At 73.4% G+C, this 114373-nt stretch carries 92 protein-coding genes, 3 pseudogenes and 1 riboswitch (1 of these 96 cut by a window edge); of the genes and pseudogenes, 39 read left to right on the top strand and 56 right to left on the bottom strand.

The window, feature by feature from the left end:
- Both ACWCXC_RS24890 and ACWCXC_RS24885 read left to right on the top strand, forming a co-directional pair.
- Nucleotides 1-1700, top strand: the 3' portion of a protein-coding gene (locus tag ACWCXC_RS24890) for a YfhO family protein (protein ID WP_450890574.1). It extends 853 nt beyond the left edge of the window; only the last 1700 of its 2553 coding nucleotides appear in the window; the start codon falls outside the window, past its left edge; its stop codon occupies nt 1698-1700.
- A 69-nt stretch (nt 1701-1769) separates the two neighbouring features.
- Nucleotides 1770-2696 carry a class I SAM-dependent methyltransferase gene (locus ACWCXC_RS24885; protein WP_450682812.1) on the top strand — a complete coding sequence of 309 codons (927 nt, stop codon included), beginning with the start codon at nt 1770-1772 and terminating at the stop codon, nt 2694-2696.
- Between the two features lie 58 nt (nt 2697-2754).
- On the opposite strand, the gene ACWCXC_RS24880 is transcribed toward ACWCXC_RS24885, so the two are convergent.
- Nucleotides 2755-3402 carry a TetR/AcrR family transcriptional regulator C-terminal domain-containing protein gene (locus tag ACWCXC_RS24880; protein ID WP_450682813.1) on the bottom strand — a complete coding sequence of 216 codons (648 nt, stop codon included), beginning with the start codon at nt 3400-3402 and terminating at the stop codon, nt 2755-2757.
- A 72-nt stretch (nt 3403-3474) separates the two neighbouring features.
- On the opposite strand from ACWCXC_RS24880, the gene ACWCXC_RS24875 reads away from it, so the two are divergent.
- Entirely contained in the window at nt 3475-4899 is a 1425-nt protein-coding gene (locus ACWCXC_RS24875; RefSeq protein WP_450890573.1) for an FAD-dependent monooxygenase, read from the top strand.
- Between the two features lie 18 nt (nt 4900-4917).
- The gene (locus ACWCXC_RS24870) at nt 4918-5376 is read left to right on the top strand and encodes a MarR family winged helix-turn-helix transcriptional regulator (RefSeq protein WP_450890572.1); all 459 of its coding nucleotides are present in this window, start codon (nt 4918-4920) and stop codon (nt 5374-5376) included.
- 15 nt (nt 5377-5391) lie between these two features.
- Here the strand turns inward: ACWCXC_RS24870 and leuE are convergent, their stop codons facing one another.
- Nucleotides 5392-6057, bottom strand: coding sequence for a leucine efflux protein LeuE (gene leuE / locus ACWCXC_RS24865; RefSeq protein ID WP_450682816.1), 666 nt, complete (start codon nt 6055-6057; stop codon nt 5392-5394).
- Nucleotides 6058-6230: 173 nt separating this feature from the next.
- Here leuE and ACWCXC_RS24860 point away from each other — a divergent pair, with 173 nt between their 5' ends.
- Nucleotides 6231-7157, top strand: a complete 927-nt coding sequence (locus tag ACWCXC_RS24860) for a L,D-transpeptidase family protein (protein WP_450890571.1) — start codon at nt 6231-6233, stop codon at nt 7155-7157.
- 233 nt (nt 7158-7390) lie between these two features.
- Here ACWCXC_RS24860 and ACWCXC_RS24855 read toward each other — a convergent pair whose 3' ends face one another.
- The 6 genes and pseudogenes from ACWCXC_RS24855 to ACWCXC_RS24830 all read right to left on the bottom strand — a co-directional run bounded on the left by ACWCXC_RS24855 (nt 7391) and on the right by ACWCXC_RS24830 (nt 14537).
- Nucleotides 7391-8560, bottom strand: a complete 1170-nt coding sequence (locus ACWCXC_RS24855) for a hypothetical protein (RefSeq protein ID WP_450682818.1) — start codon at nt 8558-8560, stop codon at nt 7391-7393.
- Between the two features lie 671 nt (nt 8561-9231).
- Nucleotides 9232-9795: pseudogene (locus ACWCXC_RS24850) on the bottom strand (RNA polymerase sigma factor); the annotation flags it as partial.
- 297 nt (nt 9796-10092) lie between these two features.
- Nucleotides 10093-10707 (bottom strand): DUF4333 domain-containing protein, encoded by a 615-nt coding sequence (locus ACWCXC_RS24845; RefSeq protein WP_450890570.1) that lies wholly within the window; start codon nt 10705-10707, stop codon nt 10093-10095.
- Nucleotides 10708-10989: 282 nt separating this feature from the next.
- Nucleotides 10990-11562, bottom strand: coding sequence for a hypothetical protein (locus ACWCXC_RS24840; protein WP_450682819.1), 573 nt, complete (start codon nt 11560-11562; stop codon nt 10990-10992).
- Between the two features lie 316 nt (nt 11563-11878).
- Entirely contained in the window at nt 11879-12583 is a 705-nt protein-coding gene (locus ACWCXC_RS24835; RefSeq protein ID WP_450890569.1) for a DUF4328 domain-containing protein, read from the bottom strand.
- Between the two features lie 334 nt (nt 12584-12917).
- Nucleotides 12918-14537: a beta-N-acetylhexosaminidase gene (locus ACWCXC_RS24830; RefSeq protein ID WP_450890568.1), complete on the bottom strand. Its 1620-nt coding sequence runs from the start codon at nt 14535-14537 to the stop codon at nt 12918-12920.
- Between the two features lie 268 nt (nt 14538-14805).
- On the opposite strand from ACWCXC_RS24830, the gene ACWCXC_RS24825 reads away from it, so the two are divergent.
- From ACWCXC_RS24825 to ACWCXC_RS24800, 6 genes are all read left to right on the top strand, one after another.
- Nucleotides 14806-15390 (top strand): 2-oxo-4-hydroxy-4-carboxy-5-ureidoimidazoline decarboxylase, encoded by a 585-nt coding sequence (locus ACWCXC_RS24825; protein ID WP_450890567.1) that lies wholly within the window; start codon nt 14806-14808, stop codon nt 15388-15390.
- Between the two features lie 243 nt (nt 15391-15633).
- Nucleotides 15634-16014, top strand: coding sequence for a succinate dehydrogenase, cytochrome b556 subunit (sdhC, locus tag ACWCXC_RS24820; RefSeq protein WP_383639682.1), 381 nt, complete (start codon nt 15634-15636; stop codon nt 16012-16014).
- 5 nt (nt 16015-16019) lie between these two features.
- Nucleotides 16020-16493 carry a succinate dehydrogenase hydrophobic membrane anchor subunit gene (locus ACWCXC_RS24815; RefSeq protein WP_450682823.1) on the top strand — a complete coding sequence of 158 codons (474 nt, stop codon included), beginning with the start codon at nt 16020-16022 and terminating at the stop codon, nt 16491-16493.
- Nucleotides 16494-16522: 29 nt separating this feature from the next.
- The gene (sdhA, locus tag ACWCXC_RS24810) at nt 16523-18277 is read left to right on the top strand and encodes a succinate dehydrogenase flavoprotein subunit (RefSeq protein ID WP_450682824.1); all 1755 of its coding nucleotides are present in this window, start codon (nt 16523-16525) and stop codon (nt 18275-18277) included.
- Complete coding sequence (locus ACWCXC_RS24805; RefSeq protein ID WP_450682825.1) at nt 18277-19053, top strand: succinate dehydrogenase iron-sulfur subunit; 777 nt, start codon at nt 18277-18279, stop codon at nt 19051-19053. Before sdhA ends, ACWCXC_RS24805 begins: the two co-directional genes overlap by 1 nt.
- A gap of 126 nt (nt 19054-19179) precedes the next feature.
- Nucleotides 19180-19977: a hypothetical protein gene (locus ACWCXC_RS24800; RefSeq protein WP_450890566.1), complete on the top strand. Its 798-nt coding sequence runs from the start codon at nt 19180-19182 to the stop codon at nt 19975-19977.
- Nucleotides 19978-20038: 61 nt separating this feature from the next.
- Here ACWCXC_RS24800 and ACWCXC_RS24795 read toward each other — a convergent pair whose 3' ends face one another.
- Complete coding sequence (locus ACWCXC_RS24795) at nt 20039-20545, bottom strand: MarR family winged helix-turn-helix transcriptional regulator (RefSeq protein ID WP_450682827.1); 507 nt, start codon at nt 20543-20545, stop codon at nt 20039-20041.
- A gap of 151 nt (nt 20546-20696) precedes the next feature.
- Between ACWCXC_RS24795 and ACWCXC_RS24790 the strand changes: the two genes are divergently transcribed.
- Nucleotides 20697-21941, top strand: coding sequence for an MFS transporter (locus ACWCXC_RS24790; RefSeq protein WP_450890580.1), 1245 nt, complete (start codon nt 20697-20699; stop codon nt 21939-21941).
- A gap of 39 nt (nt 21942-21980) precedes the next feature.
- On the top strand, nt 21981-22703 hold the full coding sequence (locus tag ACWCXC_RS24785; RefSeq protein WP_450682829.1) for a TetR family transcriptional regulator: 723 nt from the start codon (nt 21981-21983) through the stop codon (nt 22701-22703).
- A gap of 73 nt (nt 22704-22776) precedes the next feature.
- Here ACWCXC_RS24785 and ACWCXC_RS24780 read toward each other — a convergent pair whose 3' ends face one another.
- From ACWCXC_RS24780 to ACWCXC_RS24770, 3 genes are all read right to left on the bottom strand, one after another.
- A complete protein-coding gene (locus ACWCXC_RS24780) occupies nt 22777-24333 on the bottom strand; it encodes an ABC transporter substrate-binding protein (protein WP_450682830.1) in 1557 nt (518 codons plus the stop codon).
- A 223-nt stretch (nt 24334-24556) separates the two neighbouring features.
- The gene (locus ACWCXC_RS24775) at nt 24557-25861 is read right to left on the bottom strand and encodes a metallophosphoesterase (RefSeq protein ID WP_450890565.1); all 1305 of its coding nucleotides are present in this window, start codon (nt 25859-25861) and stop codon (nt 24557-24559) included.
- Between the two features lie 63 nt (nt 25862-25924).
- Nucleotides 25925-26170 carry an SCO4848 family membrane protein gene (locus ACWCXC_RS24770; protein ID WP_450682832.1) on the bottom strand — a complete coding sequence of 82 codons (246 nt, stop codon included), beginning with the start codon at nt 26168-26170 and terminating at the stop codon, nt 25925-25927.
- A 121-nt stretch (nt 26171-26291) separates the two neighbouring features.
- Between ACWCXC_RS24770 and ACWCXC_RS24765 the strand changes: the two genes are divergently transcribed.
- A complete protein-coding gene (locus ACWCXC_RS24765; protein WP_450890564.1) occupies nt 26292-27554 on the top strand; it encodes a D-alanyl-D-alanine carboxypeptidase family protein in 1263 nt (420 codons plus the stop codon).
- Here ACWCXC_RS24765 and ACWCXC_RS24760 read toward each other — a convergent pair.
- Nucleotides 27502-28461 (bottom strand): YihY/virulence factor BrkB family protein, encoded by a 960-nt coding sequence (locus tag ACWCXC_RS24760; RefSeq protein WP_450682834.1) that lies wholly within the window; start codon nt 28459-28461, stop codon nt 27502-27504. The two genes, ACWCXC_RS24765 and ACWCXC_RS24760, sit on opposite strands and share 53 nt — an antisense overlap.
- A gap of 141 nt (nt 28462-28602) precedes the next feature.
- Here ACWCXC_RS24760 and ACWCXC_RS24755 point away from each other — a divergent pair, with 141 nt between their 5' ends.
- Nucleotides 28603-29958, top strand: coding sequence for an FAD-binding protein (locus ACWCXC_RS24755; protein WP_450890563.1), 1356 nt, complete (start codon nt 28603-28605; stop codon nt 29956-29958).
- Between the two features lie 63 nt (nt 29959-30021).
- Nucleotides 30022-30810, top strand: coding sequence for a decaprenylphospho-beta-D-erythro-pentofuranosid-2-ulose 2-reductase (locus tag ACWCXC_RS24750; protein WP_450890562.1), 789 nt, complete (start codon nt 30022-30024; stop codon nt 30808-30810).
- A gap of 71 nt (nt 30811-30881) precedes the next feature.
- On the opposite strand, the gene ACWCXC_RS24745 is transcribed toward ACWCXC_RS24750, so the two are convergent.
- Nucleotides 30882-31472, bottom strand: a complete 591-nt coding sequence (locus ACWCXC_RS24745) for a 2'-5' RNA ligase family protein (RefSeq protein ID WP_450682837.1) — start codon at nt 31470-31472, stop codon at nt 30882-30884.
- A gap of 106 nt (nt 31473-31578) precedes the next feature.
- Entirely contained in the window at nt 31579-32592 is a 1014-nt protein-coding gene (trpS, locus tag ACWCXC_RS24740) for a tryptophan--tRNA ligase (RefSeq protein ID WP_450682838.1), read from the bottom strand.
- A gap of 182 nt (nt 32593-32774) precedes the next feature.
- Here trpS and rocD point away from each other — a divergent pair, with 182 nt between their 5' ends.
- Nucleotides 32775-33980 (top strand): ornithine--oxo-acid transaminase, encoded by a 1206-nt coding sequence (rocD, locus tag ACWCXC_RS24735; protein WP_450682839.1) that lies wholly within the window; start codon nt 32775-32777, stop codon nt 33978-33980.
- A 118-nt stretch (nt 33981-34098) separates the two neighbouring features.
- Here rocD and pdxR read toward each other — a convergent pair whose 3' ends face one another.
- Nucleotides 34099-35505: a MocR-like pyridoxine biosynthesis transcription factor PdxR gene (gene pdxR, locus ACWCXC_RS24730; protein WP_450890561.1), complete on the bottom strand. Its 1407-nt coding sequence runs from the start codon at nt 35503-35505 to the stop codon at nt 34099-34101.
- A gap of 47 nt (nt 35506-35552) precedes the next feature.
- Here pdxR and ACWCXC_RS24725 point away from each other — a divergent pair, with 47 nt between their 5' ends.
- A complete protein-coding gene (locus ACWCXC_RS24725) occupies nt 35553-36062 on the top strand; it encodes a carboxymuconolactone decarboxylase family protein (protein WP_450682841.1) in 510 nt (169 codons plus the stop codon).
- A gap of 25 nt (nt 36063-36087) precedes the next feature.
- A complete protein-coding gene (locus ACWCXC_RS24720) occupies nt 36088-36825 on the top strand; it encodes an isocitrate lyase/PEP mutase family protein (protein ID WP_450890560.1) in 738 nt (245 codons plus the stop codon).
- Between the two features lie 94 nt (nt 36826-36919).
- Here ACWCXC_RS24720 and ACWCXC_RS24715 read toward each other — a convergent pair whose 3' ends face one another.
- The 4 genes and pseudogenes from ACWCXC_RS24715 to ACWCXC_RS24700 all read right to left on the bottom strand — a co-directional run bounded on the left by ACWCXC_RS24715 (nt 36920) and on the right by ACWCXC_RS24700 (nt 40962).
- The gene (locus ACWCXC_RS24715) at nt 36920-37909 is read right to left on the bottom strand and encodes a malate dehydrogenase (RefSeq protein ID WP_450682843.1); all 990 of its coding nucleotides are present in this window, start codon (nt 37907-37909) and stop codon (nt 36920-36922) included.
- 197 nt (nt 37910-38106) lie between these two features.
- Nucleotides 38107-39171 (bottom strand): DUF2690 domain-containing protein, encoded by a 1065-nt coding sequence (locus ACWCXC_RS24710; protein WP_450890559.1) that lies wholly within the window; start codon nt 39169-39171, stop codon nt 38107-38109.
- 474 nt (nt 39172-39645) lie between these two features.
- Nucleotides 39646-40201 (bottom strand): annotated as a pseudogene (locus ACWCXC_RS24705) (DUF3017 domain-containing protein).
- Complete coding sequence (locus tag ACWCXC_RS24700) at nt 40102-40962, bottom strand: bifunctional methylenetetrahydrofolate dehydrogenase/methenyltetrahydrofolate cyclohydrolase (protein ID WP_450682845.1); 861 nt, start codon at nt 40960-40962, stop codon at nt 40102-40104. Before ACWCXC_RS24700 ends, ACWCXC_RS24705 begins: the two are co-directional and overlap by 100 nt.
- Before the next feature lie 230 nt (nt 40963-41192).
- On the opposite strand from ACWCXC_RS24700, the gene ACWCXC_RS24695 reads away from it, so the two are divergent.
- Nucleotides 41193-41897, top strand: coding sequence for an RDD family protein (locus ACWCXC_RS24695; RefSeq protein WP_450890558.1), 705 nt, complete (start codon nt 41193-41195; stop codon nt 41895-41897).
- 88 nt (nt 41898-41985) lie between these two features.
- Here ACWCXC_RS24695 and purH read toward each other — a convergent pair whose 3' ends face one another.
- Together purH and purN are read right to left on the bottom strand one after the other, a co-directional pair.
- Complete coding sequence (gene purH / locus ACWCXC_RS24690; protein WP_450890557.1) at nt 41986-43539, bottom strand: bifunctional phosphoribosylaminoimidazolecarboxamide formyltransferase/IMP cyclohydrolase; 1554 nt, start codon at nt 43537-43539, stop codon at nt 41986-41988.
- Nucleotides 43526-44182, bottom strand: a complete 657-nt coding sequence (gene purN / locus ACWCXC_RS24685) for a phosphoribosylglycinamide formyltransferase (protein WP_450682848.1) — start codon at nt 44180-44182, stop codon at nt 43526-43528. Before purN ends, purH begins: the two co-directional genes overlap by 14 nt.
- A 341-nt stretch (nt 44183-44523) precedes the next feature.
- On the opposite strand from purN, the gene ACWCXC_RS24680 reads away from it, so the two are divergent.
- Nucleotides 44524-45423: a hypothetical protein gene (locus ACWCXC_RS24680; RefSeq protein WP_450890556.1), complete on the top strand. Its 900-nt coding sequence runs from the start codon at nt 44524-44526 to the stop codon at nt 45421-45423.
- On the opposite strand, the gene ACWCXC_RS24675 is transcribed toward ACWCXC_RS24680, so the two are convergent.
- Entirely contained in the window at nt 45413-47062 is a 1650-nt protein-coding gene (locus ACWCXC_RS24675; RefSeq protein WP_450890579.1) for a cell division protein PerM, read from the bottom strand. The genes ACWCXC_RS24680 and ACWCXC_RS24675 overlap by 11 nt on opposite strands.
- 125 nt (nt 47063-47187) lie before the next feature.
- On the opposite strand from ACWCXC_RS24675, the gene ACWCXC_RS24670 reads away from it, so the two are divergent.
- On the top strand, nt 47188-48495 hold the full coding sequence (locus ACWCXC_RS24670) for a helix-turn-helix domain-containing protein (RefSeq protein ID WP_450890555.1): 1308 nt from the start codon (nt 47188-47190) through the stop codon (nt 48493-48495).
- 111 nt (nt 48496-48606) lie between these two features.
- Here the strand turns inward: ACWCXC_RS24670 and sucD are convergent, their stop codons facing one another.
- The 5 genes from sucD to ACWCXC_RS24645 form a co-directional block, all read right to left on the bottom strand.
- Nucleotides 48607-49491, bottom strand: coding sequence for a succinate--CoA ligase subunit alpha (gene sucD, locus ACWCXC_RS24665; RefSeq protein WP_450682851.1), 885 nt, complete (start codon nt 49489-49491; stop codon nt 48607-48609).
- A 21-nt stretch (nt 49492-49512) separates the two neighbouring features.
- Nucleotides 49513-50694, bottom strand: coding sequence for an ADP-forming succinate--CoA ligase subunit beta (sucC, locus tag ACWCXC_RS24660; RefSeq protein WP_450682852.1), 1182 nt, complete (start codon nt 50692-50694; stop codon nt 49513-49515).
- A 356-nt stretch (nt 50695-51050) separates the two neighbouring features.
- Complete coding sequence (locus ACWCXC_RS24655) at nt 51051-52397, bottom strand: vWA domain-containing protein (RefSeq protein ID WP_450890554.1); 1347 nt, start codon at nt 52395-52397, stop codon at nt 51051-51053.
- On the bottom strand, nt 52394-55036 hold the full coding sequence (locus ACWCXC_RS24650) for a DUF5682 family protein (protein ID WP_450890553.1): 2643 nt from the start codon (nt 55034-55036) through the stop codon (nt 52394-52396). Before ACWCXC_RS24650 ends, ACWCXC_RS24655 begins: the two co-directional genes overlap by 4 nt.
- Nucleotides 55033-56145: an ATP-binding protein gene (locus tag ACWCXC_RS24645; protein ID WP_450890552.1), complete on the bottom strand. Its 1113-nt coding sequence runs from the start codon at nt 56143-56145 to the stop codon at nt 55033-55035. The genes ACWCXC_RS24650 and ACWCXC_RS24645 overlap by 4 nt, the downstream gene beginning before the upstream one ends.
- Nucleotides 56146-56262: 117 nt before the next feature.
- On the opposite strand from ACWCXC_RS24645, the gene ACWCXC_RS24640 reads away from it, so the two are divergent.
- The gene (locus tag ACWCXC_RS24640) at nt 56263-57672 is read left to right on the top strand and encodes an SWIM zinc finger family protein (RefSeq protein ID WP_450890551.1); all 1410 of its coding nucleotides are present in this window, start codon (nt 56263-56265) and stop codon (nt 57670-57672) included.
- 105 nt (nt 57673-57777) lie between these two features.
- Complete coding sequence (locus tag ACWCXC_RS24635) at nt 57778-59418, top strand: DUF5691 domain-containing protein (protein ID WP_450890550.1); 1641 nt, start codon at nt 57778-57780, stop codon at nt 59416-59418.
- Nucleotides 59419-59641: 223 nt separating this feature from the next.
- Here ACWCXC_RS24635 and ACWCXC_RS24630 read toward each other — a convergent pair whose 3' ends face one another.
- On the bottom strand, nt 59642-60055 hold the full coding sequence (locus tag ACWCXC_RS24630) for a cobalamin B12-binding domain-containing protein (protein ID WP_450682857.1): 414 nt from the start codon (nt 60053-60055) through the stop codon (nt 59642-59644).
- Between the two features lie 326 nt (nt 60056-60381).
- Between ACWCXC_RS24630 and ACWCXC_RS24625 the strand changes: the two genes are divergently transcribed.
- Together ACWCXC_RS24625 and ACWCXC_RS24620 are read left to right on the top strand one after the other, a co-directional pair.
- Nucleotides 60382-61377 (top strand): esterase/lipase family protein, encoded by a 996-nt coding sequence (locus ACWCXC_RS24625; protein WP_450890549.1) that lies wholly within the window; start codon nt 60382-60384, stop codon nt 61375-61377.
- 284 nt (nt 61378-61661) lie between these two features.
- Entirely contained in the window at nt 61662-63302 is a 1641-nt protein-coding gene (locus ACWCXC_RS24620) for a peptidoglycan DD-metalloendopeptidase family protein (protein ID WP_450682858.1), read from the top strand.
- A gap of 81 nt (nt 63303-63383) precedes the next feature.
- On the opposite strand, the gene pcrA is transcribed toward ACWCXC_RS24620, so the two are convergent.
- Nucleotides 63384-65822, bottom strand: coding sequence for a DNA helicase PcrA (pcrA, locus tag ACWCXC_RS24615; RefSeq protein WP_450890548.1), 2439 nt, complete (start codon nt 65820-65822; stop codon nt 63384-63386).
- 425 nt (nt 65823-66247) lie between these two features.
- Nucleotides 66248-66415, top strand: a riboswitch (cyclic di-AMP (ydaO/yuaA leader).
- Here pcrA and ACWCXC_RS24610 point away from each other — a divergent pair.
- Nucleotides 66414-67586 (top strand): NlpC/P60 family protein, encoded by a 1173-nt coding sequence (locus tag ACWCXC_RS24610; protein ID WP_450890547.1) that lies wholly within the window; start codon nt 66414-66416, stop codon nt 67584-67586. It overlaps the preceding riboswitch by 2 nt.
- 71 nt (nt 67587-67657) lie before the next feature.
- Here the strand turns inward: ACWCXC_RS24610 and ACWCXC_RS24605 are convergent, their stop codons facing one another.
- Nucleotides 67658-68011: a hypothetical protein gene (locus ACWCXC_RS24605; protein ID WP_450682861.1), complete on the bottom strand. Its 354-nt coding sequence runs from the start codon at nt 68009-68011 to the stop codon at nt 67658-67660.
- 357 nt (nt 68012-68368) lie between these two features.
- Between ACWCXC_RS24605 and ACWCXC_RS24600 the strand changes: the two genes are divergently transcribed.
- Both ACWCXC_RS24600 and ACWCXC_RS24595 read left to right on the top strand, forming a co-directional pair.
- Nucleotides 68369-69415, top strand: a complete 1047-nt coding sequence (locus ACWCXC_RS24600) for an NlpC/P60 family protein (protein ID WP_450890546.1) — start codon at nt 68369-68371, stop codon at nt 69413-69415.
- A gap of 59 nt (nt 69416-69474) precedes the next feature.
- On the top strand, nt 69475-70251 hold the full coding sequence (locus ACWCXC_RS24595; protein WP_450682863.1) for a GNAT family N-acetyltransferase: 777 nt from the start codon (nt 69475-69477) through the stop codon (nt 70249-70251).
- A gap of 9 nt (nt 70252-70260) precedes the next feature.
- On the opposite strand, the gene ACWCXC_RS24590 is transcribed toward ACWCXC_RS24595, so the two are convergent.
- Together ACWCXC_RS24590 and ACWCXC_RS24585 are read right to left on the bottom strand one after the other, a co-directional pair.
- Nucleotides 70261-70965 carry a LuxR C-terminal-related transcriptional regulator gene (locus ACWCXC_RS24590; RefSeq protein WP_450682864.1) on the bottom strand — a complete coding sequence of 235 codons (705 nt, stop codon included), beginning with the start codon at nt 70963-70965 and terminating at the stop codon, nt 70261-70263.
- Nucleotides 70949-72247, bottom strand: coding sequence for a PspC domain-containing protein (locus ACWCXC_RS24585; RefSeq protein WP_450890545.1), 1299 nt, complete (start codon nt 72245-72247; stop codon nt 70949-70951). Before ACWCXC_RS24585 ends, ACWCXC_RS24590 begins: the two co-directional genes overlap by 17 nt.
- 187 nt (nt 72248-72434) lie before the next feature.
- On the opposite strand from ACWCXC_RS24585, the gene ACWCXC_RS24580 reads away from it, so the two are divergent.
- Nucleotides 72435-73742 carry a PspC domain-containing protein gene (locus tag ACWCXC_RS24580; protein ID WP_450682866.1) on the top strand — a complete coding sequence of 436 codons (1308 nt, stop codon included), beginning with the start codon at nt 72435-72437 and terminating at the stop codon, nt 73740-73742.
- 156 nt (nt 73743-73898) lie between these two features.
- Here the strand turns inward: ACWCXC_RS24580 and ACWCXC_RS24575 are convergent, their stop codons facing one another.
- From ACWCXC_RS24575 to guaA, 4 genes are all read right to left on the bottom strand, one after another.
- Nucleotides 73899-74408 (bottom strand): DoxX family protein, encoded by a 510-nt coding sequence (locus ACWCXC_RS24575; protein WP_450682868.1) that lies wholly within the window; start codon nt 74406-74408, stop codon nt 73899-73901.
- 150 nt (nt 74409-74558) lie between these two features.
- Nucleotides 74559-75824 carry a hypothetical protein gene (locus ACWCXC_RS24570; RefSeq protein ID WP_450682869.1) on the bottom strand — a complete coding sequence of 422 codons (1266 nt, stop codon included), beginning with the start codon at nt 75822-75824 and terminating at the stop codon, nt 74559-74561.
- 126 nt (nt 75825-75950) lie between these two features.
- Nucleotides 75951-76721, bottom strand: a complete 771-nt coding sequence (locus tag ACWCXC_RS24565; protein ID WP_450890544.1) for a class II aldolase/adducin family protein — start codon at nt 76719-76721, stop codon at nt 75951-75953.
- 178 nt (nt 76722-76899) lie between these two features.
- Nucleotides 76900-78486: a glutamine-hydrolyzing GMP synthase gene (gene guaA, locus ACWCXC_RS24560; protein WP_450682871.1), complete on the bottom strand. Its 1587-nt coding sequence runs from the start codon at nt 78484-78486 to the stop codon at nt 76900-76902.
- Nucleotides 78487-78977: 491 nt separating this feature from the next.
- Here guaA and ACWCXC_RS24555 point away from each other — a divergent pair, with 491 nt between their 5' ends.
- On the top strand, nt 78978-79286 hold the full coding sequence (locus ACWCXC_RS24555) for a chorismate mutase (protein WP_450683884.1): 309 nt from the start codon (nt 78978-78980) through the stop codon (nt 79284-79286).
- Between the two features lie 217 nt (nt 79287-79503).
- On the opposite strand, the gene ACWCXC_RS24550 is transcribed toward ACWCXC_RS24555, so the two are convergent.
- From ACWCXC_RS24550 to ACWCXC_RS24520, 7 genes are all read right to left on the bottom strand, one after another.
- Nucleotides 79504-81378 carry a peptidase gene (locus tag ACWCXC_RS24550; protein WP_450890543.1) on the bottom strand — a complete coding sequence of 625 codons (1875 nt, stop codon included), beginning with the start codon at nt 81376-81378 and terminating at the stop codon, nt 79504-79506.
- Between the two features lie 320 nt (nt 81379-81698).
- A complete protein-coding gene (locus ACWCXC_RS24545) occupies nt 81699-83519 on the bottom strand; it encodes a GMC oxidoreductase (RefSeq protein ID WP_450890542.1) in 1821 nt (606 codons plus the stop codon).
- A 136-nt stretch (nt 83520-83655) separates the two neighbouring features.
- A complete protein-coding gene (locus ACWCXC_RS24540) occupies nt 83656-85278 on the bottom strand; it encodes a succinic semialdehyde dehydrogenase (protein WP_450890541.1) in 1623 nt (540 codons plus the stop codon).
- 145 nt (nt 85279-85423) lie between these two features.
- Nucleotides 85424-87160: a serine/threonine-protein kinase gene (locus ACWCXC_RS24535; RefSeq protein WP_450683880.1), complete on the bottom strand. Its 1737-nt coding sequence runs from the start codon at nt 87158-87160 to the stop codon at nt 85424-85426.
- Nucleotides 87161-87304: 144 nt separating this feature from the next.
- Nucleotides 87305-90280, bottom strand: a complete 2976-nt coding sequence (locus tag ACWCXC_RS24530; RefSeq protein ID WP_450890540.1) for a protein kinase — start codon at nt 90278-90280, stop codon at nt 87305-87307.
- Between the two features lie 217 nt (nt 90281-90497).
- Nucleotides 90498-92402, bottom strand: a complete 1905-nt coding sequence (locus tag ACWCXC_RS24525) for a serine/threonine-protein kinase (protein WP_450890539.1) — start codon at nt 92400-92402, stop codon at nt 90498-90500.
- Between the two features lie 276 nt (nt 92403-92678).
- A complete protein-coding gene (locus ACWCXC_RS24520) occupies nt 92679-94385 on the bottom strand; it encodes a glycerol-3-phosphate dehydrogenase/oxidase (protein WP_450683877.1) in 1707 nt (568 codons plus the stop codon).
- A 245-nt stretch (nt 94386-94630) separates the two neighbouring features.
- Here ACWCXC_RS24520 and ACWCXC_RS24515 point away from each other — a divergent pair, with 245 nt between their 5' ends.
- Together ACWCXC_RS24515 and ACWCXC_RS24510 are read left to right on the top strand one after the other, a co-directional pair.
- On the top strand, nt 94631-95893 hold the full coding sequence (locus ACWCXC_RS24515) for a nucleotide sugar dehydrogenase (protein WP_450683876.1): 1263 nt from the start codon (nt 94631-94633) through the stop codon (nt 95891-95893).
- 108 nt (nt 95894-96001) lie between these two features.
- Complete coding sequence (locus ACWCXC_RS24510; protein WP_450683875.1) at nt 96002-96595, top strand: hypothetical protein; 594 nt, start codon at nt 96002-96004, stop codon at nt 96593-96595.
- A 79-nt stretch (nt 96596-96674) separates the two neighbouring features.
- Here the strand turns inward: ACWCXC_RS24510 and ACWCXC_RS24505 are convergent, their stop codons facing one another.
- From ACWCXC_RS24505 to ACWCXC_RS24490, 4 genes are all read right to left on the bottom strand, one after another.
- Nucleotides 96675-97799, bottom strand: coding sequence for a GuaB3 family IMP dehydrogenase-related protein (locus ACWCXC_RS24505; RefSeq protein WP_383639862.1), 1125 nt, complete (start codon nt 97797-97799; stop codon nt 96675-96677).
- A gap of 105 nt (nt 97800-97904) precedes the next feature.
- Nucleotides 97905-99407 (bottom strand): IMP dehydrogenase, encoded by a 1503-nt coding sequence (guaB, locus tag ACWCXC_RS24500; protein ID WP_383639865.1) that lies wholly within the window; start codon nt 99405-99407, stop codon nt 97905-97907.
- A gap of 137 nt (nt 99408-99544) precedes the next feature.
- On the bottom strand, nt 99545-100120 hold the full coding sequence (locus tag ACWCXC_RS24495; protein WP_018101160.1) for a sigma-70 family RNA polymerase sigma factor: 576 nt from the start codon (nt 100118-100120) through the stop codon (nt 99545-99547).
- A 299-nt stretch (nt 100121-100419) separates the two neighbouring features.
- The gene (locus ACWCXC_RS24490; RefSeq protein ID WP_003948568.1) at nt 100420-101031 is read right to left on the bottom strand and encodes a response regulator transcription factor; all 612 of its coding nucleotides are present in this window, start codon (nt 101029-101031) and stop codon (nt 100420-100422) included.
- A gap of 412 nt (nt 101032-101443) precedes the next feature.
- On the opposite strand from ACWCXC_RS24490, the gene ACWCXC_RS24485 reads away from it, so the two are divergent.
- Nucleotides 101444-101770 carry a WhiB family transcriptional regulator gene (locus tag ACWCXC_RS24485; RefSeq protein ID WP_018101161.1) on the top strand — a complete coding sequence of 109 codons (327 nt, stop codon included), beginning with the start codon at nt 101444-101446 and terminating at the stop codon, nt 101768-101770.
- Nucleotides 101771-101834: 64 nt separating this feature from the next.
- Here ACWCXC_RS24485 and ACWCXC_RS24480 read toward each other — a convergent pair whose 3' ends face one another.
- The gene (locus ACWCXC_RS24480) at nt 101835-102725 is read right to left on the bottom strand and encodes a LysR family transcriptional regulator (RefSeq protein ID WP_450683874.1); all 891 of its coding nucleotides are present in this window, start codon (nt 102723-102725) and stop codon (nt 101835-101837) included.
- 89 nt (nt 102726-102814) lie between these two features.
- On the opposite strand from ACWCXC_RS24480, the gene ACWCXC_RS24475 reads away from it, so the two are divergent.
- The 3 genes from ACWCXC_RS24475 (at nt 102815) to ACWCXC_RS24465 (ending at nt 105905) form a co-directional block, all read left to right on the top strand.
- Nucleotides 102815-103489: an MOSC domain-containing protein gene (locus ACWCXC_RS24475; protein WP_450890578.1), complete on the top strand. Its 675-nt coding sequence runs from the start codon at nt 102815-102817 to the stop codon at nt 103487-103489.
- 93 nt (nt 103490-103582) lie between these two features.
- Complete coding sequence (locus tag ACWCXC_RS24470; protein ID WP_450890538.1) at nt 103583-105121, top strand: multicopper oxidase family protein; 1539 nt, start codon at nt 103583-103585, stop codon at nt 105119-105121.
- A gap of 10 nt (nt 105122-105131) precedes the next feature.
- The gene (locus tag ACWCXC_RS24465; RefSeq protein ID WP_450683872.1) at nt 105132-105905 is read left to right on the top strand and encodes an SDR family NAD(P)-dependent oxidoreductase; all 774 of its coding nucleotides are present in this window, start codon (nt 105132-105134) and stop codon (nt 105903-105905) included.
- Nucleotides 105906-105984: 79 nt separating this feature from the next.
- Here ACWCXC_RS24465 and groL read toward each other — a convergent pair whose 3' ends face one another.
- Complete coding sequence (gene groL / locus ACWCXC_RS24460) at nt 105985-107607, bottom strand: chaperonin GroEL (protein ID WP_450683871.1); 1623 nt, start codon at nt 107605-107607, stop codon at nt 105985-105987.
- 101 nt (nt 107608-107708) lie between these two features.
- Complete coding sequence (groES, locus tag ACWCXC_RS24455) at nt 107709-108017, bottom strand: co-chaperone GroES (RefSeq protein WP_018101172.1); 309 nt, start codon at nt 108015-108017, stop codon at nt 107709-107711.
- 309 nt (nt 108018-108326) lie between these two features.
- On the opposite strand from groES, the gene ACWCXC_RS24450 reads away from it, so the two are divergent.
- Entirely contained in the window at nt 108327-108887 is a 561-nt protein-coding gene (locus ACWCXC_RS24450) for a hypothetical protein (RefSeq protein WP_450683870.1), read from the top strand.
- 112 nt (nt 108888-108999) lie between these two features.
- Here ACWCXC_RS24450 and ACWCXC_RS24445 read toward each other — a convergent pair whose 3' ends face one another.
- Nucleotides 109000-110028, bottom strand: a complete 1029-nt coding sequence (locus ACWCXC_RS24445; RefSeq protein WP_450890537.1) for a polysaccharide deacetylase family protein — start codon at nt 110026-110028, stop codon at nt 109000-109002.
- A 96-nt stretch (nt 110029-110124) separates the two neighbouring features.
- Here ACWCXC_RS24445 and ACWCXC_RS24440 point away from each other — a divergent pair, with 96 nt between their 5' ends.
- The gene (locus ACWCXC_RS24440; protein WP_450890536.1) at nt 110125-111372 is read left to right on the top strand and encodes a class I SAM-dependent methyltransferase; all 1248 of its coding nucleotides are present in this window, start codon (nt 110125-110127) and stop codon (nt 111370-111372) included.
- 12 nt (nt 111373-111384) lie between these two features.
- On the opposite strand, the gene ACWCXC_RS24435 is transcribed toward ACWCXC_RS24440, so the two are convergent.
- From ACWCXC_RS24435 to ACWCXC_RS24420, 4 genes and pseudogenes are all read right to left on the bottom strand, one after another.
- Nucleotides 111385-111750 (bottom strand): hypothetical protein, encoded by a 366-nt coding sequence (locus ACWCXC_RS24435; protein WP_450890535.1) that lies wholly within the window; start codon nt 111748-111750, stop codon nt 111385-111387.
- A gap of 48 nt (nt 111751-111798) precedes the next feature.
- Complete coding sequence (locus tag ACWCXC_RS24430) at nt 111799-112464, bottom strand: hypothetical protein (RefSeq protein ID WP_450890534.1); 666 nt, start codon at nt 112462-112464, stop codon at nt 111799-111801.
- Nucleotides 112465-112577: 113 nt separating this feature from the next.
- Nucleotides 112578-113048, bottom strand: coding sequence for a VOC family protein (locus ACWCXC_RS24425; protein ID WP_450683865.1), 471 nt, complete (start codon nt 113046-113048; stop codon nt 112578-112580).
- A 63-nt stretch (nt 113049-113111) separates the two neighbouring features.
- A pseudogene (locus tag ACWCXC_RS24420) lies at nt 113112-114248 on the bottom strand (RNA polymerase sigma factor); the annotation flags it as partial.
- Between the last annotated feature and the right edge of the window lie 125 nt (nt 114249-114373).

Raw genomic sequence — 114373 nt, 5'->3', positions numbered from 1 at the left:
CGGCCACGTACAGCTTCTTCAGTCCGGCGCTGTTCCTGGGGACCGGGGCGCTGCTGCTGGCCTGTGCGCTGGCCTTCCACCGGGGTGCCCCGCGCGCCGAGCGGTTCGTCTGGACGGGGCTGGTGGCCGTGGTCGCGCTGTCGCTCCAGTGGGGGCCCACGCATCTGCTGTGGCACGCCTTCGCGACGCCGAACGGCAGCCCGTACCGGCAGACGTTCGTGCTGTCCGGGCTGGTGGTGATCGCCGCGTGGACGGCGGTGGCGTCCGGCTGGCCGGACCTGCGCGCGCTGCTGGGCGGTGCGGTGGTGCTGGGGGCGGTCGCGGCGGGCGGTACCGGCAGCGCGCTGGTGACCGGGTGGACGTATCCGCTGTTCGCGGCGGGACTGCTGGCCACGCTGGGGGCGCTGCTGCTGGCCCGCCGGGGCGGGTTCGCGGTGCTGGCGGCGCTGCTGCTGATCGGTTCGCAGGCCGGGCAGGCCGCCGCGACGACCGCGTACGCCGACCGGCAGCGGCTGAACCGGCTCGACGACTACGCGCCCTGGGGCGCACGCCAGAACCGCCAGGCGGCGGCGGTGGCAGGGGCGGACGGCTGGCCGCGCTACCGGACCGACCCCGGTCTCGAGCAGTCCACGGCCAACGATCCGATGCTGGTGGGCGGTGAGGGCGGGGCGTACTACAGCAGCCACACCCCCGACGTGCTGACCCGCACCTTCCTCGCCCTGGGCGGCGGCTGGACGTCCAACGGGCGCTCGCTCCAGAGCCTGGACAATCCGGTGACGGACGCGGTGTTCTCGGTCGGCGCCCGGGTCCGCATGCCCCGGGATCCGCACCAGGGCTGGAACCGTCCGGACGGCCGCCCGGTCACGGTGGTCCGGCAGGACTCCCCGCCGCTGGTGACCGTCCGACCGTCCGCCGACGCCGGGCGGCCGGGCCGTTCACCGTTCCGCAACCAGGAACGGCTGCTCGGCACCGACGTGTACACCGTGCCCGCGACCACGCTGACCGCCGGGGACGGGGCGGGGGCCGAGGACTCCGGAGCGTACGACTACCGCGTGCGGCCCGGTACGTACACGCTGACGGCCCGCTGCCCCGCGCGGAGCGAGGTGTATCTCTGGGCGCCCGACCTCTTCGGCCGGGCACGGCTCGGAGCCGACGGCGAACCGAACGACTTCCGGGGGGAGCTGCCGGGTCGGCGGGCCGGGATGCGGTGGATCGGGGCCGGCGGCGGAGCCCTGTCCATGGCGCTGCGGGTGGACCGGGACGGAACCGTGCCGCACGAGGCGGTCGGCTGTCTGGACCGGGACCGGCTGGCCGCGGCTGTCGCGGGGCTGAAGCGGACGGGGGCGCGGACGGTCTCCGTCTCCGGCAGCGGGGTCCGGGCCGAACTGCCACCGGGCAGCACGGGCGTTGCGGTCCTGGCCGCTCCGCGCATCGCGGGCTGGAGCTGTGACGGGCGGCCGGCCGGTTCGTATCTGGGGCTGGTGGCCGCGCCGCTGGACGGCGGGCGGACGACGGTCGACTGCGCGTTCCGGCCGCCGGGGCTGCGGGCCGGACTGCTCGCCGGGGGCGCCGCGGTGCTGGCCCTGGTGGTGACGGCCGGGGTGCCGGTGGTACGGAGGCTGCGGGGGCGCGCCGCCGGGCTCCCCGCGCGGCCGGTGGCGCCCCTGACGGACGAGGAGCGGGAAAGGTTGCCCGTGTAGCCGTGCGGACACCGAGACTTCATCTGCGCGTGGTGGGACCGGTGCGCGGCCCCGCGTACGTTCCCACCCATGCCCTCCCTTCTGCGCAACCGTCTGACGAAGCGCGCCCTGCGCCCCGCCCTCGATCTGCTCGACCGCCGCATCCGCCTCCGGGCGGAGCGGGTGGCCGAACCGATTCGCTCCGAACTCGTCGCGCTGCGCGAGGACATGGAGGAGGCGCGGCGCAACCGATACGCCCTGGGACTGCTCCTCGACGGGACCGGCCGGGGCGCGCACCGGATGCCGCCGGCCCGGGAGATCGACACGCTGGTCGACCAGATCGCCGTGCTGTGCGGGGACACCGCGAAGGCGCGCCGCAGTGTCGTCACGGCGTACCGCACGGTGGTGGCGCTGGAGGCGCTGGGGGTCGGCCGGCTGGCGGGGTCGACGTCCAATGTGTGCGGAAAGCTGGCCGCGGTGCCGCTGCTGGCCCCGCCGAACGGGAGCATCCTGGAGATCGGCACGCTGTACGGGCTGTTCGCCTCGGCGCTGACCCGGATGGTGCACCGGGCGGGCATCGAGCCGGAGCTGACGATCGTCGATCCGCTGGCAGGGGCACAGCTCCAGCCCGGCACCTCGCTGTCGATTGACCCGACGGGGACTCCGGTGCGCGAGGACGTGGTGCGGGCCAATCTGGCGCTGACCGGGGCGGGTTCCACGCACCATCCGCGCATCCGCCAGGGGTTCTCCTCCGACCCGGAGGTGCGGGCCGAGGTCGGCGACCGGGCGTACGGGGTGATCGTCGTGGACGGCGACCACTCGATGGAGGGCGTGGCCGCGGATCTGGAGTGGGTCGAGGAGATCGTCGCGCCGGGCGGCATCGTCGTCCTCGACGACTACGGCGACGCGTCCTGGCCGGGTGTCCAGGAGGCCCTGGACAAGCATCTGGCGGACGGATCGTCCCGGCTGACGATGCTGGGCCGCGTCGCGACGTCGGCCTTCCTCCGGGCCGCGTGAGCGCCGCCCGGCCGCCCCGCCTCCCTGGCTCCTGACGTGCCCTCGGGCCGCCGCCCCCTCACCCCCGCTTCCCGTACCGCGCCTCGATCCCCGCGATGATCAGGCGCAGGCCGTCCTCGAAGCGCTCGTCGTAGTGGGCGAAGATCTCCTCGCCGGCCGCTGCGGCGAGCGGATAGCGGGCCAGGCGCTGCGCGCGTTCGTCGATGTCGAAGCCGTCGCGCTGCTGCTCCGGCAGCGGGTGGACGCCCTGTTCCTCGCTGACGAAGCCCATCGTGTAGGAGTACGCGGTGGTGCCGGCGCGCACCGCCTGCCAGAGTTCGAAGCCGGCGTCGACCATGGTCCGCAGATGGCCTTCGAGGCCCTCGGCGTGCTCGGTGCCGGTGAAGCGCGCACCGCCGTAGACCTTGGCGCCGTCGCGGTAGCGCAGCAGCCCGCGGCGCAGTCCGCTGTTGTACGCGACGAGCTGGTCCTGCCAGGTCTCGGGGGTGGGACCGGGCAGGCCCTCGTCGAGCATCCGCCGGTACATGACCGTGGCCATCTCGTCGAGCAGGGCCTGCTTGTCCGTGAAGTGCCAGTAGAGGGCGGGCGCCTTGACGTCCAGCTCCTTGGCGATGGCGCGCAGGGAGAGCCCGTCGAGGCCCACCTCGTTCAGCAGCCGCAGCGCGGTGTCGGCCACCCGTGCGCGGTCGATCTTCGTCGTGCCCACCTCGCCACGTTAACAGCCCGCGCGGCCTGAGCCCCTTGACAACTTAACGGTGTTAAATCCACACTCGCGGACATGGAACTTAACAACGTTAAGGAAACCGGGGTCCTCATCGTCGGCGCGGGCCCGTGCGGGCTCGCCCTGGCCTGCGACCTGGCCCGCCGGGGTGTTCCCGCCCGCCTGGTCGAGCGGGGGGCGGGGCTCTTCCCCGGCTCGCGCGGCAAGGGCATCCAGCCGCGCACCCGGGAGGTCCTGGACGACCTGGGGGTGGGGGACGCGGTGCGGGCGTACGGCGGACCGGCCCCGGTCGGGATGGCGTGGCGGGACGGTGCGCGGACGGGCGAGCACCGGATGTTCCGGGTGGCGCCGCCGACGGAGGCGGAGCCGTACGGGGAGCCGTGGATGATGCCGCAGTGGCGCACCCAGGAGATCCTGCTGGGGCGGCTGCGCGAGCTGGGCGGGGACGTGGAGTTCTCGACCGCGCTGACCGGTCTCGACCAGGACGCCGAGGGGGTGACCGCGCGGCTGTCCACCGGTACGGCCCGCGCCGCGTACCTGGTGGCGGCGGACGGCGGGCGCTCGGCCGTGCGCCGCGCGCTGGGCATCGGGATGACCGGCGAGACGGTGGACCCGGCCCCGATGCTGGTGGCGGACGTACGGATCGCGGAGCGGGCCCTGGACCGGCTCAACTGGCACATGATGACCACCGACGCCGGGTTCCTCACGCTGTGCCCGCTGCCCGGCACGGCCGATTTCCAGCTGGTGGCCCAGTTCAAGGAGGGCGCGCCGGACCTCTCCGCCGACGGCGTCAGGGCCCTGGTCGCCGCGCGCACCCATCTGCGCGCCGAGGACGTCACCGAGGTGCGCTGGGCCTCCGACTTCCGCCCGCGCGCCGCCCTCGCCGACCGCTTCCGCGCGGGGCGGGTGCTGCTGGCCGGGGACGCCGCGCACGTCCACTCCCCGGCCGGCGGGCAGGGACTCAACACGAGCGTGCAGGACGCCTACAACCTGGGCTGGAAGCTCGACCTGGTGCTCGGCCAGGGGGCGTCCGCGTCCCTGGTCGACAGTTACGAGCAGGAGCGGCGTCCGGTCGCCGCCGGGGTGCTCGGGCTCTCCACCCGGATCCACCGGGGCGAGCAGGAACGGGGCGCGGCGGCACAGCAGTTGGGCATCGGCTACCGGGGCGGACCGCTGTCCACGGGGAGCGCGGGCGTACTGGAGGCGGGCGACCGCGCCCCCGACGGCCCGTCCGGCGACGGCCGCCGGCTCTTCGATGTCTTCCGGGGTCCGCACTTCACCCTGCTCGCCGTCGGCACCGACGCGGAACTCCCTTCCGGCGAGGGCCCCTTGCTGCGGGTGCACCGCACCGTTGCCTACGAGGCGTACGGGAAGGGGCTGTTCCTGGTGCGTCCGGACGGGTACGTCGGCTGGGCGGGCGAGGACACGACCGGGCTCGCGGAGTATCTCGCCCCGCTCGGCCTTGACCTCAAGTGCGGTTGAGTTCCTACCGTTCTCGGCATGAACTACTCACATGACGACGCAGGACTCGCCGCCCAGCCCATCGGTTACTGGAGCTGGGCCGCCCACAAGGCGACCGTGACCCACATCCGTGCCGCGCTCGCCGCACACGGACTGACCCAGCCGCCCTGGTGGGTGCTCAACCAGCTCACCGACGCCGACGAGAAGGGGCGGCCCCGCGCCGACGTGGTCACCCTCCTGAGCGGCTACCTCGACACCGGGGCCGCCCTGGAGCCGGAGATCGACACGCTGGTCGCCCGGGGCCTGATCACCCAGGACGCCGACGCCCGGCTGCGGATGACCCCGGAGGGCCACGCCCTGCGCACCCGTGCCATGGAGAGCGTCATGGCCGCCCGCGCGGAGATCCACGAGGGCATCCCCGACGAGGAGTTCGTCGCCGCCCTCAAGGTGCTCCAGCGCATGATCCACAACGTGGGGGGCTCGGCCTGGCACGAGTGACGGGGGCCGCCCCGCTCACACGCTGCTGAGCGACAGCTTCGCCGCGAACCCGAGGAACAGCACGCCCGCCGCCGACGTGGCTCCCGCCGAGAGCCGCTTGCGGCGGCGGAAGGCGGCGGAGAGGCGGGTACCGCCGAAGATCAGGACCGAGAGGTACAGGAAGCTGGCGATCTGGAGCAGGGTGCCCAGCACCAGGAACGAGAGCGCCGGGTAGGCGTACCCGGGGTCGACGAACTGCACGAAGAAGGAGATCAGGAAGAGGATCGCCTTCGGGTTGAACAGGCTGACCACCAGCGCCCGCCGGTACGGCCGCTCCATGGCAGCCGGGGGCGCGGCCCCCTCCGCCCCGCCGGTGATCTCGGCCACCCTGCGGTGCCGCTCGCGCCACATGCCGGCCGCCGCCCGCAGCATCCCGATCGCCATCCAGGTCAGATAGCCCGCGCCGGCGTACTTCACCACGGCGAAGAGGACCGGCGTGGTCTGGAGCAGCGAGGAGGCACCGAGCGCGGACAGGGTCATCAGCACGGTGTCCCCGGTCCACACGCCGGCCGCGGCGGCGTACCCGGTCCGCACCCCGCGCCGGGCCGCGACGGAGAGCACGTACAGGGAGTTCGGGCCCGGCAGCAGGACGATGAGCGCGAGGCCGGCGAGATAGGTCGGAAGGTCGGTGACACCCAGCATGAAACGGAGTGTCGCACGCGCGTGCGAGGCTGTGGACGCGGGGGTTTCGCGGCTCGCCCCGCGCTCCATGATCGACCACCGCTACCCCTTCGTTACGTGCGATCCGGCAACCGGAGGAAGCGGGAATCCGTCCCAGGGGATATCGCGGAAACAACGGGCCGAAGGGGGCCGGGATGATATCCAGCGGAAGAACCGGGCGCGGTCACGCGCGCCTCGGCGGCCGGGGGGCGGGTGCCGCCGCCGCGGCCGTCCTGGCCCTGGTCGCCATGACCGCGGGATGCAAGGCGGAGCCGGTCGGCAGCGCGTCGGCGGCGCCCTCGGCGCCCGCGAGTAGCGGCCCGGCCGACACGGCCGGGAGCGCCTCGCCCACCCCGTCGGCGAGCGCGGCGCCGGACACGCTCGCGAGCCCGTCGCCGAAGCCCACACCCACGAAGCCGCCGGCCTCCACGCCCCCCGCCACTCCGCAGGCCGAGGTGCTGATGGCGAGCGGCGCGCAGGGGCGGCAGGTGCGGGAGCTCCAGGCCCGGCTGCGGCAGATCGGCCACTTCGCGCGCACCCCCACGGGCTACTACGGCTCCGTCACGGTCACCGCCGTCCAGTCCTTCCAGGGCAAGCGCGGACTGCCGGGGACCGGGAAGACCGACACCGTCACCTGGCAGAAGCTGCTCGGCATGACGCGCACCCCGACGGCGGCGGAGCTGACCCCGCCGACGACCCGCCCGGCCGCGAAGCCCGACAAGCGCTGCATGACGGGCCGGGTGATCTGCATCAGCAAGACCAGCAGGTCGCTGGCGTGGATGATCGACGGCAAGGTCGTCTCGTCGATGGACGTGCGGTTCGGCTCGCAGTACACCCCGACCCGCGAGGGCACCTTCTCGGTCTACTGGAAGTCCCGGCACCACGTGTCCTCGATCTACCACACGGCCATGCCGTACGCGATGTTCTTCAGCGGCGGCCAGGCGGTGCACTACTCCTCGGACTTCGCGGCCCGCGGCTACAGCGGCGCCTCGCACGGCTGCGTCAACGTCCGGGACGAGGGGAAGATCGCCGCGCTCTTCGACCAGGTCCGCAACGGCGACAAGGTCGTCATCTACTGGTGAGCCGCGCCGCGCGCGGAAAGCGGCGCCCGGAGGCGCGGAGGAGAGCCGCGCGGAGAGGGCGCGGAGGGAGAGGGGCGCGGGCGGGACCGGGGGAACGTGTCCCGCCCGCGCCATGCGCGCCGAGCCGCAGGTACGGGGGGAACCCCGGCTCCGGGCGCTGCCGATGACCAGTCGGCTCACTCACTACTGCGCCCGGCGGCCGGAAAACGTCACACCGGGTGCCACGGGCCCCTTCAGCGCGCGGCGAGGGACGCGGTCGGCTCCGGGACGTCCGCGAGGCCGGGGTCCGCGAGGCCGGGATCCGGGGTGCCGGCGACGGTCGGCTCCGGCGAGGCGGTGGAGAAGCCGATCGACGGGAGGGTGCCCGAGCCGCCGTCCTCGTCGTCCCCGGGCTCGCCCTGATTGTTGCCGTTCCCGTTGCCGTTGCCGCTCTGGTTGTCGCTGCCCTTGCCGCCCGCCTGGTCGAGCACGCGGGCGCAGAAGCGGTCCAGGTTGCGGGCCCCGTTGGCCAGGGCCTCCAGCCGTTTGCGGCGGGCCGCGTCGAGGGTGCCGGCGCGGTAGTCGCGGCATGCCTTGAGGGTCTTGGCGTACCAGGCGGCGGAGGAGTCCTCGGCGCTGCCGGAGGGCGTGGCGTCGCCCTCGCCGTCCGCGCCGCCGTCGTTCTGCCCCTGGCCGGTGGCGCCGGGGGTGGTGGCGTCGGACGCGCCGCCGGCGTGGTCGTCGGTGCCGTCCGGGCCCTCGCCGGCGGTCCCGTCCCCCGAGGGGGTGCCGGGGCCGGGGGTGGGGGTACTTCCGGTCGGGTCCGGGGACGTCGGGTCCTGCCCCGGCGAGCGCGGCGGTGTGGCGGCGGTGCCGTCCTCGCCGGCGGTGGTGCCGGAACCCAGCTCCTCGGGGGAGGCGGCGGCCGACACCGACGTGGCCGGCGCGGGCCCGTGCCGGCCGAACGGGCCGGGCAGCACACCGGTTCCGGCGGCCACGGCCACCCCGCCTATCGCGCAGCACGCGAGGGAGGCGACCAGACCGAAGCGGATCGGCCGGCTCCAGCGCATCGGGCGGGCGCCGCGGGAGGCCGCGGACCCGGCTGCCGCGCCGGGGCCGGCCCCGCGTATGTGTACGGGCGGGAGCATGCCGGAATCCCCGGTTCCGCCCGGTGCGCGCTCCGCCCGGTCGGCGGCGACGTTCCCGGCGGCGGCGCGGGGGGCGGCACGGAAGGCGGCCAGCGCGGCGGCCTCGCCGGGCAGTTCGGCGGTGGCGGGGCGGGCGGTGCGGGCCACGTCGTCCAGGGCGGCCGCGAGGCGTTCGGCGTCCTGGCGGTCCCGGCCGTCGGAGGGGACGACCGGTTCGCGGCGGAACAGTCGCTCCGCCGCTTCCTTGTCGAGCCATCCGTACTGCTCGTCGGCCATCACATGTCCTTCTGCGTCCACAGACGCGAATGCGTCACACCCGCGGGGGCCACCAGACCGGTGCGGGAGGGGCGTTGCGGGGGCACGGCACCGAGCCCCGGAGCCCGGCCCGCCGCGCTGTCCTGCGCGGACGGCGTCCGGGCCGAGCCGTCGCCGGGCTCGCCCACGGACCCGGCCGGCGCAACCGGACCATTGCCGGACGGACGGTCTCGTTCCGCTGCCGGACGGTTCGGCTCCGGGAGTGTACGGCCCCCTTCGGAACCGTTCCGGCCCGCCCCGGCGGGGGGCCGGGCGTCCGGGGAGGCGGGTGCGGGGGGCGCGACGGGCGAGGAGGGCGCGGGCACGGGGGGCGCGGGCAGGGGTGCCCGGCCGTTGCCGGTGACCGCGGCGCCCTCGGCGCTTTCGGCTGCGGCCCGTTCAGCGGGGGCATTTCCGGCTGCGGCCCCTTCGGGGGTGGCGCTTCCGGAGACGACCCTTCCGGATGTGGCCCCTTCGGATTCGGCCCTTCCGGGGGTGGCCCGTTCGGGGCCGGGCCTTCCGGGGGTGGCCTGTTCGGGGCCGGGCCTTCCGGGGGTGGCGGACCTTTCAGCCGTCGTACCTTCAGCGAGGGCCTTCTCAGCCGTCGCTCCTTCGGCAGGTGCGCCGTCAGCGGTGGCCCTGTCGGCCGTCGCCCCGTCAGCGCCCGCGTCGGCGCGGAGCAGTTCGGCGAGGCGTTTGAGGCCGCGGTGCGCGGCGGTGCGGACGGCGCCGGGGCGCTTGCCGAGGGTCTGGGCCGCGCTCTTGGCGTCCAGCCCGACCACCACCCGCAGGACGACGGCCTCGGCCTGGTCCTGCGGCAGCTGGGCGATGAGCGACATGGTGCGACCGGTGGCGAGGGCCTCGATGGCCTCGTCCGCCGTATCGGAGCCGGCCGGTTTCTCGGACAGTTCGGTCTCGTCCCCGCCGATGGCGGGCCGCCGGCCGCGCATCCGCAGATGGTCCAGCGCGCGGTTGCGGGCTATCCGGGCCGCCCAGCCCCGGAACCGGTCCGCGTCACCGCTGAACCGATCGAGGTCCCGGGCTATCTGCAGCCACGCCTCGGACGCCACGTCCTCGGCGTCCGGCTCCCCCACCAGCGTCCTTATGTAGCCCAGCAGCCGCGGCTGCACAGCGCGGTACACAGTACGGAAGGCGTCCTCGTCCCCGTCCTGAGCCGCGAGCACCGCGGCAGTAAGCCCCGCGTCGTCCCCCAGCACTCCCTCAACCTGCCCTGCTGTCCCGAATCGCAGCTGGTCACCACTGCCGCGCCACCCTGCGCGACTCCGCACGCTACGTCCTGCGCGGGCGCCGCGTCCATGACTTGTACAACCTGCAACATCCGGAGTGTCACCGGACGGTGTGACAGAAATCGCGGCCGTGGCGCAGAGATGAGTACGGGGTCGTCCTGCGGCCCCGCGGAAGACGACCGGGGCCTCTCCTGTGGGGGGTGGCGGCCCCGGTCGTCCTCCACTCCCTTCCGCGCCCCGCGCCCCGGCCGCGCGCCCGCCGCCGCCTCAGCCGCCCGGCGTCTCGTCGACCTTGAAGTCCATGGTGACCTTGCCTCCGTTGACGGAGGCCGCGGTGACCGTCACCCCGTACTGCTTGCCGTCGGCGGCGAGCTGGCAGCGGATGGTCGCGCCGACACGGGCGGGAAGGTCCTCGGGGCAGGAGAAGGCGTCGGGCTGACGCCCCGCCTGCGCGGCGAGGGCGGCCTTGCCCTGGCGGGCGACCTCGGCCTTGTCGACGCCGCCGGAGCTGCCGGCGGAGGACGCCGGGTCGGGCCGCGTGGAGGACTGACCGCCGGCCGGGGCGTCGTCGACCTTGACGTCCATCCGCACCTTGCCGTCGTCCACGGACTTCGCGGTCACCGTCACGCCGTACTTCGTGCCGCCGCTCGCCAGTTCGCAGCGCACGGTGGCGCCGACCTCGGCCTTGAGGTCGTCCTGGCAGCTGACGTCGTCGGGCTTCTTTCCGGTCTGCTTGGCGAGGGCCTCCGACGCCTGGGCGGCGACGTCGTCCTCCTTCACGGCCTTCGATCCCACGCTCACGGAGCAGCCCGCGGCGAACAGCACCGCCATCGTGCCCGCGACCACTCCCACGGCCGTTCTGCTCACTGCCGTCCGGCGCATCGGTCCCCCTCAATCGAGTCCATGTCAAGGCTTCGCGCGCAGAGCTATCACCCGGGTCTCCCCAAGGAATTAGCCCTGGCTAATGGCGATGTGCCGGATTTCCCATGACATCTGGGCACGATTCTTCGCAACCGCACACTTCACGATCGCGCACCCCACAACCGCTCGCGCCGCCGCCGCGCACGCCTCGCTGCCGCACGCTCGCAGTCGTGCACTCCAGGCCCCCACGCACCCCACAACCCCGTGCACCCCGCAGCCGTTCACCCCGCCGCGCCGCACGCCTCAGCGGACGCGTGCCCTCCGGGCGGCGGCGGCGCGCAGCACCCGCTGGCCCTCGGTCGACACGTCCATGACCTGACGCAGTCCGGCGCCGACCGGGGCGCCCTCACCGATCTCCGCGAGCATCTCCAGGATCCGGACCTGGCGGGCGGCCTCGCCGGCCAGCAGCGGGCCCGCCCCCGCGGTCGCGCCGGTGCGGCAGTGTGCCACCGGGTCCTCCGTGTCGGTCCCGGCCGCGTCGTAGCCCCGGTGGACGTCGAGCGCCAGCAGCGAGCAGGCGTCCGCCCAGGCGCGCAGTTCCTCGCCGGTCCGCTCCCCCGGGGCCCTTCCCAGGAGGCCGCGGATCCGCGCGAGGGTGGCGTCGCCGTCCGTCTCCGCGAGGGCGTCCACCGCCGTACGCGCCTGGGCCAGCCGGTCCGGCCAGAGCCCCGGGTCGGCGCAGCCCGACCAGAGCGGGCGCAGGGGGTCGGCCCCTGCCCCGCCCTCCGGTCTCGGCAGGCAGCGGTCGAGGCAGCCCGCGGCACTCGCGGCGAGTCCCCGCGCGTCGGCGGCTGCGATCAGTTCGAGCAGGCTCATCGGCGTCTCCCGTCGGCCGTCCCCGCGCCCGGGCGCACATGGACGCAGCGCTTCGTCTTATCGGGTTCAGCGCCGAATGGCTGAAAATCGTCACTCGCTCCGTCTGATTAACGCCGGTCGGTCCGGCGGGGAGCGGCCGGACGGCGTTCGGTCCGGCGGGGGGCGGCGGCCTGACACCGTTCCGTCCGGCGAAGGGCGGCCCGACACCTGGTCGGTACGCCGTCGGAAGGCCTGACACCGTTCCGTCCGGCGTCCGGGCACCGGCCGGTACGGCCTCGGACTGCCCGACACGGTTCCGTCCGGCGTCGGGCGGCCGTCAGTGCGCCCGGCGCCATGCCGCGCGTTCCGCCGCGAAGGACGGTGCGGCGTGCCGGTCCGGACCGGCCGCCGCCCGCTCGCCCTGCAGGGCGGTCAGCCGGCGCACGAACAGGATCGCGAGCACCGCGGCGGCGATGTCGAGGCCGTCGGCGACCATGCCCAGGTCGAGCGCGTGCAGCAGTTCATTGGTGTCCCCGGCCTGCTCCTGGCACAGCGCGGCGTACCGGGCGCACACGGTCGCGCCCAGCAGCGTCCCCCACCACGCGTGCAGCACTCCGCGCGGCGCGGGCGCCCCGGTGCCGCCGCCTCCGGGGGAACTCGCGGTCCAGACGTCGCTCGCGACGCGGTGCGGCAGCACGACATTGCCGAGGGGCACGAACCAGCCGCCGATCGCCCAGCCCGGCCGCATGGAGTGCGCGTGGGCGTCGAAGACCTCCGCGTTCAGCCGCACCCGGCGGAACCAGACGAGGAAGACGACCGCCGTCGCCAGGAACACCATCACGTACAGCGATCCGGCAGCCCGGTAGAGCATGTCCGCGCGGTCCGCCGCCGCGTCCTCGTACCGCAGGAAGTCGTCGGCCGTCGCCTCGCCGAACACCTGGCGTGCGTGGAACCCGGCGCCGATGGACGCCACGTCCGCCGCGGCCACCACGCCCAGCAGGACGCACACCGCCCGGCCGAGTCCGACCGGCGAGCGCAGCACGTTCGGCGTCCGGGGGCCCGGGGACGCCGGCAACGGCCCGCCCGCCCGTGAGCGCCCGGTGGCGGCGCACGGCGCGCACCACCCGTCGGAGGTGGAGGCGGGTCTTGAACCGCAGAGCGAGCAGGGCATGGAAGTGGAACCCCCCAGGGACCGGACGACGACGCATGGAGCGCGTGTCCCTCCCCGGACAGCGCGGCAAGCGGAAGTTAGCGCCCGCCCGCCTCCGTGTCCATGGCCCCCCCGCCCTCTCCATGGACCTCCCCCGCGCCGGCCCCCTCGGCCCTCCCCGCGCCGGCCCCCCTCGGCCCTCGTCCGTCTCGGCCGCCGCGGCCCCTCAGCCCCGGTCGATCTCCCCCGCCAGCGCCTTGAACGCCTCCCAGCTCAGCACCGGCTTCCCCGGGTCCCAGAGCTTCTGGGCCGTCGCGCGCAGCGGCATCCGGATGCCGGCCGCCACCTGTGCGGCGGTCTGGGCATTGGGGAAGTCGCCCCAGACCGCGAACCGGCCGCCGAGGATCTGGCCGGAGTAGCGCGAGGGGACGGGGGACGTGCCGCGCAGCACGAGCGGGGTCCACTGCTCGTAGATGCGCTTGCCGGTCGGGTACACGAACGCGTTGGGCTCGCCGAGCACGTAATAGAGGTACTCGTCGTTCAGGTTCACCACCCGGCGCCCCTCGGCCAGGTACTGCTCGGGCGGCCGGGCGCCGTACTCCTTGCCCGTCCAGTACTCGACCTCGATGTCCTTGGAAGCCCGGACCCGGCTGTCGCGGAACATGCCGTCGTTCCACGCCTTCGGCGTCATCCCGTGCGGCCGGACCACCGCCGCCCGGTCGTTCAGCCAGCCGGTGGCCAGATCGGAGATGCCCGCGCCCGCCCCGTACTTCGCCACGGCCGCGCGCTGGAGCTGGGGGTAGGAGGCCGCCGGATCGCGGGCCATCAGCGCGCGGTACTCGTCGGCGCCCAGATGCCAGAAGGAGCCGCCGAAGAGCTTGGTGTACTCACCCAGCAGCTCGTCGATCAGCTTCGCCGCGCCCGGCTTGGAGATGTCCAGCGAGCCGGTCGACGCCACGCCCGAGACATTGCGCAGCTGGAGGTCCGGGTGCGCCCGGAGCACCGCCCCGAGGTGCCCCGGGGAGTCGATCTCCGGAACGACGTCGATGTGCAGCCGGCGGGCCAGGGCCACGATGCGCCGGACCTCGGCCGTGGTCAGGTGCTCCGGCGACACGATCTCGGGATGGGTCGTGGACTGGATCCGGAACGCCTGGTCGTCGGAGAAGTGCAGACCGAGCTGGTTGAGCTTGAGGTCGGCCATCTCCCGCAGCCGGGACTCGATCCACGCGGCGCTGTAGTACTTGCGCGCGATGTCCAGGTTGAGCCCGCGCTGCGGCCGGTCGGGCCGGTCGCGCACCTCGCCCTCCGGCATCAGCCCGTCGGCGCGCACGGACTGCTTGAGCGTGCGGGTGCCGTAGAAGACGCCCGCCTCGGCGGGTCCACTGATCGTGACCCGTCCGTCGCGGGTGCGCAGGGTGTACGACTCGGGCCCGCCGGAGTCCTTCGGGGCGAGGGCCAGCTCGACATCGCCGGCGCGGGCCGGGACCTCGCCCCGGTAGCTCAGCCTCAGCTCCCCGGCGAGCAGCTTCGCCTCGTCCGCGAGCCCGCCGTCCCCGCGGGCGATCACGACCCCGCCGCCCGGCTCCGGCCGCCAGCCGGGCCCCCGGGCCGGGGTGTGCTCGCGGACCGCGGGGATGGCCCGGGGGGCCTTGGAGAGCGGATAGCTCCGGGTCGGGGACGGGGACGGAGTGGGCGCGGCGGCGGACGAGGAGCGCGGCGGCGAGGACGCGGCCCCGGCCGGGCGCCCGCCGTCCGGTCCCTCCGGCCAGAGGACGACGACGAGGGCCGCCGCGGCCGCCGCCGTCAGGGCCGCTCCGGCCACCAGCGGGCCGCGAGAGGGCGACATCGGTCAGAAACCTCCTGGTACGGAGAAAAACGGCTGAGAGATATATGGTCCACCCGATCTCGGTGCTTCTCTGCCAATAGCCGGGCATTCCCCGCGCCGCATCGCCTCCCGGGGGGCGTGAAACTCTCCCGTCCGGGTGAAATTCGCGCATCCGTCGGACGGCTGTTGCCCCGGGTCGTTAGCTTTGAGGCACATTCACCTCTCCTTGTTCTTCCCTCACCCTGCATCCGCCTGGTCCCACCGGTCCCTCCCCACTCCAGGCGCACCGATGCGTTCATTCCAGGAGCTCACGCTGTCCAGGTCCAGCGAGTCCCACGCCGGCCTCCCCGCGCAGCCGCCCCCGTCCGCACCGCACGCCGCCGTCCCCGTGCAGAACTCCGGCCCCGCGCCGTCCGCCGGGCTGCGGCGGTTCAACGCCGCGCCCGCCGCCGAGGCCGAGGCGGCGCTGCTGGAGTGCTACGGCAGCCGCCACTGGGCGCGCCGGCTGGCCGACCACCGCCCTTACCCGGACCTGGACGCGCTGCTCGCCGCCGCCGACGAGGCGGGGTACGACCTCTCCCCCGGCGACCGGGCGGAGGCGCTCGCGGCGGAGGTGTCGCCGGGGCTGCGTCCCGACGCGCCGCCCTCCGCCCATCTGGCGCTGTCCGCCGCGCACGCGGCGTACGAGAGCCGGTTCGGGCATGTCTTCGTGATCTGCCTGGACGCGTTCCTGCCCGCCGAGCACCCCGACCAGGTGCTGGCCGGCATCCGGGCGCGGCTCGCGCACGATCCGGAGCACGAGCGGGTGGTGACGGCCGACGAGATGCGGCGGCTCGCCCGGGGCCGCATCATCGAGCTGGTATCGAGTCAGTAACGGACCGGTCGCGGTGGCGGACGCGGGCTCCCGCCCGTCGGATAGGGGCGGAAAGGGCTTTCGCGGCCTGTCCATAGCCCGTCCGTGCCTGTTTCGTTGCCACTTTGATCACACCAGAGGCCCCCGCGCGAGCGAACCGACAAACCGTCGCTACGATGGCCGGGGCCGGTGGACCGTACCCGGCCGGGTCAGACCGACAGTCAAGCCGGCCGACCCCAATCCCCGCTCCCGGAGGGTTCTTCCGTGCCGGCTGGAACGCTGTACCGCGGCCGGGAAGGCATGTGGTCCTGGGTGGCTCATCGAGTCACCGGTGTCCTCATTTTCTTCTTCCTGTTCGTTCATGTCCTGGACACCGCCCTCGTCCGCGTCTCCCCCGAGGCGTACGACGACGTCGTGTCCACGTACAAGACGCCGATCGTCGCGCTGCTCGAATACGGCCTGGTGGCCGCGATCCTCTTCCACGCGCTGAACGGTCTGCGCATCGTCGCCGTGGACTTCTGGGCCAAGGGCCCGCGCGTGCAGAAGCAGATGCTCTGGACCGTGCTGGGCATCTGGATCGTGCTGATGCTCGGGGCGCTGTACCCGGTGCTCGGCCACGCCGTCCGTGAAATCTTCGGGAGCTGAGGCCCATGTCCACCGAGACTTCCGCGATCGGCGCCGTCGAAGGCGTCTCCCTGTACGACGTCGACAACCCGGCGCCCGTCATCGAGCCGCCGCGCAAGCGGACCGGCAAGACGCCCAAGGCCTCGCGCACCAACTTCGAGATGTACGCCTGGCTCTTCATGCGCCTGTCGGGCATCGTGCTGGTGGTCCTGGTCCTCGGTCACCTGCTGATCCAGCTGGTGCTCGACGGCGGCGTCTCCAAGATCGGCTTCGCCTTCGTCGCCGGCCGCTGGGCCTCGCCGTTCTGGCAGGTCTGGGACCTCGCGATGCTGTGGCTCGCCATGCTGCACGGCGCCAACGGTCTCCGTACGGTCATCAACGACTACGCCGAGCGGGACAACACCCGCTTCTGGCTGAAGATGCTCCTGTACACCGCCACGGTGTTCACCGTCCTGCTGGGCACGCTGGTGATCTTCACCTTCGACCCGAACATCCGCTAGGCGCCGGGCCCGAAGACCAGAGGTAAACCATGCAGATCCACACGTACGACACCGTCATCGTCGGCGCCGGCGGCGCCGGCATGCGCGCGGCCATCGAGTCGACCAAGCGCAGCCGCACCGCCGTGCTGACCAAGCTCTACCCCACCCGCTCCCACACGGGCGCCGCGCAGGGCGGCATGGCCGCCGCGCTGGCCAACGTGGAGGAGGACAACTGGGAGTGGCACACCTTCGACACGATCAAGGGCGGTGACTACCTGGTCGACCAGGACGCCGCCGAGATCCTGGCGAAGGAGGCCATCGACGCCGTTCTCGACCTGGAGAAGATGGGCCTGCCGTTCGGCCGCACCCCCCAGGGCAAGATCGACCAGCGCCGGTTCGGCGGTCACTCCCGCAACCATGGCGAGGCCCCGGTCCGCCGCGCCTGCTACTCGGGCGACCGCACCGGCCACATGATCCTCCAGACGCTGTACCAGAACTGCGTCAAGGAGGGCGTGGAGTTCTTCAACGAGTTCTACGTCCTGGACCAGCTGATCGTCGAGGAGGACGGCGTCAAGAAGTCCGCCGGCGTCGTCGCGTACGAGCTGGCCACCGGCGAGATCCACGTCTTCCAGGCGAAGTCGGTCATCTACGCCTCGGGCGGCACCGGCAAGTTCTTCAAGGTGACGTCGAACGCGCACACCCTGACCGGTGACGGCCAGGCCGCCTGCTACCGCCGGGGCCTGCCGCTGGAGGACATGGAGTTCTTCCAGTTCCACCCGACGGGCATCTGGCGCATGGGCATCCTGCTGACGGAGGGCGCCCGCGGTGAGGGCGGCATCCTCCGCAACAAGGACGGCGAGCGCTTCATGGAGAAGTACGCGCCGGTCATGAAGGACCTCGCCTCCCGCGACGTCGTCTCGCGCTCCATCTACACGGAGATCCGCGAGGGCCGCGGCTGCGGTCCCGAGGGCGACCACGTCTACCTGGACCTGACGCACCTGCCGCCGGAGCAGCTGGACGCCAAGCTCCCGGACATCACCGAGTTCGCGCGGACGTACCTCGGCATCGAGCCCTACACGGACCCGATCCCGATCCAGCCGACCGCGCACTACGCCATGGGCGGCATCCCGACCAACGTCGAGGGCGAGGTGCTGGCCGACAACACCACCGTCGTCCCGGGCCTGTACGCCGCCGGCGAGGTCGCCTGCGTCTCCGTGCACGGCGCCAACCGCCTCGGCACGAACTCGCTGCTCGACATCAACGTCTTCGGACGCCGGTCGGGCATCGCCGCCGCCGAGTACGCCTCGACGCACGACTTCGTCGAGCTGCCCGAGAACCCGGCGCAGACGGTCGTCGACCAGGTCGAGCGGCTGCGCAACTCCACGGGCACCGAGCGGGTCGCGACGATCCGCCAGGAGCTCCAGGAGTGCATGGACGCCAACGTGATGGTGTTCCGCACCGAGCAGACGATCAAGACGGCGGTCGACACGATCGCGGCGCTGCGCAAGCGCTACCTCAACGTGTCGATCCAGGACAAGGGCAAGCGGTTCAACACGGACCTGCTGGAGGCCATCGAGCTGGGCAACCTGCTCGACCTCGCCGAGGTCATGGCGACGTCGGCGCTCGCCCGCAAGGAGTCGCGCGGCGGTCACTACCGCGAGGACTACCCCAACCGCGACGACGTCAACTTCATGCGCCACACCATGGCGTACCGCGAGGTCGCCGACGACGGCACCGAGTCGATCCGGCTGGACTACAAGCCGGTCGTCCAGACCCGCTACCAGCCGATGGAGCGTAAGTACTGATGGCTACACCCACCCTGGACAAGGCCGACAAGGCTCCCGAGCCCGAGGCCGGCTTCGCGGACTCGCCGTACATCACGGCCACCTTCCGCATCCGGCGGTTCAACCCGGAGGTCTCTGCGGAGGCCCAGTGGCAGGACTTCCAGATCGAGATCGACCCGAAGGAGCGTGTTCTCGACGCCCTTCACAAGATCAAGTGGAACCAGGACGGGACGCTCACGTTCCGCCGGTCCTGCGCGCACGGCATCTGCGGTTCGGACGCCATGCGGATCAACGGCAAGAACAGGCTCGCCTGCAAGACGCTGATCAAGGACCTGAGCCCGGAGAAGCCGATCACGATCGAGGCCATCAAGGGCCTCACGGTCCTCAAGGACCTCGTGGTCGACATGGACCCGTTCTTCCAGGCCTACCGCGACGTCATGCCCTTCCTCATCACCAAGGGGAACGAGCCGACCCGCGAGCGTCTGCAGTCCCCCGAGGACCGCGAGCGCTTCGACGACACCACCAAGTGCATCCTGTGCGCCGCGTGCACGTCCTCGTGCCCGGTGTTCTGGAACGACGGCCAGTACTTCGGCCCGGCGGCGATCGTCAACGCGCACCGCTTCATCTTCGACTCGCGCGACGAGGGCGGCGAGCAGCGCCTGGAGATCCTCAACGACCGTGACGGGGTGTGGCGCTGCCGCACCACCTTCAACTGCACGGACGCCTGCCCGCGCGGCATCGAGGTCACCAAGGCGATCCAGGAGGTCAAGCGCGCGCTGATCACGCGTCGCTTCTGATCCCCGCTTCCGTACGGCCCCGCCCTCCGCAGCTCGTCCGCGGAGGGCGGGGCCGTTTGGCGTACGGTCGGACGCGCCTCCCGGCGCGGCGAGTGCCGGGGGCGGGCTCGGAAGGGGCGGGGGCGCATGGCCGTACTCAGGCATTCCGTCGAGGTGCCGGCGGTGGGACCGGACCGGCTCCGGGAGCTGACCGCGCTCCTGCTGGAGGTCGCCGAGTCCACCCGGGAGCGCGGCGGCGCGGTGCTGATGCCCGACGGGTCGCCGGTGCCGGACCTGCGGCTGACCGGCGGCCGGCACCTGCGTCCGGGGGCCCGCTACGAGGTGGTGGAGCCGGATGTCCGGGAACGGATCGTGCTGCGGATACGGGAGTGGCGGCGGGGCGGCCCGGTCGCGGTGGAGCAGCTGATGAGCGCGCCGGACCTCTCGGCCCGGCTGACCGTGCGGCTGACGACGCCGGAGCGGCCCCGGCTGGTGGAGGCCGAGGGCCGGATGCGGGGCGCGGAGGGGTCGGGGGCGCTTCAGCGTGTGAGGGGGCGGGCGCGGGTCGATCTGGCGGCGTGGTGGGCGGCGGCGGAACTGCCGCCGGGCGCCCCGGCGGTGGCGAGGGCGCCGGCCACGGCCCGGGTGCGGCACCGGCTGGGCGAGGCGCGGCTCTCCCTGCGGCCCCGGTCGTCGGGGGACGGGCGGTGGCGGGTGGAGGTGGCGGCGTGCGTGCGGGGGCGGTGGCTGCTGCGGCCGGTGGCGGCGGTGGCCCTGCTGCTGGTGGGGCGGGCGCTGCGGCGCGGTTTCCGGGACGGGGTGGAGCGGGCGGCCGAGGGCTGGACCACGGCGGTCGGCGAGCTGCTGGCGCTCTCCCCGGACGAACTGCGCGCCGAGCTGACGTCCGGCCGGGGTCTTCCGGGGCCGGGCCGCCGCACGGACTGAGCGGCCGGCCGCCCCCGGGCCGGTGCGGCTCCGGGCCGCCCGCTCCCGGCCCGGCGCGCCCTCACCAGTCGGCGCCGCCCCGGGCCTCCGCGACGACCATGATGCGGCGGAGCATGTCGTTGAGCAGGGTGCGTTCCTCGGCGGGAAGGACGCGCAGCAGGCGTTCCTCCTCGTTGCCGAGGACCTCCATCGCGCCGATCCAGGTCGCGCGGCCCTCGTCGGTCAGCTCCACGTCCACGCGGCGGCGGTCGGTGGTGGACGGGGTGCGGCGGACGAAGCGGCGGCGCTCCAGGGCGTCCAGCCGGCCGGTGACGGAGGCGGGGGCCAGGTCGAGGTCGGCGGCCAGCTCGGAGGGGGCGGCCTTGCCGCCGCGCCCGGCGAGCTTGTGCAGGGTGTCGAACTCCTGCCGGTCCAGGTCGAAATCGACCAGCGACTGCTCGCGCACCCGGCGCAGATGGACGGAGAGCTTCTTCATCCGGGTGACGGCGCCCTCGATGTCCGGGTCGAGTTCGGGCAGGACGGGCTTCCACCGCTCGACATGGCCGTCGGTCCAGTCGCGTTGCTCCATGCCCCCACCCTACGCCGGACCGTCAAGATTACTTCGGAAGCTAATATTTCGTTGACGAACAGTTTGTTGGCGAAATACCTTGCTCCGCATGTCTCAGCCCGCCGTCCCACAGCCCGCCGTCCCACAGCCCGCCGCTCCGAAGGCCGCCCCCGTGCCGCACCCCTTACGGACACGCTCGTTCCGGCTGCTCTTCATCGGCCGGAGCCTCTCTCTGCTCGGCGACGCGGCGATCCCGGCCGCGCTCACCCTCGCCGTCTACCTGGCCACCGGCTCGACCGGCGCCCTCGCCCTGGTGCTCGCCTGCGCCATGGTCCCCAAGCTGCTCCTGCTGCCGCTGGGCGGCGTGGTGGGCGACCGCGTCAACGCCCGTACGGTCGCGCTGGCCACCGACGCCGTACGGTGCGTCAGCCAGCTCTTCGTCGGGGCCGAGCTGCTCTCCGGCACCCCGGCCCTCTGGCAGATCGCGGTGGCCGAGGCGATCGGCGGCGCAGCCGGGGCCTTCGCCATGCCGACCGTCTCCCCGCTGATCCGGGGCACCGTGTCCGGGCCCGGGCTGCTGCGCGCGAACGCCCTGATGGCGGTGGCGGCGAGCACCGCGCGCATCGGCGGGCCCGCCGTCGCCGGGGCGCTCGTCCTCACCGCCGGCCCCGGCTGGGCCTTCGTGCTGGACGGGGTGAGCTTCGCGGTGAGCGCGGCGCTGCTGGCCGCCGTCGAGGTCCGCCATGTGCCGATCCCGCGCCGCTCGCTGGCCGCCGATCTGAAGGAGGGGTGGGACGAGGTCCGGGGCCGCGACTGGTACTGGACGAGCCTGGTCGCCCACGCCCTGTGGAACGGCGGTTCGGCCGTCCTGATGACGCTCGGCCCGGCCCTCTTCCTCGCCGATCTGGGCGGCAAGGGCGTCTGGGTGGTCTTCCTCCAGACCGGGGCCGTCGGTCTGCTGCTGGGCTCACTGGCGGCCGGCCGGGTCCGCCCCCGCCTCCCGGTGCTGTGGGCCAATCTCTGCGGCGCGCTGTACGTCCTGCCGCTCTGCCTGCTGGCCGCGCACGCGCCCGTCGCCGTGAGCATCGCCGCCTACGGGGTGGCCATGGCCGGGCTCGGCTTCCTCAACCCGGTCTGGGAGACCGCCGTCCAGTCGGCCGTGCCCGCCCACGCGCTCGCCCGCGTCACCTCGTACGACTGGCTGCTCTCGCTGGGGGCGACGCCGCTCGGGTACGCCCTGGCCCCGCTCGCCGCCTCCCGCTGGGGCGTGGAGGTCCCGCTGCTGGTGGCCGGTCTGACGGTCGGCGCGGCCTGCGCGGGCACCGCGGCGGTGCCGGGGGTGCGGCGCTTCACGGACCCCGCGCGGGCGGCCGGGGCGCCGGGCCCCGGCGTACGGGAGCCGGTCCCGGAACCGTAGGGGCGAACGGCGCCGGGTCGCACCGATACCCTCGGGACCGTGGTGAAGGAAGTGAAGAACGCCAAGGAAGCCAAGGCTCCCAAGAGCGAACAGACCCGCACGCTCATCCTCGGAACCGCGCTCCGGCTCTTCCAGGAGCGCGGCTACGACAAGACGACGATGCGAGCCATCGCGCAGGAGGCCGGCGTCTCCGTGGGGAACGCGTACTACTACTTCTCCTCCAAGGAACACCTCGTCCAGGGCTTCTACGACCGGCTGGCCGCCGAGCACGCGGAGGCGGTCCGGCCGGTCCTGGAGGGCGACCGGGACCTCGCGGTGCGCATCCGCGGGGTCCTGCTGTGCTGGCTGGACGTGGCCGGGCAGTACCACCGCTTCGCCGCGCAGTTCTTCAAGAACGCCGCCGACCCGGAGAGCCCGCTCAGCCCCTTCTCACCCGATTCGCTCGCGGCCCGCGAGGCGGCGGTCGCCATCCAGGAGCGCTGTCTGGCCGGCTCCTCGACCCGGACCGATCCCCAGCTCGCCGAGGTTCTGCCGCGGTTGATGTGGCTGATGCAGATGGGCCTGGTGCTGTTCTGGGTGTACGACCGCACGGAGAACGCCGAGCGCAGCCGCCGCCTGGTCGAGCGGACCGCGCCGATCGCCGCGCGCGCCATCGCGCTGTCGCGCTTCCGCGTGCTGCGTCCGCTGGTCCGCCAGATCCACGAGGTACTGGAGGAGTTCCTGCCCGGGGCGGCGGCACGGACCGCGACGGGGACGCGGTAGCGCGGTCTCCCACGACAACAGCGGCCGCCCCGGTCTCCCGGGGCGGCCGCTGCCGTGTCCGTACGCCGGTGGATCAGATCCGGCCGAGCTCCCACAGGCGCCAGATGCCGGTGCCGTCGGTGAGGTACTGCGATCCGGAGATGTCGGGCTTGGCGACGACGTAGTCCTTCTTCTGCCACAGCGGCACCAGCGGCACGTCCTCGCCGACCAGCTTCTGCAGCGCCTTGAAGTCGGACGAGGTCCGGCTGCGGTCGCTGTACTGGAGCGTGGCGGCGATCAGCTGGTCCATCTTGGCGCTGGTGTAGCCGTTGTGGAGGCTGTTGTCACGGCCGACGAGCGGCTGGCTGAAGGTGTCGGGGTCCGGGTAGTCGGGGAGCCAGCCGACGGTGTACGCGTCGTACGCGCCGTTCGCGTACCCCTTCTGGAACGCCTGCCACTTGACCTCCTTCACCGAGACCTTGAACAGCCCGTCCGCCTCCAGCTGGCGGCGGATCTCGGCCGTCTCCCGCTTGTACGAGTCGTCAGCGGCGCGGTACGCGAAGGTGATGTGGACCGGCAGCTGGACGCCCGCCTCCTGCATCAGTTCCTTGGCCCGCTTCGGGTTGGGCGAGGGGTAGGCGTCGAAGAACGGGGTGCTGTGGCCGATGTAGCCCTGCGGGATCAGCGAGTACAGCGGTTCGACGGTGCCCTTGTAGACGTCGGTCACCAGCGGGGCGCGGTCGATGAGCGACGCGATGGCCTGGCGGACCTTCTTGTTGGCGAGCGGAGCGCCCTCGCGGACGTTGAAGACCAGGTTGCGGATCTCGGCGCTGTCGGCCTCCGTCACGCGCTGGTCGACGTCGGCCGTGTCCAGTTCCGCGAGCGTGGAGGGCGGGAGCTGGCGGTGCGTCACGTCGACCTTGCCGGACTTCCAGGCCGCCAGGAGGTCTTCCGACTGCTTGAAGTAGCGCACGGTGACCGGGCCGCCGGTGCTCTTCAGCGCGCCCTTGTACCGGGAGTTGGGCACCAGCCGGGCCGAGACGCCCGGCTCGTACGACTTCAGCACGTACGGACCGGAGCCCAGGACCTTGTTGTCGTTGCGCAGCTTGTGCTCGGAGTAGGACTCCTTCTCCACGATGGAGCCCGCGCCGGTGGCGAGCTTCTGCGGGAAGGTGGCGTCGCGCGCGGAGAGGTTGAAGGTGACGGTCAGGCCCTTGGCCACCACGTTCTTCAGACTCGGGAAGAGCACCGAGGGACCGACGTCGGTCTTGATCGCCATCATCCGGTCGAAGGAGTACTTGACGTCCTCGGCGGTGATCTTCTCGCCGTCGGAGAAGGTGACGTCGTCCCGGAGCGTGCACTGGTAGGTCTGGAGCTTCGCGCCGACGAAGTGGCATTCCTCGGCCGCGTCCGGCTCGGGCACGATCGCCCCGGACTTGAACGTCAGCAGCGACTGGTAGACGTTGCTGTACATCGCCCAGGAGCCCGCGTCGTACGCGCCGGCCGGGTCGAGCGAGGTGACCTCGTCGGTGGTGCCGACCGTCACGGGATCGGTGTCCGCCTCGTCGGAGGGAAGCAGCTGCCAGGCGCCGACGCCTGCGATGAGCAATACCGCGAGAATCGCGAGAATCCGTAGCCGGACCGACCGCATTGACGTGCTCTCCCTTACCAGCCCCACCTCGGCGACGCGCATCAGAAGCGCAGGTCACCGCACAAGTTCGCACTCAGCCAATCACACGCTTTTCACATCAGGAAGAGGAAATCTGAGGCTCATAGCCTTTTGTTCTTTACTTGAAACCTTGCGCCGTAAGGTCGAATACAGAGGGTTCACCCCCGGTCACCCCATGAGGCGTCCGACGGTGTCCGTGTCCGGTTCACGCCTGTTTCGAGGCCAGTTCCACGACGGTGATGTCGGAGGGCGCGCCGACCCGGACGGGCGGTCCCCAGGCGCCGGCGCCGCGCGTCACGTAGAGCTGGGTGTCGCCGTACCGTTCGAGCCCGGCGACCGTCGGATTGGCCAGCTCCGCGATGTGGTTGCCCGGCCAGAGCTGGCCGCCGTGGGTGTGACCGGACAGCTGGAGGTCCACCCCGTGCTCGACGGCCTCGTCGATGACGACGGGCTGATGCGCCATGAGGACGGCGGCGCGGGTGCGGTCCCGGTCGCCGAGGGCCCGCCCGAAGTCGGGGCCCCGCCCCTCGCTCTCGCCCGCCACGTCGTTGACCCCGGCGAGGTCGAACCCGGTGATCTCCACCCGGGCGTTCTCCAGCGGGTGCAGGCCCAGCTCCCTGACGTGCTCGACCCAGGCGTCGGCGCCCGAGTAGTACTCGTGGTTGCCCGTCACGAAGAACGCGCCGTGCCGGGAGCGGAGTCCGGCGAGCGGTTCGGCGGCGGAGCCGAGGTCGGCGACCGTTCCGTCGACCAGGTCCCCGACGACCGCGATCAGATCGGGCTGGGTCCGGTTGACCGTGTCGACGATCCGCCGGGTGTGGGCCCGGCCCAGGATCGGGCCCAGGTGGATGTCGCTGACGACGGCGATCCGGAAGCCGTGCGCGGAGCGGGGGAGCCGGGCGAGCGGGACGGTGACGCGCTTGACCCGGGGGCCGCGCAGCACCCCGTAGGCGCCGTAGCCGGTGGTCCCGAGCCCGGCGACGGCCGCCGCGCCGCCGACGGTCCGGGCGACGAAGAGCCGCCGGGAGGGTGCGGCGGGGGCGGCCGGGGCGGGGGCCGGGGGTGCCTCGGTCACGACGGAGGACGCGGCGTCGCCGGGCGATGCGGTCGCGGTCACGGGCCCGGCGGCCGGCACGGACACCGCCTCGACGGGGGCGGGCCGGGGATCCGGGGCCGCCGTGGCCGCCCGGCGGTCCAGTGCCCTGCGCAGCAGCGGCCGCACGGCCTCGCCCACCAGCAGGGCGAGCGTCAGATAGAGCAGGGCGGCCAGCCAGAGGTAGCCCGGCCAGGCCAGGACCCGCTGGAGCCAGAAGGGCGCGCCCGCGCGGCCGGAGACCAGCGCGCCGACGCTGAGCAGCGGCAGGGCGTACGCCGCGACGGTGCCGGCCCGGCGCAGCGGGCTGCCCGGGGCCGTCGTGTCACCGACCAGGCGGCGCCACACGTACCGGTGCACCAGCACCAGCAGCGCGAGCACCGTGATCGCCAGCAGAGCCGGTCCGACGACCGCCATACGTATCCCCCGCCTCGTTCGTCCGTGTTCGTCCGGTGTCAGGTCCGGCCGGAAACCGACTCGCTACTCCGCCTGCCGGCGCAGGGCCCTGACGCCCCGGAACCCGATGAGGCCGACCGCCGTCCCCAGGAGAAAGGACGTGATGGCGAGCAGCAGATGAACCCAGAAGTAGGCGGTCGGGTCACCCGCGTCGTCGAAGGCGAGCCCGCTGCCGTCCTTCCAGAGGTTCTTGACGAAAGTGATCCAGATGAACCAGCTCCACACCCCGAAAGCGAGCAGGAACCAGGAGACGGGGCGGCTGAGCTTCATGAGGTCAGTATCTCCGCCGCCCTGCGGGGGCCTCGCCCGGGGTGGGCTGTCCTGGCGTCGCACGCGGCGGGTCATAGCGCCGGGGTCCATATTCAGATCAACTGCATGTACGTTTTCGACCGTGTCAGCTCTCAAGAAGACCGTGTTGTCGGTCACCTCTGCCGTTTTGCTGCTGTCCGCATTCCTTGCCGCTCCCGCGTCGGCGGCCGCCGGTGACGAGGACGACAGCGAGCCGAAACCGCCCGCCGTCATGTCGAAGATCGGCGGCGCCCAGCTCGGTATGAGCGGGACCCAGGTGAATCTGGGCGCGGGCGCCCCGGTGCTGCCCAAGGGGCTGACCGGCAGGTCCTGGATGGTCTCGGACGCGGAGAGCGGCGAGGTGCTCGCCGCGCACAATCCGCACTGGCGACTGCCCCCGGCCTCCACGCTGAAGATGCTCTTCGCCGACACGCTGATCGAGTCGCCCGCGCTCCAGCCGAAGACGCTCGCGTACACGGTGAAGGACGAGGACCTGGCCGATCTCGGCGAGGGCAGCAGCCTGGTCGGGGTCAAGGAGGACCTGAGCTACACCGTGCACGACCTGTGGCTCGGGGTCTTCCTGCGCTCGGGCAACGACGCGGTGCACGTGCTGGCGGCGATGTACGGGGGTGTACCCAAGACCGTCGCGGACATGCAGGCCCACGCGGAGGAGCTCCAGGCGCTGGACACCACGGTGGTCTCCCCGGACGGGTACGACGCGCCCCGGCAGGTCTCCAGCGCGTACGACCTCTCGCTGTTCGCTCGCAGCGGGCTCCAGAAGGCGGACTTCCGGGAGTACTGCGCGACCGCCACCGCGCAGTTCCCGGGCAAGCAGGAGAAGGGCGAGAAGCGCGAGACCTTCGGCATCCAGAACACCAACCGGCTGCTGACGGGGGCCGACGGCGTCACCCCGTACAAGGGCATCGCCGGGGTCAAGAACGGCTATACGACGCACGCCGGCAACACCTTCACCGGAGTCGCCGAGCGCAACGGCAAGGTGCTGCTCGTCACCGTCATGAACCCCTCCTCCGACGAGACGCACGCGGTCTACAAGGAGGCCGCCAAGCTGCTCGACTGGGGCTTCGCGGCGAGCGGCAAGGTCACCCCGGTCGGTGAGCTGGTCGCGCCGAAGTCCCTGGAGGACGCGACCGGGACCGGCAAGGGCGCGGAGGCGGGCAAGCCGGCCGCCGACCGGGCGAACGGGCCGCAGACCGCGAAGAAGGCCGCGGCGGCCGGCGGCACCAGCGGGATGGGCGTCGCCTTCGGCATCGCCGGCGGGGTGCTGGTGCTGCTGGCCGGGGCGGCGTTCCTGGTCAACCGGCGCTGGCCGCTCCCGGACCTGGTGCGCCGGATCCCCCGCCGCTGAGCGTGGAGCCGCCGGCGGGGGGCGCGGGCCGTTCCGCGTCCGCCGCCCGCTCCGCCGTCCCGCTCGGCGTCGCCGTCCAGGCGGCGCAGAACAGCAGCAGCTTGGCGGTGAAGTTGATCCAGAGCAGCAGCGCGATCGGCACGCCGAAGGCGCCGTACATGCTCTTGGAGGCGACGCCCTTCATATAGCTGCCGAGCAGCAGTTTGAGCAGTTCGAAGCCGACGGCGCCGATCACGGCGGCCACCACGAGCGGGCGGCGCGGCGGTTCGACGCCGGGCAGCAGGGTCAGCAGATAGAGCAGCAGCAGGAAGTTGGCGACGGCGGCGACCAGCAGGGCGGCGATCCGCAGGAACACCCCGCCCGCGCCGTCCCCCGGGATGCCGAGCAGATCCGCGACCCGGTCCACGGCCACGGAGCCCACCGAGGAGATCGCCAGGGTCAGCAGCGCGGCGCCGCCGAGGCCGAACAGCACCCCGGCGTCCTTCACCTTGCGCATCACCGGATTGCCCAGGTCCTGGTCGTCCTTCTCCCAGACCGCGCGCAGACAGTCCCGCATCGAGCCGATCCAGCCGATGCCGGTGAACAGCAGCAGCGCTCCGGCCACCAGCCCGACCGTCCCCGCGTGGGCCACCAGATTGCCGATGCCGAGCTGGTCGGAGATGCCGGGCACCTGCTCGGCGACCTTGTTCTCGATCTTGTGGAGCTGCTCGGTGGAGAGCAGCGCCGCGCCGATCGCCGCGCCGACCGCGATCAGCGGGAAGAGCGCCAGGAAGCTGATGAAGGTGATCGCGGCGGCGAGCCTGCTCCAGTGGACGCGGTCCAGCGTCTCGTAGCTGCGCCAGGCGTGGGTCTCCATCAGCCGGGAGACGAGCGGCCCGATGACGGGGAGTTTCTTCAGCCAGTCCATGGACGTACGACTACCCCCCCGCGCGGCGAAAACGGGTGTCCGCTGCGACGGGGACGGACTGACACCCCCTCAATCACCCATTTCGGTGAGTGTTGTAACAAATCCCTCAAAGGTGTTTTCTCGGACGATACGGTCACCCCCATGTCCGTCGACACCGTGTCCCTGACCGGCTGGGGCCGCACCGCCCCGACCACCGCGCTGCGCTTTCGCCCCCGCAGCTACGAGGAGGCGGCGGCGACCGTGCGCGGCTGCGGGCCGCGCGGCTCGATCGCCCGGGGTCTGGGCCGGGCCCACGGCGACGCGGCGCAGAACGCCGGGGGGTCGGTCCTCGACATGACGGGTCTCGACCGGATCCGCGCCATCGACGCCGAACGCGGCACGGTGGTCTGCGACGCCGGGGTGAGCCTGCGCCGGCTCCGCGAGGTGCTGCTGCCGCTCGGCTGGCTGCCGCCGGTCGCGCCGGGCGGGCGGTACGTCACGGTGGGCGGGGCCCTCGGCTCCGACGCCCACGGGGGCGACCACCTCGCGGCGGGCGCGTTCTCGCGCCATGTCACGGAGTTCGCGCTCCTCGCGGCGGACGGCGAGATCCGCACGGTCCTGCCCGGCACCCCGCTCTTCGAGGCCACCGCGGGCGGCCTGGGGCTGACCGGGGTGATCCTCTCGGCCACGCTCCGGCTGCGCCCGGTCCGCACCCCGCTGATCGCCGTCGACACCGAACGGGCCCTGGACCTCGACGATCTGATGACGCGCCTGGCCAGCGGGGGCCGCCGCCGGCACTACGTCTCCGCCTGGGTGGACCTCACCGCCCGGGGCCGGGCGACGGGGCGCGGCATCGTGACCCGGGGGGAGCACGTCTCCCCCGATGTGCTCGCCGCGCTCCCCGCGCACACCCAGCGCACGGCACTGGCCCTCCGCCCCGCCCCCGCGCGCCTCCCGGAGCCGGTGCCCGGCGGCCCGGCCGGCGGACTGGCCGCCGCCGCGTTCAACGAGCTGCGCTACCGGCGCGCCCCCCGTTTCCGTACCGGCGAACTCCGCCGGATCGGCGCGTTCTTCGCCCCGCAGGACACCGGACCGTACGGCGGCCGGGTGGGCGGCCGGGGCGGTCTGGTGCACTACGCGTTCACCGTCGGGGACAACCGGGCGGAGACCGTGCGCCGGATCGTCCGGAGCCTCGCGCGACGGCGCGTCCCGGCCTACTCCGCCGCGCTGGGGCGCTTCGGCGCGGCGGACCCCGGCTGGCTGTCGTTCCCCCGGCCCGGCTGGAGCCTGGCCCTGGACCTGCCGGCCCGGCTGCCGGGGCTGGCCCGGCTGCTGGACCGGCTGGACGAGGACGTGGCGGCGGCCGGCGGCCGGGTCTGCCTGACCGACGACTCCCGGATGCGCCCCGCCGCCGCGGCCGCGATGTATCCCCGCCTGGACGCCTTCCGGGCGCTGCGCGCCGAGCTGGACCCGCGCGGCGCGTTCCGGTCGGACCTGTCGCGCCGGCTGGGCCTCTGACCCGTCGGCCGTGCGCCCCCGGCCATCCCCCGCCATCCGCCGCCATCCACAAGGAGTGTGCTCGTGAAGGACGCCTTCGGTGCCCCCCAGTCCCTGCTGATCCTCGGCGGCACGTCGGAGATCGGGCTCGCCACCGCCCGCCGGCTGATCGCCCGCCGCACCCGTACGGTCTGGCTGGCCGGCCGCCCCTCCCCCGAACTGGAGTCGGCCGCCGCCGAGCTGCGCGGCCGGGGGGCCTATGTGCGGACGGTCGACTTCGACGCCCTGGACACCGAGTCCCACGAGACCGGCCTCGGGAAGATCTTCGCCGAGGGCGACATCGACATGGTGCTGCTGGCCTTCGGCGTCCCCGGCGACCAGGAGCGCGACGAGGAGGAGCCGCTCGCGGCGGTCCGGGTGGCGCAGACGAACTACACGGGAGCGGTCTCCGCCGGGCTGGTGTGCGCCGGCGCGCTCCAGGCGCAGGGGCACGGTTCGCTGGTGGTGCTCTCCTCGGTGTCCGGGGAGCGCGCCCGGCGCGCGGACTTCATCTACGGCTCCAGCAAGGCGGGGCTGGACGCCTTCGCCCAGGGCCTCGGGGACGCCCTGTACGGCACGGGGGTGCAGGTGATGATCGTCCGCCCCGGCCCGGTGCGGAGCGCGGAGGGCCGGGGGTATGCGCAGGAGCCGCGGCTGACCAGGCTGCCGCTCGTGCGGACGCCGCTGGTGACCACGCCGGACGAGGTCGCGGACGCGATCGTGGCGGGGCTGCGCAGGCGGGCGGAGACGGTGTGGGTGCCGGGTGCGCTGCGGGGCGTGATGTCGGCGCTGCGGCATGTGCCGAGGCCGCTGTTCCGCCGGCTGCCGCTCTGAGGGAGGGGCGCGGGGCGGGGGCGCGCCTCGGGGCCGGGAGCCCCCGGCTCCGGAGCCGGAAGCGCCCCGCCTCAGGGCTGGAAGGAGGGTGCGTCCAGCGCGCTGCCGCTCTGCGCGGGCACGGCGGGCGCGCCGCCGCCCGCGCCGAACGGGAACTCCTGGATCTTGCGCCAGACGGCGTCCGGGCCCTGTTCGTAGAGCGCGAAGGAGCCGCAGGTCCAGGCCGCCTCGTAGTCGCTCAGCTCCTCGTAGGCCCGGTCCATCGCGGCCTCGGAGATGGCGTGGGCCACGGTGACGTGCGGGTGGTAGGGGAACTGCAGCTCGCGCACGAGCGGCCCGGAGGCGTCCCGGATCCGCTTCTGGAGCCAGGAGCAGGCCGCCGCGCCCTCGACGACCTGGACGAAGACGACCGGTGAGAGCGGGCGGAAGGTGCCCGTGCCGGAGAGCCGCATCGGGAAGGGCCGGCCGGCCGTGGCGACCGAGGACAGATGCGCCTCGATCGCCGGCAGGTCGGCCGCCTCCGCCTCGGTCGGCGGCAGCAGGGTGACGTGGGTGGGAATGCCGTGTGCGGCAGGGTCCCCGAAGCTCGCGCGCCGCTCCTGGAGCAGGCTGCCGTAGGGCTCCGGGACCGCGATCGAAACGCCGAGCGTTACGGTCCCCACGTCGTTCTCCTCCATGCTCGATGGTCTGTTTTCAGCCACTGACGGCCGCACACTTCACGCCGCCAGTGTGCCGCCTGCGGAGGCCCGGACGCCAGGGTCCTTGGACTCAGTGCTTGGCGGGCAGAAGGCCCATCCGCTCGTAGGTCCGCGCCAGGGTCTCGGCCGCCACGGCACGGGCCTTCTCCGCGCCCTTGGCCAGAATCGAGTCCAGCGTCTCGGTGTCGTCGAGGTATTCCTGGGTCCGGGTGCGGAACGGTGTGACGAAGTCGACCATGACCTCGGCGAGGTCCGTCTTCAGCGCACCGTAGCCCTTGCCCTCGTACTTCTGCTCCAGGTCGGCGACCGACGTGTTGGTGAGCGTCGCGTAGATCGACAGCAGATTACTGACGCCGGGCTTCTCCACCTGGTCGAACCGGATCACGGCCTCGGTGTCCGTGACGGCGCTCTTCACCTTCTTGGCGGTCACCTTCGGCTCGTCCAGAAGGTTGATCAGCCCCTTGGCCGTCGCCGCGGACTTGCTCATCTTCGCGGACGGGTCCTGGAGGTCGTAGATCTTCGCCGTCTCCTTGAGGATGTACGGGTCCGGGATCGTGAACGTGTCGCCGTAGGTGCCGTTGAAGCGCTCCGCGAGATTGCGGGTCAGCTCCAGGTGCTGGCGCTGGTCCTCGCCCACCGGGACCTGGTCGGCCTGGTAGAGCAGGATGTCGGCGACCATCAGCAGCGGGTAGGTGAACAGCCCGACCGTGGTGCGGTCGCTGCCCTGCTTGGCGGACTTGTCCTTGAACTGCGTCATCCGGGACGCCTCGCCGAAGCCTGCCAGGCAGTTCATCACCCAGCCGAGCTGGGCGTGCTCGGGCACGTGGCTCTGCACGAAGAGCGTGCACCGCTCCGGGTCCACACCGGCGGCGAGCAGCTGCGCGACGGCGAGCCTGGTGTTCGCACGCAGTTCCGCCGGGTCCTGCGGGACGGTGATCGCGTGCAGGTCGACGACCATGTAGAAGGCGTCGTGCGATTCCTGCAGGGCCACCCACTGGCGGACCGCGCCGAGGTAGTTGCCGAGGTGGAACGAGCCTGCGGTGGGCTGGATTCCGGAGAGCACACGGGGACGTTCAGAGGCCATGGCACCCATTGTCTCAGGTACGGAACCGATCTCCGGCCGCCGGTGTGTGAAAGCCGTACGGCTGTGTGAACGGGGTGCGGCGCGGGCGCGCCGCGTACCGGAGGTTTCCTCGCGGGGGATCCGACCGACGATACAAAGTGGGCCAGAACCCCGGCTCACGCCGCACGACGAACGGAGATCCCGTGTCGACCACCGAACGCGCCCTCGCCTCCGCCGAGGCGCACAGCGCGCACAACTACCACCCGCTGCCCGTCGTCGTGGCCACCGCCGAGGGGGCCTGGATGACCGATGTCGAGGGCCGGCGCCATCTCGACCTGCTCGCCGGCTACTCGGCGCTCAATTTCGGCCACGGCAACCGCCGGCTGATCGACGCCGCCAGGGCCCAGCTGGAGCGGGTCACCCTCACCTCGCGCGCCTTCCAGCACGACCGGTTCGCCGACTTCTGCGCCGGGCTGGCCGACCTGTGCGGCATGGAGATGGTGCTGCCCATGAACACCGGGGCGGAGGCCGTGGAGACGGCGGTGAAGACGGCGCGCAAATGGGGCTACCGGGTGAAGGGCGTCCCGGACGGCATGGCGAAGATCATCGTCGCCGCCGACAACTTCCACGGCCGGACGACCACGATCGTCAGCTTCTCCACGGACCACGAGGCACGCGCCGACTTCGGCCCGTACACCCCGGGCTTCGAGATCGTGCCGTACGGGGACCTGACCGCGCTGCGGGCGGCGATGACCGAGAACACCGTGGCAGTGCTGCTGGAGCCGATCCAGGGCGAGGCCGGGGTGCTGGTGCCGCCGCCCGGCTATCTGGCCGGGGTCCGGGAGCTGACCCGGGAGCGCGGCGTGCTCTTCGTCGCGGACGAGATCCAGTCGGGCCTCGGCCGCACCGGACGGACCTTCGCCTGTGAGCACGAGGGCGTCGTCCCCGACGTGTACGTCCTCGGCAAGGCGCTCGGCGGCGGCGTGGTGCCCGTCTCCGCCGTGGTGTCCTCGGCGGAGGTGCTCGGCGTCTTCCGGCCCGGGGAACACGGCTCGACCTTCGGCGGCAACCCGCTGGCCTGCGCGGTCGCCCTGGAGGTCATCGCCATGCTGCGCACCGGCGAGTTCCAGGAGCGGGCCGCCGAGCTGGGCGACCACCTCCACCGCGAGCTGGGCCTGCTCGTCGGCGCCGGCGCCGTGCGCGAGGTCCGCGGGCGCGGCCTGTGGGCGGGCGTGGACATCGATCCGGCCCTCGGTACCGGCCGGCAGATCTCCGAGCGGCTGATGGAGCGGGGCGTCCTGGTCAAGGACACCCACGGCTCCACCATCCGCATCGCCCCGCCGCTCGTCATCTCCAAGGAGGACCTGGACTGGGGCCTGGAGCAGCTGCGCGCGGTGCTGCGCGGCTGAGGGGGCGGGCCCGGCGGGTGGGCCCGGTGGCGGTCGGGCCCACCGGGCCCACCCGTGGGGGCGGCCCCGCACGCGGCCGGCCCCCGGACCCGCCGCCGTGCGCGGGGTCCCGCCCCCGTCACGGCAGGATGCGGCAAAGTGCGTCCAGGGCGCCCGTCCAGGCGCTGTCGGTGGGGGTGGCGTAGCCGATGACGAGGGCCTCGCGGCCGGGTTCGGCGTCGGGGTGGCGGAAGAAGGAGAGGCCCTGGACGGCGAGGCCCTGCCAGGCGGCGGCGCGGATCACCTCGGCCTCGGTGCCCCGGGGGAGTTCGAGGACGGCGTGGAGTCCGGCGGCGATGCCGGTGACGCGGATGCCGGGGGCGCGTTCGGCGAGGGCGGCGACGAGCTGGTCTCGGCGGTTGCGGTAGCGCAGCCGCATGGCGCGGACATGGCGGTCGTACGCGCCGGACTCGATGAACTCCGCGAGCGTCAGCTGCTCCAGCGCGCTGGATGACCAGTCGCTCCACCCCTTGGCCTCGGCCACCTCGCAGGCCAGGGCCTCCGGGACGACCATCCACCCCAGCCGCAGCGCCGGTGCCAGGGACTTGCTGGCCGTCCCCAGGTAGACGACGCGTTCGGGGTCGAGGCCCTGGAGCGCGCCCACGGGCTGGCGGTCGTAGCGGAACTCGCCGTCGTAGTCGTCCTCCAGGATCAGCCCGCCGGTGCTCCGCGCCCAGTCGACGGCCGCCGCGCGCCGGTCGGGGTGGAGCGGCACTCCGGTCGGGAACTGGTGGGCGGGGGTCAGCAGGACCGCGCCCGCGCCGCGCATCCCCCGCAGCGCGCGGGTGTCGGAGCCGAGCCCGTCCAGGGGCAGGCGGGGAATGCGCAGCCCGGCGTCGGCGAGCAGACCGGTGTGCAGGTCCAGTCCGTAGGACTCGACGGCCACCTCCCGCACCCGGCGGGCCCGCAGGACCGTGCCGAGCGTCATCAGCCCGTGGACGAACCCGGCGCAGATGACGATGCGTTCGGGATCGGCGTACACCCCGCGCGCCCGTGCCAGGTAGTCGGCGAGGACCGTGCGCAGTTCGATGCGGCCGCGCGGGTCGCCGTAGCCGAACGCGTCGTGCGGGGCGCGGGTGAGGGCGCGGCGGGCGGCCCGCAGCCAGGCGGCGCGCGGAAAGGTCGCCAGATCGGGCGAGCCGGGCATCAGGCTGTGGGCGGGCCGGCCGCGCGGCGGCCGGGTGCGCGCGGCGGCGGCCGGGGCCGGCGGGCGCGGAACGGCCCGCTGGGCGACCCGGGTGCCGGAGCCCTGGCGGGCGGTGAGCCAGCCCTCCGCGACCAGCTCCGCGTAGGCGTCGGCGACGGTGTTCCGGGCGATGCCGAGGTCGGCGGCGAGGGTCCGGGAGGACGGCAGCCGGGTCCCGGGCGCCAGCCGGCCCGAGCGCACGGCCTCCCGCAGGGCGTCCATCAGCCCGGTCCGCAGCCCGCTCGCCCCGGTGAGGTCGAGATGGAGGTCGGCCCCGAAAGTGGCCCAGTCATCTTTCACACCAATGGACCATACCGCTGCGCCACTGCCCGCGTAGCGTCGTCGCCATGACGACGAACGAGCACCACCACGCGACCTCCGAGTACACCCCCGAGCACACCCCCCGCATGACGTGGACCGAGCACGCCCCCGAGGTCTACAAGGCGATGGCCCGCCTGGAGGCGGCCACCCGCCGGGGCATCGATCCGGTGCTGGGCGAGCTGGTGAAGATCCGCTGCTCGCAGCTCAACCACTGCGCGTTCTGCCTGGACATGCACACCAAGGACGCCCTCGCGGCCGGTGAGTCCATCGAGCGGATCGTGCAGCTCAGCGCCTGGGAGGAGTCGCGGCACTTCTACACGCCGAAGGAGATCGCCGCGATCGAGCTGGCCGAGGCGGTGACCGTGCTGACCGACGGCTTCGTCCCGGACGAGGTGTACGAGAAGGCCGCCAAGCACTTCGACGAGGCGGAGCTGGCCCATCTGATCGGCGCGATCGTCACGATCAACGCCTGGAACCGCTTCGCCGTGAGCACCCGTATGGTCCCGGGCCACTACACCCCCGGCGACCACCGCTGATCCGCCCCGCCGAGAGGAGTCCGCGATGAGCGCCGCCGCGCTGCGCGCCCTGCACCGGGACCGTGCCCCGGGCGATCCGCTGGTCCTGCCCGGACCGTGGGACGCGGCAAGCGCCCGGGTCCTCGCCGACGCGGGCTTCCCGGCCCTCGCCACCCCGAGCGCGGGCGTCGCCGCCTCGCTCGGGTACGCGGACGGTGCGGTGCCGGCCGACGAGATGTTCGCGGCGGTGTCCCGGATCACCCGGGCCGTGTCCGTCCCGGTCTCCGCCGATGTGGAGGCCGGGTACGGGCTGCCGCCCGGGGAACTGGTCGAGCGGCTGCTGGCGGCCGGTGCCGTCGGCTGCAATCTGGAGGACACCGTGGACGGCGTCCTCGTGGACGCGGGCCGGCAGGCGGACCGGCTGGCGGCGGTCCGCGCGGCGGCCGGGGACGCGCTGTTCGTCAACGCCCGCGTGGACACGTACGTCACGGGCGTGCCGGAGGGCGTGGACGCGGAGGCCGAGACGGTGCGGCGGGCGCTGCTGTACGTGGCGGCGGGCGCCGAATGCGTCTATCCGATCATGGCCCCGCCCGAGGCGGTCCCCCGGCTGGCCGCCGCCGTCCCGGTCCCGCTCAACGCGCTGGCCCGCCCGGACGGCCCGTCACCGGCCCGGCTCGGGGAGCTGGGCGCCTCCCGGATCACCTTCGGCCCCGGCCTCCAGCGCCGGACCATGGCGGCCCTGGACGGGATCGCCGCCGGTCTGCGGACGGCCGCGGACGGCTGAGCCCCGGCCCGCCGGACCGGGCACGCAGCACGCCCCCGGCAGCGGACCGCTGCCGGGGGCGTGCTGCGTGCCCGCGCGGGGCGCGGGCGGTGGATCAGATCAGGCCGAGCTCGCGGACCGCGTCGCGCTCCTCGGTGAGCTCCTTGACCGAGGCGTCGATGCGCGCACGGGAGAACTCGTTGATGTCCAGGCCCTGGACGATCTTGTACGTGCCGTTCTCGGTGGTGACCGGGAAGGACGAGATGATGCCCTCGGGGACGCCGTAGGAGCCGTCCGACGGAATGCCCATGGAGGTCCAGTCGCCCTCGGCGGTGCCGTTGACCCAGGTGTACACGTGGTCGATGGCGGCGTTGGCGGCGGAGGCGGCCGAGGAGGCGCCACGGGCCTCGATGATCGCGGCGCCGCGCTTGGCGACGGTCGGGATGAACGAGTCGGCCAGCCACGCCTCGTCGTTGACCAGCTCGGCGGCGTTCTTGCCGGCGACCTCGGCGTGGAAGATGTCCGGGTACTGGGTGGCCGAGTGGTTGCCCCAGATCGTCAGCTTCTTGATGTCGGAGACGGCGGCACCGGTCTTGGCGGCCAGCTGCGAGATCGCGCGGTTGTGGTCCAGGCGGGTCATCGCGGTGAAGCGCTCGGCCGGGACGTCCGGGGCGGCGGCCTGCGCGATGAGCGCGTTGGTGTTGGCCGGGTTGCCGACGACGAGGACCTTGATGTCGTCCGCGGCGTTGTCGTTGATCGCCTTGCCCTGCGGCTTGAAGATGCCGCCGTTGGCGGAGAGCAGGTCGCCGCGCTCCATGCCCTTGGTGCGCGGGCGGGCGCCGACGAGGAGGGCGACGTTCGCACCGGCGAAGCCGACGTTGGCGTCGTCGGTGATCTCGATGTTGCGCAGCAGCGGGAACGCGCAGTCGTCGAGCTCCATCGCGGTGCCCTCGGCGGCCTTCAGGCCCTGCGGGATCTCCAGGAGACGCAGGTTGACCGGCACGTCCGGGCCGAGCAGGTGGCCGGAGGCGATGCGGAAGAGCAGCGCGTAACCGATCTGGCCGGCCGCGCCGGTCACGGTGACATTCACGGGAGTGCGGGTCATGGCGATCTCCGTTAGACAGCTGGCGGTGGGGGCTCCTGGCCCCTGGTGCGGGACATCCCTGAATCTTGATGTGAAGAGATATCCGCCCGCCAGGCTATCCGACCCGGAACCCCTCGGCCGCCCGGCCCCCTGTGGCACCGCGCACACACGGTCACACACCGCTCATACGGAGTCCGGCGCCCGGCGCCCGTGCCGTGTCAGCGGGCGGCCTCGGAGGTGCATCCCCGGGTGCCCGTGGCGAGCGTGGCGCAGGCCCGCACATCGGCGGGCCGCTTCGCGGCCACCATCGGTGTGTACACCTCCGCCGCCGTGTCCACCGCGCCCTTCTGCCCCTTCGCGCCGGCGGTGATCTCGACGGTGTCACCGGGTGCGCCCTGGGTGATCCGGGCCCAGGCCGCCCCGCAGGGCTCGCTGTAGCGCACCTCGATGAGCCGGCTGCCGACCGTGGCGGTGGAGAGCGTACGGGCGTGCTCGCCGCCGCAGCCCATCCGCTCGGGGTCCTCGCCCGCGCAGGCGGAGCCGCTGCACTCGACGCCGGCGGGCAGGCGCGCGGCGCTCGTCGCGGGGGCGGCCGGGGACCCGGTGGCCGCCGCCTCCGCCGTGTCCGGGTCGTCGCCGGGGACGAGCAGCAGCGCCGCCCCGGTGACCACGAGCAGGGCCCCCACGACGGCCGCCGCGATCACGGCGGGCCGGCGGCGCGCGGGGCGGGCGGCCGGCGGCGGGGTCCCGAGGCCGGCCGCGTAGGCCACGGCGGGCGGCAGCCCGTGCCCGGGGGCGGAGTCCGGTCCGGCCTGCGGCTGCTGCGGCACGCGCGGGTACGCGCCGCGCTGGACCGGTACGGAGGGTGTGCGGGGCCCGGTGGCGGTGCCGGGGCGGCCCTGGTTCCCCGGGGGGCGGCTGCGGCCGTGGCCGCGCGGGCCGGCGGCCTCGTCGAGGGCGGCCCGCGCCTGGGCGATCCGGATGGCCTCCATGGTCATGTCGTGGCGCATCTCGGCCCGGCTCCAGGCCCGTTCGGCCAGTTCCCACATGGTGTTCAGATGGCCCTGGTCGGTGCCGGTCACCTCGGCCAGCTTGACGATCGCGCCTCGGGGGGCGAGCAGCCGCCCGTTCAGATACCGCTCCCAGGAGGTCTTGCTGTAGCCGGTGCGGTCGGCCAGCGCGGCGATGCCCAGACCGCTGCGGTCGACGAGTCGGCGCAGTTGCCCGGTGAACTCCCGGACCTGCGGATCGAGCTCATCCGGCAGTGCCTTCCAACGAGGCATTCCATCCCCCTACGTCCCGCTCGCCTGTGCCGTGGTCTGCCGCGTGGCGCCGTGCGCCCGCCGGCCCGGTCCGCCGGCCGGTGCCGCACGGTTCCGCCCCCGGCCCGGACCGCTGGTCCTCGTTCCGGGCCACCCAGGGAGATGCGCGAACGCGGACCGGCAGTTCCTGGGGAAGGGGCGCACGGTGGCACACACGACGGCCGGGCGCACTCCCGTACGCCCCCGCCGTTACCGACCGGTTCAGTCTGCCACCGTTGCCGGGCGATCACACCGTGGCGGAATGGTCACTTCCGTGCCACAGGCCCCGGCCGCGCCTTGAACCCGTGATCCCCGTCAACAAGGCTGGAAGCCGGACGGGGCACAGCAGCTCACACCGCCTTTTCGGGGTGTGTCACCCGGTGTCCCGGCCCCTGCGGTGTCCGTCCCTCCTCGGGGGAGGGGACGGACACCGTTCCGGGCGGGGTACGGGCCGCCTCAGCGGATCGTGAAGTGGACCGCGTCCTCAAGGATCGGCACGTCCAGCCAGGGCTTGGGCTGCGCCACGAGCGCCAGCATCACGATGAGGACGCCGAGCAGCCCGTACGTCACCAGGTCGGTGAAGCGCGAACGCACCGCCAGCATGCCCACCGAGGGCACCACGAGCCGCAGCACCGCGCCCCCGATGAGGGCCACCCCGATCAGGATCGTGCCGATCCGGAACGCCTCCTCGAAGGCGTCGACGGCCACGATCAGCAGCCCCGCCCCGGCCGTGCAGAGCACGGCGAGCAGCGGCCACTGGCGGGCGGGCGCCGGGGCGTCCCCGGCCGCCGCCCGACCGCCGCCCTCGGGACGGGCGGTGTCCCGGGTGAACGAGGGGAAGCGCCTGGACCGCCGTGCGGCCGGGCTCGTACCAGAACCCATGGGGTTTGCCTCCGGATCCGTTCGGCGGGCTCAGAGCGCCGCTGCGTCGCGCTCGGCCGCCTCGACCACGTTGACGAGCAGCTGGGCGCGGGTCATCGGGCCGACGCCGCCCGGGTTCGGCGAGATCCAGGCGGCGACCTCGGCCACGCCCGGGTGGACGTCACCGACGATCTTGCCGTTCTCGTCGCGGCTGACGCCGACGTCCAGCACGGCCGCGCCCGGCTTCACGTCCTCGGGCTTGATGATGTGCGGCACCCCCGCGGCGGCGACGATGATGTCCGCCTGGCGCAGATGGGCGGAGAGGTCCCGGGTGCCGGTGTGGCACTGGGTCACCGTGGCGTTCTCGGACCTGCGGGTGAGCAGCAGCGGCATCGGCCGGCCGATGGTGACGCCACGCCCCACGACCACCACGTTCGCGCCGTTGATCTCGACGCCGTGGTGGCGGAGCAGCTGGACGACGCCCTGCGGGGTGCAGGGCAGCGGGCCCTGCTCGCCCAGCACCAGACGGCCCAGGTTCATCGGGTGCAGCCCGTCGGCGTCCTTGGCCGGGTCCATCAGCTCCAGGACGCGGTTGGTGTCGATGCCCTTGGGGAGCGGGAGCTGCACGATGTAACCGGTGCAGGAGGGGTCGTCGTTGAGCTCGCGGACGACCGCCTCGATCTCCTCCTGCGTGGCGGTGTCCGGCAGTTCGCGCTGGATGGAGCCGATGCCGACCTGGGCGCAGTCCTTGTGCTTGCCGTTCACGTACCAACGGCTGCCGGGGTCGTCCCCGACGAGCAGGGTTCCCAGGCCGGGGTTGACGCCCCGGGCCTTGAGGGCCGCCACGCGGACGGTGAGATCGGACTTGATCGCGGCTGCGGTGGCCTTGCCATCGAGAATCTGGGCAGTCATGTCCCCATACTCGCGGATGACCCCTCCCAGGGACCAATCCCAGGTCCGGGGCGTGGACGCAAGGTTGCACTTGCACAACTTCTCGACCGCGCGACTGGACAAACTTATGGTGCGCTTATAACGATGAAGGCCGCAGTGCCGCAGTAGTACCCGGGGGGCGGACCGCTGATGTTTTCTTTCCTCCGCGCGGCCGCATTCGTCCCCGTACGTCCGTTGGAGGAAAGCGCCAGATGAGCTTCGGCGACCCGAACCCGAACAACCCCTACGGCCAGCAGCCCGGCCAGCCGCCCCAGGGACAGCCGGGGTACGGCTACCCGCAGCAGGCGCCCCAGGGCGTGCCGCCGCAGGGCCAGCCCGGTTACGGCTACCCGCAGCAGCCGGGGATGCCTCCGTACGGCGGCCCGCAGTACCCGAACCAGCCCGGCGCCCCGGCCCCCGAGGGCTACGCGAACGTGCCCGGTCTGGGCATGGTCGAAGTCGGCACGTACGGCGCCCGCTTCGGCGCCCGTCTGCTCGACATGATCTTCGCGTACATCGTGGTGATCGTGCTGAACATGATCATCTTCGGTGCCGCGTTCGCCGGCATGAGCGCGGACGACGGCGACAGCGCGAGCGCGGGCCTGGCCCTGGGATCCATGATCGGTTCCCTGCTCGTCTCGGCCCTGACGTTCATCTTCTACGACGTCATCTTCGTCAGCACCATGGGCTCCACGCCCGGCAAGATGATCCTCGGCATGCGGATCGTCAACTCCCGCACCGGCCAGAAGCCGACCTTCGGTCCGGCGCTGGTCCGCTGGGGCTTCCCGATCGGCCTCGGGTACATCACCTGCTTCCTGGGCTACATCCTGATCGTGATCTCGCCGTTCTTCGACAACACCGGACAGCTGCGCGGCTGGCACGACAAGGCCGCCAACACCCTGGTGATCAAGAAGTAACGCGCTCCGCGCGCACGGCGAAGGGCCGGTCCCCCGAAGCGAGTTCGGGGAGACCGGCCCTTTGCCGTGGTCCGGGTGCGGATCGGTGTCAGTGGAAGAAGTGCCGCGTGCCCGTGAAGTACATCGTCACGCCGGCCTTCTTCGCGGCCTCGACCACCAGCTCGTCGCGGACCGAACCGCCGGGCTGCACGACGGCCTTGACGCCGGCCGCGGTCAGGATCTCCAGCCCGTCGGGGAACGGGAAGAACGCGTCGGACGCGGCGTACGCGCCGCGCGCCCGCTCCTCGCCCGCGCGCTCGACGGCGAGCTTCGCGGAGTCGACGCGGTTGACCTGGCCCATGCCGACGCCGACCGAGGCGCCGTCCTTGGCGAGCAGGATCGCGTTGGACTTGACCGCGCGGCACGCCTTCCAGGCGAAGGACAGCTCCGCCAGCTCCTCGGCGGAGAGCGCGTCGCCGGTGGCCAGCGTCCAGTTGGCCGGGTCGTCGCCCTCGGCCTGGAGGCGGTCGGTCACCTGGAGCAGCGCGCCGCCGTCGACCGGCTTCACCTCGTACGCCCGGGTCGGGACGTCGGGGCAGCGCAGCACGCGGATGTTCTTCTTGCGGGCCAGCACCTCGACGGCGCCGTCCTCGTAGTCCGGGGCGACGATGACCTCGGTGAAGATCTCCGCGACCTGCTCGGCCATGGCCACGGTCACCGGCCGGTTGACGGCGATCACGCCGCCGAAGGCGGAGAGCGGGTCGCAGGCGTGGGCCTTGCGGTGGGCGGTCGCGACATCGTCCGCGACCGCGATGCCGCACGGGTTGGCGTGCTTGATGATCGCCACGCACGGCTCGGCGTGGTCGTAGGCGGCGCGGCGGGCGGCGTCGGTGTCCGTGTAGTTGTTGAAGGACATCTCCTTGCCGTGCAGCTGCTCGGCCTCGGCGAGACCGCCCTCGGCGTAGGAGTAGAGCGCGGCGGGCTGGTGCGGGTTCTCGCCGTAGCGCAGGACGTTCTTGCGCCGGAAGGTGTCGCCGAGGAACTCCGGGAAGCCGGAGTCGTCGGCGGCGGCGTACCCGTCGGCGAACCAGGAGGCGACGGCCACGTCGTACTCGGCGGTGTGCCGGAACGCCTCGGCGGCGAGCCGCTTGCGGGCCGTCAGGTCGAAGCCGCCCGCCCTGACGGCGGCCAGCACGTCGGCGTACCGCTCGGGGCTGGTGACGACGGCGACCGAGGGGTGGTTCTTCGCCGCGGCGCGGACCATGGACGGGCCGCCGATGTCGATCTGCTCGACGCAGTCGTCGTCCGAGGCGCCGGAGGCGACGGTCTCCTTGAACGGGTAGAGGTTGACGACCACCAGGTCGAAGGGCTCCACCCCCAGCTCGGCCAGCTGCTCGCGGTGGCTGTCCAGGCGGAGGTCGGCCAGGATGCCGGCGTGGACGCGCGGGTGCAGCGTCTTGACGCGGCCGTCCAGGCACTCGGGGAAGCCGGTCAGCTCCTCGACCTTGGTGACGGGCACTCCGGCGGCGGCGATCTTCCCGGCGGTGGAGCCGGTGGAGACCAGCTCGACACCCGCCTCGTGCAGACCGCGTGCGAGGTCTTCGAGCCCCGTCTTGTCGTAGACGCTGACCAGGGCGCGGCGGATGGGCTTATTCACCGACATGATCGAGATGAACCTTTCGTCCCTCAATGCGATAGCCGTCACGGGCGAGCCGCCCCACGGCCTCGACGAGCAGCTTGCGCTCGACTTCCTTGATGCGTTCGTGGAGAGCCGCTTCGCCCTCCGGGGTGTCCTCTTCGGTCACCTCGACCACGCCCTGCGCGATGATCGGACCGGTGTCGACGCCGTCGTCGACGAAGTGGACGGTGCACCCGGTGACCTTCACGCCGTACGCGAGCGCGTCGCGCACCCCGTGGGCACCGGGAAAGCTGGGGAGCAGGGCGGGATGGGTGTTGATGAACCGGCCGCCGAACCCGGCCAGGAACGCCTTGCCCACGATCTTCATGAAGCCCGCCGAGACGACGAGGTCCGGCCGGTGCGCGGCGGTCGCGGCGGCCAGCGCGGCGTCCCACTCCTCACGCGTGGCGTGGTCCTTGACCCGGCACACGAAGGTGGGGATCCCGGCCCGCTCGGCGCGTTCCAGGCCGGCGATGCCGTCGCGGTCGGCGCCGACCGCGACGACCCGGGCGCCGTAGCCCTCGGGGTCGTCGCCGATCGCGTCGAGCAGCGCCTGAAGGTTCGTACCGGAACCGGAGACCAGGACCACCAGTCGGGCCGGTCCGGCGGAGGAGAGCGGGGAGGCCACGGCTGGGCCCTTTCTCGCGTGTGGAGCGGTTCGAAGCGGCCGCACCGCCCGCCGCGTCGCGGGCGCATCGGCACGGCGGCCATGCTGTTTGTACGGTCGTACGAAAGAATCGGGCCCCCCGATACGGGGAACTCTACGAACGGTCCGACCGTCAGCAACGATACCGGCACCTCGGCGGGGCCCCGTCTGACGGGGTGAGCGCGGCCGGTGCGGCCGGGCGTCGGCTCTCGGCCACCGTGCCGGTACGCCCCGCTTCCGGCCCCTCCTCGCAGGGAGGTAGCGTCGGGGACAGTGAACCGTCCGCCGGGCGGACATGACGAGATGGGGAAGACGTTCACCACATGCCGGACCGACGCCGCACCTCCTTCCGCCTGCCGCTGTCCGAGCGGGCCCCACTGCTGATGCGGGAGGGCCGGCCCTCCGCATCGGGCTCCTCTTCCTCTTCGTCGTCTTCGCCCTCCCCGGGGGAGTCGGGCGGCTCGTCCGGTTCGGGGCGGGACGACGACAACCCCTTCGCGCCGCCGCCGGAGGACCGCCCGGACCAGCCGTGGCGGCCTCGCCGTCCGGCGGGCGGCTCCCGGGGCGAGGGCGGCGACGGGGACGCGCCCGAGGGCGGGTCGTCGGACGACCGGCCGGTCTGGGGCAGCCAGTGGAGCAGCCGCCAGCCGGGGCGCCAGAACGGCACCTTCGGCGGACGGCCGACCGGGCCCGGCGGGCCGAACGGCCAGGGCGGTCCGGAGGGCTCCCCCGGTGGCGGAATGCGCTGGGACCCGACGGACCCGGTCCAGCGCCGTGCCCGTTACTCCCTGCTCTCCGGCATGTGGGCCTTCTTCTTCGCCCTCTTCGACTTCCCGGAGATCGCCCTGCTGCTCGGGGCGCTCGCCGCGTACTGGTCGGTCAGCGCGCTGCGTGGCCGCCCCAAGGAACCGGCCGCCCCCGGCACCGCCACCGGCCCGGCACCCGCCGCGCCGGCCGCTCCCCCGGCCCCGGGCACGGCCGTGCCCGGCCCGCCGCCCGGCGCGTACGCCCAGCGCGGCAGCCGGCAGCAGACGACGGCCGCGGTCACCGGTCTGGTGACGGCGGTGGTCGCGCTGGCGATCGTCGCGACGACGTTCACCGTGCAGCTGGTCTACCGCGACTACTACACCTGTGTGAACGACTCCCTCACCAAGTCGGGCCAGCTCTCCTGCAACGATCTGCTGCCGAAGCCGCTGGAACCCTTCTTCGGCGTCAAGAACTAGAGCCGGTCCCGCCCGGCGGCTCGTCGCCCGCCGCGGCGGGCGCCGGGCGTTCCTCCGGGCGCGGTTCGGGCGGTCGCGTCCGCGCGTGCCAGGGGTCGACCGGCAGGAAGTCGTACACGGCGACGTCGTCGTCCGCCTCGCCCCGGGCCGTCGCGGGGGCCGGGCGGGGCACCGGCACGGAGGCGGCGTCCCCGTCTCCTTCCGCCTCCGGTCCGCCCGTACGGCGGCCACGCCACGACCACCACCGGCGCGGGGCCGCACGGTCCTCCGCCGGGCCGTCCGCCGCGACGTCCGCCGCAGCGGGGACGGGGGCGGTGGCGGGGGCGGGGGCCCCGCTCTCCTCCGCGTCCAGGTCGTCGCCGTCCTCCGCGTACGGGTCGCGGCCGCGCAGCCGCCAGGCCCTCAGCAGCAGGGCCGCCGGTACGGAGACCATCAGGGTCCAGGCCAGGGCGGCGGCCCCGGTGGCCCACCACACGGGGCCGAACACCGCGAGCGCCCTGACGCCCAGCGGTCCGCCGGCCGCCGCCGCCAGGAGCGCCGCGCCCACCGCGCATCCGCCCGCCCCCAGCGCGGCGGTGAGCGCGGTGTCCCAGGGGCCCCACGCCTCCTCGCGCGCCCCGTGGGCAGGGGCCGCCCTGCGGACCGTGAACCAGGCGACGGTCAACGCCGCCGCGAGGGGCACCCCGGCCGCCGCCCAGTTCGGGAACGTCCCCGGCCCCGGCGCGGGCAGCGCCGCCAGCAGCGGGAAGTCCGGGAGCGACGGGGTGCCGGTGAAGGCGAGCGGGGTGACCGTGGCCCCCGTACCGAGGGCGAATCCCGGGCCCAGACCGTAGGCCGCGCCCCACACCGCCGCGTTCGGCACCAGCGACAGCGCCAGCAGGAGCACCGCGAACCGCCCGGCCCAGTCGTCGGAGAGCCCGAGGAAGGACGCCTCGACCGGGGCGCCGTGCCAGGCCAAGGACACGGCGACGACCAACGCGCCCCCGCCCACGAGGACGGCGGTCCCGGCCGCCGCCGACCGCCCGGCCGCCCGCACGCGCCGGACGAACCGGGTGCGGGCCATCGCCTCGTGCAGCCGTACCGGGGCCCAGGAGGGCGGCGGCCCGAGCGGGCGGCCCGCCGCCCGCCACACGCCGGACGCGGCGGCGCCCGCCACCACGAACGCCCCGGGGAAGAGCAGGGTCAGCGGCCGGGCGGAGAGCGAGGCGCCCCGGGCGTAGAGCGCGACCACCCCGCCGACCAGCAGATATCCGGCCGTCACCAGCGCGAACGCGGCACCGGCCGAGGGCGCCTCGCCCTCCTCCTCGGGTTCGCACACCCCGCGCGCGGCCCGGTGCAGCAGCCAGAGCGGCACGACGGTGAGCAGCAACGGGACGACACCGACGGGAGCCGGGGTGCCGGTCAGGGTCTCGGTCCGGACCAGTTCCGCCCCGTGCGCCAGCAGCCAGAGGCCGGCCGCCGCGTGGAGGGCCTCGCCGGGTCCGCTGCCGGGGTCCGGGGAGCTGATCCACAGCACCACGACGAGCACCGCGACGCAGCCCAGTCCGAGCCCCGCCGCGAGCACGCCGCGCACCAGGGCCAGGACCAGGACGGCGGGGCCGCCCCGCTCGGCCGGGAACGACGGTCCGCGTTCGGTCATTTGGGTCACGCGGTCATGCTCCCAACGACACGCGCCCAAACCGTGTAACGGGCGAAGAGCCGTGGTGTCGCCCAATATACGTTTATGTACTTTTTCACCCGGTGCAGGTGGTGCGGGGGACCCTCATGACGCAGAGCACGACCGGCACGACCGAGCCCGCGCCGCTTCCGTCCCCGAAGGAACGGCGCAGGCTGCGGGAGGCCAAATCGCTGAGTGAGGAGCAGGTCGCGGCGGCGATGGGGGTCACCCGGGCCACCGTCCGGGCCTGGGAGACCGGCCGTACGAGCCCGCGCGGCCGCAAGCGCGAGGCGTACGCACGCCTCCTCGGCACCGCCCCCGCGACGTCCACTCCGGGCCCCTCTTCCGTCAAGCCGGCACGCCCGAACACCCCGCCGAAGACCACGGTGGAGAAGGCGCAGTCGGTCGTGGCGCCTGCCGAGGTGCCGGTCGGGGTGTCGGCCACGACGTCTGCCGCGGAGTCGGCCGAGGTGCCGGTCGGGACGTCGGCCGGCGAGACCGCGGTGGCCGATGGGGCCCCTGAAGCGGCGTCACCGGACGGGGCCGGGCCGGTCGCCGACAAGGAGGCGACCGGGGAGCAGGCGACCGGGGAAGGGACCTCGCCCGCCGAGGCGTTCGACGCGCTGTACCGGCATGCCGCCCCCGCGATCTTCCGGCAGGTCTATCTGCTGACGGGCCGCCTCGCCCTCTCCCGGGAAGCGGTCGGCAAAGCCTTCGAGGTGGCGTGGGACCGCTGGCCGGAGGTGGCCGTGGACCGCGATCCGGTGGGGTGGGTCCGGGCCGCCGCCTACGAGCACGCGCTGTCGCCGTGGCATCAGCTGCGGCGCGAGCACCGGCATCCCGATCCGCCGCCCGAGGCTCCCGGTCCGCGCGCGATGCTCGACGCGCTGCTGTCGCTGCCGCCCGCGTACCGCCGCACCCTGCTGCTGCACGACGGGGTCGGGCTGGGGCTTCCGGAGACGGCGGCGGAGACCGAGGCGAGCACCCCGGCCGCCGCCGGGCGGCTGATGACCGCGCGGGCGGCCGTCGCGGAGCGGGTGCCCGGGCTGGACGGGCCCGAAGAGCCGGACGAGCAGTCCGCGCTGATCCGCGAACGGCTCGGCGACCTCGCCCTCACCCAGCCGGCCTCCCCGCTGCCGCTGCCGGAACTCATCCGCACCGGCGGCGAGCGCAAGGCCGAGCTGTGGACCCGGGCGGCGGTCGCGTTCACCGTGCTGATCATCGGGCTGACCCTGGTCACCCTGGCCACGGCGCCGCGCCGGTACGAGACGCCGGAGTCGCCCCCGCAGAAGGTGGAGGGGGTGCCGCCGCTCGGCGGTCCCCAGAAGCTGACCCCGCAGGACGAGAAGCTGCGCAAGAGGCTCGGCGAGGAACTCGTCCACGGTCCGGCCCGGCTGGTGCCCCGGGCCGACTGAGTCCGGCGCCCCGCGTCCGGCGCCGACACAGACGCGGGCCCGCATCCCCTGCCGGGGGTGCGGGCCCGCGTCTGCTGTGCGGTGACGCCTCGGGCGTCCGTGCGCGGTGCCTCAGGCGCCGAGGATCTCGCGCGCGAGCTTGGCGGTCTCGGTCGGCGTCTTGCCGACCTTCACGCCGGCGGCCTCAAGGGCCTCCTTCTTCGCCTGGGCGGTGCCGGAGGAACCGGAGACGATGGCGCCCGCGTGGCCCATGGTCTTGCCCTCGGGGGCGGTGAAGCCCGCGACGTAACCGACGACCGGCTTGGTCACGTTGGCCTTGATGAAGTCGGCCGCGCGCTCCTCGGCGTCGCCACCGATCTCGCCGATCATGACGATCAGGTCGGTCTCGGGGTCGGCCTCGAACGCCGCGAGGGCGTCGATGTGCGTCGTACCGATGACGGGGTCGCCACCGATGCCGACGGCGGAGGAGAAGCCGATGTCGCGCAGCTCGTACATCATCTGGTAGGTCAGCGTGCCGGACTTGGACACGAGACCGATGCGGCCGGGCTTGGTGATGTCGCCCGGGATGATGCCGGCGTTGGACTGACCGGGGGTGATCAGGCCGGGGCAGTTCGGACCGATGATCCGGGTCTTGTTGCCCTTCGACGAGGCGTACGCCCAGAAGGCGGCCGAGTCGTGGACGGCGATGCCCTCGGTGATCACGACGGCGAGCGGGATCTCGGCGTCGATCGCCTCGATGACGGCGGCCTTCGAGAAGGCCGGCGGGACGAAGAGGACCGACACGTCGGCGCCCGTCTTCTCCATCGCTTCCTTGACGCTGCCGAACACCGGTACCTCGGTGCCGTCGAAGTCGACGGACGTGCCGGCCTTGCGGGGGTTCACGCCACCGACGATGTTGGTGCCGTCGCCGAGCATGAGCTTGGTGTGCTTCATGCCCGTCGCGCCGGTCATCCCCTGGACGATGACCTTGCTGTCCTTGGTGAGGAAGATAGCCATGGTGGTCTGAGTCCCTCTTCCTTACTTCGCGGCCGCGGCGAGCTCGGCGGCCTTGTCGGCCGCGCCGTCCATGGTGTCCACGCGCTGGACCAGCGGGTGGTTGGCGTCGGAGAGGATCTTGCGACCCAGCTCCGCGTTGTTGCCGTCAAGGCGCACGACGAGCGGCTTGGTGACCGCCTCGCCCTTGGACTTGAGCAGTTCGAGGGCCTGGACGATGCCGTTGGCGACCTCGTCGCAGGCCGTGATGCCACCGAAGACGTTGACGAACACGGACTTGACGTCCGGGTCGCCGAGGATGATCTCCAGGCCGTTCGCCATGACCTCGGCGGAGGCGCCGCCACCGATGTCGAGGAAGTTGGCGGGCTTCACGTTGCTGTGGTTCTCACCGGCGTACGCGACGACGTCCAGGGTCGACATGACCAGGCCGGCGCCGTTGCCGATGATGCCGACCTCGCCGTCCAGCTTGACGTAGTTGAGGTTCTTGGCCTTGGCCGCGGCCTCGAGCGGGTTGGCCGCGGCCTTGTCCTCGAGCTCCTCGTGGCCCGGCTGGCGGAAGTCGGCGTTCTCGTCGAGAGACACCTTGCCGTCCAGGGCCAGGATGCGGCCGTCCTTGGTCTTGACCAGCGGGTTGACCTCGACGAGGAGGGCGTCCTCGGCGACGAAGGTGTCCCACAGCGTCACCAGGACCTCGGCGACCTTCTCGGCCACCTCGGCCGGGAAGCTGGCCTGGGCGACGATCTCGCGGGCCTTCTCGATCGTGACGCCGTCGACGGCGTTGACCGGGACCTTCGCGAGGGCCTCGGGGGTCTTCTCCGCGACCTCCTCGATGTCCATGCCGCCCTGCACGGAGGCCATGGCCAGGAAGGTGCGGTTGGTGCGGTCGAGGAGGTACGAGACGTAGTACTCCGCCTCGATCTCCGGGGACAGCTCGGCGATCATCACCTTGTGGACCGTGTGGCCCTTGATGTCCATGCCGAGGATGTCGGTCGCCCGCGCGACCGCCTCGTCGGGGTCGGCGGCGAGCTTCACGCCGCCGGCCTTGCCGCGGCCGCCGACCTTCACCTGCGCCTTGACGACAGACTTGCCGCCCAGCCGCTCGGTCGCCTCGCGGGCCGCCTCAGGCGTGTCGATGACTTCACCGGCCAGCACCGGTACACCGTGCTTGGCGAAGAGGTCCCTCGCCTGGTACTCGAACAGGTCCACGCGCGTCCGTCCCTTGTCAAATGGTCTCGCGGTTGGTTTTCTGCGTGGGCGTGCCGCGAGGGGCATCGTGACTGCACTGTCACCAGAGAGGCGCATACGGTGACCGAATACGCGGCATGTCCATCTCGCAGGTTATCCCCGCGCCGCGCATGACCTTAAATCGGAGCTGGCCGCTGGGCGGTGATTACGGTCACAGATCGCCCTGGTGGCCGGGTCGCGGTGGACAAAACGCCACGGGGCGGCGACGGAGCGCGTCCGGACCGGCCGGGCGGTCGCTGCGGCCGGACCTGCCGGCCGGTCGCGGCGTCTGGCCCCGGCCGGGGCGGTCGCGGCGGCCGGCGCCGGCCGCCGCGCCGCTACCGTCCGCCTTCCTGGTCCGGTATCGGCAGCGGACGTTTCTCGACGGCCGCCGCCATCACCTCGGGGAAGAGGTCCGGGGTGCAGGCGAAGGCCGGGGCACCCAGGGCCGCCAGCGCCGCCGCGTGGGCGCGGTCGTAGGAGGGCGCGCCCTCGTCGGAGAGGGCCAGCAGGGTGACGAACTGGACCCCGGACGCCTTCATCGCGGCCACCCGCTTCAGCATCTCGTCGCGGATCCCGCCCTCGTAGAGGTCGCTGATCAGCACGAGGACGGTCTCCGCCGGGCGGGTGATCCGCGACTGGCAGTAGGCCAGGGCGCGATTGATGTCGGTGCCGCCGCCGAGCTGGGTGCCGAACAGGACGTCCACGGGGTCGTCGATCCGGTCGGTGAGGTCGACGACCGCGGTGTCGAAGACGACCAGCCGGGTGTTCAGCGCGCGCATGGACGCCAGCACGGCGCCGAACACCGAGGCGTACACCACCGAGGCGGCCATGGAGCCGGACTGGTCGATGCAGAGGACGACGTCCTTCCGCACCGACCGCGCGGCCCGTCCGTACCCGATGAGCCGTTCCGGCACGACCGTGCCGGCGCCGTCCCGGCCGGGCAGCTCCAGATAGTTCTTGAGGTTGGCGCGGATGGTGCGGTCCCAGTCGATCGCGTGGTGGCGGGGCCGGGCGGTCCTCGCGGAACGGTCCAGGGCACCGGTGAGCGCGGTCCTGGTCCGGGTGGACAGCCGCCGCTCCAGCTTCTCGACCACCGCGCGCACGACGGCCCGCGCGGTCTCCTTCGTCGTCTCGGGCATGGCCTTGGTGAGCGAGAGCAGGGTGCCGACGAGGTGGACGTCGGGCTCGACGGCCTCCAGCATCTCCGGTTCGAGCAGGAGCGCGGACAGGCCGAGCCGGTCGATGGCGTCGCGCTGCATGACCTGGACGACGGAGGCCGGGAAGTACGTCCGGATGTCGCCGAGCCAGCGGGCCATGGACGGGGCCGAGGCCCCGAGCCCGGCCGTCCGCCCTCCGCCCGGTCCGCCGCCGGGCCGCCCGCCGCCCTCGTAGAGCGCGGTCAGCGCGCCGTCCATCGCCGCGTCCCGCCCGGTGAGCGTGCGACCGGTGCCGTCCGCGCCGTCCGCCCCGAGCACCAGCCGCCACCGCCGCAGCCGTTCAGCCTCCCCGTCCGGCCCCGGGCCCGCCGTCACCGGCCCGCCGTCGATGGCCGGCCCGCCGTCGGTGACCGGCCCGCCGTCGGTGACCGGCCCGCCGATCGTCGCTCCGCCGGTGGCCGCCCCGCCCTCGGTGGCCGCTCCGCCGGTCGTCGCTCCGCCGGTGGCCGCTCCGGTCGTCGTCATCCCGTCGCCCCCAGTTCTGCCGTCGCTGTTCGGGTCTCGTGGGCCGGTGCCCCGGTTGCGGGCCGGGGCGGTGTGGTTGGTGCGGTCGGCGTGGTTGATGTGGTTGCTGCGGTGAGTCCGGCTGGTGTGGTTGGTGCGGTCGGTCCGGCCGGTTCGGCTGACGTGGCCGGTGCGGTCGATGTGGTGGGTGGGGAGCCGGGGGTCGTCAGGGGGGCGGGCCCCGGCGCCGCCCCTCCCGGGCCGGCCGTCGCGTCGGTGTCCAGGCCGAGGAGGAGGCGCAGGACCGGCAGCACCGCGTCGGCGCGGGCGGTGTCGAGGGCGGGGCCGAAGCCCGGGGCCGGAGGGGCGTGGCCGGGCGCGGACGGGGTGCCCGGGAGGGCCGCCGTGGACGGGCCGCGCCGGACCAGCTCGCCCAGGGTGCGGCGCACGCCCGGTTCGTACGCCGAGAAGGTGCGGCGCAGCAGCGGCAGCACATCGGTGAAGGTGCCGGCGGGGACCGAGGTGAGCCAGGCGTCGACGAGGGCGAGCAGCCGCTCGTCGTGGACGAGGAGCAGGCCGCCCCCGGCCGCGCCGCCGACGAAGCCCTCGATCCAGGCGGCGGCGTCGGCGGGCGGTGTGCCGGGTGACAGGGCGAGGCCCATCAGCCGGGCGGCGTCGTCCTGGGCGAGGTGCCCGTCGTCCAGGAGCAGCCGGGCCGCCCGGCCCCGGATCACTCCGGCGACGGTGTCGCGGGCGGTGAGTCCGCGCAGGACGGTCCGCCAGCGCCCGCGCAGCCCGTCCGCGTTCTCCGGCACGGCTCCGGCGAGCAGGCCGATCGCCGTGTGCACTCCGTCGATCCGGGTGCGCAGGGCGGTGGCCGCGTCGGTGTCGAGGCCGGTGCAGGCGGGGGGCAGGGCGACGCAGATCCGCTCGGCGAGTCCGGCCGCCACCTCGCCCAGCGCGGTGGTGTCCGTGGCGCGGACGTCGCCGTAGCGCAGGGTGCGGGCCAGGGCGGGCAGGGCGTCGGCGAGGTGGCCGACGTCGGTGTCGAGTGCGGCCCGGTCGGCGAGCACCCGCATCACGGCGGGGAGCGCGCCGGGCAGTCCGGCGAGCAGGCAGCGCTCGGCCAGGGCGGTGACGTCCGCGAGCGCGGGGGCCGCCAGGGCCTCGGACTCGGCGCGCGCGGTGGCGGCGGCGAGCACCGTGGTCCCCCAGACGCCCGCTTCCGCGACGCGGACGTACAGCTCGGGCTCCCAGCGCAGCCGCCAGCTCTCCCGGAAGGTGCCGGTGCTCCCCCGGCCGCTCGCGGGCTCGCCCCAGCCGATGCCGAGCAGCCGCAGCCGGTGCAGCAGGCGGCTGCGCGCGGCGTCGGTGTCCTTGCGGAGATCGAGGTCCAGTTCCCGTTCGGCCGCCTCCGGCTTGAGGCGCAGGGTGCGCTGCTGCCGTTCGAGGTCGCGCCGGAGCGGCACGGCGGGGGCCGTGTCGGGGACCTCACCGAGGGCGACGCCGACGACCAGCCGGTCCCGGACGAGGGCGAGCGGCACGTCGGAGCCGTCGCACATCACGGCCCGCACCGCGTCGGTGGCCTCGCCCAGGCCGGCGAGCGGCCGGCCCCGGACAGCGGCGAGGGTCTCGGCCAGCCGGACCGCCTCGATGACATGGGCGGAGGAGACGAACCGGTCCTCCTCGCGCAGAAGTCCGGCGACCTTGGTCATCCAGCGGGCGACGGGGCGGTCGGGGGCGGCGAACAGGTGCGCGTACCAGCCGGGGGCGTCGATGCCCGCCCCGTATCCGCTGTGCCGGGCGAGGCGTTGGTGCGTCCAGGGCACCCAAGTCAGCTCCGTCCTGACCTTGGGCAGGCCCTTGAGGAGCGCCCGGTCGGCGGCGAGCGTGGTCCGCGTGCGGAGCGCGGGCACGTGCCAGGCGCCGCAGACGACGGCGACGCCGTCACCGAACTCCTTGCGCGCGGCGCGCAGTTGGAGGCGCATAGACGCCTCGCGGAGCGTGTCCCCGGGCTGCCCGCCGTCCCCGTACGCCTCGCGCAGCGCGGACATGGCGTCGGCCAGCGCGTCGAAGGCGGCCAGGGGGCCGGCGCCCTCGCCGGGGGCGTCCGGGAGGCGGTGCTCGACGACGTCCTCCCACCAGCGCTCGGGGTCGTCGTACCCGGCGGTCTCGGCCAGCACCCGGATCGGGTCGAGGGGCACGGACCTGGCCGCGCCGCCGACCGCGCCCTCCCCTTCCTCCTCGCCGCCCGCTCCCCCTCCCCTCGCTCCTTCTCCTTCTGTTCCTTCTCCCTCTGTTCCCGCGCTGTCCGCCTCCCCGGCCAGGCTGTGCGCGGCGGGGAGGTCGATGAAGCGGACGGGGACCTCATGCGCCAGGGCCCAGCGGAGCGCGGTCCATTCCGGGGAGAACGCGGCGAACGGCCAGAACGCGGCGCGTCCCGGGTCGTCCACCGCATGGGCGAGCAGGGCGACGGGCGGTCGCATCCGGTCGTCGGCGGCGAGCGGCAGCAGGGCGTCCGCCTCGGGCGGGCCCTCGATGAGAACGGCGCTCGGGCGGGCGGCGTCCAGGGCGGCGCGGACGGCGCGGGCCGAGCCCGGTCCGTGGTGCCGCACGCCGAGCAGCAGCGGGCCGTCGTGGGGCGGGTGCGCGGTGGTCATACGGAGACCTCACGGCAGGCGCGGTAGAAGTCCTTCCAGCCGTCCCGCTCGCGCACGACCGTCTCCAGATACTCCTGCCAGACGACCCGGTCGGCGGCCGGGTCGCGGACGACGGCACCGAGGATGCCGGCGGCGACGTCACCGGGGCGCAGCACACCGTCGCCGAAGTGGGCGGCGAGGGCGAGGCCGTGGGTGACGACGGAGATGGCCTCGGCCGTGGACAGCGTCCCGGAGGGGGACTTGATCCTGGTGCGGCCGTCGGCCGTGACGCCGTCGCGCAGTTCACGGAAGACCGTGACGACGCGGCGGATCTCCGCCAGGCCGTCGGGGGCGGGCGGCAGGTCGAGGGAGCGGCCGATCTGGCCGACCCGGCGGGAGACGATGTCGACCTCCGCCTCGGGCGTGGCGGGCAGCGGGAGCACCACGGTGTTGAAGCGCCGGCGCAGGGCGCTGGACAGCTCGTTGACCCCCCGGTCGCGGTCGTTGGCCGTGGCGATGACGTTGAACCCGCGGACGGCCTGGACCTCCTGGCCCAGTTCGGGCAGGGGCAGGATCTTCTCCGACAGGATCGTGATCAGCGAGTCCTGGACGTCCGCCGGGATACGGGTCAGCTCCTCGATCCGGGCGGTCATGCCCTCGGACATGGCGCGCATCAGCGGGCTCGGCACCAGGGCCTCGCGGCTGGGGCCGTGGGCGAGCAACTGCGCGTAGTTCCAGCCGTAGCGGAGGGCTTCCTCCGGGGTGCCCGCGGTGCCCTGGACGAGGAGCGTGGAGTCCCCGCTGACGGCGGCGGCGAGATGCTCGGAGACCCAGGTCTTCGCCGTGCCGGGAACGCCGAGGAGGAGCAGCGCGCGGTCGGTGGCGAGCGTGCTGACGGCAACCTCGACGAGGCGGCGCGGGCCCACGTACTTCGGGGTGATCACCGTGCCGTCGGGCAGGGTGCCGCCGAGCAGATACGTGGTGACGGCCCAGGGCGAGAGGCGCCAACGCGGGGGGCGGGGGCGGTCGTCGGCGGCGGCGAGCGCCTTCAGCTCGTCGGCGAAGGCGTCCTCGGCGTGCGGGCGCAGGGCCTGGGCGCCGACGGCTGCGGTGGTTGCGGACACGGTCATGGTTCCCCCTCCAGATCGGTCGGACCTGATGTGCTTCCACCGTGCACCATGGCACTGACAATCCGCCTTTCCGCAGGTCGGAGGCTGTTGTCAGTGGGGTCGCCTACGGTCGGGACCATGCTGCTGACTGACGGGGGAGAACCCTTGGGCGCCGCTGCTCCGGCGGCGCGCTGGACGGTGGATCAGGTGCTGGCCCTGGCTCCTGACGACGCCTCACGCCGGGCGGGCAACGCGCTGGGTGCGCCCGGTCCGTGGTCGGACACCGGGGAGGACGCGGCAGGTGCGGTGTGGGGGCTGTGCCGGGGCAGTGGCCGCACGCCGTACCGGACGGTGGTGGACACCGCGGGCCCGGCGTATCAATGCGGCTGCCCGAGCCGGAAGTTCCCGTGCAAGCACGCGCTGGGGCTGCTGCTGCTCCGCGCCTCCGGCGACTGGCGGCCGGGCGCGGAGGTCCCGCCGGACTGGGCCGGTGCGTGGCTGACCGCCCGTCGGGCCCGCGCCGGGGAGGGGCCGGGGGCGGCGGACGGGGCCGGGGTGAAGGAGGGCGGAGCGAAGGGGGTCGGTCCGGCCGATCCGGAGGCGGCGCGGCGGCGGGCCGAGCGCCGGGCGGAGCGGATCGGCGGCGGCGCGCGGGAGTTGGAGCGGCGGCTCAGTGATCTGCTGCGCGGCGGGCTCGCGGCGTCCGAGCAGTCCGGGCACGGGCTGTGGGAGGAGACCGCGGCCCGGATGGTGGACGCGCAGGCACCGGGCCTGGCGGGCCGGGCACGGGAGTTGGCGGCGGTGGCGTCCTCCGGGCCGGGCTGGCCGGTGCGGATGCTGGAGGAGTGCGCGCTGCTGCATCTGCTGGACACGGCGTGGCTGGGCGTCGACACGCTGCCCGCGCCGCTGGCCGCGACGGTCCGCACCCGGGTCGGTCTGCCCTCCGCCGCCGAGGGGCCGGCCGTCCGTGACCGCTGGCTGGTCCTCGCGCAGTACGACACCCCCGAGGGCAAGATCATGGCCCGCCGGATCTGGCTGTACGGACGGGAGTCGGGCCGCACGGCCCTGCTGCTCTCCTTCGGCGCCCCCGGGCGGCCCCCGGCGACCGCCCTGCCGGTCGGCCTCGCGCTCGACGCCGAGCTGACCCCGTTCCCGGGGGCGGGCCGGCTCCGGGCCGAGCTGGGCACCCGGTTCGGCGCGCCCGAGCCCGGCGGGCCGCCACCGCCCGGGGTCGATGTCGCGGGTGGGATCGCGGCGTACGGGACGGCCCTGGCCGGCGATCCCTGGCTGGAGTCCTGGCCGGTCACGCTGCGCGGGGTCATACCGATCCCGACCGCCGAGGGGTGGCAACTGGCCGACGCGCACGGGGACACGGCGCTGCCGGTCGCCGCGCCGGCGCTGTCCCGGCCCGCGCTGTGGAAGCTCGTCGCGCTCTCCGGCGGCGGCCCGCTGACCGTCTTCGGCACCTGCGGCCACCGGGGCTTCGACCCCCTCGCGGCCTGGCCGGACGACCGCCCCGAGGAGTCCCTGACCCCGGTGATCCCGTGACGTCCGGGATGCCCCGGCGTCCCGGACCCTCCCACCGCCGTCCCCCACCGCCTCCCGCCGTGCCCCGACCCTCCGACCCCTGACTCCGTGACCCCTGGAGGAGCGATGTCCCGAACCACCGCGGCGGTACCGGTCGCGCCCGTGTCCGTGCCGTGGGAGGAGCTGGTCACCTCGGCGCTGCTGGGGACGGACCGGCGGCCGCTCGGAGTGGCGTCCCGGCCCGGTCCCGACGGTGCGGCGGCGGCCCTGCTGGACGCCGCCGCCGTGCACACCGTCCGGCGGCGGGCGGGACTGCTGCCCGCGCCCGCCGCGCCCCGGCCCGCCCCGGCGCCCGAGGACCCGCGTCCCGTACCGCCCGAGGCGGCCCGGAGCCGGCTGGCGCAGTTGCTCGCGGACCGGGCGGGGGCGGGCGGTGCGGGCGGCAGACGCGGGGCCGCCCCGGATCTGACGGAGCTGATCCCGCAGTGGCTGGCCACCGCCAACCGGCACGGCTACCGGGCGCCGGACGCCGTGCTGCCCGCTCTGCTGGAGGCGGCCCGCGCCCGGACGGACCTGCGGCCCGGGGCACTGGCCTTCGCAGGTCCGCGCGGGCTGTGGCTGGCCGGGCTGAACCCGGACTGGAGGTTCGCGCTGCGCGGCGCGTCCGGGAGCGCGCTGCTGCCCGAGGTGACGGACCGGGAGGGGGTGGGCCGGCTCTGGGAGGAGGGGCTGTTCGCGGAGCGGATCGCCCTGCTCGCCGCCGTCCGGGCGCACGACCCGGCGGCGGCCCGCGCCCTGCTGGAGACCACCTGGCCCACCGAACGGGCCGAGGACCGGCTGATGTTCATCGACTCGCTGCGCACCGGCCTGTCCGGCGGGGATGAGAAGTTCCTGGAGCGGGCCCTCGCCGACCGCAGCCGGAATGTGCGGGCCACGGCCGCCGAGTTGCTGTCGGCGCTCCCCGCCTCGGCGTTCGCCGGGCGGATGGCGGCGCGCGCCCTGACCTGCGTCAGCACCGGGCTCACCGGCACGGAGCCGTTCGTGGCCGTGGAGGCCCCGCACGAGTGCGACGCGGACATGCAGCGGGACGGGGTGGTGGCGCAGCCGCCGTCCGGGCGGGGTGAACGCTCGTGGTGGCTGGGGCAGTTGGTGGAGTCGTCGCCACTGTCCGTGTGGCCGGGGCGGTTCGGCGGGCGCGGGGCGCGGGAGATCGTGGCGCTGCCGGTGGCCGACGGCTGGGGCGAGGAACTGCACGCGGCCTGGTGCCGGGCGGCCGTCAGACAGCGGGATCCCGTGTGGGCGCGGGCCCTGCTCGGCGCGCCGTCGACGCCTCCGTCGCACGGTCCCGGCACGGCGTCGCTGGCCGAGCGCTCGAAGCTCCTGGCCGTGCTGCCGGCGGAGGAGCGGGCGGAGTGGGTCGCCGGGTTCATCGCCGCGCACGGGCTGTCCGAGGCGTTCCAGCTGCTCGGGGTCTGCCCGACCCCGTGGGCGCGGCCGCTCGGGCGGGCCGTCGTGGACGCCCTCGACATCGCGCGGGACGCGGGCAGCTATCCGTGGAGCTTCAGCGGGGTGATGGGCCTGGCCGAGCGCTGTCTGGACCCGGCCGAGGCGGACCGGCTGGAGATCCTGACCACCACACCCGACGAGCCCGAGGACGCGGCACCGGGTGCGAACGGCTACTGGTCGGAGGCGTTCCAGCGCCTCGTCTCCACCTTGCGGCTCCGGGCGGCGATGGACGAGGAGCTGACACCGGGGGACGGAGAGTGAAGGGCGTCACGGAGCGTGCCCGCGCGGGGTCGCACGTAGCGGGGCCGTAGAACGAGCGGGGTGGTGTGCGGCCGTACGCATGACCGCCGCACGCCACCCCACCCGTTCCCCGAAAGCCGGAGAACCGGACGGCCGGGCCGCCGGAGGGCCTGGCCGCCAGGCTGCCAGAGCACCGGAGCACCGGAGCACCCGAAGGTGCCGGACGGCCGGAGGGCCGTGCGGTTCAGGCTTCTGCCGGGTGGCGGACGTTGGCGTTGACCCAGTCGACGATCGCGGTGGTCGTCGCGCCCGGGGTGAAGATCTCCGCGACGCCCTGCGCCTTCAGCTGCGGGATGTCGTCGTCCGGGATGATGCCGCCGCCGAAGACCTTGATGTCGGCCGCGTCGCGCTCCTTCAGCAGGTCGATCACCTTGGCGAAGAGCGTGTTGTGCGCGCCGGAGAGGATCGAGAGGCCGATCGCGTCGGCGTCCTCCTGGATCGCGGTGTCCACGATCTGCTCGGGCGTCTGGTGGAGGCCGGTGTAGATGACCTCCATCCCCGCGTCGCGCAGGGCCCGCGCGATCACCTTCGCCCCGCGGTCATGCCCGTCGAGGCCCGGCTTCGCCACCACCACACGGATCGGACCGGTCACACCCATCACTGCCTCCACATGCGTTTCCCGTGCCGGAAGGGCCGGGGATGTGAACGAACGTTATCGACAGCATCCCGCACGGTGCCGTTTCGCGGTGGGCGGGGAGGGGGAAATCACACGTGGGACATGTTCACCGGGCACCGTTCCCCCGTCAGGACGCGGCAGTTCCGCCGCGAGGGGTGCGGCCGCCGGGAGAGCCGCGACGAGGCCGTCGTGCCACCGCGCCGTCAGCCGCACGGCACGGTGGTACGGCTCGCCCGCCGGCCGCCTCGCCAGGGCGGACGGGACGCAGCAGGTCGCTCCTCTTCCGGTATCGGAGCAGGAGGTCGATCATGCGGACCCCGCCGTTTCTCCCCTCGATGCCGTCACTGTCGTCCATGTGGTCCAGGCCGTCCGTGCCGCCCCTCCCCTCCGTGCCCCGGATGTCCGGGGCGGTGCTGAGAGCGACCGCGCTGGAACTGGTGGTGCTCGCCGGACACGCCCTGCTGTACCCCACCGGGGTGACCGATGAACGGCACCCCGCGAACACCCCCTCCACGGACACGTCGACCGACCCGGCGACCGGCAGGGCGACAGGCAAGACGCGGGGCAAGGCGACCGACCCGGCAGCGGGCCCGGCGGGGCGTGACTCCGGCCCGGCGGACCGGCCCACCGCACTGCCCACGTCGGGCCCCGGACACCGGCCGGTCGTCCTGCTGCACGGGTTCATCGACAACCGCTCCGTCTTCGTGCTGCTGCGCCGCTCGCTGGCCCGGCACGGCTGGCACCATCTGGAATCACTCAACTACTCCCCGCTGACCTGCGAGATCCGCACCGCCGCCGAACTGCTCGCCCGGCATGTGGAGGAGATCTGCGCCCGCACCGGACAGCGGGAGATCGACATCGTGGGGCACAGCCTCGGCGGTCTCATCGCGCGCTACTACGTCCAGCGGCTGGGCGGTGACCAGCGGGTCCGCACCGTCGTCACGCTCGGCACCCCGCACGGCGGCACCGCACTCGCCCGGCTGGCCGGCGCCCACCCCATCGCCCGCCAGATGCTCAGCGACTCGGAGCCCATCCAGGAGCTCCGGCTGCCCGCGCCCGGCTGCCGGACGCGCTTCGTCAGCTTCTGGGGCGAGCTGGACCAGGTGATCGTGCCCGCCGAGGCGGCCTGCGTCGACCATCCGGACCTGGACGCGGTCAACGTCCGCGTCACCGGGATCGGCCATCTCGCCCTGCCGGTGCACCCGGCCGTCACCGCCGCCGTCCGCCAGGCGCTGGACGACGAGATCCCGGACCACGGAGTCACCGGCACCGGCAGTGGCACAGGCACAGCCTCGGTCGCCTGAGTACGCGCCCCCGGACTGCCCCCTTCTGCCTCCGAGCGCCCTCGGAGCGCCCCTGCGGGCCTCTCGCGAGCCCCAATGAATCGAACGAGTTTCGAACATAGAGCCAAGGCTGTGTGCACGGCCCGCCGAAAGACGGCCGATTGCCCGTTTCCTGAGCGCGCGGGGGCCGTCGAAGATTGTCGGCGTCGCATACCGCCGGGTACAGTCGCGGCCACTGCTTACCCTCCGGAGTCCCCCACCGGACGCCGGAGACTGGTCCTGCTGCCGAGGCGAGAGAGAAGTTGGTGAACGACCAGCCCCCCTACGCCGGGTACGCCGGGTACGACGGCCACTCCACGGGCAGCTTCGACAGCGACCCGCTCTTCGGCTCCCTGCCCGGTGGCCACGACGCCTCGTACGACACCGCGACCGGTTACGCCTCCCCGTACGCGGCCGACGCCCCGACCGGCTACACCGGCACGTACGACACGGCCCAGTGGGACACGGGCGGGCACCGGACGGTCGGCTACGACCACCCCGCCGATTACGCGGCGTACACGGCGGAGCCCCAGCAGCACCCCTCGTTCGACACATACGGCGCCCCCGACGCGTACGGCAACACGACGGACGCGTACGGCACACCGGACTCGTACGGCATTTCGGACGCGTACGGCACCACCGAGACCTACGGCACCGGGCACGCGCACGGCACCGGCGAGGCGTACGGCACCGGGCACGCGTACGACACCTCCGGCTACGACACGGGGGCGACGGCGACGTGGCTGCCGACCGACGGCTATCTGCCGACGGTCCCGGCCCAGGGCGGCGCCCCCGATTCCTCGGGCCAGTGGGACACCACCGCCTGGTACGCGGACGGCCAGTGGGCGGCCACGGACACCACCGGGTACGACACCGGCGCGTACGACGCCACCGCCTGGAACACCGGGACCTCGGCCGCTCCGCAGGACACGCCCCCGCAGGACACGTACGAGCACACGGCGGTCAGCGAAACTCCTGTCCCCGCGTCCGCGCCCGCACCCGAGGCGGATGTGGACCCCGACAGCGGCTCCGCCTTCGACCCCTACGAGCCCTACCGCGCCGCCGCCGAGGCCGAGCAGACCGGCTCCGAGGACGCCGGTCACGCGCCCGCGAACGCCGCCGCAGAGGGCCACCGTCCCGCGAGCCGGCCCGCGCGGGGCGGTCGCAGCCGCAGGCGCTCCCCCGCCAAGCGCTCCGCGCTCCTCACCGTCGCCGTCCCCTCCGCCTGCGTGATGAGCGTGGCGGGCATCGCCGCGGCCTCCGTGGGCGGCATCGGCGGCGGCGAGGACAAGAAGGACGACACGATGTCCATGGCGGCCGCCGACCCCGGCACCGTCAAACCGGTCGCGGCCAACAACAAGCTGGACACGCAGCTCGCCAACCTCAGCGCCGACGCGGAGAACTTCGCGGACCGCGCCAGCCGCACCCAGGAGCGCATCGACCTCAAGGCGCGGCAGGCCGCCGAGAAGAAGCGGCGCGACCAGGAGGCGGCCCGCAAGGAGGCACTGCGCCCCAAGTTCATGCTGCCCGTCAAGCAGCACGGCCTCAGCGCGTACTTCGGCCAGGCGGGCGTCAACTGGATGTCGGTGCACACCGGCATCGACTTCCCCGTCGGCCCCGGCACGCCGGTGATGGCGGCGACGGACGGCACCGTGCGCACGCAGTTCAACTCGGCGTACGGGAACATGGCCATCGTCACCATGGCCGACGGCACGGAGACCTGGTACTGCCACCTCTCCACCACCCGGATCCGCTCCGGCCCGGTCAAGGCCGGTGACGTCATCGCGTACTCCGGCGACACGGGCAACTCGACCGGACCCCATCTGCACTTCGAGGTGCGGCCCGGCGGCGGCGCGGCGATCAACCCGCTGACCTGGCTCCGCAGCCACGGCGTCGACCCCACCTGAACCCGGCTGCGGCCTGAGCCGTTCCCGGGGGCCTTCCGCGTCCCCGGGAAGCCGGGCGGGCTCCCCGGGAACGAACGGGGGCTACAGCTTCTCGACCGGCGCGTACCGCAGGAGCAGCTTCTTCGGGCGTTCGTCGCCGAAGTCCACCGTGGCCTTGGCCTGGTCGCCCACGCCCTCGACCGCCGTCACCGTGCCCAGACCGAACTGGTCGTGGGTGACCCGGTCGCCGACCGCCAGCGCGACCGTCGGCTTCTCCGAGGCCCGCCGGGTCGCGAAGCCGGAGGGGCCGGAGCGCGCGCGGGAGGCGGAGAGCGAGGAGGCGATGCCCCCGGTCGGACCCGCCGGGGCCGCCATCGGGCCCTTGCGCTTCCAGTCCAGGTGCTGGTCGGGGATCTCTTCCAGGAACCGCGACGGCGGGTTGTACGCCGGCTGGCCCCAGGCGCTGCGCATGGCGGCGCGGGTGAGGTAGAGGCGTTCGCGGGCGCGGGTGATGCCGACGTACGCGAGCCGGCGCTCCTCCTCCAGCTCCTTGGTCTGGCCGAGCGCCCGCATGTGCGGGAAGACGCCGTCCTCCATGCCGGTGAGGAAGACCACCGGGAATTCGAGGCCCTTGGCGGTGTGCAGGGTCATCAGCGTGATGACGCCGGAGCCGTCGGTGTCCTCGTCGGGGATCTGGTCGGAGTCCGCGACGAGCGCGACCTTCTCCAGGAACTCGGCCAGGGTGCCCGCGCCCTCCTCCTCGCCGCGCTCCTGCTCGAATTCGAGGGCGACGGCGGCGAGTTCCTGAAGGTTCTCGATGCGGGTCTCGTCCTGCGGGTCGGTGGACGACTGGAGTTCGGCGAGATAGCCCGTGCGCTCCAGGACGGCCTCCAGGACCACGGCGGGTCCGGCGCCGGACTCGACGATCGTGCGCAGCTCCTCCATCAGCGTGTTGAACCGCTTGACGGCGTTGGCCGAGCGCGCGGCCATGCCGTACGCCTCGTCGACCCGGCGCAGGGCCTGCGCGAAGGAGATCTTCTCGCGCAGCGAGAGGGCGTCGATCATGGCCTCGGCGCGGTCGCCGATGCCGCGCTTGGGGACGTTGAGGATGCGCCGCAGCGGGACGGTGTCCTCGGGGTTGGCGAGGACCCGGAGGTAGGCCAGGACGTCCCGGACCTCCTTGCGCTCGTAGAAGCGCACGCCGCCGACGACCTTGTAGGGCAGGCCGACGCGGATGAAGATCTCCTCGAAGACACGGGACTGCGCGTTCGTCCGGTAGAAGACGGCGACGTCCCCGGCCCTCGCCTCGTCCGTGTCGGTCAGCCGGTCGATCTCGTCGGCGACGAACTGGGCCTCGTCGTGCTCGGTGTCCGCGACGTAGCCGGTGATCCGGGCGCCGGTGCCGGCCTTGGTCCAGAGGTTCTTGGGGCGGCGGCTCTCGTTGCGCTCGATGACGGCGTTGGCGGCGGAGAGGATCGTCTGCGTGGAGCGGTAGTTCTGCTCCAGCAGGATGGTGGTCGCGTCCGGGTAGTCCTCTTCGAACTGGAGGATGTTGCGGATGGTGGCGCCGCGGAAGGCGTAGATGGACTGGTCCGCGTCACCCACCACGCACAGCTCGCCGGGGGCGTCGTCGGGGCCGGTGGGGCCGACCAGCTCCCGTACGAGGGTGTACTGGGCGTGGTTGGTGTCCTGGTACTCGTCGACGAGGATGTGGCGGAAGCGGCGGCGGTAGTGCTCGGCGACGTCGGGGAACGCCTGGAGCAGGTGGACCGTCGTCATGATGATGTCGTCGAAGTCCAGCGCGTTGGCCTCGCGCAGGCGGGCCTGGTAGAGCGTGTACGCCTGGGCGAGGGTCTTCTCGAAACCGTCGGTGGCCTGGCCGGCGAAGGTCTCCTCGTCGATCAGCTCGTTCTTCAGGTTCGAGACCTTCGCCGTGAACGACTTCGGGGGGAAGCGCTTGGGGTCGAGGTCGAGATCGCGGCAGACCAGGGCCATCAGGCGCTTGGAGTCGGCGGCGTCGTAGATCGAGAACGAGGACGTGAAGCCGAGCTTCTTCGACTCGCGGCGCAGGATGCGGACGCACGCGCTGTGGAAGGTCATGACCCACATGGCGTTGACCCGGGGTCCGACGAGCTGTTCGACGCGCTCCTTCATCTCGCCCGCGGCCTTGTTGGTGAAGGTGATCGCGAGGATCTGGCCCGGGTGCACCCCGCGCTCGGCCAGCAGATGGGCGATGCGGTGGGTCAGCACCCGGGTCTTGCCGGAGCCGGCCCCGGCGACGATGAGCAGCGGGGACCCGGAGTGCACCACGGCGGCGCGCTGCTCGGTGTTCAGACCGTCGAGCAGGGCGGCGGCGTCGAGGACGGGGCGGTGGGCGCCGTCCCGGTAGTACGCCTCGCGGGGCGGCGGGGGCCCGTCGTAGACGCCCGCGAAAAGGTCCTCCGGCACCTCGTCGGGCGCGGAGTCCTCGGGGGGCGGCGGGGGCCCTTCCTCCGGTTGCTGGAGGCCGGCCAGGAAGCTGTCGTCAAAGAGGCTGCTCATCGCTGTACGAGTCTAGGGCCTGTGCGGCGGGTCAGGGCCGGGTAGGGCGCGGCGGCTGGTGCGGTGCATCGCAAGGCGCCGGAGCGTCCTGATAGCGGAGCTATCCGGGCGTTTCGGCAACGCCGCGAGGTGCCGTGCCAGGCGTCGCGACCCCGGCCATGACCCGCTGCACAGGCCCACCGGGCGGGCGCACTGACAGGTGGGGGCGGAGTGACCAAGAGCGCATGACCGACCGGGCACGGAGAGCGAGCGGGCGGGCGCGTGACGTGGTGAATCGGGGGCCCTGCCCGCCCCACGGCACCCCGATCCGCCAAGGTCACAAAAACGTATCGGGCATATCGAACACCAACCTTCACAGGGGCACCATGAGTTGGCTAGCGTGCTCCGTCGGGCGGCCCGTACCCCCAGAGGCGATCCACGCCGAGCGGGCGGCCACGCCGAATCCGGGCTGCGCGCACGAGGCGCCCGGAGCCGGGGACCCACACGAAGCACCGGGGTGAATCGGTCCGCGACCCCCCACCCGGACCGTAGGGCAGCCTTCCGTTCCGCCCGAACCCGACAGCTAACCCGGTAGGCGGTCCACGGAAGGAGATGCAGACCTTGGCGTCGCATCGCAAACCGCGCACCCGGGTGCGCACCACCGGCCCCGCCGTGGGGATCACGACCGCCGCTCTCGCGTCCGTGACCCTGTTGTCCTCGCAGAGCGCGCTGGCCGCGCCGGCCCCCAAGCCCAGCATCGAGGACGTCCAGAAGAAGGTCGACGACCTCTACCGGCAGGCGGGGACCGCGACCCAGCAGTACAACCGGGCGAAGGAGGCGACCACCGCCCAGAAGGCCGCGGTGGACAGGCTCCTGGACGACGTCGCCGAGCGGACCGGGAAGCTGAACGAGGCCCGCAGGACGCTCGGCACCTATGCCGCCGCCCAGTACCGGGGCGGCGCCCTCGCGCCGACCGCCACGTTCTTCCTGGCCGACGACCCGCAGTCGTTCTTCGACCAGACCCACCTCATGGACCGGATGACCGAGCGCCAGACCACGGCGGTCGCGGACTTCCGTACGCAGCAGGCGAAGGCGTCCAAGCAGCGGGCCGAGGCCGTGAAGAGCCTGGAGACGCTCACCGAGTCGCAGGCGACGCTGCGGACCAGCAAGCAGGCCGTCCAGACGAAGCTGGCCGAGGCCCGGACGCTGCTCTCGAAGCTGACCGCCGAGGAGAAGGCGCGGCTGGCCGAGCTGGAGCGGAAGAAGGAGGCCGAGGCCCGGCGCAAGGCAGCGGAGCTGGCGAAGAAGCAGGCCGCCGCGAAGGCCGAGGCCGACCGCAAGGCCGAGGAGGCCGCCGAGGCCGCCAAGCAGGGCGGCGGCGGTACGGACGCGGGCAGCGGTACCGATACGGGCACCGGCTCGGACAGCGGTGCCACGACGAAGGCCGACAAGGTGATGGCGTTCGCCGAGGCCCAGATCGGCAAGCCGTACGTATGGGGGGCGACCGGCCCCGCCTCGTACGACTGCTCGGGGCTCACCCAGGCCGCCTGGAAGGCCGCGGGGGTGGACATCCCGCGGACCACCTGGGACCAGGTGAACATCGGCACCCGGGTCGCCACGGCCGATCTGCGCCCCGGCGACCTGGTCTTCTTCTACGACGACATCAGCCACGTCGGCATCTACAAGGGCGACGGCATGATGATCCACGCGCCGAAGCCCGGGGCGAACGTGCGCGAGGAGTCGATCTACTACATGCCGATCTACGGGAGCGTGCGCCCGGCCTGACCGGGGAGACCCCGTCCGGACACGACGAGGGGCCGGCCCGTCACCGGGCCGGCCCCTCGTCGTCCGTGCGCTCAGTTCCAGAGCGTGGCGATGAAGATGTTGACGACGGTCAGTCCGCCGACGGCGGCGAAGAGGCCCTTGTCGACCTTCTCCTCGTCGCGCTTGACGTACACGATCCCGAGGATCACGACCAGGATCAGCAGCTTGATGCCGATCTTCACGTTGTTCACCGGGTGGTCGTCGGCCTGGTCGAGCCCGACGAGGGCGATCCCGGTGACGAGCATGGTCAGCGCACCGTGCAGCATCGCCGGGACGAACCGTGCCGTCCCGGCCCCCATGGCCTTCATCTGGGTGAGGAATCCGCCCAGCAGGGAGGCGATGCCGATGATGTGCAGGGCGACGAAGACATCGATGAGTACGCGCATGGCTCCGCAGCCTAGCTCCGCACATAGCAGCACCCGGCGGCGAGGTGGGTCTCTCTGACCGCTTGACCGGTTGATGCGCGAATTGCCTGACTCTGGCGGGGTTTTTCCGGTCATCCGAGAACAGCGCAACGCCAAATTCAGACAATAGTGGTCATTACAACTCCTGCCCGTGCCCCGGGTTTAGCGTCCCGTCCCAGGTGACCCCCCACCACCGGCCCCCGTGCGGGGCGGTGTGCCGGGCGGTCGCCCCGCCGGGTCCCGCGGCGGACCGCACCCCCTGTGCGCGGTCCCCCGCCGGACCGGGCGGGCCCGCCGGTAGGCCCCGGCGGGCAGTCGCAAGGAAGGACGCCCGCCCTCGTGGCAGCGCACCGCAAGACCAAGCAGCGCCCGCACTCCGGCACTGCTGCCCGCACCGCCGCGACACTGGCCCTCGCCGGAGCCGCGACGGCCGCCGCGTTGCCGGGACCGGCGCACGCCGATCCCGCCCCCACCACCGCCCAGGTGAAGGCCCGGGTCGACCGGCTCTACCGGGAGGCGGAGACCGCCACCGAGCAGTACAACGGCGCGAAGGAGAAGGCCGCCGCCACCGCCCGCGCGGTGGACGACCTGCGCGACGAGGCCGCCCGCCGCACCGAGCGCCTCAACACGGCACGCCAGGCCCTCGGCGCCTACGCCGCCGCGCAGTACCGTTCCTCCGGCATCGACCCCGCCGTCCAGCTCGCCCTCTCCTCCGACCCGGACCAGTACCTCCGCCGCGCCGCGTACGTCGAGCGGGCCGGCGAACGCCGCGCCACCGAACTGCGCACCGTGCGGCGCCAGGTCACCGACCTCGCCCAGGTCCGCGCCGAGGCCGCCGGGCAGCTGCGCGAACTGGCCGCCCGCCGGGCCGCCCTCAAGGAGCACAAGGCCACCGTCCGCGCCAAGCTCGCCGAGGCCCGGCGCCTCCTGGACCGGCTGAGCCCGGCCGAGCGCGCCGCCTTCGACGCCTCGGAGGGCGGCCGGGGCGAGGCCCACGCCGGACGCGGCGCCCCGCGCGGTCTGACCGCCGCCCCGGGCACCCGCGCCGCCCAGGCCGTCGCCTTCGCCTACACCGCCCTGGGCAAGCCCTACGTCTGGGGCGCCACCGGCCCGTCCTCGTTCGACTGCTCCGGGCTCACCCAGGCCGCCTGGCGCGCCGCCGGTGTCTCGCTGCCCCGCACCACGTACACCCAGATCAACGCCGGCCGGCGGGTGTCGCGCTCCGAACTCGCCCCGGGGGACCTGGTGTTCTTCTACTCGGGCATCAGCCATGTCGGGCTGTACATCGGCAACGGGCGGATGATCCACGCCCCGCGCCCCGGCGCCCCCGTCCGCATCGCGCCCATCGACCAGATGCCCTTCGCGGGGGCCACCCGGGTGGCGTAGGCTCCCGGCCCCGGCCGTGACCGGCCGGTCCGCCCCGACGGCCCGAAGGACACCCGCACATGCCGATGGACGCCGACGTCCAGCACCATGCCCGCACCCTCACGCTGCGCTCCCCGGACCATGTCCGGGTCGGGCCGTTCGTGATCCGCCACAACCCGAAGTGGTCGCTGAAGTACGCCAACTACGCCATCCCCGACCAGGGCGCCGAGCCGACGCCCGGCGATCTCGACGCGCTCGTCGCGGCCTTCCGGGAGCGGGACCGGATGCCCCGGCTGGAGTTCCTGCCCGGTTCGGCGCCCGCCGTCGAACCGGCGCTGCTGGCCGCCGGGTTCACCGTCGAGAACCGCGCCCCGATCCTCGCCTGTGCCCCCGGTGAGCTGGTGGACCCGAAGCCGGTCGCGGAGCTGGCCGTCACGGAACCGGCCACCGGGGCCGAGTTCGCCGCCGCCGCGCTCGTCCAGCACCTGGGCTACGGCGGCGAGGGCGAGCCCGAGGAGGGCACCGCCGCGTGGCTGCGCGACGCGGTGGCCGGGGGCGGGGTCGCCGCGCTCGCCACGGTCGGCGGCGTCCCGGCCGGCGCCGGGGGCTGCTCGGTGCCCGTCGACGGACTCAGCGAGCTGGCGGGCCTGGCGGTCGCCGCGGAGTTCCGCCGCCGGGGCATCGGGGCCGCGCTCTCCGCGCATCTGACCCGGACCGCCTTCGCACGGGGCTGCCGGGTGGTGTGGCTGGAGCCGGGCGACGCGGATGTGGAGCGGATCTACGCGTCCATCGGCTACCGCCGGATCGGCGAGAAGCTGAACATCTCGCTCGACCCGGCGGACCCGGACACCGACTGAGGGCCGGGATCAGACCAGCCGGCGGGCCGTCGCCCAGCGGGTCAGCTCGTGGCGGTTGGAGAGCTGGAGCTTGCGCAGCACCGCCGAGACGTGCGACTCGACGGTCTTCACCGAGATGAACAGCTGCTTGGCGATCTCCTTGTACGCGTACCCCCGGGCGATCAGCCGCAGGACCTCGCGCTCGCGCTGGGTCAGCCGGTCCAGGTCCTCGTCGACCGGGGGCGCGTCCGTGGAGGCGAAGGCGTCGAGGACGAAGCCGGCCAGCCGGGGCGAGAACACCGCGTCGCCGTCCTGGACCCGGAAGACCGAGTCGATCAGGTCGGCGCCGGTGATGGTCTTGGTGACGTAGCCGCGCGCGCCGCCCCGGATGACGCCGATGACGTCCTCGGCGGCGTCCGAGACGGACAGCGCCAGGAAGCGCACCGGGTTCTCCACCGCACCCATGAACGGGGCGCAGCGGCGCAGCACCTCGACGCCGCCGCCGCCGGGGAGGTGGACGTCGAGGAGGACGACCTCGGGGCGGGTCGCCGTGATGACGGTGACCGCCTGGTCGACGTCGGCGGCCTCCCCGACGACCTCGACGCCGGTCTCCTCGGTGCGGCCGATCTCGGCCTGGACCCCGGTGCGGAACATCCGGTGGTCGTCGACGAGCACGACTCGTACCCGGCGCTCCGGGCCCTCGCCGCCCGTGGTCGCCTCAGTGGTCCCGTTCATCGCTCGTCCTCTCCATCTCCAGCTCGACTTCCGTGCCCCCGCCGGGCACCGAACGCAGCCGTGCGGTGCCGCCGTTGCGCTGCATCCGGCCGATGATCGACTCTCGTACGCCCATTCTGTCCCCCGGTACGGAGTCCAGGTCGAATCCCGGGCCCCGGTCGCGGACCGAGACGAAGACCGTGCGGCCCTCGACCTCCGCGTACACCTGGACGGCCCCGCCCTCGCCACCGTACTTGGCGGCGTTCACCATCGCCTCGCGCGCGGCCTGCATCTGCGCGGCCAGCTTCTCGTCGAGGGGGCAGTCGCCGACGACGACGACCTCCAGGGGGACGCCGTGCTTGTCCTCGACCTCGGCGGCGGCGCGTTTGACGGCCTCGGCCAGGGTCTCGGGTTCGTCGCCCTCGTCCTTGCCGGTGCCCTCGGGGTTGTAGAGCCAGTTGCGCAGTTCGCGCTCCTGGGAGCGGGCCAGCCGGCGGACCTCGCCGGCGTCGTCGGCGTTGCGCTGGATCAGGGTGAGGGTGTGCAGCACGGAGTCGTGGACGTGGGCGGCGACCTCGGCGCGCTCCTGGGCCCTGATGCGCATCAGGCGTTCCTCGGAGAGGTCCTGGGTCATGCGCACCAGGTAGGGGCCGGCCAGCAGGGCGATCCCGGCGAGGACGGCGATGGCGGCCGTCATGACGTTGCCGAGCTGGGCGGCGGAGCCGCGGACGACGATGAAGCCGGTCAGGCCGAGGCCGACCAGGGCCACACCGGCCAGTCCGCGCGCCAGGTGCAGGACGCTGCGGCGGCCGCCGACCTCCATCCAGCGGGCCCGGCGGGCGTTGTCGGCCTGCCGCCAGACCAGGACGGAGCCCGCGCCGATCAGCAGGGTCGGCCAGATGTAGCGGTCGGCCTTGCTGCCCATGTCGACGTTGCCGACGAAGACGAGCGCGCCGATGAAGAGCGCGACGAGGGCGAAGACCTGGCCCTTGTCGGGTTTGCGGAGCCGGCGGGTGCCGTCGGGCGCGGTCTCGAAGAGGGACCGGGGCCCCTCCACCCCGCCGACGCCGAGCGGCACCACGATCCAGAACACCGCGTACAGCAGGGCGCCCAGTCCGTCCGCGAAGAACAGCCCGACGAAGACGAACCGCACCCAGGCGACCGGCAGCCCGAGGTGTCCGGCGAGTCCGCGCGCGACCCCGCCGAGGAGCCGTCCGTCGGCGCTGCGGTACAGCTTGCGCGGCGGCGGCTCCTCCTGATCGGGCGCGTGGGAGCTTGCGGCTCGGGTCGTGGCGGCTGGCATGCCCCGATCGTCACACGTCCGTGCGGGTGGTGGCATCAGGGTGTGCCCCCAGTTCGACCCTGAGGACAGCCCCCGGGACCGCGATCGCGGCTCCGGCCCGCCCCTGAGGACCGGCCGGGGCAATATCAGGGACCGGCCAGGGTCGGGGCGGGTGCCGGACGGCGGCGGGGGCCGTCAGGATGGAGCCATGACCACTCCTCAGGCTGCGCCGTCCGGCGTCGTGCCGCCGTCCGCTCCCCCGCCGCGCCTGTACCGCAGCGCGCGGCAGAAGGTGGTGGCCGGGGTGTGCGGCGGGCTGGGCCGTTACTGCAACGTCGATCCGGTGATCTTCCGGATCGTGCTCGGTGTGCTCTCCGTGACCGGTGGGCTCGGCCTGGTCTTCTACGGTTTCGCCTGGCTGCTGATCCCGCTGGAGGACGAGGAGGAGAACGAGGCGCGCCGGCTGCTGTCGGGCCGGGTGGAGGGGGCCTCGCTGATCGCGGTGCTGTGCGCGCTGATCGGCTGCGGGCTGTTCCTGTCGATGCTCGGCAACAGCGGGACGCTGGCGTTCTCCGCGATGCTCACGGTCGCGGTGGTCGGTTTCACCGTCTGGTCGCGGCAGCGCAGGTCCACCGACGCGCAGGAGGGGGCGGGCCCGGCCGCCGAGCGGGCGGTGGTGGACGCGCCGCCCGAGGTGAAGGCGCCGCCCACGCCGTCCGCCCCGTCCTGGTGGCGCGATCCGATCGTCAAGGACGGGACGACGGGACCGGTGGCGGCCGGCTATCTGTGGGGCCCGGCGGACACGGCGGCCGACGGCGGGGCGTCCGGCTCGACGACGTACGCGCCGTTCCGTCCGCCGCCGAGGTCGCGGGGGGCCGGCCGGCCGTGGTCCGCCGGTTTCCCGGTGTTCCTGACGGCGGTCGTGGCGGGCGGCCTCGGCGTCTGGCTCAGCTGGGCGTCCCAGCCGCTGGGGACGAGCCTGGAGATCGGGCTGGCCTCGGCGCTGGCGGTCTTCGGGCTGGCGATGGTGGTCACCGCGTTCGTGGGGCGGACCGGCTTCGGCACGCTGCTGCTGGCGATGATCACGGCGGGGCTGCTGGCGGGCGCGTCCACCCTGCCCAAGGACATCACCACGCACTGGGTGACCGAGGAGTGGCGTCCGGCGACGGCGGCGGAGGTGCGGCCCCGGTACGCGGTCGGCACCGGCCAGGCCGAACTGGACCTGGCCCGGGTGGTGGTGCCGAAGGGCGACACCGTACGGACCCGGGTGGAGGCGAGGGCCGGCCGGGTACTGGTGCACGTCCCGCAGGACGCCACCGTGACGGTACGGGCCCGTAGCGACGCGGGCGTCCTCGTGGTGATGGACGGGAAGACCGCGGCGGACGTGGACGTCACGGCCTCGCTGGACGAGCGCCGGACCCTGCCGCCCGCGGCGGGGAGCCGGCCGGGCGGCACCGTCGCCCTGGATCTGGAAGTCGGGTACGGACAGGTGGAGGTCAGGCGTGCCGCGTCATGAGATCCGGCCCGGACGGGCCGTGGCGGGACTGGTCATGCTGACCCTGGCCGGCGGGTACGGGGCCGACGCGGCCGGGGAGTGGAACGCCCCGCCGCAGTTCTTCGTGGGGCTGTTCTGCGGCGGTCTGTGGGCGGCCGTGCTGGTGACGTGGATCGGCTACCGCATCCGCCGCCGGCGGGTGGCGAGGAAGGCGTCGACGGAGAGCGTGGGCGCCCCGCCGAGCAGCAGCGGCAGCCAGGCCATGAGGTAGACCAGGTCGTTGCCCAGGTAGTAGGGCGAGACCTGCCAGCTGACCGTCAGCCACAGGCTGAGCGAGATCAGCGCCCCGCCGAGGGCCGCGATCCGGGTCCACAGGCCGAGCAGGGCGCCGATGCCGACGGCCAGTTCGCCGAGGGCGATGGCGTAGCCGAAGCCGGCCGGGGCCTTGAGGGCCAGGTCGACGAGGCCGGGGATCGCGGCGGAGTCCCGTACGGCCGTCATCTGCGCGCCGATCGATCCGGCGCCGGACGCGTGGAAGAAGGCGCTGTCGGTGAGCTTGTCGATCGCCGCGTAGAGGAAGGTGATGCCGAGGAAGAGCCGCAGGGGCAGCACGGCGTTCTCCCGTGCCAGTTCGCCGAGCCCCTTGGCCTCGCCCGGAACGCGCCCGTTCGTGACGTACCCGTGCATGGTTCTCCGCCTTTCCTCGGCCCGTCGGCGGGACCGCGCGGTCCCGCCACGGGGCCGTTCGACCCTCGCCGGACCGTTCGATCCGTCACTCGACCTTATGTACGTCCCTGGCGCGCGTCGCACCAGGTGTGCGGTCGGGGCGGTGCGGGGTCAGTCGGTGACGTCGATCGCGACGCGGTTGGACTCGGCGCCGGAGGCGGTGACCACCTGCACCTCGACGGTGCCGGGTTCCACCTCCACGGGCACGGGCACGGTGAGCACGGTGTCGGTCGGGTTGGCGAAGCCGCCGGGGACCGGGACGAGCGGGACGTGGACGTGGACGGTGCCGATGCGGACGACGAGGCGGGCCAGCCGGTCGGGCGTCCCGGCGCCGGGCGGCACGAAGCCCGCGCCCCGGATCTCGATGTCGTCGCCGGTGCGGACCGGGGCGTCCAGATCGCCGGCCTCCCGGGACCGGACGACGGACAGCACGACCGGCCGGCCGCCCTCGGTGTACTTCCCGGCGAAGTAGGCCGCCGCCGAGACCGCCACCAGCAGGGCGAGGCCCCACGGCAGATCGGGCAGTTGCTCGGGCCGCCGGGCCAGCCGGACCGCGGCGAAGACCACGGCGACGGCGGACACCAGCACGTAGGTCACATCGGTGAAGCTGCCGCGCCCGGCGTCGTCCGTGAGCAGATCGGCCGCGCGCGGCCGGTCGGCCCGGACCTTCTGGAGCCGGCCCGACAGCACCCGGACGGCGACGACCCGGCGGACGACGACCGCGATCGCGCAGACCAGGGCGAGCACGCTCACCACCCCGGCGCCGCGCGCCAGGTCCAGTCCCTCGATCAGCGCGTCGCGCCGGGCGGGCCCGGAGGCGGCGGCCAGCTGGAGGGCGAGGACGAGGACCGCGAAGACGGCGAGGAGCACCCAGCAGGCGGCGACCGTGCGGGAGGTGGAGAGCCGGTTGTCCTCACCGATCAGCGGGGCGAGGAGGCCGCCGCGGGCCCGGTGGACATGGGCGGCGGCGGTCAGGAGCGCGGCCGTGACGAGTGAGGCGATCAGCCCGGCGGTCCTGGCGTGCGTCCAGCCGGCGCCGATGGCGGTGGCCGACTCCGCGACGGCCAGCACGGCCACGGCGCCCCAGACGGTGATCAGGGTCCGCTGCCAGACCCGGTACAGCCAGGCGTCCCCGGCCTCGCGCCCCCGGTCCGCGACGGCCCGCGCGGACTGGGTCAGTTCGTCCGAGACCCACTGCCGGGTCGCCGAAGGGGACTGGGCGACCCCGGCCGGAAGTCCCTGGCCCGCGGCGAGCTGGTCCCGCCGGGCCAGGAACGCGGCGACCGCGCGCCGGTGCCCCTGACGTGCTCCGTGCGGGCAGTCGCCGCACGTGCAACCCCCGCCGTGCGTGCTCTGCCCCGCCTCGTCCAACGCCACGGAGAACGCCGCCCTTTCCCACCCGGTCCAGCCGCAGGCCCACCCCAACTCGGCTGTGATTGCTGCGAATTGTGCCGTACGACGGGGGCGTCCACCGCATCGGGGCACACCGGAGGGGCGGGTTCGTCAGAATGTTCGGGCGATACGGCTCCACAGCGGCTGGTAGTTGATCCACGCCACCAGATCGCTGCCCAGCTGCTCCCGGGTGGCGACCGCGTCCCGGTGCTCGATCAGCACGGGTTTCCCGGCGGCCCGCGCGGCCAGCTGGACCTGGCAGGACCGCTCCATCGTGAGGAACCACCAGGCCGCCGCGTCCACCGAGTCGCCCACGGTCAGCAGCCCGTGGTTGCGCAGCACGACCGCCTTGCGGGGGCCCAGCGCGGCGGCGATCCGACGGCCCTCCTCCTCGTCCACGACGACCCCGGTGTACGCGTCGTAGAGGGCGTGGTCCTCGTAGAACGCGCAGGACTCCTGGGTGATCGGCTCGATCAGCTCCCCGAGCGCGGCCAGCGCCCGGCCGTGCACCGAGTGGGTGTGCGCGACGGCGACGACGTCCGGCCGGGCCCGGTGGATCTGGGCGTGGACGGCGAAGGCGGCCTGGTTGACGTGGTGGCGGCCCTCGACGACCTGGCCGTCGCCGTTGACCAGGATCAGCTCCTCGGGCCGCAGCCCCTCGAAGGGGACGCCGAAGGGATTGACCCAGTAGCAGTCGGTGAACTCGGGGTCCCGCGCCGTGATGTGCCCGGACACCCCGTCCTCGAATCCGTGCTCCCCGAACAGGCGCAGCGCCCCGGCCAGGCGCTCCTTGCGGTGCGCCCGCTCCTCGTCCGGGCCGGCGTGCACGGGCGGCATCGCGAAGTGGAGCTGGTCCAGGGGTACGGGTACGGGCTCGGGCATGACGGCTCCTCGGGGCTCCCGGGCGTACGGGATCAGACGTACGGGACCGGAAGCTACCGCCGGTCGCCGCAGGTCGCCAGAGGTATCCCCGAGGGATTCGGGAGCGAGCGTGCCCTGGGAGCGGCGATGCCGCCGCCCGTGGGTACGGACGGCGGCATCGGCGGGGCCTCGGGGAGGGCTACTCCCACTCGATGGTCCCCGGCGGCTTGCTCGTGACGTCGAGCACCACGCGGTTCACGTCGGCGACCTCGTTGGTGATGCGGGTGGAGATCCGGGCCAGCGTCTCGTACGGCAGACGCGACCAGTCGGCCGTCATGGCGTCCTCGGAGGAGACCGGGCGCAGCACGATCGGGTGGCCGTAGGTGCGGCCGTCGCCCTGGACGCCGACGCTGCGGACGTCCGCGAGCAGGACGACCGGGCACTGCCAGATGTCGCGGTCCAGACCGGCGGCGGTCAGTTCCTCGCGGGCGATCGCGTCGGCCTCGCGGAGCAGGTCGAGGCGCTCCTTGGTGACCTCGCCGACGATGCGGATGCCGAGGCCGGGGCCGGGGAACGGCTGGCGCTGGACGATCTCCTCCGGCAGGCCCAGCTCCTGGCCGACCATGCGGACCTCGTCCTTGAACAGCTGGCGCAGCGGCTCGACGAGCTCGAACTCGATGTCGTCGGGGAGGCCGCCCACGTTGTGGTGGGACTTGATGTTGGCCGTGCCGGTGCCGCCGCCGGACTCCACGATGTCCGGGTAGAGCGTGCCCTGGACGAGGAAGGCGACCTCGGGACCCTCCTCCTGGAGGATCTCCAGCTGCGCCTGCTCGAAGACCCGGATGAACTCCCGGCCGATGATCTTGCGCTTGGTCTCCGGGTCGGAGACGCCGGCCAGCGCGTTCAGGAAGCGCTCGCTGGCGTCGACGACCTTCAGGTTGGCGCCCGTGGCGGCGACGAAGTCCTTCTCGACCTGCTCGGTCTCGCCCTTGCGCATCAGGCCGTGGTCGACGTAGACGCAGGTGAGCTGGGAGCCGATGGCCTTCTGGACGAGGGCCGCGGCGACGGCGGAGTCGACGCCGCCGGACAGGCCGCAGATGGCGCGCTTGTCGCCGACCTGGGCGCGGATCGCGGCGACCTGCTCCTCGACGACGTTGGTCGTCGTCCAGGTCGGCTCGATGCCGGCCCCCCGGTAGAGGAAGTGCTCCAGGACCTGCTGGCCGTGCGTGGAGTGCATGACCTCGGGGTGGTACTGGACGCCGTAGAGCTTCTTCTCGTCGTTCTCGAAGGCGGCGACCGGGACGACGTCCGTGGACGCGGTGACGGTGAAGCCCTCGGGGGCCGCGGAGCAGGCGTCGCCGTGCGACATCCACACCGACTGCTCGGTCGGGGTGCCCTCGAAGAGGGTGGAGCCGGCCTTGGACACGGTCAGCGGGGTGCGGCCGTACTCGCGGGCGCCGTTGTCGTCGACGGTGCCGCCGAGCGTGGTGGCCATCAGCTGGAAGCCGTAGCACATGCCGAAGACCGGGACCCCGGCCTCGAACAGCGCCCGGTCGAGCGAGGGCGCGCCCTCCGCGTACACGGACGAGGGCCCGCCGGAGAGGATGATCGCCCGGGGATTCTTGGCCAGCATCTCGGCCACCGGCATCGTGGACGGCACGATCTCGCTGTAGACCCGGGCCTCGCGGACCCGTCGGGCGATGAGCTGGGCGTACTGGGCGCCGAAGTCGACAACGAGGACCACGTCGGTGGCGGTGTCGGGGGCGGCGGGGGGTGCTGCTGGCACGGGGCGGCCTTCCGGCGGTGGAGAGGGGGTCGGTTCTTCCGATTCTACCGGCGGCCGCGGGCGTCCCTCGTCGCGCGGGGACCGGCGGCCGGAGATCCCCGGGCGGCCCGGGGAAGCGGCGGGCGGGGACGGCCCGCGCGGGGAGCGGCGGGCACGGTCGGGCCGCGCGGCGCCGAGGGCCGCGCGCTGGGGACGAGGCCGGGGGCGGGGGGACGGGCCGCGCGGCGCCGGGCCCGTCCCCCCCGCCGCCGCGCCTGTCTCACCATCCGGGCCCGGCTCCGCTCCGGGGCGGGCCCGGGTCCATACTGTCCCCATGCGTCAGCACACGACCTTCGTCTTTACCTATGGCATCCGGCCCGCCGGCTGCCATGGTCGTGCTGCTTGAGCAACTGACAAGCAACGTTCCAGGCGCCCCGGGCCGACAGGCCCGGGGCGTTCTGGCGTTCCGGGCCCGTCGGACCCGGGGGCCGCACCCCACCGGGAGACCCGCCATGAGCAGCACCACCACCGCCACCCCCGTGTCCGCCGCCGAGCGGACCGGCGCGCACACCGACGAGGCCGCGGCCCTGATCGGGGACGCGCGCGAGCGCATCGACACCCTGGACGACCGGATCATCGGTCTCATCCAGGAACGGATGGCCGTCTCCACGGTCATCCAGGAGGCCCGGATCACCTCCGGCGGCCGCCGGGTCAACCTCTCGCGCGAGATGGAGGTCCTCGGCCGGTACCGCGAGGCGCTGGGCAAGCCCGGCACCCCGCTGGCGATGACCCTGCTGGAGCTGTGCCGGGGCCGCGTCTGAACCGCCCCCGGACCGGTGTTCGGGCGGATTCTCACCCGTACGGCGCGTGACCGGGGCCCGCGCGGCTTCGTTGGTCCCGGTGTCCGTGCCAGCCAGGGGCGGCGTCGTTTCGACACCACGCGTGGCTCCGCCGGAGCGTGTGGCGTGCTTCGGGCACGCCGTGGGACCGCGCACCGGCGTGTGTGACCGGTCGGCAGGGGACAGCAGCCCGGTCACTTCAGGAAGGCAGGCTCCAGGGACGCCTGGGGCCTGCCTTTCGCCGTGCCGCCCGCGCCGCCGCGTACAGCGCCCCGCCCGCCGACAGGGCCGCCCCGGCCAGGAGCGCGGCCGGGCGCGGGTCCGTACCGGTGGCGGCGAGCCGGCCGGTGCCGGCCGCGGGCCGGGGGCCGGGGGTCGCGGTGGGTGCGGAGGTGCTCGCGGCGGGTGCCGGGCCGCCCGTTCCGGAGGAGGCGGTGGGGGCGGGACCGGTGGTCCCGGAACCGTCCGTGCCCCCTCCGGGACCGCCGGGCGCACCGGCGCCGAGGGCGTCGAGGACGACGGTCGCCGTGTTGTTCGCCGGGTCCGGATCGAAGGGCGGCGGCATGTCCGGCGTTCCCGTGGCGTGCACCGCGACCGTGCCGGTGGCCCCCGCGGCTACGGCGTCGGTGATCCGCAGGGTGAACGGCAGGGCGACGACTCCGTCCTCCCGTACGGCGGACGGGGCCGCGCACACATAGCGGGGGGCGTCGGCGGCCGTGTCGCGCCGGCAGGCGGCGGGGTGGCGGACGGCCTCGGCGCCCTCGGGGAGCGTGAAGTCGATCTCGGCGACGGGCCGCTCCGTCGCGATGTTCCCGATCCAGGCCGGGCCCCGGTTGCGTACGCCGATCTCCGTCTCGACGGTGCCGCCCGCGCCGGCCTCCGCGAGGTCCCCGTAGGCGACGAGGTCGGCGGTGTTCGTGGTGGTGAAGTCGGTCTCGCGCTGGTTGTCGCCGGGGGTGAGGTCGGCGGAGCGGGGGGCGGGCAGGGCGGCGAGGGCGAGGACGTTCCCGCGTGCGCCCGGGACGGCGCGGGCGGTCGTGGCCGGCGCGGCGGTGGCCCCGGGGCCGCCCTCCTCGACGCCGTAGCGGAAGGTGTCCCGGTAGGCGTGCGCGGTCGCGCGCAGCGTCAGGGGTTCGGCGAGCGTGTAGGTGGCGCCGGCCTCGAAGTCGCCCTCGACCGCGCAGACGGCGGTGGTCTCGACGGGAAAGCCCCGGTCCGCCGCGTCCTCGGTGTAGACGCAGTTCTCATACCGCTCGGTGAAGGCGATCCCGCGCGTGTACCCGAGGGTGAGCAGCACGCCGTGGGCGGCGCGGCTCCCCGTGTTGGCGAAGGTGAGCGCGACGGGCTGGGTCTCGCCGGGGGTGAGGTGGCGCTGGAGGGGGAGCTCCTTCATCACGAGGTCGGATCCGCCCACCGTGATCCGGGTGGTGAACGGGGTGAAGGCGAGGCCCCGCGCCTCGCCGGTGATCCGGACGGTGGCGGACGCGCCGTTGGCGCTGCCCCGGGCGGCGGTGACGAGGAGGGCGGGCAGGGGGGTGCTCCCGGGCCGCAGTCGGGTGCCGTGGCAGACGGCCCGGGTGCCGGTGACGGCGCACCGGACGGGGCCTTCGTTCCTTTCGAGAACGGCGTCCCTTTCGAAAGTCGCGCTTGTTTCGAAAGCGGCGACGTCTGTTGCGAAAGCACCGTCCGCTTCGAAAGCGGCGCCCCTTTCGAAAGTCGCGTCCGCTTCGAAAGTCGTGTCCGCTTCGAAAGCGACGTTCGCGACGCCCGCGAGGCCGCCGAGGTCGAAGGTCACGGTGTAGGCGCCGTCCGAGCCGCCGTCCGCCCGTTCCGGGACCTCGACGCGCGTCTCGACACGCGCGGGGCGTGGGGCGCCCTGGGCGGGATACGGGTGGACGGCCGTCACGACGGGTCCGGCGAGGGCGGGTGCGGCGGGGGCCGGCACGGGGGTGGCGGAGTAGGCAGGGGTTCCCAGGGCGAGCACCCCCGCCACCAGCAGTCCGGCGGCGGCGAGACCGCACCCCGCACGGCGCAGGGCGTCCAGTGCCGGTGCGGGGGCAGTCGTGCTTCTCATCGCGTGACCTTCTGGGGTCGATGGGAACGGTGTGGCTGCCGTGGCAGCGACACGTTCGACCCCGGGGCCGTACGAACAGTTGCGCGGGTCCAGGTCACGGATTGGGCACGCCGGAGCGCTCCCACCGGGACAGGGAACGTGATCGGCGTCACATAAGGATTCTGTGAACTCGGGGACAACCATTGAGGGGCCCGACAGGTCATGCATGCGGAACCACCGGTCACACCCGTCTCACGGGACCACCGGTTGAGCGTGAGGGGCTGCACTCGGAGGGGGGTGCAGCCCCTTCTGCTGTCCGGGATCCTGCGCTCCGGGACGGCTCAGACCTTCTTCGGCGGCACCGCGGGCATACCGAGGAACGGCAGCCGCAGCGCGCCGAAGGCGTCCTCGGGAACGGCGGGGGCCTGCGGCGCGACCGCCTTCAGCCGGGTGTACGCCTCGCCCTGTTCCGGGCGCGGATCGGGCTCGCCCTTGTTGGGCCAGAAGGACATCGCCCGCTCGGCCTGGGCCGTGATCGTCAGCGAGGGGTTGACGCCCAGATTGGCGGAGACCGCCGAACCGTCCACGACCGAGATGCCCGGGTGGCCGAACAGCCGGTGGTACGGATCGATCACCCCCTCCTCGGCGTTCGCGCCGATCGGGCAGCCGCCGAGGAAGTGCGCGGTGAGCGGGGTGCCCATCAGCTCACCGATGTTGGACCCGGGGAAGCCGTTGATCTCCTCGGCGAGCAGCGAGGCGCTCCGCGTCGCCTCGGCGATCTGCGTCGGGTTCGGGGCCCCGTGGCCCTGGCGGGCGGTGAGCAGCCCCTTTCCGATGCCGCGCGGCTTGCGGTACGCGGTCAGCGAGTTGTCGAGCGACTGCATGACGAGCCCGATGATGGTGCGTTCCGACCACTTCCGGTTGGAGAGCGAACGCACGGCGAGCGTCGGGTGCTTGGCGAGGTTGCCGAACCAGGCCAGCACGCGGTGGGTGCTGTAGGGCACCTGGAGGATGGTCAGTCCGCCCATCGCGTTGGATCCCCTGCCGTAGCGGACCGGTTCGATGTGCGTGTTCTCGTCGGGGTGGATGGACGAGGTGATCGCGACGCCCCGGGTGAAGTCGGCTTTCGTTCCGTGCTTCTTGCGGTAGCGGCGATCGGACGTCTGCGCGCCGACGAGACCCTCGGAGTTGGTCCGGGTGAGATCGCCGAGCCGGGCGGAGAGCCGGGGCAGCAGTCCACGGTCCTTCATGGTGTGCAGCAGGGTCTGCGTGCCGTACGTGCCCGCCGCCACGACCACCTTGCGCGCGCGCAGCCGGGTGGGCCGCGCCTTCCTGCGGCGGTCGGTGGGCACGGTGGAGACGAGGTAGCCGCCCTCGGGGTCGTCGGTGACCGCGACGACGGAGGTCATCGGGTGGATGACCGCACCGGCCTTCTCCGCGAGGTGGAGATAGTTCTCGTTGAGCGTGTTCTTCGCTCCGTGCCGGCAACCGGTCATGCACTCACCGCACTCGGTGCACGCCTTGCGGGCCGGGCCGACACCGCCGAAGTACGGATCGGCGACCGTGCCGCCCGGTCGCGCCTTCGCCGTGCCGTCGGCGTCCTTCCCGTCGCCGAAGAAGACGCCGACGGGGGCGAGGTGGAAGGTGTCCCCCACGCCCATGGCCTGGGCGACCGCCTTCAGATGGACGTCGGACGGGGTCGTCGTCGGGTTGAGCCGGACCCCGAGCATCCGCCGGGCCTGGTCGTAGTACGGCTTCAGCTCGTCCTGCCAGTCGGTGATGTGGGCCCACTGCCGGTCCTGGAAGAACGGCGCGGGCGGCACGTACAGCGTGTTGGCGTAGTTGAGCGAACCGCCGCCCACCCCGGCCCCGGCCAGCACCATCACCTTGCCGAGCAGATGCACGCGCTGGATGCCGAACAGTCCGAGCGCGGGCGCCCAGAGGTAGTTCTTCAGGTCCCAGGAGTTCTTCGGCAGGGTGCCCGGGGTGAAGCGGCGGCCCGCCTCCAGGACGCCGACCCGGTAGCCCTTCTCGCTCAGCCGCAGCGCCGACACCGCGCCGCCGAAGCCCGAACCGACGACGAGCACGTCGTAGTCGTATCCCTCGTCATCGGCCGCACCGGCCGCTGCGGCCCGATTCCGGGCAGGGCTGTCCTGGGACATGGCACTCCTCCGTACGAAAGCGACAGGTGGTGCGGGGTGGTGCGGGACTCCGCGCAAACGATCAATCGATCGATCAACCGATCAATCGAAAGTCCGAAAGCGCCGAAACGCTCAAGCGATCAGGAAACGCACACGGTCAGCGCAGACGAAGGGCCTTCATGGCCTTCAGGCTGCGGCTCATGAACGCGGCGTACTTCGCGTCGTCCATCCCGAACGACGGGGCGAGCGGCATCAGCCGCTGCTGGGCGACCGTCTGGGCCTCGGTGTACTTCAGGATGCCCTCGGAGCCGTGGCGACGGCCGAGGCCGGAGTCCTTCATGCCGCCCATCGGGGACTGCACGCTGCCGTACGCGGGCGCGTACCCCTCGTTGATGTTGACCGTGCCGGTGCGTAGCCGGGCGGCGACCCGGTGGCCGCGCCGGCCGTCCTTGGTCCAGACACTGGAGTTGAGGCCGTACGGGGTGGCGTTGGCCAGCGCGACGACCTCGTCCTCGTCGCGGAAGCGGTAGACGGAGACGACGGGGCCGAAGGTCTCCTCGCCGCAGACGGCCATGGGGGCCTCGACGCCCTCCAGGATCGTCGGCTCGTAGAACAGCGGGCCGATGTCGGGGCGGGCGACGCCGCCGGCGACGAGCGTGGCGCCCTTCTCGACGGCCTCCGCGACGTGCCGGCTGACGGTCTCCAGCTGGCGCTCCCCGACGAGGGAGCCCATGTCGGCCCCGTAGGCGAGGGAGTTGCCGAGGCGCATCGCCTTCGTCCGGGCGGCGAAGCGCGCCACGAAGTCGTCCGCGACCGACTCGTGGACGTACAGCCGCTCGATGGAGATGCAGAGCTGGCCGGCGGAGGAGAAGCAGGCGCGCACGGCCCCGGCGGCGGCCTTCTCCACATCGGCGTCGGCGAGGACCAGCATGGCGTTCTTGCCGCCGAGCTCCAGGGAGACGCCGACGAGCCGGGCGGCGGCGCCCTGGGCGACCTCGCGGCCGGTGCGGGTGGAGCCGGTGAAGGAGACGTAGTCGGCGTGCTTGACGACCTCGGGGCCGACGACGGGCCCCTCGCCCAGCACCACCTGGAAGACCTCGGCGGGCAGCCCGGCCTCGATCAGCAGGTCACGGGCCCACAGCGCGGTCAGCGCGGTCTCCGTGTCCGGCTTCATCACCACGGCGTTGCCCGAGACGAACGCGGGCAGCGCGTCCCCGACGGACAGCTCCAGCGGGTAGTTCCACGGCGCGATCTGGCCGACGACACCGCGCGGCTGGCGCAGTTCGGTGACCTTGGTGAGCGTCGGGACGACGCCGGTGTGGCGCTTCGGCTTCAGATACGCGGACGCGCGGCGCCCGTAGTGACGGGCGGCGACGGCGACGGCCTGCACCTCCTCGTGGGCGTGCAGCCGGGCCTTGCCGGTCTCCAGCTGGATGAGGTCGAGGACCTCGGACTGGCGGGCGAGGACGAGGTCGTGGAAGCGCAGCAGCACGGCGGCCCGGCCCCGGACCGGTGTGGCGGCCCAGGCGGGCCGGGCGGCGCGCGCCCGGTCGAAGGCCTCGCTCACGTCCTCCGGGGTGGACTCGGGCAGGTCGGCCAGCTTCTCGCCGGTGAACGGCGTGTGGTTGGCGGTGCGGCCGGAGCCGACGACGCCACGGGTCAGCCGGGCGACCACATCGGGCGTCACGACGTCGGCGGCCGTCCGCACCCCGGCGGGCGCGGCGGCCACCGGGTTGGTGCCGGCGGCGGGGGTGGGCGCGGTGGCCTGCGAGTCCGTCATGAGGGCGAGAGTACGTCGCGCCGGATGCTTTGGGTACCCGTGGGTAACAGCTTTTCACAGTTCCCCCGGAAGCCCTGCCCACCGCCCCACGATCCAGCCAGTAGCTACTGGCGGCATAACCGCTGATCAGGGGCGTTATCCATCCTCAGCCGGTTTCCTCGGGCGCCTTCCAGCTACGCAGCATGGTGTTGAACCGGTCCCGGGTGATGTCCCAGTCGTCGGCCGGTCCGGTCATGTACAGCGCGTACTCGGGGCCGCCCTCCTGCGCGAAGTACATCTGGTCGATCGCGTGCCGCTTCTCGCCGTTCCTCTCGGTCCAGGTGAACTCCCAGATCGATCCGGGGCAGTCGCGGTAGACGTTGCTGTTCATCTCCAGGTTCACGTAGGCCGGCAGCCGCTTGCTGAGGGTCTTCTCCAGGTCCTGCATATGGGTGTACGAGTCCGCGAAGTCGGGCGCCGGGTCGACGCTGACGCGGAGGTAGTGCACCCCGTCGTCCGGGGTGTAGTCGATGTTGGTGCCCTCCACCCGGCGCTCCCAGCCGATCGGCATGAGGATGCTGAACCCGGAGGGGTCCTGCACGCGCCGCCAGCCGTCCGGGACGGTCGGATCGCCGGAGGCCGAGGGGCTGGGCTTCGGGGAGGGGCTGGCCGTGGGCTTCGGGGTGGCCGGCCCGGGCGATCGGGTGCCGTGGGTGGCGGTGCCGTCACCGCGTCCGGTCGGTTCGCCCTCCGCCCGGTTCGCGTAGAGCATCGCGGCGATGCCCGCGCCGCCGCCCAGCAGCGCCGCCAGGGCGAGAACGAGGAACGTCGTCCGGCCGCGGCCCTTCGGCCGGCGGGGCGCCGGGGCGGTGGCGCCGCCGGGCACCGGGCCGGGCGGCGGGACGGGGCCCGGGTAGGGGAGCTGGGCCGTGGAGCCGTGCGGCGCCTGCCCGTGGGGCACCGGTCCGTGCGGCGCCGGAACGGCGGCCGTACCGTCGGCGCCCAGTGAGCGCATCAGGTCGTCGGGGATGTGCTGGGTGGGGACGTACGCCTGGGCCGACCGGGGTTCGCGCCCCTCCATGGCCTCCAGCAGCATCCGTTCCGTCTCGGCAGCCGAGGGCCGGTCCTCGGGCTCCTTGCGCAGCAGCGCGGTGATGACGGTGCCCAGGGCCCCGGCGCGGGCGGGCGGCGGCGGTTCCTCGGTGACGACGGCCTGCATGGTCGATATCGGGGAGGTGCGGCGGAACGGCGAGCGCCCCTCGACGGCCGTGTACAGCGTGGCGCCCAGCGACCACAGATCGGAGGCCGGGCCGGGATCGCCGCCCCGTACCCGCTCGGGCGCCAGGTAGTCGATGGAACCGACCAGTTCACCGGTCCGGGTGATGGTCGAGTCGCCCTCGATGGCGGCGATCCCGAAGTCGGTGAGCAGCACCCGGCCGTCCCGGGCGAGCAGCACGTTGCCCGGCTTCACGTCGCGGTGCAGGACGCCCGCGCCGTGTGCGGCGCGCAGGGCGCCCAGGACGTGCAGGCCGATCCTGGCCGCCTCGCGGGGTTCGATCTCGCCGGACTCCTTGGCCCGGTCGGCGAGGGACGGGCCGTCGACGTACTGCATGACGATCCACGGCCGGTGGTCGTACTGGATCACGTCGTGGACGGTGACCACGCCGGGGTGCGTGATGCGGGCGGCGGCCCGCGCCTCCTTCTGGGTGCGCTGGTGCAGCACGTCCCGGTCCGCCTCGGCGACGAACTGGCCGGCCGTCAGCTCCTTGACGGCGACGGTGCGGTGGAGCACCTCGTCGTGCGCGCGCCAGACCTTCCCCATGCCGCCGCGCCCGAGCACCTCGCCGAGCCGGTACCTCCCGGCCAGCAAGAGTCCCGCTTCCGTGCCCTGTGATCGATCCACGTGTCCCCGCCCCGTTCCTTCGGATGACAGGTTACGGAGCACAGGCGCGGCCACGGAACCTCGCACCGCGCACGAGACCGCACTGTGATGCTTGTCGCCCCGGCGGCGCGCTCCCGGCGGCGCGCGCTTCCGGGGAGGCGGGCGTCACCCCGTCACGCGGTAGGAGACGCTGGCCTGTTGGTAGACGGCGTCGACCTTCTCCCGCTCGTCAACCGGGCCGATGATCTGGAGCACGTGGTAGCGGCCTTCGACGATCATCACGAGGTTGCGGACGACGACCTCGCGGCCGGATTCCCTCCAGGTGAACTGCCCCTCCGCCATGGCCTGCTGCCCGACGTCGATCCTGCGCAGACCGCTCGCGGTGGACGGGCCGGAGTCGCGGTACGGCGACAACTCCGGCTCGGTGTCGCGCTGGTAGTCGAGCGGATCGGCGCCGGAGGCCGCCGCGTCGCGGCCGGGCACGATCACCGCCCGGAACCCGCCGTCCGCGTAGGTGATCCGGCGGTCGGCGGTGGGCGGGACGCGCTTCCAGGACGTGGGCAGCCCGACTTCGAAGCCCTCCGCGTCCTTGCGGAGCGTGTAGCCGGACGCGAGGGCGACGGCGGGGCGGCTGGTCTGCGGCTGCTGCGCGCCGTCGCTCCCCGAGGGCCGCGGATCACCGGAGCCGCCGGGGTCCGGTGCGGGCGCGCCGGTACCGGAGGGAGCGGCGGCGCCGCCCGTGTCCGTATCGGCCTTGGGCATGAACACCATCGCGTACGCGATCGCCCCGGCCAGGGCGAGCAGGATCAGGACGAGCAGCACCCGTCCGAGTCTGCGCGGTGCCCGGCCGCCGGCCTGTCCGGGCGGCGGGGTGCGCAGCACCTTGGGTTCCTTGGGGCCGCGCGGTGCGCGGGCGGCCTTGGGCGCCGGCTCCGGACGCTCCCTGGTCTGCCGGTGCCGGGCATGCGCGCCGCCGCCCCGGCGGGAGCGGCGCTTGCGGACGAGTTCGCCCCGGCGGCGGACGATCGGGAGCTTGGTGGCGTCGGCGGAGGGCAGGGGTACGACATCGGCCCCGGCTTCCGGCTCGGGCGCCGACCGGACCAGGGAGCGCAGCCAGCCGCGCAGCTCCTCGAAGTCGGGCCGCTCGGTGGGGTCCTGACGCAGCAGCGACTCCACGACGGGCCGCAGCGGTCCGCACTCCTCGGCGAAGGCGGGGGGTTCGCCGCAGACCATCTGGACGAGTTCGGCGGCGTTGTCCTCCGGGTAGGGGGCGTGGCCCTGGACCGCGCGGTAGAGGAGGGCGCCGAGCGCCCAGAGGTCGGTGGCGGGGCCGATGGGCGGGGCCAGCTGCCAGTTCTCGTGGACGGGGCCGGCCTGTTCGGGCGCCCAGCGCTCGGTGACGGCGCCGACGACGGCGATCCGGGCCTGCCGGGCGCGTTCGGCGGCCAGGGTCGTGGCCGGGCCCCGGTAGGCGGGGGTGGTGCCCCGGCTGCCGGCGACGATCTCGTCCCAGCGGCCCGGGGATTCCTTGCGCGCGGCGACGGGCTGCTGCGGACGCACCGCCGGGGCGGTCTCGCGCCGGGAGTCGGCGCGCAGCGCGTCCTCACCGGACCCGCCGGCGGGCACGGGGCGCCCCTCGCCGGGCCCGTCGTTCCAGGTGCCGGTCAGATGGAGCCGCCGGGGCGGGACCGGCCCGGGGCCCTCGTCGTCCTCGTCGTCCTCGTCCTCGTCGTCGTAGGGGTGCTCGTCGTACGCGCCCGGGGCGCCGGGCCCACGCAGCGGCGCGGGCGGTCCGGCGGACGGCGCGGGCGGTCCCGGCGGGGCCGCGGGCGGCTGGGCGGGGCGCTGCACCGGCAGCGTGCCGGTGTCGCGCGTCCCGTCGGCCGCCGCCCGGCGCTCCTCCTCGGTGAGGCGCGCGGCCGCGCGGGCGCCCGCCCGGTACGCCGCGATGGCCCCCGCGCGGGCCGCCCGGGTCTGCGCGGCGCCGTCGGCCCCGGCGGGCGGTACGGGCAGCACGGCGGGCGGAACCGGGGGCGTGGCGGGAGCGGGCGGAGGCACGGCCTCCAGTTCGCCGGCCCCGTACGGCCGCACGGGCGCGGGACCCGCCGGACCGGATGCCCCCGACTCGATGGCAGCGGGCCCCCGCGCCCCGGGCACGCCGGAATCGGCGCCGCCCTCCAGGGCTCCGGGGCGCCGCTGGGAACCGGACCGGTCCCCGCTCGCCGGCACACCGCCGGGCGGCGGGGCATAGGGATCGGAGCCGTCGTCCGACCCGCCGGGCGGGCCGTAGGGGCCGGGGCCGCCCTCCAGCGCGTCCGGTGCGTCGTGGGGGCCATGCGGTCCGTCCAGTTCCGGCGGACCGTAGGCATCGGAACGGCCCTCCAACGCCCCGGGCGGACCGTAGGCTTCGGAACCGCTCTCCAACACCCCCGGCGGGCCGTAGGCATCGGGCGATCCGGTGGGGCCGGACTCCAGGCCCGGGGGGACGTACGGGCCGGTGGGGCCCGACTCTATGCCCGGCGGGCCGTACAGGCCCTCGGCGTCGTCGTCGCGCGGCATGGGCACGTAGCCGCACAGCGCCTCCTCGGCCGCCCCGGACGCGAGGCCGGTCAGGACCACGCGGCCGTCGTCGCAGACGAGGACCGTGCGCACGGTGATGTTGCGGTGGGTCCAGCCGTGGGCGTGCAGCACATGCAGCGCGGCGAGCACGTCGGAGCCGATCTCCGCCGCCCGGAACGGATTGAGCGGGCGTTCCGCGAGGAGCGCCGCCAGCGGCCGGGCCGCGACCAGTTCGCTCACGATCCAGAGCGAGCCCGCCTCGGCGAAGACGTCGAAGACTTGGTCGAGGCGGGGGTGGTCGGGCACCTGGGCCGCCGCCTGGGCGGCCTCGATGGCGCGCCGGACGGCCGGATCGGAGGACCGCCGCACGGTCCGCCCGCTGGTGCGCCGAGCCGCCGTCGGCTGCCCGTCCGCGTCGAGCACCTCGGCGTCCACGACCTCCGGCAACGGCACCTGCCGGACCAGGACTTCCTGGCCGCTGTAGGTGTCGAATGCCCGGGTCTCGACCAGTTCGTACTCGTCGGACGGGGGCAGCGGAAGGCGGTATCGGTCGGCAAGGACCCGACCCGCGTAGTCGTCCACGACGCCTCCCCAGAGCGCGCTGTTCCCCCGGTCACCCGAACCGTACGAAGCCGTCAATTACGGTCGTCCGCCGTGGCCTTGACGTGCGATCCGGCTGCGTACGGTCTTCGGCCTCTCACCATACGTGGCAGGAGGCCGTCGCGCGTCGGGGTCGGCGCAACCCGGCCGGGCCCGGGGCCCCGGGCCCGGCCCCCGGGGCGCGTCTTTCGGACAGTTCCTAGTCGAGCGGCTTGAACGTGTCGAACGCGGTCTTCCGCAGCGTCCGGCACTCGGTGCTGTCCCAGGCGTCGGCCGGGCAGCTGATCATGATCGCGTAGCCGTGCGTGGCGTCGACCTTGAAGCCCCGGTTGATGACCCGGACCCGCTTGCCCTGCTGGGTGCGCTCGAACTGCCAGTCGGCGACGGTCGGGTAGCCGTTGTACTGCACGGTGTTGATGCCCAGGTGGTGGTAGTTGTTGCTGCTGCCCGCGACGGCACCCCTGGCCGCGTTCCACGACGCGGCCGCGTCGCCGCCGGGCGAGGAGGTGAAGTCGACCTGGATACGGGGGAAGCCGCCGTCGACGTTGTAGATGGCGCCGGAGTTGGCCCCCGCCGTCTTGTTGAAGCGGAAGTCCTCGGGCATCGCCAGGCTGAAGTGGAACCGCTTGTTCTCGACGGTGCGGAATCCGGCCGGGACCGCCTCGTCGTCCTTCTTCTTCCCGCCGCCCCGGCCGTCGTCCGCGCCGGAACCCTTGCCGCCGGTGGCGTCCTGCCCGTCCTCGGCGTCCTCGCCCTTGCCCTGCTCCTTGCCGCCGCCCTGCCCGCTGCCCCCGGTGCCGGAGGACGCGCCGTCGGAGGCGCCGGCCGTGGCGGTCGCGCCGCCGGTGGCCTTGTCCGTGCCGCCGGAGTCCGGGTCGTCCCCGCCGAGGCTGAGGGCGAGGATCGTGCCGAGCACGACGAGCACGACGACGGCGGCGATGATCGCGAGCGTGCGGCGCGGCACCACGTCGGTCAGGGAGGCCCGGGGCGGCGGCACCGGGGAGCCCGGACGCGGCGGCGGAACGGCGGCCGACCCCCCTGCGGCGCCGCTCCGGCCGGCCGGGGCGGCGGGCGCCGTCCTGGCGTTGCGGACCGAGCGCAGCGCCCCGCGCAGCCGGTCGCGGCCCTCGCCCGCACCGGCGGTGGCCGCCGCGGGCTTCGCGGTCGTGGCGGGCGCCGGGGCGCCGCTCTTGGGAAGGGACATCACCTGGGTGGCCTCGGCCGGCGGCGGGACCGGCGCGTCCGCCTTCTCGGGGGCGTTGATGACGTCGTTGAGCAGGGCGCGCGCCCCGGCGTCGTCGAGCCGCTGCTCCGGGTCCCGGGCGAGCAGCCCGTAGATGACCTCCTCCAGCGGGCCCGCGTTCTTCGGCGGGTCCAGTGGTTCGGTCATCACGGCGGTGAGGGTCGCGATGGCGGAGCCCTTGTCGTAGGGCGGGCAGCCCTCGACGCTCGCGTACAGCAGTCCGCCGAGCGACCACAGGTCGGCGGGCGGTCCCGGCTTGTGTCCCCGGGCGCGCTCCGGGGAGATGTACGAGGGGGCGCCGACGAGCATGCCGGTGGAGGTGACCGAGGGGTCGCCCTCGACCTGGGCGATGCCGAAGTCGGTGAGGACGACCCGGCCGTCCTCGGCGATCAGCACGTTGGACGGCTTCACGTCGCGGTGCAGGATGCCCTCGCGGTGCGCGGAGCGCAGCACGTCGAGGATGGCGAGGCCGACCTCGGCCGCCCGTCGCGGCGTCAGGACGCCGTCCTCGCGGACCGCTTCGGCCAGCGACTTGCCCTCGATGAGCTCCATGACGATCCACGGGCGGTCGTCCTCGTCGACCACGTCGTAGACCGTGACCGCGCCGTTGTTGCGGATCCGGGCGATCGCCTTGGCCTCGCGCAGGGTGCGCGTGATGAGCCGGCGCTTCTCGTCCTCGTCGATGGCCGAGGGAAAGCGCAGCTCCTTGACCGCGACCGTGCGGCCCAGCGTCTCGTCCACGGCACGCCAGACCGTGCCCATACCGCCCCGGCCGAGCACCTCCCCGAGCCGGTAACGCCCCGCAAGGAGTCGTGCGTCCTTGTCCCGCTGGGGCTCCCGTGCCTGCTCAGCCTCCGACATGCGTCCCCTCTGCGATCAACCCGCCCTGGCAGAGCGTTCATTGTCCCTCACCCCCGGGCCGCCTCCGGTGCCGGGGCCGGGGAGCGTGCCGACGCGCCCGGCGGGGGCCTGTCCCCGCCGGATCGGCACCGCGCGGGGCGCTGCCCGCGCCCGCCCGTGAACCCCTGCCCAGCGAACCACATCTCACGCGGTGTCCGGTGCCGCACCCCCGGAATCGGCCGCGGAGCCGCCCGCCGTCCGCGCCCGGCTCCGGGCGCCGGGCCCGGCCCGGCGCGCTCAGAGCGGCACGATGTCCGGCGCTCCGAGCCGGGCCGCGTCCGCCGTCAGGTCGTCCGGCTGGCGCTGGGACTCCCGTTCCGCCTCGACGCGCTTCTCGTAGTGCGCGACCTCCCGTTCGATCTGGTCGGTGTCCCAGCCGAGCACCCGGGCCATCAGCTCCGCGCAGAGCCGGGCGGAACGGGTGCCCCGGTCGAAGGTCTCGATGGAGATCCGGGTCCGCCGGGTCAGGACGTCGTCGAGGTGGCGGGCGCCCTCGTGGGAGGCGGCGTAGACGATCTCCGCCTTCAGGTAGTCGTCGGCGGCCGGGAGCGGTTCGCCCATGACCGGGTCGGCGACGATCAGGTCCAGGATCTGCTCGGTCATCGACCCGTAGCGGTTCAGCAGGTGCTCGACACGGGCGACGTGCAGTCCGGTGCGGGCGGCGATCCTGGCGCGCGCGTTCCACAGGGCGCGGTAGCCCTCGGCGCCGAGCAGCGGGACGTCCTCGGTGACGCAGGCGGCGACGCGCTGGTCGAGGCCGTGCACCGCCTCGTCGACGGCGTCCTTGGCCATCACCCGGTACGTGGTGTACTTCCCGCCCGCGACGACGACGAGGCCCGGCAGCGGATGGGCGACGGTGTGTTCGCGCGAGAGCTTGCTGGTGGCGTCGGACTCGCCGGCCAGCAGCGGGCGCAGCCCGGCGTAGACGCCTTGGACGTCGTCCCGGGTGAGCGGGGTGGCGAGGACGGCGTTGACGTGTTCGAGCAGGTAGTCGATGTCGGCGCTGGACGCGGCGGGGTGGGCCTTGTCGAGGTCCCAGTCGGTGTCCGTGGTGCCGACGATCCAGTGGCGCCCCCACGGGATGACGAAGAGCACGGACTTCTCGGTGCGCAGGATCAGTCCGGTGGAGGAGTGGATGCGGTCCTTGGGGACGACCAGGTGGATGCCCTTGGAGGCCCGGACGTGGAACTGGCCGCGCTCCCCGATCAGGGCCTGGGTGTCGTCCGTCCAGACGCCGGTGGCGTTGACCACCTGTTTGGCCCTGACCTCGTACGTCCCGCCTGCCTCGACGTCCTCCACCCGGGCGCCGACGACGCGCTCGCCCTCGCGCAGGAAGCCGACCACCCGCGCCCGGTTGGCCACGTGCGCGCCGTAGCCCGCGGCGGTGCGCACCAGGGTGGCGACGTAGCGGGCGTCGTCCATCTGGGCGTCGTAGTACTGCAGGGCGCCCACCAGGGCGTCGCGGCGCAGCGCCGGGGCGACGCGCAGGGCCCGGCGGCGGGAGAGGTGCCGGTGCACGGGCAGTCCCCGGCCGTGGCCGGAGGAGACGGACATGGCGTCGTAGAGCGCCACGCCCGAGCCCGCGTACAGCCGCTCCCAGCCCTTGTGCCGCAAGGGGTAGAGGAACGGCACGGGCCGCACCAGATGGGGGGCCAGCCGCTCCAGGAGCAGTCCGCGCTCCTTCAGGGCCTCGCGGACGAGGGCGAAGTCGAGCATCTCCAGATAGCGCAGCCCGCCGTGGATCAGCTTGCTCGATCTGCTCGACGTGCCGGAGGCCCAGTCGCGCGCCTCGACGAGTCCGGTGGAGAGTCCGCGCGTGACCGCGTCCAGCGCCGTGCCGGCGCCGACCACTCCCGCCCCCACGACCAGCACGTCCAGTTCGCGCTCGGCCATCGCGGCGAGCGCCTCGGCGCGCTCCGCGGGTCCCAGTGTCGCTGTCCTCACCGCTGCCTCCCGGTCGGTCGGGCTGGTCCGGCACGGGGATGCGGCCCCGGCCGTCCGGCGGGGGCCCCGTGCCCACCCCTCGATTCTGTCCGCGCTCCGCGACTTCAGCCACCGCCTGTGGACAACACCCGGACGACGGGACCACACAATGCGACATACAGGTCATATTTACGCCTAGTCTGACATTGCGCGGTCCTCAGCAGTTGCGCAATCCGTCTCCCGGCCCTAGGGGAGGAGCCCTCCACATGCCCGCAGACCTCGCCGTGATCGGTCTCGGCCACCTCGGCCTGCCCCTGGCCCAGGCCGCCGTGGCCGCCGGTGTCCAGACGATCGGCTACGACACCGACCCCCGCGCCTACGCGGAGCTGTCCGCGGGCCGCACCCCCGTCGAGGGCTCGCTCACCGCCTCCGAGGTCCGCCGGATGCTCTCCGGCGGATTCCGCCCCACCACCGACCCGGCCGAACTGGGCCGGGTCCGCACGGCCGTGATCTGCGCCCCCACCCCCCTCGGCCCCGACCGCACCCCCGACCTCACCGCCGTCGGCGACGCGGCCCGCGCCCTGGCCGCCCGGCTGCGCCCGCACACCACCGTGCTGCTGGAATCGGCGGTCCCCCCGGGCACCACCGAGAACGTCCTGCTGCCCCTCCTGGAGGAGGGTTCGGGGCTGCGCGCCGGCCGGGACTTCCACCTGGCCCACTCCCCCAGCCGACTGGACCCCGGCAACCGCACCCACGGCTACACCGGCACCCCCAAGGTCATCGGCGGCCTCACCCCCGCCTGCACCGAATCGGCCGCCGCCTTCTACGGCCGGCTCACCGACAAGGTCGTCCGCGCCCGGGGACCGCGCGAGGCCGAGATGACCAAGGTCCTGGAGACCAACTTCCGGCATGTGAACATCGCCCTGGTCAACGAGATGGCCGTGCTCTGCCACGATCTCGGCGTCGACCTGTGGGACGTCATCCGGTGCGCCGAGACCAAACCCTTCGGCTTCGAGCCCTTCCGCCCCGGTCCGGGCGTCGGCGGCCACGGCGGCCCGGTGGACCCGGGCTGCCTCCCGTACGCCGGAGGCACCACCGGCCCCCCGCTGCGGATGGTCTCGCTCGCCCGCGAGATCAACGACCGGATGCCCGGCTATGTGATCCAGCGCTGCGCCACCCTCCTCAACGAACACGGGAAATCCGTGCGCGGCGCCCGGGTCCTGCTGCTGGGGGTCACCTACAAACCCGATCTGGCCGACCAGGAGGGATCACCGGCGCGTGAGATCGCCACCCGGCTGAGGGAGATGGGCGCCCAGATCGGCTACCACGATCCGCACGTCCTGGACTGGCGGGTGCGCGAACTCCCGGTCCCGCGCGCGGATTCGCTCTACGAGGCGGCGGCGGCGGCCGACCTCACGGTGCTGCTCCAGCACCACCGCACGTACGACCTCCAGGGCCTCGCCGTGAAGGCGCAGCTCCTCCTGGACACCCGCGGAGCGACCCCGGCGGGGGCCGCGCACCGGCTCTGATCCCAGTGCTCCCAAGGATTCCGCTGGGTCGATGTCGGATCCGGCTGCTAGCCTGCGGCGTCACTCCTCGCACATTCGTGCGCGCCACCGCCCCAGGGGGAAACCACCATGAGCACGCCCGTTCCACCGCCGAACCCGTACGACGGCCAGCCGCAGCAGCCCTACGGCGCCCCGCAGCCGCAGGGGGGCACCCCGTACCCCCCGCACCCGGGCCAGCCCCAGCCCGGCAATCCGTTCGGCGGCCAGCAGCCCGGCGCCCCCTTCGGCGGCGGCGCCCCGTTCGCGCCCGCGGCCCCGACGCGGGAGAACCCCGGGCTCGGCGTGCTGATCGCGTTCGTCGCGGCGGTCGTCGCGGCCGGGATCTACGGCGCCATCATCGGTGCCACCAAGCACGAGATCGGCTACGCGGCCGTGGGTGTCGGCGCCGTCGTCGGCTTCGCCGCGGGCAAGCTCGGCGGGCGCAACCCCGTCCTGCCCGTCGCCAGCGCCGCGTTCGCGCTGATCGGCGTCTACCTGGGCCAGCTGCTCGGTGAGGCCATCATCATCAGCAAGCAGCTGCCGCTCTCGGTCACCGAGATCTTCTTCGACCACTTCAGCGACCTGAACAGGGTCTGGAAGGAAGACTCCGACTTCCTCAGCGTGGTCTTCTTCGTGATCGCCGCCGTGGTCGCGTTCTCCACCACCAAGAAGGTGGCCGAGTAGCACGGCCGGGCACCCCGCCCGCACACACCGGAGGGCCCGGACCGCGCGTGCGGTCCGGGCCCTCCGGTGTACGGGAAGGTCAGCGGCGGTGCTGCGAGTCCGCCACCGTCACCTCGACGCGCTGGAACTCCTTGAGCTCGCTGTAGCCCGTCGTCGCCATCGCCCGGCGCAGCGCGCCGAAGATGTTCATCGAACCGTCCGGGGTGTGCGAGGGACCGGTCAGGACCTCCTCGGTCGTCCCGACCGTGCCGAGGTCGACCAGCTTGCCGCGCGGCACGTCCTCGTGGACGGCCTCCATGCCCCAGTGCCGGCCGCGGCCCGGCGCGTCCGTGGCACGGGCCAGCGGGGAGCCCATCATCACGGCGTCGGCGCCGCAGGCGATGGCCTTCGGCAGGTCGCCGGACCAGCCGACGCCGCCGTCCGCGATCACGTGCACGTACCGGCCGCCGGACTCGTCCATGTAGTCGCGGCGGGCACCGGCGACGTCCGCGACGGCGGTCGCCATCGGGACCTGGATGCCGAAGACGTTGCGCGTGGTGTGCGCGGCGCCGCCGCCGAAGCCGACGAGGACACCGGCCGCGCCCGTACGCATGAGGTGCAGGGCAGCGGTGTACGTGGCGCAGCCGCCGACGATCACCGGGACGTCCAGCTCGTAGATGAACTGCTTCAGGTTGAGCGGCTCGGCGGCGCCCGAGACGTGCTCGGCGGAGACGGTGGTCCCGCGGATGACGAAGATGTCCACGCCGGCGTCGACGACGGCCTTCGAGAACTGGGCGGTGCGCTGCGGGGAGAGCGCGGCGGCGGTGACGACACCGGAGTCGCGCACCTCCTTGATGCGCTGCCCGATCAGCTCCTCCTGGATGGGGGCGGCGTAGATCTCCTGGAGCCGGCGGGTCGCGGTCGCGGCCGGCATCTCGGCGATCTCGTCGAGCAGCGGCTGCGGGTCCTCGTACCGCGTCCACAGCCCTTCCAGGTTCAGGACGCCCAGCCCGCCGAGCTCGCCGATGCGGATGGCGTGCTGCGGGGAGACCACGGAGTCCATGGGAGCGGCCAGGAACGGCAGCTCGAAGCGGTAGGCGTCGATCTGCCAGGCGATCGAGACCTCCTTCGGGTCGCGCGTACGGCGGCTCGGGACGACGGCGATGTCGTCGAACGCGTACGCCCGGCGGCCGCGCTTGCCCCGCCCGATCTCGATCTCAGTCACGATGATGTGGCCTTTCCCTCTACGTCTGCGCTGTCCAGTATCCCCGACACACCGATGAGGGGCGGTCCGGGGAACCCCGGCCCGCCCCTCACCCGCGCTGTCGCGCTACTTCCTGCTGTAGTTCGGTGCCTCGACCGTCATCTGGATGTCGTGCGGGTGGCTCTCCTTGAGGCCCGCCGAGGTGATGCGGACGAAGCGGCCCTTGCTCTCCATCTCGTCGATGGAGGCGGCGCCCACGTAGCCCATGGTCTGGCGGAGGCCGCCGACGAGCTGGTGCAGCACGTTGGCCAGCGGGCCTCGGTAGGGCACCTGGCCCTCGATGCCCTCGGGGACGAGCTTGTCGTCGGAGGAGACCTCGGCCTGGAAGTAGCGGTCCTTCGAGTAGGACCGGCCCTGTCCGCGGGACTGCATGGCGCCCAGCGAACCCATGCCGCGGTACGACTTGAACTGCTTGCCGTTGATGAAGAGCAGCTCGCCCGGGGACTCCTCGCAGCCCGCGAGGAGGGAGCCCAGCATCACGCTGTCGGCGCCGGCGGCGAGCGCCTTGCCGATGTCGCCCGAATACTGCAGGCCGCCGTCGCCGATGACCGGGACGCCCGCCGCGCGGGCGGCCAGGGCGGCCTCGTAGATCGCGGTGACCTGCGGGACGCCGATGCCGGCGACCACGCGGGTGGTGCAGATGGAGCCGGGGCCGACGCCGACCTTGACGCCGTCGACACCGGCGTCGATCAGGGCCTGGGCACCGTCGCGGGTCGCGACGTTGCCGCCGATGACGTCCACGTTCACGGCCGACTTGATCTTGGCCATCCAGTTGAGCGCGTTGCTGTTGTGGCCGTGCGAGGTGTCGACGATCAGGAAGTCGACGCCCGCCTCGGCCAGCGCCTGGGCGCGGTCGAGCGCCTCGGGGCTCGCGCCCACGGCGGCGCCGACGAGCAGCCGGCCGTCGGCGTCCTTCGCCGCGTTCGGGTACTGCTCGGCCTTCTTGAAGTCCTTGACCGTGATGAGGCCCTTGAGCAGGCCCGCCTCGTCGACCAGCGGAAGCTTCTCGATCTTGTGGCGGCGCAGCAGCTCCATGGCGTCCACGCCGGAGATGCCGACCCGGCCGGTGACCAGCGGCATCGGCGTCATGACCTCGCGCACCTGGCGCGAGCGGTCGGACTCGAAGGCCATGTCGCGGTTGGTGACGATGCCGAGAAGCTTGCCGGCCCGGTCGGTGACCGGGACGCCGCTGATGCGGAACTTGGCGCAGAGCGCGTCCGCGTCGCCGAGCGTGGCGTCCGGGCCGACCGTGATCGGGTCGGTGACCATGCCGGACTCGGAGCGCTTCACCAGGTCGACCTGGTTGACCTGGTCCTCGACCGACAGGTTGCGGTGCAGCACGCCGACGCCGCCCTGACGGGCCATGGCGATGGCCATGCGGGCCTCGGTCACCTTGTCCATCGCGGCGGAGAGCAGCGGGATGTTGACCCGGACGTTGCGCGAGATGAGCGTCGAGGTGTCGACCGCGTTGGGGAGCACCTCGGATGCGCCCGGCAGCAGCAGCACGTCGTCGTATGTCAACCCGAGCGTCGCGAATTTCTCGGGCACTCCGTCGACGTTTGCAGTCATGACACCTTCCCCAAATGGCCTTGATCGGTGCGGATGTCCATGCTAACGGCCTCGGGAGGTGTCTCATTCCACGAGCAAGATCACCTGGAGGTTCTGTAGCTTCCTACGGCGGTGGCGTACGCCTCCGACGGCCCGGTTCACTGTTCCGCGAGGGCCCTCAGCCGGCTGAGGGCGCGGTGCTGGGCGACCCGGACCGCGCCCGGGGACATGCCGAGCATCTGCCCGGTCTCCTCGGCGGTGAGCCCGACGGCGACCCGGAGGACCAGCAGCTCCCGCTGGTTCTCCGGAAGGTTGGCGAGAAGCTTCTTGGCCCAGGCGGCATCGCTGCTGAGCAGGGCGCGCTCCTCGGGGCCGAGGGAGTCGTCCGGCCGCTCCGGCATCTCGTCGGAGGGCACGGCGGTCGATCCCGGGTGCCGCATCGCGGCCCGCTGGAGATCGGCCACCTTGTGGCCGGCGATGGCGAAGACGAAGGCTTCGAAGGGCCTGCCGGTGTCCTTGTAGCGCGGCAGCGCCATCAGCACCGCCACGCAGACCTCCTGGGCCAGGTCCTCCACGAAGTGGCGGGCGTCACCGGGCAGCCGGTTCAGCCGGGACCGGCAGTAGCGCAGCGCGAGGGGGTGGACATGCGCCAGCAGATCGTGCGTGGCCTGCGCGTCCCCCTCGACGGCACGGTGCACCAGAGCACCGATCACCGTCGTTCCGTCGTCGCGCATCGAACCATGGTGCCCCGGCGCGGTGCCGTCCGCGGCACCGCGTCCGTAGTTGTGCACCGAAGCGTTATGAGCGGGTGCGCCGGAAGTCATGTCCTGCGCCCTCCCCTTCCGCTCGACCGAATCGTTCCCGAGGAACTCCACGTATCAAGGATGCGTCATCGGCCGGGAAGCGTCACATGCCGCCGTGGCGGCGGGGTGCGGCCGGGGCCGGACCCCTCCGGACGGGGGGCTGCCCGTGTCTCCCCGTCCGCCGGCTTGCGGACGGGGTGTGGATGCGGCGGCCGGTCACGGCCGGTCTCTCAACGGACCAGGCCCCAGCGGAAGCCGAGCGCCACGGCGTGCGCGCGGTCCGAGGCGCCGAGCTTCTTGAAGAGCCGCCGGGCGTGGGTCTTCACGGTGTCCTCGGAGAGGAACAGCTCGCGCCCGATCTCCGCGTTGGAGCGGCCGTGGCTCATCCCTTCGAGGACCTGGATCTCGCGGGCGGTGAGCGTGGGCGCCGCCCCCATCTCGGCCGACCGCAGCCGGCGCGGGGCGAGCCGCCACGTCGGATCGGCCAGCGCCTGGGTGACGGTCGCCCGGAGCTCGGCCCGGGAGGCGTCCTTGTGCAGATAGCCGCGGGCCCCCGCGGCGACCGCGAGCGCGACGCCGTCCAGGTCCTCCGCGACGGTCAGCATGATGATCCGCGCCCCCGGATCGGCGGAGAGGAGCCGCCGGACGGTCTCCACACCCCCCAGTCCGGGCATGCGCACATCCATCAGAATCAGATCCGAACGGTCGGCGCCCCAGCGGCGGAGGACTTCCTCGCCGTTGGCCGCCGTCGTCACACGCTCGACGCCGGGCACGGTCGCGACCGCGCGACGGAGCGCTTCTCGGGCAAGCGGGGAGTCGTCGCAGACGAGGACGGAAGTCATGACCGCCCTCCGCAGCTGATGCGCGTCACCTTGAGCCTCCAGGCTGTTACAAGTCGTCACCTGTGCGGTTGACGCTCTCGGACACCTGCCCGATCGCTTTCTCTGTCAACCGCTTCCGCCCTCTCAACGATGGTCACTCGAAAGAGTTACGGGTCGGACAACCGAGTTCGGCACTCTACGTGAGGAGACGTGCACGGAGGAGAACGCCACGGGTTCGTTCAGCCGTCAACCGAAACTCCTCGGGAACGTATGCCCCATTTAGCGGGTTTTCTTCCCTTTTGCTGGTGTCTGTGGCTAGATTCGCAATCAGTCATATTTACATCTACTAGCACCATAGATGTACGGTCATGGGCACAGTCTCAGACGATGACCACGACGCTTCCGACTCAGCACGGTTTCGAGGAGACAAGCAATGGCAGATTTCTCCCGCCTTCCCGGACCCAACGCCGATCTGTGGGACTGGCAGCTGCTGGCGGCCTGCCGAGGAGTCGACAGCTCGCTCTTCTTCCACCCCGAGGGGGAACGCGGGGCCGCCCGGAGCGCCCGCGAGACCTCGGCCAAGGAGGTCTGCATGCGGTGCCCGGTGCGCGCCGAGTGCGCGGCCCACGCGCTCGCCGTACGCGAGCCCTACGGGGTGTGGGGCGGCCTGACCGAGGACGAGCGCGAAGAACTGATGGGCCGCGCCCGCAACCGGCTGATCACGGCCGCCGCACCCGCGTCCCCTCCGGGACACGGCTGACCCTTCCGCACGACAGCCGGAAGGAAACGTTTCTTCACCGCATCGCCGCACCATGGGCACACGCTCAGCGGGCAGCCGCCAGGGAGAGCTGGTCCAGGGTGGCCGCCACGGCCGGCACCTGCGCCAGATCGGGCAGGGTCAGCGCGACGATCTCGCGCTCGATGGCCGGCTCCACCGTGACGGTCCTGGCCCCCATCGGCCGTACCGACTCGATCGCGAGCGCGGGCAGCACCGCCACTCCGAGCCCGGCGCCCACCAGCCCGACCACCGCCGGATAGTCGTCGGTGGCGAAGTCGATGCGCGGGGTGAAGCCGGACTCCTCGCAGACCTCCACGAGCTGGCGCCGGCAGCGCGGGCAGCCCGCGATCCACGATTCCCCGGCCAGTTCGCCGATGCCCACCTCGGTCCGCTCCGCCAGCGCGTGCCCGTCCGGGACCAGGCCGGTCAGCCGGTCGGTGAGCAGCGGCCGGACCACCAGGTCCTCCCATTCGGCGCCCTGGGTGCCGTAGCGGAAGGCCAGCGCGATGTCGCAGTCGCCCTCGCGCAGCATCTCCACCGAGCGGGGCGGTTCGGCCTCGACCAGGGAGACCCGGGTGCCGGGGTGGGCGGCCCGCAGCGCCGCGAGGGCGCCCGGCACCAGGCCGGAGCTGCCGCTCGGGAAGGAGACCAGCCGAACCCGGCCGGCCCGCAGTCCGGCGATGGCGGCGACCTCCTCCTCGGCCGCGGTGAGCCCGGCCAGGATGCCCGAGGCGTGGCGCACCAGCGCCGCACCGGCCTGGGTCAGGCGCATCTCGCGTCCGGTGCGGATCAGCAGCGGGGTGCCGGCCGATGCCTCCAGGGCCTTCATCTGCTGGCTCACGGCGGGCTGGGTGCAGCCCAGCTCGCGGGCCGCAGCGGAGAAGGAACCGGTGGTGGCCACGGCGCGCAGGACGCGGAGATGACGGGCTTCGATCACCCTTCAACCATAAGTGACGCTTGGGTGGAGTGCGAATTATTGGCCAGCAACTTTGGGTCAGGAGTCGCTAGCGTGCAGGCATGAACGCGATGACTGTGCTGACCGTGAACGCGGGCCGCCCCGAGAAGTCCTCCCACACCGACTCCCCGAGCGGCACCACCGGGATCGACAAGCGCCCGGTGGACGGTCCCGTCCGGGTCCAGGACCCCGGCGCCAAGGGTGCGGGCGGCAGCGGCGTCGCCGGGGACGCCGTCTGCGACCTGCGCCACCACGGCGGCTCCGACCAGGCCGTCTACGCCTTCGCGCGCGAGGAACTCGACGCCTGGGAACGGGTGCTGGGCCGTCCGCTGGCCAACGGCGCCTTCGGCGAGAACCTGACCACGCGCGGGCTGGCCGTCAGCGGCGCGCTGATCGGGGAGCGCTGGCGGATCGGCGGCGAACTGGTCCTGGAGGTGACCTCCGGCCGGATCCCCTGCCGCACCTTCGCCGGCCACCTCGGCGCCGAGCGCTGGGTCAAGCGGTTCACGCAGGCCGGCGCCCCCGGGGCGTACCTGCGGGTGATCGCTCCGGGCAGCATCCGGGCGGGCGATCCGGTGGAGATCGTGCACCGCCCCGACCACGAGGTGACGGTCGAGATGCAGTTCCGGGCCGTCACCACCCGGCGCGACCTGCTGCCGCGCATCCTCGCGGCCGGCGAGGCCCTGCACCCCGAATCGCTGCGCGCGGCGCGTGCGTACGAGGAGAAGCGCGCGACGGTCTCCTGAGCCGTCCGCCCCCACCGCCTAGGGGCCCGGTCAGGGGCACGTCAGGGATCGGCCCCATGCGCCGGGGTGCCCGGGGGCGGAAGCCTGGACGTCATGGAGAAGAGCAGGGGACGGCGGCGGCTGCGGCGGGTGCTGATCACGGTGGCCGTGGTGCTGGGGGTACTGGGGGCGGCGGTCGGCGGCGGGTTCGCCTGGCTGTGGACGCGGGCCGATGTGAGCACGGTGGGAAAGGTCGCCTTCGACCGGCGGCTGTCCGTGCCGCCCCTGGCGCCGTCCACCGTGACGGCGGACGGCACCCGGGTCTTCGACCTCCGGATGCAGTCGGGCGAGACGGAGTTCCGGCCCGGCAGGGCGACGCCGACCTGGGGGTTCAACGGCAGCTATCTGGGGCCGACACTGCGCGCGAAGCGCGGTGAGCGCGTGAAGGTACGGGTGCGCAACGCCCTGGACGAGGCGTCCACCGTGCACTGGCACGGCATGCACCTGCCCGCCGCGATGGACGGCGGACCGCATCAGATGGTGGCGGCGGGCGGGAGCTGGTCGCCGTCGTGGACGGTCGACCAGCCGGCCGCGACCCTCTGGTACCACCCGCATCCGCACGGGGCGACCGAACGGCACGTCCAGCGCGGACTGGCCGGGATGTTCCTGCTCGACGACGACCGTTCCGGGGACCTCGCGCTGCCGGAGACGTACGGCGTGGACGACCTGCCGGTCATCGTGCAGGACGTCCGCTTCGACGGGGACCGCCTTGACCACGGGCACTCCTTCCTCGCCAACACCGGCTTCCTCGGGGACCGGACGCTGGTCAACGGCATCCTCGGCCCCTACGCCGAGGTCCGCGACGAACGCGTGCGCCTGCGGCTGCTCAACGCGTCCACCGCCCGCGTCTACACCTTCGGCTTCGACGACAACCGCTCCTTCGACCTGATCGCCACGGACGGCGGACTGCTGGAGAAGCCCGCCCCCCTGGACCGGATCCAGCTCTCGCCCGGCGAGCGCGCCGAGGTCGTCGTGACGATGCGGCCGGGCGAGCGGACCGTGCTGCGCAGCTATCCGTGGCGCCGGGGCGACTTCTGGGAGAAGCGGTTCAACGGGGGCGACGACTCCTTCGACGTCCTGCAACTGCGCGCGGCGAAGACCCTGCGCTCCTCCCCCGCCGTGCCCGCCGCGCTCGGCGAGCCGGGGCTGGAGCTGCCCGACGGCGAAGACGCCGCGCACGGACGGTACTTCGAGCTGCGCCGGTCCGGCATCAACGGGAAGCCGATGGCCATGGACCGGGTCGACGAGACGGTGGTGCGCGGCACCACGGAGACCTGGACGGTCCGCAACGGCGGCGACATGACGCACAACTTCCACATCCACGACGTGCAGTTCAGGGTCCTGGAGGTGAACGGGCGGCCCCCGGCGCCGGAGTTGCGCGGCCGGAAGGACACAGTGGCGGTCCCGATGGGCACCACCGTGAAGCTCGCCCTGCGCTTCGACGGACCCGCCGATCCTGACACCCCGTACATGTACCACTGCCATCTGCTCTCCCACGAGGACACCGGGATGATGGGCCAGTTCGTCGTGGTCGACCAGGGAGAACGGGCCGGAACCCCGGGGACGCACAGGGACCACGGGGACACGCGTTAACGTGCCGCGTATGACGACTGCACTGATTACGGGCGCGACCGCGGGCATCGGGGCCGCCTTCGCACGGCGGCTCGCGGCCCGGGGCCACGATCTCGTGCTGGTGGCCCGCGACACCGAACGGCTGCGGGAGCAGGCCACCGAACTCCACGACCGGCACGGCGTCGAGGCCGAGGTGCTGACCGCCGACCTGTCCCGGGACGAGGGGATCGCCTCGGTCGAGAGGCGGCTCGCCGATGCCGCCCGCCCGGTCGATCTGCTGGTCAACAACGCCGGGTTCGGCAACAAGGGCCAGTTCCTCGATGTCCCGATGGCCGACGAGCTGACGATGCTCAAGGTGCACTGCGAGGCGGTGCTGCGGCTGACCTCGGCGGCCTCGGCGGCGATGCGGGAGCGGGGCAGGGGCGGGGTCGTCAACGTGGCGTCCGTCGCCGCGTTCGTGCCGCGCGGCACCTACGGGGCGTCGAAGGCATGGGTCGTGCAGTTCACCCAGGGCGCGGCGCGCGACCTGGCCGGTTCGGGGGTGCGGCTGATGGCGCTCTGCCCCGGCTTCGTCCGTACGGAGTTCCACCAGCGGGCCGGGATGGGCACGGAGAACATCCCGGGCTGGATGTGGCTGGACGCCGACAAGCTGGTGGCGACGGCGCTGGCGGACCTGGCGCGGGGGAAGTCGCTGTCGGTTCCCGACCCCCGGTACAAGGCGCTCATGGGGCTGGTGAAGGTGACGCCGCGCGGACTGCTCGGCGGGGTCACGTCCCGTACCGGCCGCAAGTACGGGCCGCGGTAGGACCCGAGCGCGGCACGCACAAGGCCCGGCACCCCGAGGGGTGCCGGGCCTCACCGCTGTATGCGGAGGGTGCCGTGCGTCAGTGCGCGTGGCCGTGGCCGTGACCGGCCTCCGGCTCCTCCTCGGCCGGCTTCTCGACGACCAGGGTCTCGGTCGTGAGCAGCAGGGAGGCGATGGAGGCGGCGTTCTCCAGGGCGGAGCGGGTGACCTTGACCGGGTCGATGACGCCGGCCTTCACCAGGTCGCCGTACTCGCCGGTGGCGGCGTTGAAGCCCTGACCCTTGTCGAGCTCGGACACCTTCGAGGTGATGACGTAGCCCTCGAGGCCGGCGTTCTCGGCGATCCAGCGCAGCGGCTCGACGGCGGCGCGGCGGACGACCGCGACACCCGTGGCCTCGTCGCCGGTCTTGCCGAGGTTGCCCTCCAGGACCTTGACGGCGTGGACGATGGCGGAGCCACCACCGGAGACGATGCCCTCCTCGACCGCGGCGCGGGTCGCGGAGATGGCGTCCTCCAGACGGTGCTTCTTCTCCTTGAGCTCCACCTCGGTGGCCGCACCGACGCGGATCACGCAGACACCGCCGGCCAGCTTCGCCAGACGCTCCTGGAGCTTCTCGCGGTCCCAGTCGGAGTCCGTGGCCTCGATCTCGGCCTTGATCTGGTTGACGCGGCCGGCGACCTCGTCGGCCTTGCCGCCACCGTCGACGATGGTGGTGTCGTCCTTGGAGACGGTCACGCGGCGGGCGGTGCCCAGCACGTCCAGACCGGCCTGGTCGAGCTTGAGGCCGACCTCCTCGGCGATGACGGTCGCACCGGTGAGGGTGGCGATGTCGCCGAGCATGGCCTTGCGGCGGTCACCGAAGCCCGGAGCCTTCACCGCGACGGCGTTGAAGGTGCCGCGGATCTTGTTGACGACCAGGGTCGACAGGGCCTCGCCCTCGACGTCCTCGGCGATGATCAGCAGCGGCTTGGAGCCACCGGCCTGGATGACCTTCTCCAGGAGCGGCAGCAGCTCCTGGATGGAGCCGATCTTGCCCTGGTGGATCAGGATGTACGGGTCGTCGAGGACGGCCTCCATACGCTCCTGGTCGGTCACCATGTACGGCGACAGGTAGCCCTTGTCGAAGGCCATGCCCTCGGTGAAGTCGAGGTCCAGACCGAAGGTGTTGGACTCCTCGACAGTGATGACGCCGTCCTTGCCGACCTTGTCCATCGCGTCCGCGATGAGCTCGCCGACCTGCGGGTCCTGCGCGGACAGCGCGGCGACGGCGGCGATGTCGGACTTGTCGTCGATCGGGCGGGCGGTCGCGAGGAGTTCCTCGGACACGGCCTTGACCGCGGCGTCGATGCCCTTCTTCAGGGCGGCCGGGGAGGCACCGGCGGCGACGTTGCGCAGACCCTCGCGGACGAGCGCCTGGGCGAGGACGGTGGCGGTGGTGGTGCCGTCGCCCGCGACGTCGTTGGTCTTGGTCGCGACCTCCTTCACCAGCTGGGCACCGAGGTTCTCGTACGGGTCGTCCAGCTCGACCTCGCGCGCGATGGTGACACCGTCGTTGGTGATGGTGGGGGCACCGAACTTCTTGTCGATGACGACGTTGCGGCCCTTGGGGCCGATCGTCACCTTGACCGTGTCGGCAAGCTTGTTGACGCCGCGCTCGAGGGCGCGACGGGCGTCCTCGTCGAACTTCAGGATCTTCGCCATGGAGCTGAACTGTCCTCTCGAAACAAGAACTGCGCCCCTGCCGCCCGGCTAGTCATTTCGCAGGGGGCCAGGGGCGCAGAAAAAAAGCGATGGTGGGTGACTTACTTCTCGATGATCGCGAGAACGTCGCGAGCCGAGAGGACGAGGTACTCCTCGCCGTTGTACTTCACCTCGGTGCCGCCGTACTTGCTGTACAGCACGACATCGCCGGTCTTGACGTCGAGCGGCAGACGCTCGCCGTTCTCGAAGCGGCCCGGACCAACGGCCAGGACGACGCCCTCCTGGGGCTTCTCCTTGGCGGTGTCCGGAATAACCAGGCCGGAGGCCGTGGTCTGCTCGGCGTCGAGCGGCTGGACCACAATGCGGTCCTCAAGCGGCTTGATCGCAACCTTGGAGCTGGCGGTCGACACGATCCGGTCTCCCCCTTCGGAGATCTCACGGGGTCAAAATTATGGGGTGGCGACCGAATGGGCCCGTCGTCGCGGGTGCCGGACCGGTTGGCCGCACGGAACTGCTGGCACTCTCCCTCGGGGAGTGCCAGAACCGAGACTATGACCGCGATTAGCACTCGGTCAAGCGGAGTGCCAACGCGCGCCGTTCGTGGCGGCGCGGGATCCCCCTCCGGGGCGACGGTACGCACGGCTGCGCACCCGCAACGTTCCGGTCACCGTAGGGACAACGCGGGGGCCGGGCGGTCCGTTCCGGAGGACGGTGGCGTCATGCGCCCTCCCGTCCCCGGCACCGCCCGCCCGGCCCCCGCCCGCCTCGGCTCCCTCGTCCGGAACGCCCTCGACCTGACGGCCGGTCTGCTCACCACGGGCCTGGAGGCGCTGGCCTGCGGGATGGTGGTCTTCATCGCGGACCGCCCGGACCGGGACTTCCTCCAGCCGCCCCCGGACCCCGGTCCGCCCCCGATGGACTGGACAACCACGCTCGTCCTCGGCGCGTTCGCCGTGGCCGTCTGCCTCATCGGTCTGGTGCTGCTGCGCCACGGGCTGCCGCTGGCGGGCATCGTGCAGCTGATCGCGGCGGGCGTCTTCTGCGTGCTGGCGCCGGTGTCCTGGCACAGCCACTACCGCGTGGCGCACCCCGAGGGCGCCGCCCCGGCCGTCTCCGCCCCGGGCCTCCCCGGCCACCGGTGGACCGGCCGCGCCCCGGACCCCGGGCCCGCCGCCGGACGGCCGCAGGCGACGACGACCATCGCCCCGGGCGCCCCGTGGTCCCCGCGCACGGAGGCGGGCCGGACCCGCTTCGCGGCGGGCGAGGGGTTCATCCGCTGAGCGGCCTTGCGCCCCAGCCGTTCGATCGGGTCGACCGACTGCGCGCACCCCGTGGTGGCGGTGAGGAGCGCACCGGCGGTCAGCAGTCCGGCCAGCAGCCGGTGCGCGCTTCTCATACGTAGTCCTCCAGCCGGGCCACCGCGTAGCCCTTGTCGGTGACGACCTTCATGACGGAGCGGATCAGGTCGGGCATGCTGCCCTTCCAGTCCTTCGCGCCCCGGAAGTGGGTAAGGATGATGTCGCCGGGGTGCAGGTCCCGGTCCTCCTCGCGCCACTCCATGCGGTCGGGGAACGCCTCGGCCGCCCAGAGCGGTACGGCGGTGACGCCGCAGGACTTGGCGATGCGCAGGGTGTCGCCGTTGTAGTTGCCGTACGGCGGCCGGAAGAGCCGGGGGCGTTCGCCGTACTGCTGCTGGAGGATGTCCTGCTGGTCGCAGATCTCGCGCTTCTGCTCCGCGTACGAGAGACCGGGCAGATAGCGGTGGTTGAGGGTGTGGTTGCCGATGACGGCGCCGCGGGCCTCGGCCTCCTTGAAGTAGGCGTAGTCGTCGCGCACCAGGTAGTCGGTGAGGAAGGCGCTGTACGGGATGTTCAGCTCCGACATCATCCTGATCAGCTCGGGGTCCTTGTCGTCCCCGTCGTCCATCGTCAGGAAGACGACCTTCTCCTTGGTGGGGACGGTGGTGAAGACCGGCGGCAGCGAGGCGTCACCGCCCTCGACCTCGAAGCCCTCGCGGGTGGTGAGGCGCGGTTTGACGGCCGGGGGAAGCGGCGCGGTCAGCGGGGTCTTCTCCAGCCCCCACTTCTTGGCGGCGATCGCACGCGCGGCCTGCGCCTTGCGCGCCTTCTCCGCCTGTCCGGCGACCGAGCCGGCCGCCCCGGCCGGGGGCCCGCCCGCGGGTCCGCCGGGCTGTCCGGCGCGGGCCGCGGCGGCCCGCGCGGGGTCGGTGACCTGCTTCTCGCCGGTCTCGGCCGCGCAGCCGGAGCCCACGGCGGCGACCAGCAGCGCGGCGAGGACCGCGAAGGCGGGCCGGTGCCTCGGATGTCCGCCGCCGGTCCGTCCGTGCCCCCGCCCGCCCGCCGCCTGAACCGGTCTGCGCCACTTCATGGGGAATTCTTCCTTTTGTCGTACTAGCTGCATGGCGCCGCATCCTGCCAGCCCCGAACCGGACCGCCGGGCCGACACAGCGCCCGCCGCGCACGGTCCCCCGGCTGGCGCGCAGCCGACTGGCCCACAATGGGGCGGGTGAACGCTCTCGCCCCGACCGGCCCGTCCGGTGATTCCGACGCCCTCGACGCCTTCCGGGCCCTGCGCACCCCCGAGGGGGCCGAGCTGCTGGCCGGGCTGCGCGACCACGACCCCGCCGCCGAACTGGCCACCGCCACCCGGCTGCGCCGCGACCATCCGGCCGCGCTCGTCTCGGCGGCCCTGGGGCAGGCCCGGCTGCGGCAGCGGGCGGTGGCGAAGTTCGGCGCCGAGGACGCGCACCGGATGTTCTTCACCCCCCACGGGGTGGAGCAGGCGACCCGGACCTCGGTGGCCTCCTACCGCGCGCGGCGGTTCGCGGCGGCGGGGGTGCGCCGTGTCGCGGATCTGTGCTGCGGGGTCGGCGGCGACGCCATCGCCCTCGCGCGGGCCGGGATCGCGGTGCTCGCCGTGGACCGCGATCCGCTGACCGCCGAGGTCGCGCGGGCCAACGCGGCGGCCCTCGGACTGGACGGGCTGATCGAGGTGCGGTGCGCGGACGTCGCGGACATCGACACCGGGCCGTACGACGCGGTGTTCGTCGATCCGGCCCGGCGCGGCGGGCGCGGTCGGGTCTTCGATCCGGAGGCGTACTCGCCGCCGCTGTCCTGGGCGACCGGGGCCGCGCTGAAGGCTCCCCGGGCCGCGCTGAAGATCGCCCCGGGGGTCCCGCACGAGGCGATCGACCCGCACGCGGAGGCCGAGTGGATCTCGGACGGGGGCGAGGTGAAGGAGGCGGTGCTCTGGTTCGGCGAGGGCTTCACGGCCGGGGCGTTCCGCGCCACGGTGCTCCCGTCCGGGGCCTCCCTGTCCGCACCGGCCGCGCTTCCCGCCCCGCCGGTCGGCCCCGTGGGCCGGTATCTGTACGAGCCGGACGGCGCGGTGATCCGGGCGCATCTGGTCGCGGAGATCGTGGAGCGCTGCGGGGGCCGGCTGATCGACCCGATGATCGCGTACGTCACGGCCGACGAGCTGTACGAGTCGCCGTTCACGGCCGGGTACGAGATCACCGACCGGCTGCCGTTCCACGTCAAGCGGCTCAAGGCGCTGCTGCGGGAGCGGGAGGTCGGGGTCCTCACGGTCAAGAAGCGCGGTTCGGCGGTCGAACCGGAGGAACTGCGCCGGAAGATGAAGCTCCGGGGGCCGAACGCGGCGACGGTCTTCCTGACCCGGGTCGCGGACGTGCCGACGATGCTGGTCGGCCGCCCGGTGACCGGCCCGGAGGCCGCCCACCGGTAGCGATGGGCGGGCTCAGCCGAGATCGGTCAGCTCGTCGGCGTACACCCGCGAGAGCGGCTGCGGGCCCACGTACTGCTGGCAGTTGCACTGCCCGGCCTCGAAGCGCACCGGCTTCTTCTGCTCGTCCCAGGCGGTCGGCACCTCGACGCGTTCGTGGCAGCGGCCCTGTTTGTCGTGCTTGGCGAGGTGGTGCGTGCAGCCGCAGACCGGCTCCGGCGGCCGGTTCGCCGCCTCGACGGCCAGCCGCTCCCGCCTATCGGCCTCCAGCAGTTCGAGCCTGCGGGCGTGCCGGTTGCGCAGCGCCGTGCGGACGTTGTCGACCACCCAGCCGAATCCGCCCGTCCAGAAGATGATGAGCACCCACCAGTACCACTCCATGACGCCTCCCCCTGCGGTGTTCCGTACCGACCCAGGGTAGGGCCGAACTCAGCGGTGGGCGCCGCCCGTTGACGCTTCGGCGCGGGGGGCAGCGGGGGCGCCCGCGAGGAGGGTGAGAACCCAACGGCGGTGCCAGAACGCCTTGGTGACGCCGATGAGGCCGATGAGCCAGCAGAGGAGACCGAGGCCCATGATCAGGGCCATCAGCCCGTACGTGTCCTGGCCGCGCACCGCGCCCGCCGGCACCACGACGCAGGCGTACAGCCCGAGGGCGCAGAGGGCGAAGGAGGGCAGCAGCCAGCCGAGGCTCGGACCCGGCAGCCGCAGCGCGGCGTCACGTGCCGGATCGCGGTCCAACCGCCCCCACCGCACGAGGAGTCGGCGCACCGCGCGGTCCCGGCGCAGCCACACGACCACGAGGATCACGGCGGGCACCAGACAGCCGGCGCCCAGGGCGATCAGCACCACGCCGAGGATCGCGGAGACGACGTCGTAGGACTCCTCGAAGGTGATGAGCGCGGTCCCGGTCAGCGACCAGCCGAGCGCCGCGAGCAGCCCCCACGTCCACAGGAGCGCGAACCGGCCGGGGCCCAGGTGCGCGCGCACCAGCGCGGCGAGGACATGGGCCCGGTCGGCGAGCAGCGCCGCCCGGTCGGGCCAGGTGCGTATCTCCACGGGCGGCGGGGGCGGCGGCAGCGCCGGGCGGGGGGACATGGCCCCGACCCTACCCAGCACCGGACCCGGACCGCACCGGCCCTCGGGCGTTGCGCGGGGCCCCGATGCCCAGGCACCTCAGGCGGTGCGCAGGGCCCCGATGCCCGGACGCCTCAGGCGTTGCGCAGGGCCTCGATGTCCAGGCGCCTCATGCCCATCATCGCCTTCATCGCCCGTGCCGCCTTCTCCGGATCGGGGTCGGTCAGGGCCTCGCCGAGCCCCGGCGGCACGATCTGCCAGGACACTCCGAAGCGGTCCTTCAGCCAGCCGCACTGGCCCTCCTCGCCGCCGTCCGCCGTGAGCTTCGCCCACAGCTCGTCGGCCTCCTCCTGCGAGGCGCAGTCGACGGAGAGCGACACGGCCTCGGTGAAGGGGAACTCGGGGCCGCCGTCGAAGGCGATGTACTCGGTGCCGTCCAGCTGGAACCGCACGGTCATCACCGCGCCCTCCTCGCCGGGGGAGGCCGCCGTCCAGCGGGTCACCTCCAGCACACGGGAGTCGCCGCCGACGACGGACACGTAGAGGTCCGCCGCCTCCTCGGCCTGCCCCTTCTCGAACCACAGGAACGTGGTGACCTTCTGCATGGTCTTCTCCTCACTCGGTGGTGCGGAACGCGCTACGGGGTAGACCGGCGGGGAGCCCGGAACTCATCGGCCGGCCCGGTCCAGCAGCAGGGCCCGCTCCCGGGCGTTGCGGGTCAGCTCCGCCGCACGGACGAACTCCGCGCGCGCCTCGTCCGTGCGCCCCATCCGCTCCAGCAGATCCCCGCGCACGCTGGGCAGCAAGTGGTAGGCGCGGAGCGCGGGGTCGGCGGCGAGGGCGTCGACCAGGGCGAGTCCGGCGGCCGGGCCCTCGGCCATGGCGACGGCGACGGCCCGGTTCAGCTCGACCACCGGGGACGGGGTGAGGGCGGCGAGCCGGCCGTAGAGCGCGGCGATGGCGGGCCAGTCGGTGTCCTCGTAGCGCGGCGCCCGCGCGTGGCAGGCGGCGATGGCGGCCTGGAGGCCGTAGGGGCCGAGTCCGGTGCCGGCGTGGGCGGCCGTCTGCGCCGAGCGGAGCAGCGCGGCGAGGCCCCGGCGGATCAGCAGCCGGTCCCAGCGGGTGCGGTCCTGGGCGGCGAGGAGGACCGGGGAGCCGTCCGGCCCGGTGCGGGCGGCGGTGCGGGACGCCTGGAGCTCCAGCAGGGCGGCCAGACCGTGCACCTCGGGTTCGCGCTCCATCAGTCCGGCGAGGATCCGGGCCAGCCGCAGCGCGTCCTCGCAGAGCGCGGGGCGCAGCCAGTCGTCGCCGGTGGTGGCGGCGTAGCCCTCGTTGAAGACCAGGTAGACCACCTCCAGCACCGAGCCGAGCCGGGCGGTGCGCTCGGGGCCGTACGGCACCTCGAAGGGGACCCCGGCCCGGCCGAGCGTCCGTTTGGCGCGGACGATCCGCTGGGCCACCGTCGCCTCGGAGGTGAGGAAGGCGCGGGCGATCTCCTCGGTGGTGAGGCCGCCCAGCAGGCGCAGGGTGAGGGCGATCCGGGCGTCGGTGGAGAGCACCGGATGGCAGGCGGTGAACATCAGCTGCAGCAGGTCGTCGTCGATGGAGTCGGGGTCGGCGTCGCCGGGGTCCTCCGCACGGGGCCGGGCGTGCGGGTCGCGGCCCATCTCGGCGAGCTTGCGGGCGTACGTCTCGCGGCGGCGCACCAGATCGATGGCGCGGTGCCGGGCGGTGGCCATCAGCCAGGCCCCGGGGTTGTCGGGGACGCCGGACTCCGGCCACTGCTCCAGGGCGGCGACGAGGGCGTGTCCGGTGGGTCAGGGCCAGGTAGGGCACGGCGGCTGGTGCGGTGCATCGCAAGGCGCCGGAGCGTCCTGATAGCGGAGCTATCCGGGCGTTTCGGCAACGCCGCGAGGTGCCGTGCCAGGCG

It is taken from the genome of Streptomyces sp. NPDC001515 (assembly GCF_053597115.1).
Note: the sequence above shows the minus strand (reverse complement) of the source record. Positions and strands in the feature narration are given on the sequence as shown.

Bases quoted from the DNA above. Each gene is read 5' to 3' on its own strand.
- ACWCXC_RS24525 (WP_450890539.1), bottom strand. From the start codon at position 92,402: ATGTCGGAGGCTGAGCAGGCACGGGAGCCCCAGCGGGACAAGGACGCA.
- ACWCXC_RS24780 (WP_450682830.1), bottom strand. From the start codon at position 24,333: ATGCGGTCGGTCCGGCTACGGATTCTCGCGATTCTCGCGGTATTGCTC.
- ACWCXC_RS24725 (WP_450682841.1), top strand. From the start codon at position 35,553: ATGACGACGAACGAGCACCACCACGCGACCTCCGAGTACACCCCCGAG.
- ACWCXC_RS24470 (WP_450890538.1), top strand. From the start codon at position 103,583: ATGGAGAAGAGCAGGGGACGGCGGCGGCTGCGGCGGGTGCTGATCACG.
- ACWCXC_RS24645 (WP_450890552.1), bottom strand. From the start codon at position 56,145: ATGACCGTGTCCGCAACCACCGCAGCCGTCGGCGCCCAGGCCCTGCGC.
- ACWCXC_RS24585 (WP_450890545.1), bottom strand. From the start codon at position 72,247: ATGCCAGCCGCCACGACCCGAGCCGCAAGCTCCCACGCGCCCGATCAG.
- ACWCXC_RS24545 (WP_450890542.1), bottom strand. From the start codon at position 83,519: ATGTCCCAGGACAGCCCTGCCCGGAATCGGGCCGCAGCGGCCGGTGCG.
- sucD (WP_450682851.1), bottom strand. From the start codon at position 49,491: ATGGCTATCTTCCTCACCAAGGACAGCAAGGTCATCGTCCAGGGGATG.
- ACWCXC_RS24430 (WP_450890534.1), bottom strand. From the start codon at position 112,464: ATGTCCCCCCGCCCGGCGCTGCCGCCGCCCCCGCCGCCCGTGGAGATA.
- ACWCXC_RS24630 (WP_450682857.1), bottom strand. From the start codon at position 60,055: ATGGGTGTGACCGGTCCGATCCGTGTGGTGGTGGCGAAGCCGGGCCTC.
- ACWCXC_RS24575 (WP_450682868.1), bottom strand. From the start codon at position 74,408: ATGCACGGGTACGTCACGAACGGGCGCGTTCCGGGCGAGGCCAAGGGG.
- ACWCXC_RS24695 (WP_450890558.1), top strand. From the start codon at position 41,193: ATGAGCTTCGGCGACCCGAACCCGAACAACCCCTACGGCCAGCAGCCC.
- ACWCXC_RS24490 (WP_003948568.1), bottom strand. From the start codon at position 101,031: ATGACTTCCGTCCTCGTCTGCGACGACTCCCCGCTTGCCCGAGAAGCG.
- ACWCXC_RS24590 (WP_450682864.1), bottom strand. From the start codon at position 70,965: ATGAACGGGACCACTGAGGCGACCACGGGCGGCGAGGGCCCGGAGCGC.
- ACWCXC_RS24855 (WP_450682818.1), bottom strand. From the start codon at position 8,560: ATGGCCGACGAGCAGTACGGATGGCTCGACAAGGAAGCGGCGGAGCGA.
- ACWCXC_RS24715 (WP_450682843.1), bottom strand. From the start codon at position 37,909: ATGACCCGCACTCCCGTGAATGTCACCGTGACCGGCGCGGCCGGCCAG.
- ACWCXC_RS24440 (WP_450890536.1), top strand. From the start codon at position 110,125: ATGGGGCGGGTGAACGCTCTCGCCCCGACCGGCCCGTCCGGTGATTCC.
- ACWCXC_RS24675 (WP_450890579.1), bottom strand. From the start codon at position 47,062: ATGACCGAACGCGGACCGTCGTTCCCGGCCGAGCGGGGCGGCCCCGCC.
- ACWCXC_RS24625 (WP_450890549.1), top strand. From the start codon at position 60,382: ATGCGGACCCCGCCGTTTCTCCCCTCGATGCCGTCACTGTCGTCCATG.
- ACWCXC_RS24555 (WP_450683884.1), top strand. From the start codon at position 78,978: ATGAGCAGCACCACCACCGCCACCCCCGTGTCCGCCGCCGAGCGGACC.
- ACWCXC_RS24495 (WP_018101160.1), bottom strand. From the start codon at position 100,120: ATGCGCGACGACGGAACGACGGTGATCGGTGCTCTGGTGCACCGTGCC.
- ACWCXC_RS24795 (WP_450682827.1), bottom strand. From the start codon at position 20,545: ATGGAGCAACGCGACTGGACCGACGGCCATGTCGAGCGGTGGAAGCCC.
- ACWCXC_RS24845 (WP_450890570.1), bottom strand. From the start codon at position 10,707: ATGCGCCGGACGGCAGTGAGCAGAACGGCCGTGGGAGTGGTCGCGGGC.
- ACWCXC_RS24800 (WP_450890566.1), top strand. From the start codon at position 19,180: ATGGCCGTACTCAGGCATTCCGTCGAGGTGCCGGCGGTGGGACCGGAC.
- ACWCXC_RS24565 (WP_450890544.1), bottom strand. From the start codon at position 76,721: ATGCCCGAGCCCGTACCCGTACCCCTGGACCAGCTCCACTTCGCGATG.
- ACWCXC_RS24775 (WP_450890565.1), bottom strand. From the start codon at position 25,861: ATGGCGGTCGTCGGACCGGCTCTGCTGGCGATCACGGTGCTCGCGCTG.
- ACWCXC_RS24670 (WP_450890555.1), top strand. From the start codon at position 47,188: ATGACGCAGAGCACGACCGGCACGACCGAGCCCGCGCCGCTTCCGTCC.
- leuE (WP_450682816.1), bottom strand. From the start codon at position 6,057: ATGCTGGGTGTCACCGACCTTCCGACCTATCTCGCCGGCCTCGCGCTC.
- ACWCXC_RS24680 (WP_450890556.1), top strand. From the start codon at position 44,524: ATGCCGGACCGACGCCGCACCTCCTTCCGCCTGCCGCTGTCCGAGCGG.
- ACWCXC_RS24770 (WP_450682832.1), bottom strand. From the start codon at position 26,170: ATGAAGCTCAGCCGCCCCGTCTCCTGGTTCCTGCTCGCTTTCGGGGTG.
- ACWCXC_RS24435 (WP_450890535.1), bottom strand. From the start codon at position 111,750: ATGGAGTGGTACTGGTGGGTGCTCATCATCTTCTGGACGGGCGGATTC.
- ACWCXC_RS24875 (WP_450890573.1), top strand. From the start codon at position 3,475: ATGGAACTTAACAACGTTAAGGAAACCGGGGTCCTCATCGTCGGCGCG.
- ACWCXC_RS24580 (WP_450682866.1), top strand. From the start codon at position 72,435: ATGACCACTCCTCAGGCTGCGCCGTCCGGCGTCGTGCCGCCGTCCGCT.
- ACWCXC_RS24710 (WP_450890559.1), bottom strand. From the start codon at position 39,171: ATGCCTCGTTGGAAGGCACTGCCGGATGAGCTCGATCCGCAGGTCCGG.
- pcrA (WP_450890548.1), bottom strand. From the start codon at position 65,822: ATGAGCAGCCTCTTTGACGACAGCTTCCTGGCCGGCCTCCAGCAACCG.
- ACWCXC_RS24605 (WP_450682861.1), bottom strand. From the start codon at position 68,011: ATGCGCGTACTCATCGATGTCTTCGTCGCCCTGCACATCATCGGCATC.
- ACWCXC_RS24700 (WP_450682845.1), bottom strand. From the start codon at position 40,962: ATGACTGCCCAGATTCTCGATGGCAAGGCCACCGCAGCCGCGATCAAG.
- ACWCXC_RS24640 (WP_450890551.1), top strand. From the start codon at position 56,263: ATGCTGCTGACTGACGGGGGAGAACCCTTGGGCGCCGCTGCTCCGGCG.
- ACWCXC_RS24595 (WP_450682863.1), top strand. From the start codon at position 69,475: ATGCCGATGGACGCCGACGTCCAGCACCATGCCCGCACCCTCACGCTG.
- ACWCXC_RS24655 (WP_450890554.1), bottom strand. From the start codon at position 52,397: ATGACGACGACCGGAGCGGCCACCGGCGGAGCGACGACCGGCGGAGCG.
- ACWCXC_RS24475 (WP_450890578.1), top strand. From the start codon at position 102,815: ATGACTGTGCTGACCGTGAACGCGGGCCGCCCCGAGAAGTCCTCCCAC.
- groL (WP_450683871.1), bottom strand. From the start codon at position 107,607: ATGGCGAAGATCCTGAAGTTCGACGAGGACGCCCGTCGCGCCCTCGAG.
- guaB (WP_383639865.1), bottom strand. From the start codon at position 99,407: ATGACTGCAAACGTCGACGGAGTGCCCGAGAAATTCGCGACGCTCGGG.
- trpS (WP_450682838.1), bottom strand. From the start codon at position 32,592: ATGGCCTCTGAACGTCCCCGTGTGCTCTCCGGAATCCAGCCCACCGCA.
- sdhA (WP_450682824.1), top strand. From the start codon at position 16,523: ATGCAGATCCACACGTACGACACCGTCATCGTCGGCGCCGGCGGCGCC.
- ACWCXC_RS24425 (WP_450683865.1), bottom strand. From the start codon at position 113,048: ATGCAGAAGGTCACCACGTTCCTGTGGTTCGAGAAGGGGCAGGCCGAG.
- ACWCXC_RS24540 (WP_450890541.1), bottom strand. From the start codon at position 85,278: ATGACGGACTCGCAGGCCACCGCGCCCACCCCCGCCGCCGGCACCAAC.
- ACWCXC_RS24450 (WP_450683870.1), top strand. From the start codon at position 108,327: ATGCGCCCTCCCGTCCCCGGCACCGCCCGCCCGGCCCCCGCCCGCCTC.
- ACWCXC_RS24885 (WP_450682812.1), top strand. From the start codon at position 1,770: ATGCCCTCCCTTCTGCGCAACCGTCTGACGAAGCGCGCCCTGCGCCCC.
- ACWCXC_RS24860 (WP_450890571.1), top strand. From the start codon at position 6,231: ATGATATCCAGCGGAAGAACCGGGCGCGGTCACGCGCGCCTCGGCGGC.
- ACWCXC_RS24755 (WP_450890563.1), top strand. From the start codon at position 28,603: ATGTCCGTCGACACCGTGTCCCTGACCGGCTGGGGCCGCACCGCCCCG.
- ACWCXC_RS24610 (WP_450890547.1), top strand. From the start codon at position 66,414: ATGCAGACCTTGGCGTCGCATCGCAAACCGCGCACCCGGGTGCGCACC.
- ACWCXC_RS24840 (WP_450682819.1), bottom strand. From the start codon at position 11,562: ATGAGCCTGCTCGAACTGATCGCAGCCGCCGACGCGCGGGGACTCGCC.
- ACWCXC_RS24870 (WP_450890572.1), top strand. From the start codon at position 4,918: ATGAACTACTCACATGACGACGCAGGACTCGCCGCCCAGCCCATCGGT.
- ACWCXC_RS24465 (WP_450683872.1), top strand. From the start codon at position 105,132: ATGACGACTGCACTGATTACGGGCGCGACCGCGGGCATCGGGGCCGCC.
- ACWCXC_RS24510 (WP_450683875.1), top strand. From the start codon at position 96,002: ATGAGCACGCCCGTTCCACCGCCGAACCCGTACGACGGCCAGCCGCAG.
- ACWCXC_RS24485 (WP_018101161.1), top strand. From the start codon at position 101,444: ATGGCAGATTTCTCCCGCCTTCCCGGACCCAACGCCGATCTGTGGGAC.
- ACWCXC_RS24550 (WP_450890543.1), bottom strand. From the start codon at position 81,378: ATGAGAAGCACGACTGCCCCCGCACCGGCACTGGACGCCCTGCGCCGT.
- ACWCXC_RS24515 (WP_450683876.1), top strand. From the start codon at position 94,631: ATGCCCGCAGACCTCGCCGTGATCGGTCTCGGCCACCTCGGCCTGCCC.
- ACWCXC_RS24805 (WP_450682825.1), top strand. From the start codon at position 18,277: ATGGCTACACCCACCCTGGACAAGGCCGACAAGGCTCCCGAGCCCGAG.
- ACWCXC_RS24445 (WP_450890537.1), bottom strand. From the start codon at position 110,028: ATGCAGCTAGTACGACAAAAGGAAGAATTCCCCATGAAGTGGCGCAGA.
- ACWCXC_RS24760 (WP_450682834.1), bottom strand. From the start codon at position 28,461: ATGGACTGGCTGAAGAAACTCCCCGTCATCGGGCCGCTCGTCTCCCGG.
- ACWCXC_RS24825 (WP_450890567.1), top strand. From the start codon at position 14,806: ATGCGTTCATTCCAGGAGCTCACGCTGTCCAGGTCCAGCGAGTCCCAC.
- ACWCXC_RS24720 (WP_450890560.1), top strand. From the start codon at position 36,088: ATGAGCGCCGCCGCGCTGCGCGCCCTGCACCGGGACCGTGCCCCGGGC.
- ACWCXC_RS24635 (WP_450890550.1), top strand. From the start codon at position 57,778: ATGTCCCGAACCACCGCGGCGGTACCGGTCGCGCCCGTGTCCGTGCCG.
- ACWCXC_RS24815 (WP_450682823.1), top strand. From the start codon at position 16,020: ATGTCCACCGAGACTTCCGCGATCGGCGCCGTCGAAGGCGTCTCCCTG.
- purH (WP_450890557.1), bottom strand. From the start codon at position 43,539: ATGTCGGTGAATAAGCCCATCCGCCGCGCCCTGGTCAGCGTCTACGAC.
- ACWCXC_RS24830 (WP_450890568.1), bottom strand. From the start codon at position 14,537: ATGTCGCCCTCTCGCGGCCCGCTGGTGGCCGGAGCGGCCCTGACGGCG.
- ACWCXC_RS24650 (WP_450890553.1), bottom strand. From the start codon at position 55,036: ATGACCACCGCGCACCCGCCCCACGACGGCCCGCTGCTGCTCGGCGTG.